110 protein-coding genes and 1 tRNA gene (1 of these 111 cut by a window edge) are annotated in these 111,462 nt (G+C 67.1%); 55 read left to right on the top strand and 56 right to left on the bottom strand.

Features of this window, described 5'->3' with window-relative positions; genetic code table 11:
• The 4 genes from AC3WRC_RS00835 to AC3WRC_RS00820 all read right to left on the bottom strand — a co-directional run.
• Positions 1 to 767 carry the 5' portion of a flavin reductase family protein gene (locus AC3WRC_RS00835; protein ID WP_492302480.1) on the bottom strand. The gene continues 205 nt to the left of window position 1, outside the view, so 767 of the gene's 972 nt are visible here — the first part of the coding sequence; its start codon is at positions 765 to 767; its stop codon lies beyond the left edge, outside the window.
• A gap of 81 nt (positions 768 to 848) precedes the next feature.
• Entirely contained in the window at positions 849 to 1,475 is a 627-nt protein-coding gene (locus AC3WRC_RS00830; protein ID WP_200918518.1) for a DUF1190 domain-containing protein, read from the bottom strand.
• A 4-nt stretch (positions 1,476 to 1,479) separates the two neighbouring features.
• Complete coding sequence (locus tag AC3WRC_RS00825; protein WP_153923780.1) at positions 1,480 to 1,893, bottom strand: DUF350 domain-containing protein; 414 nt, start codon at positions 1,891 to 1,893, stop codon at positions 1,480 to 1,482.
• Positions 1,894 to 1,918: 25 nt separating this feature from the next.
• Positions 1,919 to 2,566: a DUF2491 family protein gene (locus AC3WRC_RS00820; protein ID WP_492302478.1), complete on the bottom strand. Its 648-nt coding sequence runs from the start codon at positions 2,564 to 2,566 to the stop codon at positions 1,919 to 1,921.
• Positions 2,567 to 2,704: 138 nt separating this feature from the next.
• On the opposite strand from AC3WRC_RS00820, the gene AC3WRC_RS00815 reads away from it, so the two are divergent.
• The 13 genes from AC3WRC_RS00815 to AC3WRC_RS00755 all read left to right on the top strand — a co-directional run bounded on the left by AC3WRC_RS00815 (position 2,705) and on the right by AC3WRC_RS00755 (position 19,086).
• Positions 2,705 to 3,385 (top strand): YjfI family protein, encoded by a 681-nt coding sequence (locus AC3WRC_RS00815; RefSeq protein WP_492302477.1) that lies wholly within the window; start codon positions 2,705 to 2,707, stop codon positions 3,383 to 3,385.
• A 16-nt stretch (positions 3,386 to 3,401) separates the two neighbouring features.
• Complete coding sequence (locus AC3WRC_RS00810) at positions 3,402 to 4,142, top strand: PspA/IM30 family protein (protein WP_492302475.1); 741 nt, start codon at positions 3,402 to 3,404, stop codon at positions 4,140 to 4,142.
• Between the two features lie 3 nt (positions 4,143 to 4,145).
• Positions 4,146 to 5,324, top strand: a complete 1,179-nt coding sequence (locus AC3WRC_RS00805) for a glutathionylspermidine synthase family protein (RefSeq protein ID WP_492302473.1) — start codon at positions 4,146 to 4,148, stop codon at positions 5,322 to 5,324.
• 71 nt (positions 5,325 to 5,395) lie between these two features.
• Positions 5,396 to 6,274, top strand: a complete 879-nt coding sequence (locus AC3WRC_RS00800; protein WP_492302471.1) for a hypothetical protein — start codon at positions 5,396 to 5,398, stop codon at positions 6,272 to 6,274.
• Between the two features lie 281 nt (positions 6,275 to 6,555).
• Positions 6,556 to 8,184 (top strand): family 43 glycosylhydrolase, encoded by a 1,629-nt coding sequence (locus AC3WRC_RS00795; protein ID WP_492302470.1) that lies wholly within the window; start codon positions 6,556 to 6,558, stop codon positions 8,182 to 8,184.
• A 183-nt stretch (positions 8,185 to 8,367) separates the two neighbouring features.
• A complete protein-coding gene (locus AC3WRC_RS00790) occupies positions 8,368 to 11,790 on the top strand; it encodes a TonB-dependent receptor domain-containing protein (protein ID WP_492302468.1) in 3,423 nt (1,140 codons plus the stop codon).
• 102 nt (positions 11,791 to 11,892) lie between these two features.
• Complete coding sequence (pelA, locus tag AC3WRC_RS00785) at positions 11,893 to 12,972, top strand: pectate lyase (RefSeq protein ID WP_492302467.1); 1,080 nt, start codon at positions 11,893 to 11,895, stop codon at positions 12,970 to 12,972.
• A gap of 115 nt (positions 12,973 to 13,087) precedes the next feature.
• On the top strand, positions 13,088 to 13,720 hold the full coding sequence (locus AC3WRC_RS00780) for a DUF4129 domain-containing protein (protein ID WP_492302466.1): 633 nt from the start codon (positions 13,088 to 13,090) through the stop codon (positions 13,718 to 13,720).
• Positions 13,717 to 14,943 (top strand): DUF4350 domain-containing protein, encoded by a 1,227-nt coding sequence (locus AC3WRC_RS00775; protein ID WP_492302465.1) that lies wholly within the window; start codon positions 13,717 to 13,719, stop codon positions 14,941 to 14,943. Before AC3WRC_RS00780 ends, AC3WRC_RS00775 begins: the two co-directional genes overlap by 4 nt.
• Positions 14,930 to 15,886 (top strand): AAA family ATPase, encoded by a 957-nt coding sequence (locus AC3WRC_RS00770; RefSeq protein WP_492302463.1) that lies wholly within the window; start codon positions 14,930 to 14,932, stop codon positions 15,884 to 15,886. Before AC3WRC_RS00775 ends, AC3WRC_RS00770 begins: the two co-directional genes overlap by 14 nt.
• Positions 15,883 to 17,199: a DUF58 domain-containing protein gene (locus AC3WRC_RS00765; RefSeq protein ID WP_492302461.1), complete on the top strand. Its 1,317-nt coding sequence runs from the start codon at positions 15,883 to 15,885 to the stop codon at positions 17,197 to 17,199. The genes AC3WRC_RS00770 and AC3WRC_RS00765 overlap by 4 nt, the downstream gene beginning before the upstream one ends.
• Positions 17,196 to 18,218, top strand: coding sequence for a stage II sporulation protein M (locus AC3WRC_RS00760; protein WP_492302459.1), 1,023 nt, complete (start codon positions 17,196 to 17,198; stop codon positions 18,216 to 18,218). Before AC3WRC_RS00765 ends, AC3WRC_RS00760 begins: the two co-directional genes overlap by 4 nt.
• A complete protein-coding gene (locus AC3WRC_RS00755; RefSeq protein ID WP_091748655.1) occupies positions 18,208 to 19,086 on the top strand; it encodes an RDD family protein in 879 nt (292 codons plus the stop codon). Before AC3WRC_RS00760 ends, AC3WRC_RS00755 begins: the two co-directional genes overlap by 11 nt.
• A gap of 12 nt (positions 19,087 to 19,098) precedes the next feature.
• Here the strand turns inward: AC3WRC_RS00755 and AC3WRC_RS00750 are convergent, their stop codons facing one another.
• Positions 19,099 to 19,890 carry a DUF7847 domain-containing protein gene (locus AC3WRC_RS00750; protein ID WP_284876626.1) on the bottom strand — a complete coding sequence of 264 codons (792 nt, stop codon included), beginning with the start codon at positions 19,888 to 19,890 and terminating at the stop codon, positions 19,099 to 19,101.
• Between the two features lie 346 nt (positions 19,891 to 20,236).
• Between AC3WRC_RS00750 and AC3WRC_RS00745 the strand changes: the two genes are divergently transcribed.
• The 6 genes from AC3WRC_RS00745 to AC3WRC_RS00720 all read left to right on the top strand — a co-directional run bounded on the left by AC3WRC_RS00745 (position 20,237) and on the right by AC3WRC_RS00720 (position 27,659).
• A complete protein-coding gene (locus AC3WRC_RS00745; RefSeq protein WP_492302458.1) occupies positions 20,237 to 20,578 on the top strand; it encodes a hypothetical protein in 342 nt (113 codons plus the stop codon).
• A 105-nt stretch (positions 20,579 to 20,683) separates the two neighbouring features.
• On the top strand, positions 20,684 to 21,835 hold the full coding sequence (locus AC3WRC_RS00740) for an efflux RND transporter periplasmic adaptor subunit (protein ID WP_492302457.1): 1,152 nt from the start codon (positions 20,684 to 20,686) through the stop codon (positions 21,833 to 21,835).
• 2 nt (positions 21,836 to 21,837) lie between these two features.
• Entirely contained in the window at positions 21,838 to 25,002 is a 3,165-nt protein-coding gene (locus tag AC3WRC_RS00735; RefSeq protein WP_492302456.1) for an efflux RND transporter permease subunit, read from the top strand.
• A gap of 140 nt (positions 25,003 to 25,142) precedes the next feature.
• Positions 25,143 to 26,186 carry a tRNA dihydrouridine(20/20a) synthase DusA gene (dusA, locus tag AC3WRC_RS00730; RefSeq protein WP_492302455.1) on the top strand — a complete coding sequence of 348 codons (1,044 nt, stop codon included), beginning with the start codon at positions 25,143 to 25,145 and terminating at the stop codon, positions 26,184 to 26,186.
• Between the two features lie 61 nt (positions 26,187 to 26,247).
• A complete protein-coding gene (locus tag AC3WRC_RS00725; protein WP_492302453.1) occupies positions 26,248 to 26,916 on the top strand; it encodes a hypothetical protein in 669 nt (222 codons plus the stop codon).
• A 185-nt stretch (positions 26,917 to 27,101) separates the two neighbouring features.
• Positions 27,102 to 27,659, top strand: a complete 558-nt coding sequence (locus tag AC3WRC_RS00720) for a 3D domain-containing protein (RefSeq protein ID WP_055752860.1) — start codon at positions 27,102 to 27,104, stop codon at positions 27,657 to 27,659.
• Between the two features lie 74 nt (positions 27,660 to 27,733).
• Here the strand turns inward: AC3WRC_RS00720 and AC3WRC_RS00715 are convergent, their stop codons facing one another.
• The 3 genes from AC3WRC_RS00715 to AC3WRC_RS00705 form a co-directional block, all read right to left on the bottom strand.
• A complete protein-coding gene (locus AC3WRC_RS00715; protein WP_492302452.1) occupies positions 27,734 to 28,624 on the bottom strand; it encodes a hypothetical protein in 891 nt (296 codons plus the stop codon).
• Between the two features lie 82 nt (positions 28,625 to 28,706).
• Entirely contained in the window at positions 28,707 to 29,030 is a 324-nt protein-coding gene (locus AC3WRC_RS00710) for an Mpo1-like protein (protein ID WP_492302450.1), read from the bottom strand.
• A gap of 46 nt (positions 29,031 to 29,076) precedes the next feature.
• On the bottom strand, positions 29,077 to 30,975 hold the full coding sequence (locus tag AC3WRC_RS00705; protein WP_492302449.1) for a DEAD/DEAH box helicase: 1,899 nt from the start codon (positions 30,973 to 30,975) through the stop codon (positions 29,077 to 29,079).
• A gap of 206 nt (positions 30,976 to 31,181) precedes the next feature.
• Here AC3WRC_RS00705 and AC3WRC_RS00700 point away from each other — a divergent pair, with 206 nt between their 5' ends.
• Complete coding sequence (locus AC3WRC_RS00700) at positions 31,182 to 31,391, top strand: flagellar basal body rod C-terminal domain-containing protein (protein ID WP_492302447.1); 210 nt, start codon at positions 31,182 to 31,184, stop codon at positions 31,389 to 31,391.
• Positions 31,392 to 31,395: 4 nt separating this feature from the next.
• Here the strand turns inward: AC3WRC_RS00700 and AC3WRC_RS00695 are convergent, their stop codons facing one another.
• Positions 31,396 to 32,079 (bottom strand): winged helix-turn-helix transcriptional regulator, encoded by a 684-nt coding sequence (locus tag AC3WRC_RS00695; protein ID WP_492302446.1) that lies wholly within the window; start codon positions 32,077 to 32,079, stop codon positions 31,396 to 31,398.
• A 58-nt stretch (positions 32,080 to 32,137) separates the two neighbouring features.
• Here AC3WRC_RS00695 and AC3WRC_RS00690 point away from each other — a divergent pair, with 58 nt between their 5' ends.
• From AC3WRC_RS00690 to ku, 5 genes are all read left to right on the top strand, one after another.
• The gene (locus AC3WRC_RS00690) at positions 32,138 to 32,581 is read left to right on the top strand and encodes a VOC family protein (RefSeq protein WP_492302444.1); all 444 of its coding nucleotides are present in this window, start codon (positions 32,138 to 32,140) and stop codon (positions 32,579 to 32,581) included.
• Complete coding sequence (locus tag AC3WRC_RS00685) at positions 32,581 to 33,042, top strand: SRPBCC family protein (protein WP_492302443.1); 462 nt, start codon at positions 32,581 to 32,583, stop codon at positions 33,040 to 33,042. The genes AC3WRC_RS00690 and AC3WRC_RS00685 overlap by 1 nt, the downstream gene beginning before the upstream one ends.
• Entirely contained in the window at positions 33,039 to 33,521 is a 483-nt protein-coding gene (locus tag AC3WRC_RS00680; RefSeq protein WP_492302441.1) for a VOC family protein, read from the top strand. Before AC3WRC_RS00685 ends, AC3WRC_RS00680 begins: the two co-directional genes overlap by 4 nt.
• A 22-nt stretch (positions 33,522 to 33,543) precedes the next feature.
• Positions 33,544 to 33,897, top strand: a complete 354-nt coding sequence (locus AC3WRC_RS00675; RefSeq protein ID WP_492302440.1) for a DUF1428 domain-containing protein — start codon at positions 33,544 to 33,546, stop codon at positions 33,895 to 33,897.
• Between the two features lie 64 nt (positions 33,898 to 33,961).
• Positions 33,962 to 34,828, top strand: coding sequence for a non-homologous end joining protein Ku (gene ku, locus AC3WRC_RS00670; protein ID WP_492302438.1), 867 nt, complete (start codon positions 33,962 to 33,964; stop codon positions 34,826 to 34,828).
• Here ku and ligD read toward each other — a convergent pair.
• The 5 genes from ligD to dnaG all read right to left on the bottom strand — a co-directional run bounded on the left by ligD (position 34,825) and on the right by dnaG (position 42,331).
• Complete coding sequence (ligD, locus tag AC3WRC_RS00665) at positions 34,825 to 37,386, bottom strand: DNA ligase D (protein WP_492302437.1); 2,562 nt, start codon at positions 37,384 to 37,386, stop codon at positions 34,825 to 34,827. The genes ku and ligD overlap by 4 nt on opposite strands.
• 34 nt (positions 37,387 to 37,420) lie before the next feature.
• Positions 37,421 to 38,164: an extensin-like domain-containing protein gene (locus tag AC3WRC_RS00660; protein ID WP_492302986.1), complete on the bottom strand. Its 744-nt coding sequence runs from the start codon at positions 38,162 to 38,164 to the stop codon at positions 37,421 to 37,423.
• A gap of 56 nt (positions 38,165 to 38,220) precedes the next feature.
• Positions 38,221 to 38,400, bottom strand: a complete 180-nt coding sequence (locus AC3WRC_RS00655) for a DUF2256 domain-containing protein (protein WP_084375248.1) — start codon at positions 38,398 to 38,400, stop codon at positions 38,221 to 38,223.
• Positions 38,401 to 38,450: 50 nt separating this feature from the next.
• Positions 38,451 to 40,397, bottom strand: coding sequence for an RNA polymerase sigma factor RpoD (gene rpoD, locus AC3WRC_RS00650; RefSeq protein WP_492302435.1), 1,947 nt, complete (start codon positions 40,395 to 40,397; stop codon positions 38,451 to 38,453).
• Between the two features lie 74 nt (positions 40,398 to 40,471).
• A complete protein-coding gene (gene dnaG / locus AC3WRC_RS00645; RefSeq protein ID WP_055752846.1) occupies positions 40,472 to 42,331 on the bottom strand; it encodes a DNA primase in 1,860 nt (619 codons plus the stop codon).
• A gap of 110 nt (positions 42,332 to 42,441) precedes the next feature.
• Here dnaG and AC3WRC_RS00640 point away from each other — a divergent pair, with 110 nt between their 5' ends.
• Together AC3WRC_RS00640 and AC3WRC_RS00635 are read left to right on the top strand one after the other, a co-directional pair.
• Complete coding sequence (locus AC3WRC_RS00640; RefSeq protein WP_492302998.1) at positions 42,442 to 43,095, top strand: hypothetical protein; 654 nt, start codon at positions 42,442 to 42,444, stop codon at positions 43,093 to 43,095.
• Positions 42,990 to 43,367 carry a winged helix-turn-helix domain-containing protein gene (locus AC3WRC_RS00635; protein ID WP_369814625.1) on the top strand — a complete coding sequence of 126 codons (378 nt, stop codon included), beginning with the start codon at positions 42,990 to 42,992 and terminating at the stop codon, positions 43,365 to 43,367. Before AC3WRC_RS00640 ends, AC3WRC_RS00635 begins: the two co-directional genes overlap by 106 nt.
• A gap of 222 nt (positions 43,368 to 43,589) precedes the next feature.
• On the opposite strand, the gene AC3WRC_RS00630 is transcribed toward AC3WRC_RS00635, so the two are convergent.
• Positions 43,590 to 44,420: an LD-carboxypeptidase gene (locus AC3WRC_RS00630; protein WP_492302433.1), complete on the bottom strand. Its 831-nt coding sequence runs from the start codon at positions 44,418 to 44,420 to the stop codon at positions 43,590 to 43,592.
• 90 nt (positions 44,421 to 44,510) lie between these two features.
• Between AC3WRC_RS00630 and AC3WRC_RS00625 the strand changes: the two genes are divergently transcribed.
• Positions 44,511 to 45,908 (top strand): UDP-N-acetylmuramate--L-alanine ligase, encoded by a 1,398-nt coding sequence (locus tag AC3WRC_RS00625; protein WP_492302431.1) that lies wholly within the window; start codon positions 44,511 to 44,513, stop codon positions 45,906 to 45,908.
• Positions 45,909 to 45,930: 22 nt separating this feature from the next.
• Here AC3WRC_RS00625 and AC3WRC_RS00620 read toward each other — a convergent pair whose 3' ends face one another.
• The 12 genes from AC3WRC_RS00620 to AC3WRC_RS00565 form a co-directional block, all read right to left on the bottom strand.
• Positions 45,931 to 47,295, bottom strand: coding sequence for a sulfite reductase subunit alpha (locus tag AC3WRC_RS00620; protein WP_492302430.1), 1,365 nt, complete (start codon positions 47,293 to 47,295; stop codon positions 45,931 to 45,933).
• Positions 47,292 to 48,398 carry an FAD:protein FMN transferase gene (locus AC3WRC_RS00615; protein WP_492302429.1) on the bottom strand — a complete coding sequence of 369 codons (1,107 nt, stop codon included), beginning with the start codon at positions 48,396 to 48,398 and terminating at the stop codon, positions 47,292 to 47,294. Before AC3WRC_RS00615 ends, AC3WRC_RS00620 begins: the two co-directional genes overlap by 4 nt.
• Positions 48,399 to 48,408: 10 nt before the next feature.
• Positions 48,409 to 49,209 carry a DUF4198 domain-containing protein gene (locus AC3WRC_RS00610; RefSeq protein WP_492302427.1) on the bottom strand — a complete coding sequence of 267 codons (801 nt, stop codon included), beginning with the start codon at positions 49,207 to 49,209 and terminating at the stop codon, positions 48,409 to 48,411.
• A gap of 11 nt (positions 49,210 to 49,220) precedes the next feature.
• The gene (locus AC3WRC_RS00605) at positions 49,221 to 49,733 is read right to left on the bottom strand and encodes a DUF2271 domain-containing protein (protein ID WP_492302426.1); all 513 of its coding nucleotides are present in this window, start codon (positions 49,731 to 49,733) and stop codon (positions 49,221 to 49,223) included.
• Positions 49,734 to 49,744: 11 nt separating this feature from the next.
• Positions 49,745 to 50,422 carry a PepSY-associated TM helix domain-containing protein gene (locus tag AC3WRC_RS00600; protein ID WP_284877189.1) on the bottom strand — a complete coding sequence of 226 codons (678 nt, stop codon included), beginning with the start codon at positions 50,420 to 50,422 and terminating at the stop codon, positions 49,745 to 49,747.
• Between the two features lie 67 nt (positions 50,423 to 50,489).
• Positions 50,490 to 51,176: a Fe2+-dependent dioxygenase gene (locus AC3WRC_RS00595; RefSeq protein ID WP_492302424.1), complete on the bottom strand. Its 687-nt coding sequence runs from the start codon at positions 51,174 to 51,176 to the stop codon at positions 50,490 to 50,492.
• A gap of 75 nt (positions 51,177 to 51,251) precedes the next feature.
• A complete protein-coding gene (locus AC3WRC_RS00590) occupies positions 51,252 to 53,612 on the bottom strand; it encodes a TonB-dependent receptor (RefSeq protein WP_492302423.1) in 2,361 nt (786 codons plus the stop codon).
• 95 nt (positions 53,613 to 53,707) lie between these two features.
• Positions 53,708 to 54,493 (bottom strand): proteasome-type protease, encoded by a 786-nt coding sequence (locus tag AC3WRC_RS00585; RefSeq protein WP_091748756.1) that lies wholly within the window; start codon positions 54,491 to 54,493, stop codon positions 53,708 to 53,710.
• Between the two features lie 61 nt (positions 54,494 to 54,554).
• Positions 54,555 to 55,397, bottom strand: coding sequence for a transglutaminase family protein (locus AC3WRC_RS00580; protein ID WP_205682638.1), 843 nt, complete (start codon positions 55,395 to 55,397; stop codon positions 54,555 to 54,557).
• A gap of 2 nt (positions 55,398 to 55,399) precedes the next feature.
• Entirely contained in the window at positions 55,400 to 56,338 is a 939-nt protein-coding gene (locus AC3WRC_RS00575) for an alpha-E domain-containing protein (protein WP_039244207.1), read from the bottom strand.
• Entirely contained in the window at positions 56,338 to 57,759 is a 1,422-nt protein-coding gene (locus AC3WRC_RS00570; RefSeq protein WP_017504409.1) for a circularly permuted type 2 ATP-grasp protein, read from the bottom strand. Before AC3WRC_RS00570 ends, AC3WRC_RS00575 begins: the two co-directional genes overlap by 1 nt.
• 80 nt (positions 57,760 to 57,839) lie before the next feature.
• Positions 57,840 to 59,048: an NAD(P)/FAD-dependent oxidoreductase gene (locus AC3WRC_RS00565; RefSeq protein ID WP_492302421.1), complete on the bottom strand. Its 1,209-nt coding sequence runs from the start codon at positions 59,046 to 59,048 to the stop codon at positions 57,840 to 57,842.
• An 80-nt stretch (positions 59,049 to 59,128) separates the two neighbouring features.
• On the opposite strand from AC3WRC_RS00565, the gene AC3WRC_RS00560 reads away from it, so the two are divergent.
• The 13 genes from AC3WRC_RS00560 (at position 59,129) to AC3WRC_RS00500 (ending at position 71,318) form a co-directional block, all read left to right on the top strand.
• Positions 59,129 to 59,419 carry a YerC/YecD family TrpR-related protein gene (locus AC3WRC_RS00560; RefSeq protein WP_039244205.1) on the top strand — a complete coding sequence of 97 codons (291 nt, stop codon included), beginning with the start codon at positions 59,129 to 59,131 and terminating at the stop codon, positions 59,417 to 59,419.
• Positions 59,420 to 59,429: 10 nt separating this feature from the next.
• On the top strand, positions 59,430 to 60,311 hold the full coding sequence (hisG, locus tag AC3WRC_RS00555) for an ATP phosphoribosyltransferase (RefSeq protein ID WP_492302419.1): 882 nt from the start codon (positions 59,430 to 59,432) through the stop codon (positions 60,309 to 60,311).
• Positions 60,311 to 61,618, top strand: coding sequence for a histidinol dehydrogenase (gene hisD, locus AC3WRC_RS00550; protein ID WP_492302417.1), 1,308 nt, complete (start codon positions 60,311 to 60,313; stop codon positions 61,616 to 61,618). Before hisG ends, hisD begins: the two co-directional genes overlap by 1 nt.
• Positions 61,615 to 63,051 (top strand): imidazoleglycerol-phosphate dehydratase HisB, encoded by a 1,437-nt coding sequence (gene hisB, locus AC3WRC_RS00545; RefSeq protein ID WP_492302416.1) that lies wholly within the window; start codon positions 61,615 to 61,617, stop codon positions 63,049 to 63,051. Before hisD ends, hisB begins: the two co-directional genes overlap by 4 nt.
• Positions 63,048 to 63,650, top strand: a complete 603-nt coding sequence (gene hisH / locus AC3WRC_RS00540; protein ID WP_316409214.1) for an imidazole glycerol phosphate synthase subunit HisH — start codon at positions 63,048 to 63,050, stop codon at positions 63,648 to 63,650. The genes hisB and hisH overlap by 4 nt, the downstream gene beginning before the upstream one ends.
• Positions 63,644 to 64,381 (top strand): 1-(5-phosphoribosyl)-5-[(5-phosphoribosylamino)methylideneamino]imidazole-4-carboxamide isomerase, encoded by a 738-nt coding sequence (gene hisA / locus AC3WRC_RS00535; RefSeq protein ID WP_492302414.1) that lies wholly within the window; start codon positions 63,644 to 63,646, stop codon positions 64,379 to 64,381. Before hisH ends, hisA begins: the two co-directional genes overlap by 7 nt.
• A gap of 31 nt (positions 64,382 to 64,412) precedes the next feature.
• Positions 64,413 to 65,180 (top strand): imidazole glycerol phosphate synthase subunit HisF, encoded by a 768-nt coding sequence (gene hisF / locus AC3WRC_RS00530; protein ID WP_492302413.1) that lies wholly within the window; start codon positions 64,413 to 64,415, stop codon positions 65,178 to 65,180.
• Positions 65,177 to 65,800, top strand: coding sequence for a bifunctional phosphoribosyl-AMP cyclohydrolase/phosphoribosyl-ATP diphosphatase HisIE (gene hisIE / locus AC3WRC_RS00525; protein WP_316409211.1), 624 nt, complete (start codon positions 65,177 to 65,179; stop codon positions 65,798 to 65,800). Before hisF ends, hisIE begins: the two co-directional genes overlap by 4 nt.
• 48 nt (positions 65,801 to 65,848) lie before the next feature.
• Entirely contained in the window at positions 65,849 to 67,321 is a 1,473-nt protein-coding gene (gene zwf, locus AC3WRC_RS00520) for a glucose-6-phosphate dehydrogenase (protein ID WP_492302412.1), read from the top strand.
• On the top strand, positions 67,314 to 68,030 hold the full coding sequence (gene pgl, locus AC3WRC_RS00515) for a 6-phosphogluconolactonase (RefSeq protein WP_492302411.1): 717 nt from the start codon (positions 67,314 to 67,316) through the stop codon (positions 68,028 to 68,030). Before zwf ends, pgl begins: the two co-directional genes overlap by 8 nt.
• Before the next feature lies 1 nt (position 68,031).
• Positions 68,032 to 69,921, top strand: coding sequence for a phosphogluconate dehydratase (edd, locus tag AC3WRC_RS00510; protein ID WP_492302409.1), 1,890 nt, complete (start codon positions 68,032 to 68,034; stop codon positions 69,919 to 69,921).
• Positions 69,922 to 69,951: 30 nt separating this feature from the next.
• Positions 69,952 to 70,923 (top strand): glucokinase, encoded by a 972-nt coding sequence (glk, locus tag AC3WRC_RS00505; protein ID WP_055752823.1) that lies wholly within the window; start codon positions 69,952 to 69,954, stop codon positions 70,921 to 70,923.
• Positions 70,924 to 71,012: 89 nt separating this feature from the next.
• Entirely contained in the window at positions 71,013 to 71,318 is a 306-nt protein-coding gene (locus AC3WRC_RS00500) for a hypothetical protein (protein ID WP_055752822.1), read from the top strand.
• Between the two features lie 80 nt (positions 71,319 to 71,398).
• On the opposite strand, the gene AC3WRC_RS00495 is transcribed toward AC3WRC_RS00500, so the two are convergent.
• Together AC3WRC_RS00495 and hmgA are read right to left on the bottom strand one after the other, a co-directional pair.
• Positions 71,399 to 71,761: a hypothetical protein gene (locus tag AC3WRC_RS00495; protein WP_492302407.1), complete on the bottom strand. Its 363-nt coding sequence runs from the start codon at positions 71,759 to 71,761 to the stop codon at positions 71,399 to 71,401.
• Positions 71,758 to 73,053, bottom strand: a complete 1,296-nt coding sequence (hmgA, locus tag AC3WRC_RS00490; RefSeq protein WP_316409206.1) for a homogentisate 1,2-dioxygenase — start codon at positions 73,051 to 73,053, stop codon at positions 71,758 to 71,760. Before hmgA ends, AC3WRC_RS00495 begins: the two co-directional genes overlap by 4 nt.
• Before the next feature lie 114 nt (positions 73,054 to 73,167).
• Here hmgA and AC3WRC_RS00485 point away from each other — a divergent pair, with 114 nt between their 5' ends.
• Entirely contained in the window at positions 73,168 to 73,671 is a 504-nt protein-coding gene (locus AC3WRC_RS00485) for a hypothetical protein (protein WP_045811869.1), read from the top strand.
• On the opposite strand, the gene AC3WRC_RS00480 is transcribed toward AC3WRC_RS00485, so the two are convergent.
• On the bottom strand, positions 73,668 to 73,925 hold the full coding sequence (locus AC3WRC_RS00480) for an Lrp/AsnC ligand binding domain-containing protein (protein ID WP_039244189.1): 258 nt from the start codon (positions 73,923 to 73,925) through the stop codon (positions 73,668 to 73,670). The genes AC3WRC_RS00485 and AC3WRC_RS00480 overlap by 4 nt on opposite strands.
• A gap of 46 nt (positions 73,926 to 73,971) precedes the next feature.
• On the opposite strand from AC3WRC_RS00480, the gene AC3WRC_RS00475 reads away from it, so the two are divergent.
• Positions 73,972 to 74,778, top strand: coding sequence for an alpha/beta hydrolase (locus AC3WRC_RS00475; RefSeq protein WP_492302406.1), 807 nt, complete (start codon positions 73,972 to 73,974; stop codon positions 74,776 to 74,778).
• 101 nt (positions 74,779 to 74,879) lie between these two features.
• Here AC3WRC_RS00475 and AC3WRC_RS00470 read toward each other — a convergent pair whose 3' ends face one another.
• Positions 74,880 to 75,236 carry a hypothetical protein gene (locus AC3WRC_RS00470; RefSeq protein WP_492302405.1) on the bottom strand — a complete coding sequence of 119 codons (357 nt, stop codon included), beginning with the start codon at positions 75,234 to 75,236 and terminating at the stop codon, positions 74,880 to 74,882.
• Between the two features lie 148 nt (positions 75,237 to 75,384).
• On the opposite strand from AC3WRC_RS00470, the gene AC3WRC_RS00465 reads away from it, so the two are divergent.
• Entirely contained in the window at positions 75,385 to 76,065 is a 681-nt protein-coding gene (locus AC3WRC_RS00465) for a bifunctional 4-hydroxy-2-oxoglutarate aldolase/2-dehydro-3-deoxy-phosphogluconate aldolase (RefSeq protein ID WP_492302404.1), read from the top strand.
• 14 nt (positions 76,066 to 76,079) lie between these two features.
• Here AC3WRC_RS00465 and AC3WRC_RS00460 read toward each other — a convergent pair whose 3' ends face one another.
• The 13 genes from AC3WRC_RS00460 to AC3WRC_RS00400 form a co-directional block, all read right to left on the bottom strand.
• Positions 76,080 to 76,592 carry a periplasmic heavy metal sensor gene (locus AC3WRC_RS00460; protein ID WP_271042599.1) on the bottom strand — a complete coding sequence of 171 codons (513 nt, stop codon included), beginning with the start codon at positions 76,590 to 76,592 and terminating at the stop codon, positions 76,080 to 76,082.
• Positions 76,589 to 76,990 (bottom strand): hypothetical protein, encoded by a 402-nt coding sequence (locus tag AC3WRC_RS00455; RefSeq protein ID WP_492302402.1) that lies wholly within the window; start codon positions 76,988 to 76,990, stop codon positions 76,589 to 76,591. The genes AC3WRC_RS00460 and AC3WRC_RS00455 overlap by 4 nt, the downstream gene beginning before the upstream one ends.
• On the bottom strand, positions 76,987 to 77,559 hold the full coding sequence (locus tag AC3WRC_RS00450; RefSeq protein WP_055752815.1) for an RNA polymerase sigma factor: 573 nt from the start codon (positions 77,557 to 77,559) through the stop codon (positions 76,987 to 76,989). Before AC3WRC_RS00450 ends, AC3WRC_RS00455 begins: the two co-directional genes overlap by 4 nt.
• Before the next feature lie 65 nt (positions 77,560 to 77,624).
• Positions 77,625 to 78,257, bottom strand: coding sequence for an EF-hand domain-containing protein (locus AC3WRC_RS00445; protein ID WP_492302401.1), 633 nt, complete (start codon positions 78,255 to 78,257; stop codon positions 77,625 to 77,627).
• 47 nt (positions 78,258 to 78,304) lie between these two features.
• Positions 78,305 to 81,244 carry a bifunctional [glutamine synthetase] adenylyltransferase/[glutamine synthetase]-adenylyl-L-tyrosine phosphorylase gene (locus tag AC3WRC_RS00440; protein ID WP_492302399.1) on the bottom strand — a complete coding sequence of 980 codons (2,940 nt, stop codon included), beginning with the start codon at positions 81,242 to 81,244 and terminating at the stop codon, positions 78,305 to 78,307.
• Between the two features lie 4 nt (positions 81,245 to 81,248).
• Positions 81,249 to 82,676: a sensor histidine kinase gene (locus tag AC3WRC_RS00435; RefSeq protein WP_492302397.1), complete on the bottom strand. Its 1,428-nt coding sequence runs from the start codon at positions 82,674 to 82,676 to the stop codon at positions 81,249 to 81,251.
• Between the two features lie 128 nt (positions 82,677 to 82,804).
• Positions 82,805 to 83,476 carry a response regulator transcription factor gene (locus AC3WRC_RS00430; protein WP_017504381.1) on the bottom strand — a complete coding sequence of 224 codons (672 nt, stop codon included), beginning with the start codon at positions 83,474 to 83,476 and terminating at the stop codon, positions 82,805 to 82,807.
• 85 nt (positions 83,477 to 83,561) lie between these two features.
• On the bottom strand, positions 83,562 to 85,097 hold the full coding sequence (locus tag AC3WRC_RS00425) for a Do family serine endopeptidase (protein WP_055752811.1): 1,536 nt from the start codon (positions 85,095 to 85,097) through the stop codon (positions 83,562 to 83,564).
• A gap of 108 nt (positions 85,098 to 85,205) precedes the next feature.
• Positions 85,206 to 85,712 carry a cytochrome c-type biogenesis protein gene (locus AC3WRC_RS00420; RefSeq protein WP_492302394.1) on the bottom strand — a complete coding sequence of 169 codons (507 nt, stop codon included), beginning with the start codon at positions 85,710 to 85,712 and terminating at the stop codon, positions 85,206 to 85,208.
• Entirely contained in the window at positions 85,709 to 87,697 is a 1,989-nt protein-coding gene (locus AC3WRC_RS00415) for a heme lyase CcmF/NrfE family subunit (protein WP_492302392.1), read from the bottom strand. Before AC3WRC_RS00415 ends, AC3WRC_RS00420 begins: the two co-directional genes overlap by 4 nt.
• The gene (gene ccmE / locus AC3WRC_RS00410) at positions 87,694 to 88,200 is read right to left on the bottom strand and encodes a cytochrome c maturation protein CcmE (protein ID WP_492302391.1); all 507 of its coding nucleotides are present in this window, start codon (positions 88,198 to 88,200) and stop codon (positions 87,694 to 87,696) included. Before ccmE ends, AC3WRC_RS00415 begins: the two co-directional genes overlap by 4 nt.
• 70 nt (positions 88,201 to 88,270) lie before the next feature.
• Positions 88,271 to 89,089, bottom strand: a complete 819-nt coding sequence (ccmI, locus tag AC3WRC_RS00405; protein ID WP_492302390.1) for a c-type cytochrome biogenesis protein CcmI — start codon at positions 89,087 to 89,089, stop codon at positions 88,271 to 88,273.
• Positions 89,090 to 89,133: 44 nt separating this feature from the next.
• Positions 89,134 to 90,489, bottom strand: coding sequence for a hypothetical protein (locus tag AC3WRC_RS00400; protein ID WP_492302389.1), 1,356 nt, complete (start codon positions 90,487 to 90,489; stop codon positions 89,134 to 89,136).
• 164 nt (positions 90,490 to 90,653) lie between these two features.
• Between AC3WRC_RS00400 and AC3WRC_RS00395 the strand changes: the two genes are divergently transcribed.
• The 5 genes from AC3WRC_RS00395 to AC3WRC_RS00375 are packed head-to-tail and all read left to right on the top strand — an operon-like array spanning position 90,654 to position 95,288.
• The gene (locus tag AC3WRC_RS00395; protein WP_055752805.1) at positions 90,654 to 91,586 is read left to right on the top strand and encodes an ABC transporter ATP-binding protein; all 933 of its coding nucleotides are present in this window, start codon (positions 90,654 to 90,656) and stop codon (positions 91,584 to 91,586) included.
• Entirely contained in the window at positions 91,583 to 92,350 is a 768-nt protein-coding gene (locus tag AC3WRC_RS00390; protein WP_055752804.1) for an ABC transporter permease, read from the top strand. The genes AC3WRC_RS00395 and AC3WRC_RS00390 overlap by 4 nt, the downstream gene beginning before the upstream one ends.
• 42 nt (positions 92,351 to 92,392) lie before the next feature.
• Positions 92,393 to 93,451: a hypothetical protein gene (locus AC3WRC_RS00385; RefSeq protein WP_492302387.1), complete on the top strand. Its 1,059-nt coding sequence runs from the start codon at positions 92,393 to 92,395 to the stop codon at positions 93,449 to 93,451.
• Positions 93,452 to 93,510: 59 nt separating this feature from the next.
• The gene (tldD, locus tag AC3WRC_RS00380; RefSeq protein WP_492302386.1) at positions 93,511 to 94,941 is read left to right on the top strand and encodes a metalloprotease TldD; all 1,431 of its coding nucleotides are present in this window, start codon (positions 93,511 to 93,513) and stop codon (positions 94,939 to 94,941) included.
• 59 nt (positions 94,942 to 95,000) lie between these two features.
• Positions 95,001 to 95,288, top strand: a complete 288-nt coding sequence (locus tag AC3WRC_RS00375; RefSeq protein WP_045809440.1) for a hypothetical protein — start codon at positions 95,001 to 95,003, stop codon at positions 95,286 to 95,288.
• Positions 95,289 to 95,300: 12 nt separating this feature from the next.
• Here the strand turns inward: AC3WRC_RS00375 and AC3WRC_RS00370 are convergent, their stop codons facing one another.
• A complete protein-coding gene (locus tag AC3WRC_RS00370; RefSeq protein WP_492302385.1) occupies positions 95,301 to 96,245 on the bottom strand; it encodes a TraB/GumN family protein in 945 nt (314 codons plus the stop codon).
• Positions 96,246 to 96,390: 145 nt separating this feature from the next.
• On the opposite strand from AC3WRC_RS00370, the gene AC3WRC_RS00365 reads away from it, so the two are divergent.
• Complete coding sequence (locus AC3WRC_RS00365) at positions 96,391 to 98,475, top strand: TonB-dependent receptor plug domain-containing protein (protein ID WP_492302384.1); 2,085 nt, start codon at positions 96,391 to 96,393, stop codon at positions 98,473 to 98,475.
• A 67-nt stretch (positions 98,476 to 98,542) separates the two neighbouring features.
• Here the strand turns inward: AC3WRC_RS00365 and AC3WRC_RS00360 are convergent, their stop codons facing one another.
• On the bottom strand, positions 98,543 to 100,477 hold the full coding sequence (locus AC3WRC_RS00360; RefSeq protein WP_066624011.1) for a peptide MFS transporter: 1,935 nt from the start codon (positions 100,475 to 100,477) through the stop codon (positions 98,543 to 98,545).
• Between the two features lie 282 nt (positions 100,478 to 100,759).
• On the opposite strand from AC3WRC_RS00360, the gene AC3WRC_RS00355 reads away from it, so the two are divergent.
• Positions 100,760 to 101,911 carry an ATP-binding cassette domain-containing protein gene (locus AC3WRC_RS00355; RefSeq protein WP_492302383.1) on the top strand — a complete coding sequence of 384 codons (1,152 nt, stop codon included), beginning with the start codon at positions 100,760 to 100,762 and terminating at the stop codon, positions 101,909 to 101,911.
• Here the strand turns inward: AC3WRC_RS00355 and mscL are convergent, their stop codons facing one another.
• The 7 genes from mscL to aroA all read right to left on the bottom strand — a co-directional run bounded on the left by mscL (position 101,912) and on the right by aroA (position 107,455).
• Positions 101,912 to 102,334, bottom strand: a complete 423-nt coding sequence (gene mscL / locus AC3WRC_RS00350; protein WP_066624021.1) for a large-conductance mechanosensitive channel protein MscL — start codon at positions 102,332 to 102,334, stop codon at positions 101,912 to 101,914.
• Between the two features lie 23 nt (positions 102,335 to 102,357).
• Positions 102,358 to 102,648: an integration host factor subunit beta gene (locus AC3WRC_RS00345; protein WP_492302382.1), complete on the bottom strand. Its 291-nt coding sequence runs from the start codon at positions 102,646 to 102,648 to the stop codon at positions 102,358 to 102,360.
• A 282-nt stretch (positions 102,649 to 102,930) separates the two neighbouring features.
• Entirely contained in the window at positions 102,931 to 104,634 is a 1,704-nt protein-coding gene (rpsA, locus tag AC3WRC_RS00340; RefSeq protein WP_066552585.1) for a 30S ribosomal protein S1, read from the bottom strand.
• 199 nt (positions 104,635 to 104,833) lie between these two features.
• Positions 104,834 to 105,478 (bottom strand): (d)CMP kinase, encoded by a 645-nt coding sequence (cmk, locus tag AC3WRC_RS00335; protein ID WP_313008783.1) that lies wholly within the window; start codon positions 105,476 to 105,478, stop codon positions 104,834 to 104,836.
• 122 nt (positions 105,479 to 105,600) lie between these two features.
• The gene (locus AC3WRC_RS00330) at positions 105,601 to 105,876 is read right to left on the bottom strand and encodes a hypothetical protein (RefSeq protein WP_492302380.1); all 276 of its coding nucleotides are present in this window, start codon (positions 105,874 to 105,876) and stop codon (positions 105,601 to 105,603) included.
• A complete protein-coding gene (locus tag AC3WRC_RS00325; RefSeq protein WP_174086574.1) occupies positions 105,867 to 106,136 on the bottom strand; it encodes a hypothetical protein in 270 nt (89 codons plus the stop codon). Before AC3WRC_RS00325 ends, AC3WRC_RS00330 begins: the two co-directional genes overlap by 10 nt.
• The gene (gene aroA / locus AC3WRC_RS00320) at positions 106,133 to 107,455 is read right to left on the bottom strand and encodes a 3-phosphoshikimate 1-carboxyvinyltransferase (RefSeq protein ID WP_492302985.1); all 1,323 of its coding nucleotides are present in this window, start codon (positions 107,453 to 107,455) and stop codon (positions 106,133 to 106,135) included. The genes AC3WRC_RS00325 and aroA overlap by 4 nt, the downstream gene beginning before the upstream one ends.
• A 122-nt stretch (positions 107,456 to 107,577) precedes the next feature.
• Here aroA and AC3WRC_RS00315 point away from each other — a divergent pair, with 122 nt between their 5' ends.
• Together AC3WRC_RS00315 and AC3WRC_RS00310 are read left to right on the top strand one after the other, a co-directional pair.
• Complete coding sequence (locus AC3WRC_RS00315; protein ID WP_055752793.1) at positions 107,578 to 108,039, top strand: TIGR02300 family protein; 462 nt, start codon at positions 107,578 to 107,580, stop codon at positions 108,037 to 108,039.
• A 290-nt stretch (positions 108,040 to 108,329) separates the two neighbouring features.
• Positions 108,330 to 108,405, top strand: a tRNA-Ala gene (locus tag AC3WRC_RS00310).
• Positions 108,406 to 108,572: 167 nt separating this feature from the next.
• Here AC3WRC_RS00310 and AC3WRC_RS00305 read toward each other — a convergent pair.
• Together AC3WRC_RS00305 and rsgA are read right to left on the bottom strand one after the other, a co-directional pair.
• The gene (locus AC3WRC_RS00305; RefSeq protein WP_492302378.1) at positions 108,573 to 108,896 is read right to left on the bottom strand and encodes a hypothetical protein; all 324 of its coding nucleotides are present in this window, start codon (positions 108,894 to 108,896) and stop codon (positions 108,573 to 108,575) included.
• An 80-nt stretch (positions 108,897 to 108,976) separates the two neighbouring features.
• A complete protein-coding gene (gene rsgA / locus AC3WRC_RS00300) occupies positions 108,977 to 110,053 on the bottom strand; it encodes a ribosome small subunit-dependent GTPase A (protein ID WP_492302376.1) in 1,077 nt (358 codons plus the stop codon).
• A gap of 177 nt (positions 110,054 to 110,230) precedes the next feature.
• On the opposite strand from rsgA, the gene AC3WRC_RS00295 reads away from it, so the two are divergent.
• Complete coding sequence (locus AC3WRC_RS00295) at positions 110,231 to 110,482, top strand: DUF2171 domain-containing protein (protein WP_492302375.1); 252 nt, start codon at positions 110,231 to 110,233, stop codon at positions 110,480 to 110,482.
• 18 nt (positions 110,483 to 110,500) lie between these two features.
• Here AC3WRC_RS00295 and AC3WRC_RS00290 read toward each other — a convergent pair whose 3' ends face one another.
• A complete protein-coding gene (locus tag AC3WRC_RS00290; protein ID WP_492302373.1) occupies positions 110,501 to 111,172 on the bottom strand; it encodes a DUF1345 domain-containing protein in 672 nt (223 codons plus the stop codon).
• A gap of 129 nt (positions 111,173 to 111,301) precedes the next feature.
• Between AC3WRC_RS00290 and AC3WRC_RS00285 the strand changes: the two genes are divergently transcribed.
• Complete coding sequence (locus tag AC3WRC_RS00285) at positions 111,302 to 111,445, top strand: hypothetical protein (protein WP_156494701.1); 144 nt, start codon at positions 111,302 to 111,304, stop codon at positions 111,443 to 111,445.
• Positions 111,446 to 111,462 lie beyond the last annotated feature (17 nt).

Raw genomic sequence — 111,462 nt, 5'->3', positions numbered from 1 at the left:
AACCGGTCGGCGTGAGACCGGGCGAATACGCCGGAGGTCGGCTGCTGGCCGATATGCAGGACGTTGATGGCGAAATGTTCGGCCTGGCGGAAGCGGTCGACATTGGTGGACGAGCGGGCCAGGCAGAACAGGATCAGCGGCGGGTCCAGCGACACCGAGGAGAAGGAGTTGGCGGTCAGGCCGACGGGCTGTCCGGCCTCGTCCAGGGTCGTGACCACCGTGACCCCGGTGGCGAAACAGCCCAGGGCGTCGCGCAGGGTGCGGGGGTCGGAACCGGCCTGATAGTGCAGGGCGTCGCGCGGGGCGTGGCGTTCTAGGAAGCCCAGAAGGGCGGCGTTCTCGGCCTCGACCGCGTCCGGTGCCTCGGCGCGCGCGATCGTCTGGATCGGAACGCCGGCCAACTGTGTCTCAAGCTCGGGCGAGACAGCCCCCTGCCCTTCGGCGACGACCACCAGACAGCTTGCCAGGGCCGGGCCGGTGACGGCGAGCGCAGGGACGACGGCCGCCAACGTCGTGTCGGAACAGACGATGGCCGGTCGAGAGGGAAGTTCGGTCAGCAGTCGACGCAGGGCGGCGGAGCTGTCATCCGCCTCGTCGAAGTGGGCGGTCAGCATGACGTTGCGGCCGGCCTCGACCAGCGCGCGCACCGACCGGCGCCAGTCGCCGGACAGACGCTCGGGCGCGCCGATCAGCAGGACGATGGGATCCTCGGGGTCGCCCCAGCTTTCGACGTCCAGGCCTCCGTTCGGGGGCGGCGATGCGGTCATGAGGCGAGGCGGTCCGGTCTGTCGTGAAGCGTGAGAGCGATCCCTATTAGGGGAAGACCGGCGCCCGGCGCCAGAACTGTATCACCCGCCGTAGCCTCGGCCGCCGCCGCCGAAGCCGCCGCGCGAGACGACGGTGGTTCGGCTCTGCACCCGCGTCGGGGCCTGACGAGCGACGTCACCATGCTCGCGCGCGTTGGTCAGGGTCTTGCCGGTGCGATAGTCGCGGTAGGCGTAGCCGCCGCCATAGCCGTTCGACAGCCGCCCCTCGCGGTCGCGGTACAGCGGTCCGCCGCCGCGATAGCCGCCGCCGTTCAGCATCTGGCCGACGATGAAGCCGGTCAGCAGCGGGGTGAAGAAGGAGCCGCCGTTGTTGTTCGGCTGGCATTGCGACGGTCCCCACTGACCCTCGCACTCCTCGCGCGTGGCGTAGCGCGGCGCGGTCTTGGCGGCCTCTTGCTGAGCCTTGGTCAGGGCGGCGTCGCATTCGTTGTCGGGAATGTCGTTGGCGGCCTTGCACTCGTCCAACGACTGATAGGCCAGGGTCGGCTCGGGCTCGGGCGCCGGCACGCGCTGGGGCGAGCCGCAGGCGGCCAGCGAGAAGCTGGCCGTCGCCATCAGGCTGCTGACGTGCAGGACGCGCGAGCGCTTGAGCCTGCGCATGGTGTCGGTTTTGGCCAGGTTCTGGGGCAGGTCTTTGGGGTCGGTCATGGGTTCACGACGTCATGCAGGCGGCGTTGAGCAGGCCGACGCAGATGGAGATGGAGGCCAGATAGACAGCCGCGGCGATCTCGCCCGCCTCGATGCGGACGACCAGATTGCGGAAGGCCATGCGGCTGATGGCGACGAAGACGACGATCTGGATCACGCCGGCCAGAAGGGCCCAGGCCGCAAACTCCATCAGGCTGACGGTGTGCGACAGGGCAGAGGCCAGAGGCAAGACATAGCCGATGAGCGCGCCGCCCAGCGCGATTGCGGCGGCGGTGTTGCCTTGGCGGATCAGCGTATGCTCGTGATACGGCGTGACCCACTGGTAGACCAGCTTGAAGGCCAGGGTGAAGGCGCCCGCCATGGCGAAGGCGATCAGGAAGGCGATCGCCCCCTGCTGAAAAATGAACCAGTCGAACATCGGTCTTGCCCCTCGGATTGCGCGCTCAGGCGCGGAACTCGGCCATTTCCAGCGGAATGCCGATCATGATTTCGTGCGTCGTCTCGCCGCCCTCGGGCTGCTGCTCAAGGGCGATCATCAGCTCGCGCCCATCTGACAGCTCGCGTGCATACAACATGCAGGTCTGGAAGATCTTCGCATAGGGGGTGGTCGCGGCGCGGTCGTCCCAGACGCTTTCCCACAGGGTGACGGGCGGCTGGATGGCGTCGCTCTCTGCGAACCAGAAGCGGGGATAGTCGGGCAGTTCCTCGGCCGCGCCGCGAAAGACCGGCGCCGACAGTCGGTCGCGCCAGATGCGGCGGTCACGCTCGCCCGGCGGATAGGCCGAGGTCCAGGGCACGAACAGGCTGAAGTCGTAGGATTCCAGCCCGGCCTCGTCATCGCTCATGGCCTGAAGCATGACGTGATCGTCGGTGTAGAAGCGATGGACGAACTGGCCGCTGTCCAGGCTGACCAGCCCCTGCGCCGAGATGTCCAGCACGTCGCGATCCAGGGTGAAATGCGTCTCGTCGCCCAGCCTGCGCCAGGCCAGCGGATCCAACGACACGGTGCGGCCCACGGTGATGTTGCGCACCGTCGCCAGCCGATTGGCGGGCGCGGCCTTCTCCGACGATCCGAAAAGCTTCTTGAACATGGGCGACTATCTAGGCCCGATGCGGGCCGACGGCGAGCGAACAGAAGCGATGCGACCGAATGAGGCGGTTCATAGCGCGACATTCCGTCTGATCTTGCGTCACGTCAAGCGTTCATGTTACGCGTTTCATGTAACGATATGCCGACCGACACATCGCCCTCCTCCTCCGCCAATGATCGCATTCGTGCGTGGCGACAGGCGCGTCGTGAGGCGGGCCTGGTCAAGCTGGAGCTTTGGGTGCCGGCCGCCGCCCGCGACGACGTCAAGGCGGCTGTTCGCGCCATCGTCACCGATTCAACGCGCGGGCCGCAGCTTGCGGGGCGCCCGCGCCGCCCCACTTCCGATTCCATCACCCCTGGAGACGACCATCAAATGGACGCCGTGATCGAGACCCCCTGGACCGTGCCCGCCATCAAGTCGGCGTTGGACGAGTCCGCCCTGCTGCGCGAGGGCGAAATGACCCTGCGCGTCGTCGAGGGCGCCGAGCCGGTGCTGCTGGCGACCATGCACGAATACGGCGACCTGCCGGTTTATCTGAGCGTCGGCGGGGCCCAGATCGTCTGTTCGGTCCTGCTGTGGCCCGTATCCGAACAGAAGGATCGCCACGCCTTCAACGAGTTCCTGCTGAAGGCCCAGCGCGTGGTGCCCCTGTCCAACTTCGCCATCACCAATGTCGGTGGCGAAGACGTGTATGAGCTGATGGGCGAACTCTCTTGCAAGACGACGCTTCAGACCATCCTGATCGAACTGCGCACCCTGGCCGAGAATGCGATCGACGCCACCGAACTGCGTGAAACCTTCGGCGCCGACGCCGCCTGATCCCGGAAGACCGACCATGTCCATGCTCAGAAAACTGTCCGCCCTGTTCCGCGGCTCGGCCCACGATGCGGCCCAGGGCGTCGTCGACGCCAATGCGCTGAAGATCCTCGACCAGGAAATCCGCGACGCCGACAACGCCCAGGGCAAGGCCCGCGATGACCTGGCCGGCCTGGTGGCGCGCCGCCGCATGGCCGAAAACGAGATGGCCAGCTTCCGCGACCAGGTCGCCAAATACGAAAGCTCGGCCCGCACAGCCCTGGGTCAGGGCAAGACTGATCTGGCGCGCGAAGTCGCCGGCCGCATCGCCGAGCTGGAGGTCGAGATCACCAGCCGCGGCCCGCTGATCGAGGACATGAAGACGGCCGAGACGCGCCTGCGCACGGCCATCGCCTCGACAGACCAGAAGATCGAGACGCTTCGTCGCGAGATCGACATCGTCAAGGTCAACGATTCCGTCCAGAAGGCCCAGACGTCGGTCGCCCTGAACTCGGCCGGCGCCCAGTCCCGCATCGGCTCGGCGGCGGACAGCCTGCAACGCATCAAACAGCGCCAGGCGATCCAGGAAGAGAAGCTGAACGCCAGCCAGGCGCTGGAGGATCGTCGCACCGGCGCGGACTTGGACGCCAAGCTGCGCGAGGCCGGCATCCTGCCAGGACATTCCTCGGCCGACGACGTCCTGGCGCGCCTGAGCCAGCCGGAGGTGACGGTGGTCACGCCGCGCATCGGCCAATCCACGCCTGACAAAGACCCGGCCTGATCCATGGAGCGTCTGCGCTTCGATCCCCGCACCGACTGGGACGCCAAGGCCGAGGAACTCGGCTTCACCTGGCGCCACACCGACGGCAAACCCTATTGGGACGAGACGGCGGCCTATGCCTTTTCGCTGGCCGAGATCGAGGACGGGATCGAGGCGCCGACCGAGGAACTGCACGGCCTGTGCCTGGAGCTGGTCAACGAGGCGGTTCAGTCCGAGCGGCTGATGGAGCAGCTCGATATTCCCGAGACCATGCGGAACTATGTGGCCGACAGCTGGAAGCGGGGCGATCCGTCCCTCTACGGCCGGTTCGACTTCGCCTATGCCGGCTCGGGGGACGGGACGGGTCCGGCCAAGCTGTATGAATACAATGCCGACACCCCGACCAGCATCTATGAGACGGCCGTGTTCCAGTGGCTGTGGCTGGAGGACCAGATCAAGGCCGGCGCCCTGCCCGCCGATGCGGATCAGTTCAACAGCCTGCACGAGAAGCTGGTCGATCGGTTCCGCGCCATCTTCCCGAACGGCGGCTTCGTGCATTTCGCTTCGGACGCCGAGTTCGTCGAGGACCGCCAGACGGTGCGCTTCCTAGAAGACCTGGCCCAGCAGGCCGGGTTGGAGCCCCAGTTCGTCGCCATCGACCAGATCGGGCTGAACGCCGACGGCCGGTTCGTCGATCACGAGAACTGGATCATCCAGGCGATGTTCAAGCTCTATCCGTGGGAGCAGATGCTGCGCGACGACTACGCCGCGCCCCTGCCGACGGCGGACGTGACCGTGCTGGAGCCGGCGTGGAAGAGCATCCTGTCCAACAAGGCCATCCTGCCTCTGTTGTGGGAGCGGCATGCGGGCCACCCCAACCTGCTGGAAAGCTATTTCGAGGGTGATCCGGCCGAGGCGGCGCTGGGCTCGTCCTATGTGCGCAAGCCGTTGTTCTCGCGCGAGGGCGACAATGTCGAACTGATCGACCAGGGCGTCAGCGCCGCAGAGGTGGTGGACGGCGGCTATGGCGAGGGGCGCTATATCCGCCAGGCGCTGTGCGATCCGCCCCTGTTCGACGGCAATCATGTGATCGTCGGGTCGTGGCTGGTGGGAACCGAACCGGCGGGCATCAGCCTGCGCGAGGACACGGGCCGCATCACGAGGAACACCTCGCGCTTCGTGCCGCACTTCATCCGCGACTGAGGCGCAGGCAGGCAACCAAGCCGGACGACCATCGTTTTGTCGGCTGACATCAACCGACAAGAAACCTTCCCATGCGCAACGTCCGCCTCGCCCTGATCGCCACCACCGCCCTGACCCTCGCGGGCGGCGCTGCAGTCGCCCAGACGCAATACCCCTCGACGACACAGGATCGGCTGGGCGCGGTCGTGGGCGCCCTGTTCGGCGATCGTCTGGGCCTGTCGGCAATGGATCAGGCCTGGCTGCGCGGCGGCCGTCCGTTGCGTGACGGCCAGAGCCAGTTCTTGACCCGCGTGGACGCCAGCGTGCGCGCCGGCGGCGTCTCCGCCTCGGCCGCGACGCGCCTGCGCGCGGACTATGCGGCCCTGGTTGATCTGGAGAACCAATACGCCGTCGGCGGCATCTCGGCCCAGGAACGCGCGGATCTGAACGCCCGCTACACCGCCCTTACCCAAACGCTGGAAGCCGGCGCCTCGGGCTATGCCGACATGGACACCGTCGCCCAGGGCCGTGCGGAGTTCGACACCCGCGTCAACGCCGCCGTGACCGCGCGCCGCATCACGCGCACCGAGGCGACGCGCCTGAAATCCGACTATCAGGCCCTGATCCAACTGGAGAGCCGCTACAGCGCTGACGGCTCCATCAGCGCGAGCGAGCGCGCCGATCTGGACGCGCGTCTGGACGCCCTGGACCTGCGCGTCGGCGACGGCCCAGCCGGACAGACGCCGTCCGCCAACCTGCCCGCCCGCACCCGTCTGGCGAACCTGGAAACCGCCCTGGCCGCCGCCGAACGCTCGGGCGCCGTCAGCCGCACCGAGGCCGCCGACATCCGCGTCGAGGCCGGCGACCTCGCACGCCTGGACGCCGCCTATAGCCGCACCAGCCCCTCGTCCGACGACACGGCCTACTTGAGCCGCCGCATCGGCGAATTGGAACTGCGCGTACGTCGCTAGGCCGAACACAAGGACATCCCGCGCGACCCGGCGCGGGATGTCCCTAAGCGTCAAGCGTCCGACGAACCTCCAATTGCCATGAGCGTTGCCACGGCCTGTTCAAAGGCGTCGCTTCGAAACCCTCTAGTCAGAACGATCTTTCCATGTCTATCTATTGAAAATGTCTACCGGTGTCATAGCCGGAAGCCGTCATCAGAGCGGCAGACAGAGGAGACGGGTCAAGTCGGAGCACGGCGGATTTAACCGGCGTTTCCCGGCCTTGATTGGAGGGAGGACGCGCCATGAAAAACATCGACCGTCGCGCCGCCTTGACCGGCCTGTTGGGCGGTGTCGCCGCCTCTGCCCTGCCGGTGCGTTCAGCCTTCGCCCAAACGAACGAAGAGGCAGCGCCGCTCGGTCGCGAATGGGCGTCGATGAAATGGCGGCGGGGGATAGAGGGCCAGCGTAAGGCCGATCTCGGGAACGGGACCTTCCTCAATCCCATCATGTCGGGCGACCACCCCGATCCGTCGATCCTGAAGGACGGCGACGACTACTACATGACCTTCTCGTCGTTCGAGTCGGTGCCGGGCATCCATATCTGGCATTCGCGCGATCTGGTGAACTGGCAGCCGGTGGTCGCGGCCTTGACGACGAACATCGGCTCGGTCTGGGCGCCGGAACTGATCAGGCACGAGGGCAGATTTTACTGCTACATCCCGGCCCGCTTCCCGGAATACCGCTCCAACTACGTCATCTGGGCGGACAGGATCGAAGGACCTTGGAGCGAGCCCATCGACCTGAAGATCCCGGCCAACATCGACCCCGGTCACATCGTCGGCGAGGACGGCAAACGCTATCTGTTCCTGAACGGCGGCGACCGGGCGAAACTGACCGACGACGGTTTGGCGACCGACGGTCCGGTCGAACGGGGCGTCTACAAGGCCTGGCGTTATCCCGAAGACTGGATCGTCGAAGGCTTCGCCCAGGAAGGGCCCAAGCTGCTGAGGCGCGACGACTATTTCTACATGATCACCGCCATCGGTGGCACGGCCGGCCCGCCGACCGGTCATATGGTCATCGCCGCACGGTCCAAGTCGATCGACGGCCCGTGGGAAGACTGCCCCCACAACCCCATCGTCCGCACCGCCTCGGGCGCCGAGAAATGGTGGTCGCGCGGCCACGCCACCCTGGTCGAGGGGCCGACAGACGGCGACTGGTGGATGGTCTATCACGGCTATGAGAACGCCTATTGGAGCCTGGGCCGCCAGACCTTGCTGGACCCCATCGAATGGACCGACGACGGCTGGTTCCGCGCGAAAGGCGGCGACCTGTCCCAGCCCATCGCCAAGCCCCAGGGCGGCGAGGCCGTGCCGCACGGCATGGCCCTGTCGGACGATTTCTCGACCGACAAGTTCGGCATCCAGTGGAGCTTCTACGACCCGCAGCCGAACGAGAAGGATCGCCTGCGTCGCGAGAACGGCGTGCTGCACATGAAGGCCAAGGGCAAGGCGCCGGTCGACTGTTCGCCCCTGACCTTCGTCCAGGGCGAACAGGCCTATCAGATCGAGTGTGAGGTCGAGATCGATCCCGGCGCGGTGGCGGGCCTGATCCTGTTCTACGACCGGGCGCTGTATGCGGGCCTCGGTTTCGACGCGACCCGCTACGTCACCCACCAGTACGGGATCGAGCGGGGGCGTCCGGCCAATCCGCATGGACGACGCATGTTCATTCGTCTGACCAACGCCTACCAGAACGTCTATTTCGACACCTCGGGCGACGGCGTGACCTGGCAGCGGTTTGACCGGGGCATGGAGGTCTCGGGCTATAATCAAAATGTTCGCGGCGGCTTCATGATGTTGCGGCCCGGCATCTACGCGGCCGGCGACGGCGAGGCGCGGTTCAAGAACTTCACGTTCAAGGCGCTATGATGCGCCTCGAATATTTGGGTATGGCGAAACACGGTTTTTCGTTTTATGACACCGGTGACATTGATGCTTAGGGCGCGTCGATCTCATCACGAGATTTTGGAGTTCCTCGGCGTTCGAGGGACAGGGGACTGTCGGCATCCGACCCGCAAAGAGGTCTGGAGCACGACGAAACGGAGGAAGCGGATGAGAACTCAACCCACGGGATATCTGTGCGCGGCGGCCTCGCCGGTCGCGCTCGTCATGGGGGCCATGCTGTTCGCCGCCCCGGTTCAGGCGCAGGTCCAGCCGCAGGAGACTCCCAGCGAGGACGCCACCGAAGTCGGTGAGATCGTCGTCACCGGCATCCGTGCGTCGCTGGCCAGCGCCCTGACCGAAAAGCGCCGCTCCAACACCATCGTCGACGTCATCAACGCCGAGGACATCGCCGACTTCCCGGACGCCAACCTGGCGGAGTCGCTGCAGCGGATCCCGGGCGTGTCGATCGACCGCGAGAACGGCGAAGGCAACTCGATCTCGGTGCGCGGCCTGGGCGGCGACTTCACCCGCGTGCGTCTGAACGGGTTGGAGACCCTGTCCACCTCGGGCGCCAGCAATGCCGACGGCGCCCTGCGTCGCGACCGGGGCTTCCAGTTCAACACCTTCGCGTCCGAGCTGTTCAACTCACTGAAGGTTCAGAAGTCCGCCGACGCCCAGACGGACGAGGGTTCGCTGGGCGCCACGGTCGATCTGATCTCGGGACGTCCGTTCGACTTCAAGGAACGCCGCCTGGCCCTGACGCTTCAGGACGCCTATTACGAGAACGGCGGCACCCACAATCCGCGCCTCGCCTTGCTGGCGTCCGACCGCTGGACCAGCAAGGTCGGCGAATTCGGGCTCCTGGGCTCGGTCGCCTACAATGAGCGCACCCAGGCCATCGACAGCTATTCGCGTCAGGTCGGCTCGTTCGACTACACCTATCGCGGCGCGACGTTCAACAATGTGGGGACCAACGCGGCCGGCGATCACCAGGGCTTCGCCCTGCCCATCGGCACCAATCCCGCCACCGCCCTGCCCCGCGTCACCAATCCCGAGGCGCGCAATCTGCTGATCGGCTCGAACCCGGCCGCCTACAATCTGATCAACGGCGGCGCGACGCGCGGCTCGCTGGTGCGCATCCCGGCACTGGCGACGCTGAACCACCGCGACGTGGAGCAGGACCGGTTGGGGGTGACCCTGTCGGGTCAATGGCGTCCGACCGAGCGGACCACGATCAACTTCGACAATCTGTATTCGAAGATGACGCAGATCTCGACCAACTATCAGATCGGTCCGGTGGGCCTGAACCGCAACAACACCAACGGCAACCGCACCACCACGGCGTTCAGCTACCAGACCTATCCGACGACCAGCGCGACCAACAACTCCTACGCCAACCGCCGCGCCGCCTACGCCAACTGCGCGACCCAGGCCGCGACAGAGTTCCGCGACGCGATCGACTGCGGCCAGTCGCTGTATGGCTCCACCCCGATCTTCACCACGGCGCCCGGCGCAACCAATCAGAACCTGGCCGCCGGAACAGGCAGCTTCAATCCCAACAACCTGGACGTCTACGACTACTACAACCAGCCGGGATCGGTCGGTTACGTCGCGCACCCCCAGTATTTGGCCATGCGAGGCGCGTTCATCGGGCGGCCCTCGGTGCGGTTGATCGATGCGGGACTGAGCGAGACGGGCGCCAACGCCGACTATCTGGTGCTGGGCAATGTCGACTTCCGCTCGGCGGTCGATCAGGGCGGCTACACCACCGAATTCCGTCAGAACTCGATCAATATCGAGCACGAGTTCAGCGACACCTTCCGCATGTCGCTGCTGGTCGGTGATTCCAAATCGACCAATGAGAACACCGGCCTGCTGGTCGACTTCATCCGGCTGGATTCGGGGCAGGGCGTCGCGGGCAATGACTACTTCGTCTACGACGATCGCGAAGGCGGCGATATGCCGATCATGAAGTTCGGCTTCGACGTCGCCAATCCGAACAGCTGGGATTTCGTGAAGGGCTATTCGGCCATTCGCAACTATCGGACCATCACCGAGAACGGCTACCGGACCGCCAAGGCCGACTTCGTCTGGGACCTGAACGACGACTTCACGTTCAAGTTCGGCATCGGCAAGCGTAAATTCGACTTCTACTACACGCGCTACGAGCGGCTGATCAGCGACACGATGAATCCGTCGCTGCTGGAGGGCGTGCGCTCCGGACTGGCGGCCGCCACGACCGTCGGCCAGATGGGACAACTGGTCAGCTGGGGCGACGGGCTGAATGTGCCGGAAGGTACGCCGACCAGCTTCTTTGCGCCCAATCTGGAAGCCTTCAAGAACCGCTTCGGCTTCGACTGCGACTGCATCAACGCCTGGGGCGACTGGCGTCTGTCGGACCTGCGCAACGGCGGGGTCAACACCTTCTGGGTCGATGAGGACAGTCTGTCCTACTATGGCCAGATGGACTTCCGTGTGCCGCTGTTCATGGGCGAGCTGCGCGGCAACGCCGGTCTGCGCCGCGCCGAGACCAAGATCGATTCCCGCGGACGCTCGCCCAGCGGCCGTCCGGTCGAGAACGACAACCAGTACAACGACACCCTGCCGTCGATGAACCTGGTGTGGGAGCTGAACGACAAGCTGATGCTGCGTTTCGCGGCGGCCAAGGTGATGGCCCGCCCGCAGATGACGGCCCTGCAGCCGGGCGTGACGGCCTTCACCGTTCCGGTCGGCATCGGCGCCGACCCGGCCCAGTTCGACGGATCCAACGCGGCCATCACCCTGGGCAACACCAAGCTGAAGCCGTTCCGCGCGTCCAATCTGGACTTCAACGTCGAATGGTATTTCGCCCGCGACGCCATTCTGTCGGTCGCGGTGTTCCACAAGGAGATCGAAAGCTTCCCGCAGGTGGTGCTGCGCGAAGGCAAGCTGAGCGAAATCTTCGACGCCGAGCAGATCGCCAATCTGCGCGCCGCCTATGACGGCCTGACCGATGTCGCCTCCGACAGCCGCCGGGCCTATATCGACCAGGACCTGCCCTTCCAGGTGCGTCAGTACAACGATGCGCCGGGCGGTAAGCTGGACGGGTTTGAGATCGCCTATCAGCAGAACTTCACCTTCCTGCCCGCGCCGTTCGACGGCTTCGGCATCCAGGCCAACTACACCCAGATCGAATCCGAGCTGGAATACATCCTGGACCCGGCCCGCAATCTGACCGGCACGGCGCCCTTCCTGGGCGCCTCGCCCAAATCGTTCAACGCCACGATCTTCTATGAGGTCGAGAAGTGGAGCGCGCGTGTCTCGTCGGCCTATCGCGCCGCCTATCAGACCACCTATCCGCTGGCGTCGGGCGGTTGCGATCCGGGCGTGTGCGACTCGCCGCTGATCAACGACTTCATCGGCTCGGAAGAGACGCTGAACGTGGATGCGTCCTTCACCTACAAGCTGACGGACAATGTCACCTTCACCGCCGAGGCGCTGAACCTGACCAACCAGACCGACACCCGCTGGGCCTATCAGGCCGATCCGGTGGTCAACAACTATGGCTCGACCGGCCGCCAGTACTTCGTAGGCGCACGGTTCGTATTCTGATGACGACGATCGACAGCTGACTTCTCCCGGGACGCTGTCCCTTCAGGGGACGCCGCGAAACATCGGCGTCCCTTTCTTTTTGCCGAACCCGAAGGTCTCTTGATGAAAAAGATAGTCTTGATCCTCGGCGTCCTGACGATTGCAGCCGGCTTCACGTCGGCGCCGGCGTCAGCGCAGGAGCCGGTCGCCGCCTCGCCCGCCGTCGCCTGGAGCAGCGCCGCCCTGCGCCATCCGACCGACTGGTATGGATCGGCCGAAGCGCGTCGACTGGCCGCGATCGTCATCCAGCATCAATCGGCCGAAGGCGGCTGGCCCAAGAACACCGACCTGTTCGCCCCGCCCCGCCCCGATGCGGACCCGGCGCTGAACAACACGATCGACAATGGCGGCACGACCCAGCCGCTGGCCTTTCTGGCGCGAACGATCGCGGCCGGGGACGCCGAAAGCCGAACCGCCTTTGTCCGGGGCCTCGACTATCTGCTGGCGGCGCAACGGCCCAACGGCGGCTGGGCCCAGTTCTATCCGCTGCGCGGCGGCTATCACGACCAGATCACCTACAACGACGACGCCATGGTCCATGTGATGGAGCTGCTGCGCGATGTGGGCGACGGCGCGACGCCCTATGGCTTCGTCGATGAAGCGCGGCGCGAGCGGGCGCGTCAGGCCGTGGCGCGCGGGGTCGAGACCCTTCTACAGACGCAGGTGCGGCGCGACGGCGTCCTGACCGGCTGGTGCGCCCAGCACGACGCACAGACCCTGGCGCCCGCCTGGGCGCGTCGTTTCGAGCCCCCGTCCCTGTCGGGCCAGGAAAGCGTCGGCATCGTGCGTTTCCTGATGAGCCTGCCAGACCCCGGTCCCGACGTCGTCGCCGCCGTGAACGGCGCCGTCGCCTGGCTGGAGAGCGCCGCGCTTGCCGACACCACCGAGGTCTTCGTCACCGACGCCCAAGGCCGTCGCGACCGCATCCTCGCCCCAAAGCCCGGCGCGCGCATCTGGGCCCGGTTCTACGATCTGGAGGACGGCCGCCCCATCTACATCGGCCGCGATTCCGTCATCCGACGTGACCTGATGCAGATCGAGCACGAGCGCCGCAACGGTTACCGCTACGTCGGCGAATGGCCTGAAACCCTGCTGATCCGCGACTATCCGGCCTGGAAGGCGACGCTGCACGACCGCGCCTGATTTTCCGCCGGTCGCGTGAGAAAAATAGCATAGGGCGTATCACACGGGCGCCTGTGGTTGACTCGATCTGACGGGGCGGTATGGCTTGGCCGTCGGGTAGGGGTGCGTTTTCGAGATGCAGGATCGGGCTTCGCCCACAGATGAAGCCCTGGCCAAGGCGCATGGCCGCCTGCTGAAGGATGGATCTCTCCAATTCGACCGGGTCGGTTTCGAGCGCCCCGACATCAAGCCGCCCGGCTGGTTGCACTGGATCGGCGACGCGCTTCATTTCATAGCGCCCGCGCTGAAATGGGTCTTCTGGATTGGCCTGGCGCTGGTCGCCGGCTTGATCCTCTACGCCATCGTGCGCGAAATTCTTCGAATGCGCGCCCCGCCGGCGAAACCGAAGAAACCCGGGATCGTGGCGGAGGCGCAGTGGCGTCCGGAGGCGCAAGCCGCGCGCGATCTGCTGGCCGACGCCGACGCCCTGGCCGCGCGCGGCCTGTATGCCGACGCCGCCCATCTGCTTCTGTTGCGCAGCGTTCAGGACATCGAACAGCGCCAGCCCCGCGCGGTGCGCGTCTCGCTGACCACCCGCGAGATCGCCCGATTGAAGGCCCTGCCGGACGCCGCGCGACCCGCCTTCGACCTGATCGGCCGGATGGTGGAGCGAAGCCTGTTCGGCGGAGCATCTGTCGGCGCCCAGGATTTCGCCGACTGCCGCAAAGCCTATGAGGCCTTCGCCCTGCCCGAGGGCTGGCGCGCATGAGCCGATCCGAAGGTGCAGCAGGCGGCGGGTTCTCGCCGATCATCATGATCGTCGTGCTGCTGGTCGGGGTGGTGGCCCTGGCGGGGCTCGGCGTCCTTTCGGCCTATGCGCCGGAACTCAAGTCCGGCAACGACGGCGGCGGCCATGCCCTGTCGCGGTCGTCTACAGGTTTCAGCGGTCTGGCCGCTCTCTTGCGCGGCGTGGGCGTGCCGGTGGTGATGAACCGGGGGACGCTTTCGGAAACGTCGGACGAAAGCCTGTTGATCCTGACGCCGTCGATCCAGACCAAACCCGAACAGATCGACGACATCGAGCATTACGGCGCGACGTTGATCGTCCTGCCCAAATGGACCTCCATCCCGGATGCGAACCATGCCGGCTGGGTGAAGACTGTGGGCGTGCAACCGACCCAGAGCGTGGTGGCGTCTCTGCCGAAAGATTTGCGCAGCGGCCTGAAACTGACCGAGCGCAAAGGCGGCGCGACCGTCGCCTTGCGCCGTCCCGATGGCGCGTCGTTCGGACGGCCGGTCCGGATCGAGGCGCTGCGCACCCTGGAGGGCCCCGACTGGATCCCGGTCGTGGTCGACGACCAGGGCCGGGCTGTCCTGGCCATGCACCGCGAACTGCGCACCTATGTCCTGGCCGATCCCGACCTGATCGACACGGCTGCGCTGAAGACCCTCGACGGGGCGACAACCGCCGTCGCCCTGATCGACATCCTGCGCGCCGATGAGGCGCCGGTGATGTTCGACCTGACGCTGCACGGCTTCCAACGCACGCGCAACATGCTGCGGCTGATGCTGGAACCGCCGCTGGTCGGCATGACCCTGGTGCTGGTCGCGCTTGCCGCCTTCGCCGGTTTCCAGGCCGCCGTCCGCTTCGGCCCGGCGCGCGAGAGGAGCCGTGTCATCGCGCTTGGCAAGCGCGGACTGGCGGACAACACCGCCGGTCTCGTTCGCCTGGCGCGGCGCGAACACCGGATGGCCGCGCCCTACGCCCTTCTGGTGCGCGCCGCAGTCGCCCGCGCCATCGGGGCGCCGCGCAATCTGGACGAGGGGGCGCTGGACGTCTTCCTCGACCGTGTCGGCCGAACCACCGGCGCGACCGAAACCTACACCGCCCTGGCCGAACAGGCCCGGGCCGCCAAGTCGCCGGCCGACCTGATGCGGGTCGCCGGCGCCCTACATCGCTGGAACCAGGAGCTGACCCGTGCACGTCAATGAAGTGAAGGCGATCGCCGAGCGCATTCGCGCCGAGATCGCCAAGGCTGTGGTCGGCCAAGAAGACGCCGTGGATATGCTGCTGACGGCTTTGTTCGCCGGCGGCCATGTTCTGCTGGAAGGTCCGCCCGGCACGGCCAAAACCCTGCTGGCCCAGACGTTCGCGCGCACGGTTGGTCTCGACTACGGCCGCATTCAGTTCACGCCCGACCTGATGCCCGGCGACATCATCGGATCGAACCTGTTCAACTTCCAGACGTCCAGCTTCACCCTGACGCGCGGGCCGATCTTCTGCGAACTGCTGCTGGCGGACGAGATCAACCGCACGCCGCCCAAGACCCAGGCCGCCTTGCTGGAAGCCATGCAGGAGCGCCGGATCACCATCGACGGCGAAGCCCACGCCCTTAGCCGACGGTTCACCGTCGTCGCCACCCAGAACCCCATAGAGCAGCAGGGCACCTACCCCCTGCCCGAGGCCCAACTGGATCGTTTCCTGTTCAAACAGGTGCTCGACTATCCCAGCCTGGAGCAGGAGCGCGCCATCGTCGCCGCCCACGGTTCGCGCACCGGCCTGATGGACCCGGTCGCGCTGGGGGTCGAGGTTGTCGCCGACGCCGCGGTCATCGATGCGGCCGTCAATACGGTGGCGGACGTGCGCCTGACTGACGAGGTGATCGGCTACATCACCGGCCTGGTGCGCGCGACCCGCGCCTCGGCCGATGTCGAGACCGGCGCATCGCCACGCGCCGGGGCCATGCTGGCGGTCGCGGCGCGGGCGCGGGCGGCGCTGGACGGGCGCGACTACGTCATTCCCGACGACGTGAAAGCCCTGGCCATTCCGGCCCTGCGTCACCGCCTTGTCTTGTCGCCTGCGGCCGAGATCGAGGGACGGCGCGTCGAACAGGTGCTGGCCGGCCTAGTGGATCAGGTGGCGGCGCCCCGGTGATCTATCCCACCCGACGCGCGGTGACGGCGATGGCGGCGGGCGTTCCCGTCGCTCTGCTGGCTGGCGTCCTGACCCCTGCAGGCTGGCTCGCCGGGCCGGTCTGGATCGCAGGAGTCCTGCTGCTCTTGGCCTTGGACGCCTTGCGCGGCGGCTCGCGCTCCCGGCTGGAAATCGACCAGCCTCGGCCGGTGCGCGCGGCCGTGGGCCGGTCCGACCGGGCCGAACTGACCGTGCGTTTCGACGCCGGCGGCCCGGCCCCCACGACCGTCGAAGCGGCCCTTTCGGGCGACACACGGCTGGGGCTGGAAGAGGTCTCGTGCCGTGCCCCGGTCTCGGATCGCGCCGCTGTCCTGGCCTTTCCTTTCACGCCCAATCGCCGAGGCGCAGCCGTCTTGAAGGCTTTGTGGGTCCGCTGGCATGGACCGATGGGCCTGGCTTGGAAGCAGAAGACCTTCGCCTTGGACCTAGCGGCGCCGGTCCTGACCGACCTGCAATGGGTCCGCGATCAGGCCGTTCGCCTGTTCGCCCGCGACGCCCTGTTCGGCGCCAAGACCCAGCTGGAGATCGGCGAGGGCTCGGAGTTTCAGGCCCTGCGCGACTTTCAGGCCGGGATGGATCGCCGGTCCATCGACTGGAAACAGTCGGCCCGCCACGCGGCCCTGCTGGCCAAGGAGTTTCGCACCGAGCGAAACCACAATGTCATCATGGCGCTGGACTGCGGGCGGGCGGCCAGCGAACCGGTCGGCGGAATGCCGCGCATCGACCGCTTTATTCATGCGGCGCTGCTGCTGTCCTACGCCTGCCTGAGATCGGGCGACCGGACGGGCGTCTTCGCCTTCGATTCCCAGCCGCGCGTGGCCACCGGCGCCGTGGGTGGTCTGGACGCGTTTCGCACCCTTCAGGCCGTCGTCGGCCGCATCGACTATTCGACGCACGAGACCAACTATACCTTGGCCCTGGCGACCCTCTCGGGCCGGCTCCAGCGCCGCTCGCTGATCGTCGTCTTCACCGACTTCACCGACACCACGGCCGCCGAGCTTATGATCGAGTCGCTGGGGCGGCTGCTGCGCCGTCATCTGGTCCTGTTCGTCGTCCTGCGCGACGATGAGCTGGAAGGCCTGACCGCCGTCGAACCCCGGGCCCCCGAGGATGTCTCTCGCGCCGTCGTCGCCGGAACCCTGCTGCGTGAACGCGAGACGGTGATCGGACGGTTGCGGCGCATGGGGGCGCACATCGTCGACGCGCCCGCCGAGCGCGTCGGGACCGAGGTCGTCAACGCCTATCTGGACCTGAAGCGGAGGGATCTGCTGTGACCGACGTGCGCCCCTCAGGCCTGCTGAAGAGCCAGCGTTTTCGCCAGGCGCGCGAGGACGACTGGCGCCGCCTGGAGCGGCTGATGGACAAGGCCGAAAAGGGGTCCGCGTCCAAGCTGACCGACGAGGACATCCTGGCGGTTCCGGTACTATATCGTTCGACCCTGTCGGCCCTGTCGGTGGCGCGCGAGACCTCGCTGGATCAGGGGCTGATCGAGTATCTGGAGACCCTGTCGGCGCGGGCCTATTTCTTCGTCTATGGCTCGCGGGCGACGATTCAGGATCGGCTGGTCGCCTTCTTCCGCACCGACTGGCCCGCCGCCGTGCGCGGACTGTGGCGCGAGACCCTTGTGTCGGCGGCCCTGATGCTGCTGGGCGCCCTGGTCGGCGCCTGGCTGGTGATGCATGAGCCGGAATGGTTCTACGCCTTCGTGCCCGCCGACCTGAGCGGCGGGCGCGATCCCGCCGCCTCGACCGAGACCCTGCGCGCCACCCTGGACGGCGCGGACGGGGCGCAAGGCCTGTCGGCCTTCGCGGCCTATCTGTTTACCCACAACGCCCAGGTCGCCCTGCTGGCCTTTGCGCTCGGGTTCGCCCTGTGCCTGCCGACGGGCCTGCTGATCCTCTACAATGGCGCGACCCTGGGGGCCTTTTTCGCCCTGTTCGCCAGTCGGGGGCTGGGGTTCGAGCTGGGCGGCTGGCTGCTGATCCACGGCGTGACCGAACTGTTCGCCGTCATCCTGGCGGGTGCGGCAGGCCTGCGGATCGGCTGGGCCGTCGCCTTCCCCGGTCAAAGACGACGGCTGGACGCGGCCGTGGAGGCCGGGCGCACTGCGGGCATCGCCATGGGCGGCGTGGTGGTGATGCTGATGTTCGCGGGGCTGCTGGAAGGGTTCGGCCGCCAGCTGATCGTCGACACCGGCTTGCGTTACGCGGTCGCGGCGGCGACCGCCCTGATCTGGGGTCTGTATTTCTATGCGCCCCGCCCCGCCGTCGCGGAGTCCATTCATGTCCGCTAATCCCATCGCGCCCCGCACCGAGCGCGCCTTCGTCACGCCCGAGGGCGTGGACCTGCGGTTGAACATCGGCGATGCGGGTCAGAGGGCCGGCGCTTTTCTGCTCGACGCGGCCGTCATCATCGGCGTGCTGATCGTCTTCACCATCGCCTCAGCCTTCGCCTTCGGCGCCAGCGCGAGCGTCGCCGGCGTGACGGGGGCCGAAATGGTCGCTGTCATCTGGCTGATCGTCTTCTTCCTGCTGCGGAACTTCTATTTCACGGCCTTCGAGCTGTCGGCGGCGGCGGCCACGCCGGGCAAGCGGATCATGGGACTGCGCGTCGCCTCGCGCGACGGCGGACGGCTGAAGGCCGAGGCCGTCTTCGCCCGCAACGCCATGCGCGAACTGGAGGTTTTCCTGCCCCTGTCCATCCTGGTCGCCCGCAGCCAGGAGGGCGGCGTCGACGGCTGGATGTATCTGCTGGCCTTCGTCTGGGCGGCGATCTTCGTCTTCTTCCCCCTGTTCAACAAGGATCGGCTGCGCATCGGCGACCTGATCGGGGGCACCTGGGTCGTGCGCGCGCCGCGTCGCAAGCTGATCCGCGACATGGCCGAAGACGGGGCGACGCGGATGGCCGCCTACGCCTTCACCCCGGCGCAGCTCGACGCCTATGGCGCCAAGGAACTGCATGTTCTGGAGACCCTGCTTCGACAGGGCGACCGCAAGACCTTTCGAGACGTCGCCGACCGCATCGCCAAAAAGATCGGCTGGACGCGTGGCCCGTACGATACGGATCGGGACTTCCTCAGCGCCTATTATGCCGCCCTGCGTGGCCGTCTGGAGCAGAAGCTGCTTATGGGTGTCAGACGCCGCGACAAGCACGACGTCTGACGGATCGCGCGATCAATCGAAGATCGAGGCCAGTTCCTCAGAGCCGACGCCTTCCTTAGCTGAGCGCAACTCGTGATAAAGCGCCGCCACGCCGGCCGATGCGACGACCCCGGACAAGATGTTGACGACGGGCTCGGTGATCAGATTGACGGCCAGGTTGGGCGTGCCGCCGGTAAGAGTTCCCCCGGTCGCCAGACTGAGACCGCCGATGGCCGCGCCGATGATCCACGACAGGATCACATAGATCACCAGGAGGCCGAACACTTGCCAGCGATAACCCTTAGTCAGCTCTCGGCTGCGCTGCAGACTGGCGAAGACGCCGCGCTTTTCGACCACCACGGACGGAGCGCCGACCGACCACATGACCGACAAGATGATGCCCGGCACGATCAACAACAGAAAGCCCAGCATCATCCCGATGGAGGCGACGATCGCCAGGCCCAACAGCGGCAGGAAGTTCTGAACCCCGACGTTGAAGGCGTCGCCAAACGCGGTCGTTTTGCCGTTGAAGCCGTTCACGGCCGCCTTCACCACCATGCCCTGCAAAAGATACAGGCCGACGAAGTTCAACACCACGCCTACCATCATCATCAAGACGCCCGGTCCGAAATCTTCGTTCAACATCGCGCTTTGGCCAAAGGCCGACAGAATGCTGGGCGCGCCGACCAGAAGCGCCGCCGCGCCGAAGAAGACGGCGGCGTTCTGCTTGATCGCGCCGAAGGTCCGCTGGATCACACGACCAAGGTCGAACACCCCGCTGCCTGCGCCGCCAGTGATCGCGGGGGTCACCCTCGGTGGCCGCATGGCGATGATCTGCTGTGCGCGTCCGTCGGTCTCGGCGATGAAATCGACTCGCTGACTGCGCTCGAGAACTGAAGGCGGCTGAACGTCCTCCTTCGTGAACGAATAGCGCTCGCCGTCGTCGCCGAGGATCAAACCGAATCCGGTCGCCTCGTCGAACGTTTGAACCTCACCCCGCAAACCTGCCTCCCCTGCTGATGCGTCGCACGGTTTTAGAAGCTGCACCGCAGCCTCGCCAGTGCATTACAGAGGTGAGCCCGCGCGTCGAACCTCAAGCCATCGCTTGTCCGAGAAAGCCGACCATCTGTAGCGAGGACTTTTCCGGACAAGGGTGCTAGGAAGGCCCCGGATGATCAAAGCACTGCGGGAAATGGTGCGTCGACTTGGCTTCGTCAGTGCTCTGCTGCTGACGGTCGCCTTCGCCATGCCTGCGTTTGAAAGCCATGCCTGCGCGGTGGAAGCCTCAGGCGGCGTCCAGGTGGTCGAGCTGGTCGGCGGCGCTGATGGTCAATGTCCCGACTGCGGCCCGGCGTGCGCCAACGGCTGCTGTCATGCGCCGCATTCCGCCATGTCCAGCGACCTGGCGACGCCGCGTTTCATCGCGGTCTTCGGCCAGCCTCAGGCGTGGAGCGACAGCGTCGCGGGCCCGCTTGGGCGGCCTGACGGTCCCGAGCGCCCCCCAAGAGCCTGATCCTCGGCTGGACCTGGCGTCCGGCCCTTCCTGAGCCCTGCGCGTGGCGAAAACGTCGCGCGTCCTGAACTCTGGGCCCGGCCGTGCGCCAGGCGAGGATCGATCATGATTTCGAAGACATACTGGCTGATGACCGGCGCCGCCGTCGTCATCGCCCTTGGCGCGGGCTTCGGCGCCGCGCGCATTCTGGACCGCCCGCCGGCCGGGGCCGAACACGCCGAGGCGGGCCACGCCGAAGACGAACCCAGCAAAGCGGCCTTCCTCGCCCTGACGCCGCAGGAGGCCGCGCAAGCCGGGGTGTCCGTCGTCGCCGTGCAGCGGGGCGGCGGCGCCGAACTGAAGCTGCCGGGCCGCGTCGCCTTTGCGCCCGGCGCCGAGGCCGCCGTGGATGCGCCGTTGGGCGGCGCCGTGGTGCGCGTCCACGTCGGTCTGGGCGATCGCGTGGCGGCCGGTTCGCCGCTAATCACCGTGCGCAGTCCGGACGGCGCCGCCTCAAGGGCGGACGCCGACGCGGCGGGCGCGACGGTCCAGGCCGCGCGCGCCGCCGAACGGCGCGATCGCACCCTGTTCGAACAGGGCTGGGTGTCACAGGCGCGCTTGGACGTCACCGCCGCCGAGACCCGCCGTGCGGAGGCGCAACACCGCGCCGCCCGCGCTCGTGTCGGCGCATTCGGCGCGCCCGGAGCGGACGGCCTGACGGTGGTGCGCAGCCCCATCGCCGGCGTCGTCACGCGTCTGAGCGCGTCGCCGGGTCAGGTGCTGCACGAAGAGGCCTTGCAGGTCGCCGCCGTCGCCGATCCCGGCCGTGTCGAACTGGTGTTCGAGGCGCCGCCCGCCGCCGCTGCGATCCTGAAGGTCGGCGACCGGCTGGAAAGCACGGTCGCCGGATCGCGCGTCATGTCCGGCGTCGTCGTCGCCATCGCCCCGGCCAATGCGAACGGGGTCGTCGTGGTTCGCGCGCGGCCCGCTGGCGAGACGCCCCCGGCGGGATCGGTCGTCTCCGCCCGCGTTTCGGCCGGCGCGGGCTCAGGAACGCCTGTCGTGCCGATCGACGCGGTCCAGACCATAGAGGGCGCGCCGTCCGTCTTCGTTCAGGAGGACGGCGGGTTCCGTGCGCGCCCGGTCGTAACCGGACGAACCTCGGACGGTCGGATCGAGATCGTGTCCGGCTTGACCGGGACCGAGCGTATCGCCGGCGTCGGCGCCTTCCTGCTCAAGGCCGAACTGGCCAAGGGCGAAGCCGAGCACGGACATTGATCATGCTGAACCGGATCATCGACGCCTCCGTGCGTTTCCGCTGGCTGGTCGTGGGACTGGCCGTCGTCCTGGCCATCCTGGGCGGGCGCGAACTGCTGCATCTGCCCATCGACGCCGTGCCCGACATCACCAATCGCCAGGTGCAGATCACCACGGTCGCGCCGGCGCTAGGACCCGAAGAGGTCGAACGCCAGGTCACCTTCCCGCTGGAGACGGCGCTGGCGGGGCTGCCGGGCCTGACCGAGACCCGCTCCCTGTCGCGCCATGGCTTCTCGCAGATCACCGCCGTCTTCACTGATGCGACCGACATCTATTTCGCCCGCAATCTGGTCAATGAACGACTGCAGGCCGCGCGCGAAGATTTGCCAGGGGGGCTTTCTCCCTCGATGGGTCCGGTCGTGACCGGCCTGGGCGAAGTCTACATCTGGACGCTGAAACTGACCGGCCCTGCGGCGCGAACGGGCGCGGTCTATGTCACGCCCGAGGGCGAACGCCTCGTCACCGACCAGGAAAAGGCCACCTATCTGCGCACGGTTCAGGACTGGCTGGTCGCGCCCCAGCTGAAGACCGTGCCCGGCGTCGCCGGCGTCGATGTGCTGGGCGGCTATGTGAAGGAATATGCGGTCCACCCCGACCCCAGCCGACTGGCCGCCTATGGCGTCGGCCTGGTGCAACTGGTCGAGGCGTTGGAGCACGCCAACCGCATCGCCGGCGCCGGATACGTCAATCGTGCAGGCGAGGCCTATATCGTACGCGCCGACGCTCGGCTGAAGAGCCTGAACGACCTCGCCCAGACGCCGATCCTGAACCGGGGCGGCCAGGTGATCCGAGTGTCCGACGTGGCCACGGTCGAGATCGGCCGCGCGCCCCGTTTGGGATCGGCCAGCGCCGACGGCCGCGAGACGGTGGTCGGCACGGCCCTGATGCTTCAGGGGGAGAACTCGCGAGAGGTGGCGCACCGCGTCGGCGAACGGCTGAAGGCCATTGCGCCCAGCCTGCCGCCGGGCGTGGTCCTCAAGCCCGAACTGGACCGCACCGAACTGGTCGAGGCGACGATTCGCACGGTGGAGCACAATCTGTTGCTCGGCGCCCTGCTGGTCGTCGCCGTCTTGTTCTTCGCCCTCGGCAATGTGCGGGCGGCCGTCATCACCGCCCTGGTCATTCCGCTCAGCTTCCTGTTCGCCGCCTCGGCGATGAACCGGTTCGGCATCAGCGCCAATCTGCTGAGCCTGGGCGCGCTGGACTTCGGCCTGATCGTCGACGGCGCCGTGGTCGTGATCGAGAACACCCTGCGCCGTTTGGGCCTGAAGCGGACGGAGATGGGTCGGCCGCTGACGACCGCCGAAAGGCTGTGGGTCGCCGCCGCATCGGCCCGCGAAATGGCTCGGCCCGCGGCCTTCGGCCAGGCGATTATCCTGCTGGTCTATGCGCCCTTGCTGATGTTCGAAGGAGTGGAAGGCAAGATGTTCGGCCCGATGGCCGCCACCGTCATGCTGGCGCTCGCCGCCGCCTTCGTGCTCAGCTTCACCTTCGTGCCCGCCATGGCCGCCCTGTTGGTGCGCGAGCCCAAGGCGGATCATGAGGAGACGCGGCTGACCCGCGCGGCCAAGGCGCATTACCAGCCGCTTCTTGCACACGCCATCGCCCGACCACGGCGCGTCCTGGCCGGCGCGGGTGTCGCCTTGCTGGCCGGCGTCCTCGCCTTCCTGCCATTGGGGCGCGAGTTCGTGCCGCAACTGGATGAGGGCGATGTGCTGGTCCAGGCGCTGCGCGTGCCCTCGACCTCGCTGGAACAGAGCCAGGCGATGCAGTTCCAGGTCGAGCGCGCGCTCAAGGCCATGCCCCAGGTCGATCGGGTCTTCACCCGCACCGGCACAGCAGAAGTCGCATCTGACCCCATGCCGCCATCGATCTCGGACACCTTCGTTATCCTGAAAGATCGCAAAGACTGGCCCGATCCGCGACTGCCGAAAGTCGATCTGGTGGCGGATATGGAGACGCGGCTCTCCACCCTGCTGGGCAACAATTACGAGTTCACCCAGCCCATCGAGATGCGGTTCAACGAACTGATCGCGGGTGTGCGTTCGGACGTGGCGGTCATGGTCTATGGCGATGATTTCGCCGCCATGGAGCGCACGGCCCAGCAGGTCGCGGGCGTCCTGAACGGCATCGAGGGCGCGGCGGACGTACGGGTCGAGCAGGTCTCGGGCCAGCCGACCATCACCGCCAGCGTGGATCGCACCGTGGCGGCGGCGCAGGGGATCCATGCCTCCGACGCTGCGGACGCCCTGGCCATCGCCTTCGCCGGCCGTTCGGCCGGTCAGGTCAACGAGGGCGACCGGCGCTTCGATGTGGTCGTGCGGCTGGACGACGCCCTGCGCGCCGACCCGGCTGTGATGGAGCAGCTGCCGGTCATGCCCGAGAACGCCCAGTCCGGGGCGCCGACCGTACCCCTGTCCTCGGTCGCTCGCTTCGACGTCGGCGAAGGCCCGAACCAGATCAGCCGCGCCGACGGCAAGCGCCGCATGATCATTCAGGCCAATGTCCGCGGACGCGACCTGGGCGGCTTCGTCGCCGAGGCGCAAGCCAAGGTCGCCGAACAGGTTCAGCCGCCCCCATCCGGCTGGATCGACTGGGGCGGTCAGTTCGAGAACCTGCAACGCGCCTCGGCCCGTCTGGCGCTGATCGTGCCGATCGTCTTCCTGACCATCGGCCTGCTGCTCGTGCTGGCCTTGCGATCATGGAAGGACGCGGCCCTGGTGTTCGCGGGCGTGCCGCTGGCCCTGGTGGGCGGCGCCTTGGCGCTGGCGCTGCGCGGGATGCCGCTGTCGATCAGCGCGGCCGTCGGCTTCATCGCCGTCTCAGGCGTGGCGACGCTGAATGGCCTGGTGCTGATGCAGGCCATCCGCCAACGCCTGACCGAGGGCGACCCGCCGGCCAAGGCGGCGCTCCACGGCGCCGTCAGCCGCCTGCGCGCCGTCCTGACCACGGCCTTGGTCGCCGTCCTCGGCTTCGTGCCCATGGCCTTCGCCTCAGGCGCAGGCGCCGAGGTGCAAAAACCCCTGGCCACAGTCGTCATCGGCGGCCTGACCACCGCGACAATCCTCACCCTGATCGTCCTGCCGGTGCTCGCGGCATGGCGCAAAGCGGATGCGGTTCCCGACTGATCCGCCCCGATTGAGCAAGGCCTGCGTGACGCCGATAGCCACCAAAGCTCACGCAGGCTGCGCATTATCGCGTTTGAGGAAGGTCTCGCCTATATAGCGCCTCTCCCTGATCGAGCGCCCATGTCACCCGTCACTGTTTGATGCCTTCCACCAGATCGATAAATCAAGCGCGCACGCTCTCCATCGCCCCGATGATGGACTGGACCGATCGGCATTGCCGGGCGTTTCACAGGGCGTTGACGAGCCGGGCCTTGCTCTACACCGAGATGGTGACGGCGCCGGCGGTGTTGCATGGGGATCGCGAGCGGCTGCTGGGGTTCGATGCGTTGGAGCATCCGGTGGCCTTGCAGCTGGGCGGGTCGGACCCGGCGCAGTTGGCCGAGGCCGCCAAAGTCGGCGAGGCGTTCGGCTATGACGAGATCAATCTGAACGTCGGCTGCCCGTCGGACCGGGTGCAGTCGGGCCGGTTCGGGGCCTGTCTGATGCGCGAGCCGGAGCTGGTGGCGGACTGTATGGCGGCGATCAAGGGGGCCGTCAGCGTGCCCGCGACCGTCAAATGCCGCATCGGCGTGGACGATCAGGATCCGGCCGTCAGCCTGTTCGCCACGGTGGACGCCTGCGCCGCCGTCGGGATCGAGGTCTTCGTCGTCCATGCGCGCAAGGCCTGGCTGAAGGGCCTGTCGCCCAAGGAGAACCGCGACGTGCCGCCGCTGGACTATGATCTGGTGCGCCGGCTGAAGCGCGAGCGGCCGCATCTGAACATCTCGATCAATGGGGGCATCGCTTCGATGGACGCGGCCGAGGCGCATCTGGCCGAGGTCGACGGCGTCAAGCTGGACGGGGTCATGCTGGGCCGCGCAGCCTATCACGAGCCGGCCATCCTAGGGCAGGCGGATCGTCGCCTGTATGGCGAGCCGGTCGAGGATACCGACGCCTTCGCCGCGCTGGAGCGCTATCGGCCCTATATGGCCGCGCGTCTGGACGAAGGCGTCGCCTTGCCCGCGATGGCGCGGCATATGCTGGGCCTGATGCACGGCCGGCCGGGCGCGCGGGCGTTCCGTCGCATTCTGACGGTCGAGGCGATCAAGCCCGGCGCCGGCCTGGAGGTGCTGGACCGCGCAGTGGAGGCCGTGCGCGAGGCCGAGGCGAGGCGCGACACGGCGCCCGGCGACTGGGCGGCGTAACCCAATCTTCAGAGCCGGCTGGCAAGGTTAAGAGAACCCTGCCGCTTCGGACCTGCACGCCATGAAGACCCTGCTGATCGCCGCCGTCATCGCGACCGCCCTGCCCGCCACATCGGCCCTGGCGCAGGCTGACGGCCGGTTCGCCGTCGGCGCCCAGGTCGGCACGCCGGGCTCCGGCTTTCAGGCGCAATTCGCACTCAGCCCGGTCGTGGTGCTGCGCGGCGGCTATGACGTGCTGAAATGGGATCGAGACCAGACCTACAAGGGCATCGATTACGACGCCAAGATCGACTTCAAGTCGCCGGGCGCCTTTGTGGACCTGCATCCGTTCCGCAACGGCTTTCTGATCTCGGGCGGGGCCTATTTCGGCGATCGCAAGGTCGATCTGGATGCGACCCCCACCGGAAACGTCAATGTCGGCGGCGCGACCTTCACCCCGGCCCAGGTCGGGACATTGACCGGCCGCATCGACCTGGAGAGCACCGCGCCCTTCGTCGGCCTGGGCTATGACAACACCTTTACGCGCGGAGGAAGGCTGGGCTTCCGCCTTCTGGCCGGCGCGGCCTTTGGCGATGCGCCGCAAGTGGATCTGGACGCTCGCGGCGGGACGCTGTCGAACGACCCTACCTTCCGTTCGCGTTTGGATCAGGAAGAGCGTGAGATTCAGGCCGAGGCCGATGATTACAAGGTCCTGCCGGTGCTTCAGGCGGGCCTCAACTTCAAGTTCTGATGCCGGGGGCGTCGTCCCTGAGCGCGAAGGTTGGGGATAAATAGATTATACAAAACAGGGCGTTAACCTAGAAACAAATCGTAACAGACGGCACCAAGGCGGGTTTCGCCACTTTCTCGCCACAGGTTAACGCGACAAGGCCAGCGCCGGCGGCGTTGGGAGCCGGTGTCTCCTGAGCGAAACTCATGATCGGCGCCTCCGCTGCTATCGCCATGCTTTGGGCTGCCGTATCGTCTGTGACGAGCGGGCCTGTCCCCTACAATGACGTCGTAGCGGCGGATCAAGTCAGGACTGAAACCCCTGCCGCCATCGTCGGTTCCGATGAAGTCGAGACCGCCCTGAACGCCGAACAGGCCGAGCTGATGGCCTCCGATCCGGACTGGCGCGCGTCGGCGCGCCTCTATCACGCAGGCGGCGGCGGCGCGACGGGCAACGATTCGCTGGGTTGCCGTCCGATCGCCATGCGCACCGTCGCGGTCGATCCCCGTGTGATCCCGCGCCGCACCAAGCTGTTCATCCGCGAAACGGTCGGCATGCGTCTGGCCGATGGTTCGATCCACGACGGCTACTGGTACGCCTCGGACACCGGCGGCGCGATCAAGGGCCAGAAAATCGACCTCTATACCGGCAACGGTCGCGGCTCGATGAACCAGGCGCAGCGCCTGAACATGCGCACCCTGACCATCGTGGACGCCGGCGACTTCGACGGTTGCCCCCCGGCCTGGACCACCGCTTCCAACTGATCCGGCCGATCATGAAAAACGCCGGCTGACCGCGAAGGTCAGCCGGCGTTTTCGTGTCTGAAGCCTTGCGCCAATCAGTCCAGTTCGGACACTTCCAGCGTCGACTGCACCATCGAGCCATTATAGGTGCCGACCCATATGTCGTAGCGGCCGCTCTGCGGATTGGTGATCGTCACCTTCGGATCGACGCCGCCCGCGCCGTCGTCGTCGCAATAGAAGCGGCCGTTGGGCGTATTGATCAGCAGGGTTGTGTCCTCGTCTGCGCGAACGCGGAAGGTCAGATCGGCGTCGCCGGGCTCGAAGAAGATCTGGATGTCCGGGGCTGAACTGACCGAACCTTCGCAGCCCGCCTTGGCGGCCGAGGCGGGCGAGGAGCCGCCGGCCAGGATCGACTTGGTCCAGGGGTCGGGCGTGAAGCCGCCGCGCAGATTGGCCTTGCCGTAGTTGGGCTCAAGATCGATATTGGGCGCCGCGCCCGCCGTCGTGTCCGTGCCGCCCAGTTCGCTGATCTGCAGCGTCGACTGGACCATGTTGTCGTTATAGGTGCCCAGCCAGATGTCGTAGCGACCGCTCTCGGGATTGGAGATTGTCACCATCGGGTCCAGGTCGCCGCCGCTGTCGTCGTCGCAGTACCAGCGGCCGCCGGGGCTGTTGACCAGCAGCGTCGTGTCCTCGCTGGCGACCGCCTTGATGGTCAGGTCCAGATCGCCGGCTTCGAAGTTCAGTTGCAGATCGGGCGCGGCGCTGACCTTGCCCTCGCAGCCCGACTGCGCCGCCGAGGCGGCGATCGAACCGCCCGCCAGGATGGACTTGGTCCAGGGATCGGGCGTGAAGCCGGTCTCCAGCCGCACCGAGCCGTAGTTGGGGTCCAGGGTGAAGTCGGGCTTGGCCCCGCTCTTCTGCGCCAGGCTGACGCCAGGGGCGAGCAGCACGGACGCAGCGGCGATGACGGCGATGGATTTCATGATGCTCCCTCCAGCAGCGGCGCAACGCCGCAGGGGGAGACTATTCCGTTTCGCCGAACCGTGCAGCTTGAAATGCGGTCTTTCAGAAGCGGCGCTTGCCCGTCACTGTCTCGAAGAACAGGCGAAAGTCGCCCATCAGGCTCCACAGCGGATATTTGAACGTCGCGGGCCGGTTCTTTTCGAAGAAGAAATGCCCGACCCAGGCGAAGCCGTAGCCCAGCAGCGGCATGGCCAGCAGCCACCAGGCGTTCCGCGTCGCCACGAAGGCGACGAAGGCCGAGATCACCAGAAAGGTGCCGACGACGTGGATGCGCCGACACGCCCGGTTGGAATGCTCGTGGATGTAATAGGGATAGAAGGCCTCGAACGAGGCGTAACGGCCCTCGGGTGCGGACGGCGTGCTCATGGGCGGAGGGTGCGCCTCCGCCCACGATCAGGCAAGTGGTCGCAGATCAGCCCTTCGGCTTGCCCTGGAAGCCGTCCTTCTTGAAGCCCGGCTTGGCCTTGAAGGGCTTCTTGGCATAGGGCTTGTCGCCCGAGGCGTTCGAGCGCGGATTGGCGCCGCCATCGTTCTTCGGCGCCCAGGGCTTCTTCTTGAACGGCGGGCGGGCCTCGCCCTCGCCGCCGTCGGCGCGCTTGTAGGGGGTCTTCTTGAAGGGGCGGTCGCCATCCTCGCGCGGCTTGCCGGCGAAGCGGCTGGCCTTCATCGAGCCGGGCGTCGGGGCTTCCGACGGCGTGATCTTCACCTCGTCCTTGGAGGCGGCGACGGCTTCGCGGAAGGCCTTCTCGTGGGTCTTGGCGACCTCGAAGCGCGTCTCTTCGGGGAAGGTGCGGATGGCGCCGATCTGAGGCTTGGAAATGCCGCCGATGCGGCAGATCAGCGGGATCAGCCATTTGGGGTCGGCGTTCTTGTTGCGGCCTACGTCCAGACGGAACCAGACCACGTCATCGGCGCCTAGGCGGTCGCCCGGCCAGGGTTGGGCCGCCGTGCCGTCGTCGTTGCGCACGGTGCGCTCGCGCTTGGCCGGACCGCGATCCGAACCCGGATCGGACAGTTCTTCCGGCGCCGGTTGTTCCTTGCGCAGCAGGCGCACCAGGGCGGCGGCGATCTCGTCTGGCGTACGCTCGGCGATCATCCGCTTCGCGACGACCATGTCCTCGTCGGAGACGTCGGCCTCGAAGAACTCAGGCGACAGCAGACGCCCTTCGTCGGCCTTGCGGATTTCATCGAAGGTCGGGGCGCCGGTCCAGACGGCGTCGACGCCGGCCTCGTCCATCAGCCGCTCGGCCTTGCGACGGCGCGAGTGCGGGACCAGCATGACCGAGATGCCCTTCTTGCCCGCCCGGCCGGTCCGGCCCGAACGGTGCAGCAGGCCGGCGCGGTTCATCGGCAGTTCGGCGTGGATGACCAGACCCAGGTCCGGCAGGTCCAGACCGCGCGCGGCGACGTCGGTGGCGACGCAGACGCGGGCGCGGCCGTCACGCAGCGACTGCAGCGCGTCGGTGCGCTCGCGCTGACCCATCTCGCCCGACAGGCTGACGGTCGAGAAGCCGCGCTCCAGCAGCGACGACTGCAGGTGACGCACGCTGTCGCGCGTCGAGCAGAAGACCATGGCGCGCGGCGCCTCGAACCAGCGCAGGGTGTTGACGACCGCGTGCTCGATCTCGTTGGGCGCGATGCGGTAGGCGCGGTATTCGATGTCGGCGTGCTGGCGCGTCTTGTCGGTCGCGTCGATGCGGACCGCGTCCTTCTGATAGCGTTTGGCCAGGGTGGCGATGTCGCGCGCGATGGTCGCTGAGAAAAGCAGGGTGCGGCGTTCGGCCGGCGCCTGGTCCAGGATGTGCTCCAGGTCCTCGCGGAAGCCCATGTCCAGCATCTCGTCGGCCTCATCGAGGACGGCGACCTTCAGCTCGGACAGGTCCAGATTGCCCCGGTCGATGTGGTCCTTCAGGCGGCCGGGCGTGCCGACGACGATGTGGACGCCAAAGCTGAGCGCGCGAGCTTCACGCCGCGCATCCATGCCGCCGACGCAGGTGGCGATCTTGGCGCCGGAGTCGGCGTACAGCCATTGCAGCTCGGCCGCGACCTGCATGGCCAGTTCCCGTGTGGGTGCGATGGCCAGGCACAGCGGCGCGCCGCCGGGGCCGAAGATCGGCTTGTCGCCCAGCAGGGTCGGCGCAGCGGCCAGACCAAAGGCCACGGTCTTGCCCGAACCCGTCTGGGCCGAGACCAGCAGGTCGCGATCCGCATGCTCCGCCTCCAGGACGGCGGCCTGAACCGGAGTGGGTTCGGCATAGCCCTTGTTGATCAGGGCGCGGTCGAGCGCGGGATGGACGGCGGGAAAGGGCATAGGAAACCTGGGACAACGGACAAGGGCGGTCGCCGAAACGACCGCGCCCGGCCGAGGTCAGACCTCAGGCCGGGCGAATGATGGCGCTCTATACATCAATAAGGGCGCAAGCGGGGCGGAAAACGCCGTTCATCCTGTTCCTTCAGGCGACGTTGACCTGAAAGACGCAGTCTGGCGATCGAACCCACCGCGTCCGGAGCTTCGCCATGCAAGCGCTTTCCATAGCCGCCGCCGGAATGACGACCGCGCAGAACCGGTTCGACAACAGCGCGCGCCGCACCGCCGCCGCGCCGCTGGACAATCTCGCCGAGGAAACCGTGGAGCGGATCGACGCCAAGACCGCCTTCAGCGCCAACGCCGCCGTTCTGCGCACCGCCGACGACATGACCGGCACGCTGCTGGACATGCTGGCCTGAAGCCTCAGACCGGCGCCTTCTCCGGCAGGTTGAAGAAGCCCGCAAAGCGGTCGAACACGGCACGGTCGCCGGTCAGGGTCATCAGGCCGTCGGCCTCGAAGGCGCCGGGCGGGACCTTGCCGTAGACGCAGGCCGCGACCAGCGGCGGTTGGGTCGTCAGGACGACATCGGCGGCATCCGTGGCGCCGCGGCGGGTCGTGATCGTCCCCTTTTCGATCTGAACGACGAAAGGCTCGTCGCCGAAGACGAAGCCGACGGTCATCGCTGCGTCCCCGGCCAAGGCCGGATCGAACATCGTCTCGAAGGACTGCATGATCGACACCGCGCTGATCGGCAGTGTCGGGTCGTGGCGAGGCGAGCGCGCGGCCCAGCCACCCAGCACCATGAAGACCGGCTTGATCTCGTAGCCCCACGGCGTCAGCTCATAGACCTGGACCGAGGCGGGCGGCGGGAGCTTGCGGCGGGTCACGATGCCCGAAGCCTCCAGCCCCTCCAGTCGCTGAGTCAGCACGTTGGCGGAAATGCCGTGCAGATCCTTCCTCAGATCACCGAACCGGCGCGGACCCATCATCAGTTCGCGGATCACCAGCAGAGCCCAGCGTTCGCCGATCAGGTCCAGTCCGTGCGCAGCGCCGCACGCATCATGATATTTTCGGCCCGCCTTATAGGTTATCTTTTCTAACTTCATAGTTGACTATGGTAATCATCGGAGTCAGGTTTCGCAAATAACAAGGAGAGGAAACGTCGTGGCCCAGCTGATTTTCATCAACCTGCCGGTCGCCGACCTGCCCCGATCGATCGCCTTCTACGAAGCCGTCGGCGCGACCAAGAACCCGATGTTCAGCGACGACACGGCCGCCTGCATGGTGGTGTCGGACGTGATCCACGTCATGCTGCTGACCCACGACAGATGGCGCACCTTCACCGACCGGGCGATCCCCGACGCCCATGCCTCGGCCCAGGTTCTGCTGTGCCTGTCACGGAACAGTCGCGAGGCGGTCGACGCCGTCGTAGCCCAGGCAGGCGCCGCTGGCGGCAAGAGCGATCCCAATGCGGCCACGGACTACGGCTCCATGTACGGCCGCAGCTATGCCGATCCGGACGGCCATATCTGGGAAGTCATGTGGATGGACCCGGCCGCCGTCGGCACCGGTCCCGAAGCCTTCGCCGCCCACGCCATGGTGTCGTGATGGCTGACATTCGCGAACTGAGCATCAGTCGGCTGATCAAGGCCTCGCCGGAGACGGTGTGGAAGATCTACACCGAGCGCACCGGCGAGTGGTTCTGCCCCCGCCCCTGGACCACGCCGGTCGTGGATTGGGACCTGCGCGTCGGCGGGCGGGCCAATGTGGAAATGGCCTCGCCCGAGGGCGAGCGGCATCCCTATTCCGGCGTGTTTTTGGAGGTGGTGCAGGGCCGCAAACTGGTCTCGACCGGCGCCTTTACAGAGGGCTGGGTTCCGCAGGCCGGCGACATGAACTTCGTGCGGATCGACACCTTCGAGCCCGAGGCCGGCGGAACCCGCTACACCGCCACCGCCCGGCACTGGGACGAAAAAGCCGCCGAAACCCACAAGGCCATGGGCTTCGAACAGGGCTGGGGCGCCGTCGCCGATCAACTGGCGGCGTTGGCGCAGGGAGATGCGGCATGAGCGACAAGATCATTCCCTGCCTGTGGTTCGACGGCGAAGCCGAGGCTGCGACCGCCTTTTATGTCAGCCTCCTGCCCGACAGCCGCATCACCGCCGTCAACCGCTCGCCGGTCGATACGCCCTCCGGCGCTGAAGGCACGGTCCTGACGGTGCAGTTCGTGCTGGCGGGTCGCGAGTATCTGGCGCTGAACGGCGGACCGACCTTCCGCTTCACCGAAGCCGTCTCCTTGATGGTGATGACCGAGGATCAGACCGAGACGGACCGGCTGTGGGACGCCCTGCTCGCCGACGGCGGCAGCGAGAACGCCTGCGGCTGGTTGAAGGACCGCTGGGGTCTGTCGTGGCAGATCACGCCTCGTCGCCTGATGGAACTGACCACCGATCCGAACCCCGCGCGCGCCAAGGCCGCCATGCAGGCCATGATGGGCATGATCAAGATCGACATCGCGGCGCTGGACCGCGCCGTCGCCGATGTTTGAATCCAGAAAGAGGAGACGACCGATGACCTATGTGACCGGCTTCCTGACCCCCGTGAAATCGCAGGACAAGGCGCGCTACATTAAGTCCGCCGAAGCCTCTTGGCCCCTGTTCCAGAAATACGGCGCCCTGTCCCAGGTCGAGACCTGGGGCGAGGACGTGCCCGATGGCAAGCTGACCAGCTTTCCCATGGCGGTGAAGCTGGAGGACGGCGAGGTGGTCGTCTTTTCCTGGGTCACCTGGCCCGACCGCGCGACCGCCGACGCCTGTTTCGGCAAGATGCAGGACGATCCCGGCTTTGCGAACATGGACATGCCCTTTGACGGCAAGCGCATGATGTGGGGCGGTTTCGACGTCGTCTTCGACGGCAGGGCCTGACTAGGACGGCCATGTCCGAACTCAAATCCTCCCGACGCATTGTCATGGATCGAGGAGAAACGACATGGCCGCTCGCCCCACCTGGCAAGGACATCTGAAGCTGTCGCTTGTTACCTGTCCGGTGGCTCTCTACACCGCGACGACCAGCACAAACGATGTGCGGTTTCACCTGATCAATCCCGACACCAACAACCGCATCCGCATGGTGCCGACGGATCCCGACACCGGCCCGGTCGAACGCAGCGACCTGGTGCGCGGCTATGAGGTGTCCAAGGACGAATACGTCCTGTTCGACGACGCCGACTTCGACAAGGTGAAGCTGGAAAGCACCAAGACCATCTCCATCGACAAGTTCGTCGACGAGACCGAGATCGACCGGCTGTACTGGGACGACCCCTTCTTCGTGGTCCCCGAAAAGGGCGCTGGCGTAGAAGCCTTCGCCGTCATCCGCGACGCCATGCAAAAACAGGGCAAGGTCGCCTTGGGCCAGTTGGTCCTGCGCGGCAAGGAACGCCAGCTGGCGCTGGAGGTGCGCGGCAAGGGGCTGATCGCCTACACCCTGCGCGCCCATGACGAGGTGCGCGACGCCGACGACTATTTCGACGACATCCCGACCGTGAAGGCCGATCCCGACATGGTCGAGATCGCCGCCCGCATCATCGGCCAGAAGGAGGCAGACTTCGACCCCTCCGACTTCAAGGACGGCTACGACGACGCCCTGCGCGCCATGATCAAGGCCAAGTCCAAGGGCGGCAAGGGCGTGGTCGATGTCGCCGAACCCGACGACACCAATGTCATCGACCTGATGGCCGCATTGCGGAACAGCCTGAAAGGGTCGGCGACGGGGACGAAGAAGCCAGCCGCCAAGAAGGCTCCGGCAAAGAAGGCGGCACCCAAGAAGGCTGCGGCAAAGAAGAAGACCGCGGCCTAGACGCCCATCGCCTTCAGCGCCGATTTCAAACTGACCGCCGAGGCGCGGAATTCGGCCCACGGATCGGGCTTCTTCAGCAAGGACGCATAGGTCCAAAGGTTGAATGCGGCCGGATCCAGCCCGGCCTTCACCTGCCCCCAGGACAGCGGGAAGGCGATCCCCGCCCCCGGCCGGGCGCGCGGCGACCAAGGCGCGACCGCCGTCGCCATCCGCCCGTTGCGCAGATAGTCGATGAAGATTTTTCCGCCCCGCGCCTTCTTGGCCAGGGTCGTGGTGAACCGGTCCGGCGCCTCGGCGCGGATGGCCTCGGCCACCGCCTTGGCGAAGGCCTTGTTCTGATCCCAGGTCACACGCGAGCGGGCGTCGGTCTTGATCGGCGCGACGACGTGCAGCCCCTTGCCCCCGGTCGTCTTGACGAAGGCGGCCAGACCCAGCGCCTCGATCTTCGCTTTCACGACCTTGGACGCGGCGATGACGTCGGCGAAGTCCAGCCCCTCGTCCGGATCCAGGTCGAAGGTGATCTGGTCAGGGATTTCCGGCTGGCCGGGCGCACAGCCCCAGGGGTGCAGTTCCAGCCCGCCTGACTGGGCGATGGCGACCAGGCCGCCCGCATCGACGGCGGCCACATAGGGCGTGCGCGCCTTGACGTCGATCAGCTTCAGCCGCGGGTTCGACCCCGCCATGGCGTGGCGTTGGAAGAAGGTCTCGCCGCCGATTCCCTCGGGCGCCCGGATGATCGAGGTCGGCCGGTCCGCCACATGGGGCAGGATCCGCTCAGCCGCCGCCTCGTAGTAGCGCGCCAGATCGGCCTTGGTGATCGCCGGCCGGTCGCCGACGGCGGGCCACAACACCTTATCGGGGCTGGAGAGGGTCACGCCCGCCACGACCACCTTGCCGGGCTTTCCGGCTGGTCGCACCGTCGTCGTGGTCTTCTTCGCGTCGCCCATGTCCGTGGGCGGCTGCGGCGGCTCGGTGACCTCTGCGGCCGTCTTGTCTTCGCGCAACCCTTTGAACGCCGCCTGCCGCAGCGATCCGGATTCGGTATAGCCGCCGTGCTCGACCTCGGCGACCAGCACCGGCTTGACCCAATGGATGTCCTTGGCCGCCTTTGGCGCGCCCGCCCCGGCGAAGGGAGACTTCTGCGCCGCCACGCCCTTCAGCGCCGGAACAAGCGTCTTCGTCACCGCCTCGCCATAGCCGGTCCCCACCCGGCCCAGATAGCGAAGGCCGCCCTTTTCCCTGACCCCGACCAGCAGAGAGCGGAACCGCGTGCCGCCCTCGGACGACCAGCCGCCGATCACCACTTCGTCGCGCCCCCGGCATTTGGACTTCAGCCAGGTCGATGACCGCCCGGCGTGATAGGGCGCGTCCAGCTTCTTGGAGATCACGCCTTCCAGATCCATGCGACAGGCGCTCTCCAGCACCGCCTGGCCGGTCGAGGCGAAATGCTCGACGTAGCGCAGCCGCCCTGCGGCCGCCTTTCCGATCCTGTCCACATAGGCCTGCAGCCGCGCCTTGCGATGCGACAGCGGCAGTTTACGCAGATCCTCCGCCCCCTCGAACAACAGATCGAAGGCGAAATAGACCAGGTCTTCCGTCTTCTCGTCCGAGATGGCCGCCTGCAACGCTCCGAAGTCCGGCATGTGTTCGTCGTCCAGCGCGCACAACTCGCCGTCGATCACGGCGTCGGGCCAGGTCGCCGCGTCCGTCGCCAGATCCGAGAACTTGTCGCTCCAGTCCAGACCCTTGCGCGTCCGCAAGACCGCCCGACCGCCGCCCACGCCGATCTGGATGCGATAGCCGTCGAACTTGATCTCGTGCGCCCAGCCCGTCCCGCCCGGCGGATGGTCAGTCACCTTGCACAGCTGGATCGGCACGAAGGCCGGCGGCTTCCTGGCCTTCGCCGCCGCTTTCGAGGGCGTGGGCTTGGCCGGGCCCTTTCGTCCCGTCGGCTTGGACGCCGTCCATTCCTTGGTTCCGTCCGCGATTTCGGCCAGCGACCGGCCCGTCGTCACCGAGGCGTCGATTTCGGCCAGCGCATCGCCCTCCCCCGCCACGGCGAAGTCGTCCTTCTCCTTCAGCAGCAGCCAGTTGTTGCGTTTGGAGGGTTTGCCCCGATCGCTCTTCAGCCGGATCAGCGCCCATTTGCCCTTCAGCCGTTCGCCGTGAAGGATCATCTTGATCTGACCCTTGGCCCAGGCCGCTTCCAAGTCCGGCTCCTGCGGCTCCCAGGTCCCGACGTCCCACATCTGTACCGTTCCGGCGCCGTAGTTGCCGTCGGGAATTGTGCCCTCGAACGATCCGTAATCCAGCGGATGATCCTCGACCTCGACCGCCAGCCGCTTGACCGCCGTGTCGCGCGACGGCGCCTTGGTCACGGCCCAGGACTTCAGCACCCCGTCCGCCTCAATACGGAAATCATAGTGCAGCCGCGTCGCGGCATGGCGCTGGATCAGATAGCGGAAGCCGCCCTTCGCGCGCTTGCCCTTCGCGCCCTTCGGCTCGGGCGTTTCGCCGAACCGGCGCTTGGCCTGATAGGTCTTCAGTTCACCGCGCATAGGGGCGTAATCCACCCCGCGCCAAAGCGTTGCCTCAGCGACAGAAGCGCGTGTCGGTCGCCTCGAGGTGCAGGTGGTCGTAGTGGACGGCGTTGTAATCGGGGCTGAGCGTCGTGCCGAAGATGCGGCAGGCGTCGTCGCGGATACGCTTCAGGAAGCGCGCTTCGGGCGTGTCGCCGTTCCAGTCCTTCGTCACCGTGATCCGCCGCCCGTCCCTCAGCCGCACCCCGGCGAAGTCCAGCGCCGCTGCCTGGGAATGGGCGCTGATGCGGTTCGACCCCGCGCCGTTGTTCACGTTGCGACAGGCGTAGGCCCCCATGTGGTCGATCTGCACGACGTCAGAGCCCAGGATCTCGCGCGCCGCCGGCTCCAGCGACTGACGACGCCAGATGCTTAGCGCCAGCGCGGTCTGGCAGGTCATCTCCACATCGCCCGGCGCCATGCGCGCCACGGTCCCCAGGTCGGCGCCCAGCACCCCGCCTTGATGCAGGCCGCAGGTCGCGGTGTTCTGGCGATCCGGCACAGGACTGAACCGCACGCGCGCGGCGTTCAACTCGGCCAGACAACGGCCCAGATCGCTACCTTCGCGCACGACCAGGGCTTGGATCCCGCCGTCGATCATCCGATCCACCAGCCCCCCGACCAGCGGCGCCTCGGTGCGTGACGGATAGGGCGATGGCGGCCGCAATGGCTCGGGCGGCCGCCGCACGCAGCCGCTGAGGATCAGCAGGACGCCGAGGCCGATGAGAACGGGAGAGATACGCGACACGGAAGGCATGGTCACGACGCTTAGCTGATTCCCTACGCCGCCGTGGTCACGAGGCGGAGAGCCGTCTATCGGCGCTCTTCGGACGCGCCTTTGGCCCGGCACCGATCCGAACAGAACCGCACCTGATCCCAATCCCGCGCCCATTTCTTGCGCCAGGCGAACGGCAGGCCGCAGGCGGCGCAGCGCTTTTGCGGCAGGTCGGACTTGGCCGGCGCCGTGCCGAGATTGACGTGCTTTCGGGCCATGTCGCCTGCCAAGAAAAAAGGGCGGCCCGTCGGAGCCGCCCTTGATCGTATCAGCTGTCCAGGAAGGACCGCAGTTTGCGCGACCGCGACGGGTGCTTCAGCTTGCGCAGCGCCTTGGCCTCGATCTGACGGATGCGTTCGCGGGTCACCGAGAACTGCTGGCCGACTTCTTCCAGCGTGTGGTCGGTGTTCATGCCGATGCCGAATCGCATCCGCAGCACCCGCTCCTCGCGCGGCGTCAGCGACGCCAGAACGCGGGTGGTGGTCTCGCGCAGGTTCGACTGGATGGCGGCGTCGATCGGCAGGACGGCGTTCTTGTCCTCGATGAAGTCGCCCAGGTGGCTGTCTTCCTCGTCCCCGATCGGGGTTTCCAGCGAGATCGGCTCCTTGGCGATCTTCAGGACCTTGCGCACCTTCTCCAGCGGCATGGCCAGCTTCTCGGCCAGTTCTTCCGGGGTGGGCTCGCGGCCGATCTCGTGCAGCATCTGACGGCTGGTGCGGACGATCTTGTTGATCGTCTCGATCATGTGCACCGGGATGCGGATGGTGCGCGCCTGGTCGGCGATCGAGCGGGTGATCGCCTGACGAATCCACCAGGTGGCGTAGGTCGAGAACTTGTAGCCGCGGCGGTACTCGAACTTGTCGACCGCCTTCATAAGGCCGATGTTGCCCTCCTGGATCAGGTCCAGGAACTGCAGGCCGCGGTTGGTGTATTTCTTGGCGATCGAGATCACGAGGCGCAGGTTGGCCTCGACCATTTCCTTCTTGGCTTGCCGCGCTTCGCGCTCGCCCTTCTGCACCGTCTGGACGATGCGGCGATAGTCGTCGATCGGCAGGCCGGCTTCCAGCGCCACGGCGGCGACGTCGGAGCGGATGGTCGCGATCTGGCTGGCTTCGTTCTCGCTGAACTTGGTCCAGCGCACGCCCTGATCCTTGATCCGGTCGGTCCAGGTAGGGTCGAGTTCCGAGCCGAAATAGGCCTTGAGGAACTCGGGACGCGAAATGCCGTAGCTGTCGGCCAGGCGCAGCAGACGGCCCTCCAGACCGATCAGGCGCTTGTTGATCGCATAGAGCTGCTCGACCAGCGCCTCGATGCGGTTGTTGTTCAGCTTCATCGTCTTCAGACGGTCCGAGATGGACGTCGTCAGCGCCTGATAGGCCTTTTCATCCTTGGCGCTCAGCACCTCGCCCTTCAGGCGGGTCTGAACCAGCTTGTCCTGCAGGGCGCGGAAGGCGCCGAAGTCGGCGGCGATGGCGTTCAGGACGTCCATCACCCCGTCGCGCAGCTCGGCTTCCAGAGCCGAGATCGACATGCCGCCGCCATCGTCGAAGTCGTCGTCGTCGTCGTCGTCGGACTCAGGCTTGTCCTCGGCGGCCGGCTTTTCCTCGGTCTCTTCTTCCTCTTCGCCTTCAGGCTGGGCGGCGCCCGGCAGGGACGAAGGGTTCAGAACGCCATAGGTGGCGTCCAGGTCGATGACCTCACGCAGCAGGATGCGGTTGTTTTCCAGCTCGTCGCGCCACACCATGATGGCCTCGAAGGTCAGGGCGCTTTCGCACAGACCCGAGATCATGGCGTCGCGGCCGGCCTCGATCCGCTTGGCGATGGCGATTTCGCCCTCGCGGCTCAGCAGTTCGACCGAACCCATCTCGCGCAGGTACATGCGCACGGGGTCGTCGGTGCGGTCATAGGCGGATTTGGCAGGCGTTTCGGCCACGGCGGTGCCGGCGGCAGCGGCGACGTCGGTGGACTGCTGCTCCTGCGCGTCCTCCTCGGCCTCCACGACGTTGACGCCCATTTCGGACAGCATCGCCAAGGTGTCTTCAATAGCGTCGGGCGTGACTTCTTCGGATGGCAGGACCTTGTTCAGCTCCTCCATCGTCACATAGCCGCGCGCCTTGGCTTGCTTGATGAACTTCTTGACGCCGGCGTCCGTCAGATCGAGCAGGGGCCCATCGGTCGAAACCTCGGTGTCCTGCGTCTCGGTCTGTGCGTTCATAGTCAGTCTGTCTCCAGCCGAGAGGGTGATCAGTCCGCCCCGGCGAAAAATACAATGCTTGGCGTGCCGTAAGGTTACGTGCCCGCGCTGTCTTCCCAAATCGTCCCGGCTTTGATCGCACGGCGAAGCGCATCCCGCTCGGCCTTCAGCCGGCGGAACGCCTCATCCTGCCCAGGCACATCACGTGCATGGGCCAAGGCGTCCTCCAACGCGGCGACCCGCGTCGAAGCGTCGAACGCCTGCGACCATCGGACCCTTGCCTCGGCGAGGGGCGCATTTGCGGCCAGGAATGGCGCGCCGGACTTTGCCGCCGCCTTCTCGACCTCGCGCACTAAGGCATCATGACCCGATTGCGCCAGATGGCGTCGCAGGGCGGCGGAGTCAAGGCTATGTCCCGATAGACGCAGGCGAACCAGCTCCTGCGCCAATCCATCCAACCCCTTGTCGCCGAATCCGTGGGCGGCGATTTCCTCCAGATGGTCGTCCATTCGTTCGGGGTCGTCGATGGCGCCGTGGGCCAGGGCGGCCGGCACGGGCTCGATGGCGCGAAACAGCGACTGCATCGCCTGGGCGCCCTCGGCCGTCTGACCCAGTTTGGGCGGCGGGCCGAAACCGCGTTTGCCCTGCCCCGGCGTCCAGGGCGCGCGTTGGGGGCTGCGGGGGAACAAGGCGTCGAAACGGTCGAACAGGTCGCGGCGGTATTGCTCCGCCAGATCCTTGTCCTGGATGGCCGAGGCGGTGTTCCTCAGCCGCGCCTTGAAGCCGGCCTTGCGCTCCGGCGTGTCCAGCGGCTCCAGATCCTGTTCGCGGCGGAACAGCACCTCGGCGAACCCATGAGTTTCGGCCAGGGCCTGGCGCAGCGCGGGCGCGCCCTTGTCGCGCAGGATGTCGTCGGGATCCTGCCCGGCCCCCAGCAGGGCAAATCGGAAGGAGCGCCCCGGCTTCAGCAGCGGCAGCGAACGTTCGATGGCGCGATAGGCGGCGCGCAGTCCGGCCGCATCACCATCGAAGCACAGGATCGGCTCGTGCGACACGCGCCACAGCCGTTCCATCTGCTCCTCGGTCAGAGCCGTGCCCATCGGCGCCACGGCCGGCAGGCCCGCGCGCTGGCAGGCGATGACGTCCATATAGCCCTCGACCACGATGATGGCCTGGTCATTCTTGGATTCCGCGCCCAGTATCCGCCGCGCCTCAGGCAGGCCATACAGGGTCGCGCCCTTGTGAAACAGCGGGCTTTCCGGGCCATTCAGATATTTGGCGCGGTCGTCGGGGTTCATGGCCCGGCCGCCGAAGCTGACGATCCGGCCGCGCGCATCCAGGATCGGGAACATCAGCCGGTCGCGGAACCGGTCATAGGGCTGGCCGCCGCTTTCGGGCGAGATCAGCAGCCCGGCCTCGACCAGTTCGGCGGGTTTGGCGCCGCGCTGAACCAGCGCCTGCTTCAGCCCCTCGCGGTCGTTAGGCGCATAGCCCAGACCGAACCGCTCCCACTGATCCTCGGGCAGGCCGCGCTTGTCCAGATATTCGCGCGCCGCCTTGCCCGGCGTGCGGCGCAGGTTTGCGGCGAACCATTTCTGGGCCAGGTCCATCCAGTCCGACAGACCCGCCCGCTTCTGCTCGCGCTCGGCCTCCTTGGGGTCTTCGGCGGGAAGCTGCATCCCCGCCTCGCCGGCGAGGCGCTGCACCGCCTCGACGAAACTCAGCCGCTCGGTTTCCTGCAGGAAGGAGATGATGTCGCCATGCTTGCCGGACGAGAAGTCGTGGAAGAAGCCCTTGTCGTCATTGACGAAGAAGGACGGCGACTTCTCCTTCGAGAATGGCGACAGGCCGACATATTCGCGGCCCTGACGTTTCAGCTTCACCGTCCGCCCGATCACGTCGGACGGCCGAAGGCGGGCCTTCAGTTCATCGATGAATCTCTCGTCGAAACGCACCCGCGATCCTTAAGCCCTGCGGCCCCCACAAGCGAATCGAATGAGCGCAAAACCCTCATTGACTTGATAAGTTTATATTTTAAAGCAGTCATATCGCAGGAGAGCCAAGAATGACAGATTCTTCTTCATCAAGGGACGAAGCCGACCTGGCCTACCTCAAACGATTGGCGGTAGCGGGACGCGGGCAGCCCGCCCCTTTCCTGCTCTTGATCGCCGTGTTCGGGGGCGCCTATGGCTTTGCACTGTTGGCCGTCCTGATGGCCTTCGTGATCGAAGGATTCCCGCAACCCGGAACACCCGTGACAGGACCGATCTCTAATCTCGTGGGATCGTGGGGAATTATAGGATCGCACCTGATCTTTTTCGCCACCGTCGCGTGGACGATCTGGAGAACCTTGGGTCCAAACCGAGTCCGCCTTAGCCGATCCGCTACAGCGACATGGTCCGGCAGCTTCATCGCGCTGGTCGCCACCTTTGTCGTTTTCCACCTGGTTACGCGAAACGAAGCCGCGCCGGATGCGACGAAGATTGCCCAGGTCATCTGGCCGGTCGTGTTGATCCTATGGGGCGCAGCATGGTGGACCACCGCCATCGCCAGCGACCGGAGGTGGCTCATCGCCGTTGCGATCGGAAGTTTTGGCGCAGCCGCTGCCTTGGCGTGGGTCGGCACAGCGTCTTTGGCCGCCTTGGTTGTCATGTGCGCCAGTCTGATACTTCTGGCCTTCGCTCCTGCGATGATCCTGATGCGCGAGACGCGCAGGTGACGGCCGAGCCCAGCGTCGATCCCGCCTTTTCCCATCGATTAAGAACAGGGGTGATGGCCTATCTCTCGACCGCCGAAGCCGCCGACTTCACCGAGCTCGCCCTCGCCTTGGCCGCCCCGAACAACAGCCTGTCCAGTCACCTGACCCGACTGGAAACCGCCGGCTATATTGAACTGCGACGGGGTTTTCTGGGCCGCAAGCCTCGCACCCGCGTAGTCCTGACCGTCACTGGACGGGCGGCATGGGAAAGATATCTGGGCGCGTTGGGCTAAAGGACGATCAGGCGGCTCGTCCGGGCATCCCCCGATATCCGAACGAACCGCCGCATCGCAGAAGGCGCAAACCGCAGCGTCCCCCAACGCCTTGGCTAACGAAGTCCTAACGCCTCGCGGACCGGCATCTGAGGTCAGGACCAGCGTTCTGTCGAGAGGCGGGCCGTCTTGCTCTAGCGAATAGAGGCGAGACTGTGTCCTTTTCGTCGCGCGTCGTTCGCCTTAAGGGCGACCGAAGGGGACGACCTTATTGGCGGCGTCATGCCCGATATCGGCGCTTCCCAGAAAGGGTATGCCCGAACGCAGGCACCAGTATCGAACGATTTCCTCCGGAGTCTGACCAAAATCGGGATCGTTTGGCGTAACGTCCGAGACTCGTCCCAGACGAATCCCGGCCACGCGACGGATGCTGGCCTGGCTGGTCAAGTGAAACATCATCCGGTCGATCCGGTAGGCGGCCTCGGAAACCTCCTCCAGCATCAGGACGTGCCCGGACAGATCCGGCTCCAGCGGCGTGCCGGTCAGTTCGTTCAGGATGGTCAGGTTGAAGGCGACGGCAGGGCGCGGATCGGTCGCCAGCGACGGCTCGATCCAGTCGGTCCGCCCGGTGGTCAGCCAGGACAGGGCGCCCTTCGCCGTCTCGTCGTCGCGCACCGAGTCCGAGGCCATCGGTCCGTGCGCCAGATGCTGGAATCCGGCCTTGTACATTCCGGCCAGCAGGCTGCCGGCGTCGGAATAGCCCATATAGCGCTTCTTGCGGGCGACGGCGTCCAGGCGCGGGATCACCGCATCGGCGATGCGACAGGAGCCGTATCCGCCGCGCGCGAACCAGATGGCGTCGATGCGGGGGTCGTTGGCGAACTCCACGAAGGCGTCGGCGCGCGCCCGGTCGTCGCCGGCGAAATGGCCGTGTTTCAGAAAACAGGCGGGGTGGAAGACGACCGCCACATCGCGGTCGGGGTGGTTCTGCGCCATCCAGGCCTCGACCGCCTCGGCGCGCTCTTTAGCGAAGCGCGAACTGGCGCAGACGACGCCGATCTTGAAGCTGCCCATTTTATCGCTCTTTGGGGTCACGTCCGTCTTCTTCGTCGTTTTTGCGATCCCCTACTGGCGGACCGGCCCGATCCCCTGTTCTAAGGGGGCATGAACCAAGACGCCTCCTATTTCTTCTGCGGCATCGGCGGGTCGGGCATGCTGCCCCTGGCCATGATCGTCCAGGCGCGCGGCGCCGTGATCGAAGGGTCGGACCGGGCGCTGGACCAGGGCCGTACGCCCGAGAAGTTCGACTGGCTGCGCGCCCACGGCGTGACCCTGTATCCCCAGGACGGATCGGGCGTGACCCGCGCGGATCAGACCGTCATCGCCACCGGCGCCATCGAGGAGACGGTGCCCGACATCGGCGCGGCCAGGCGCGCCGGCGCAACCATCAAGACCCGGCCCGAGCTGCTCAGTGAACTCTTCAACGACGCCCCGACCTCGGTCGGGGTCGCGGGCACAAGCGGCAAGTCCACCATCACCGGCATGATCGCCTGGATTCTGCATCAGACGGGCCGCGAGCCGACCGTCATGAACGGGGCGGTGATGAGGAACTTCGCCGACGCCGACCATCCGTTCGCCAGCGCCCTGATCGGCGGGCCCGACGTGTTCGTGTCGGAGGTGGATGAAAGCGACGGCTCGATCGCCCGCTACGATCCGACGGTGGCGGTGGTGTCCAACATCTCGCTGGACCACAAGTCGATGGAGGAGTTGCGCGACCTGTTCGGCGGCTTCACCGCGCGGGCGGCGACGGCCGTGTTGAACCTGGACAATCCCGAGACGGCGGCGCTGGCCCAGACGCTGCCGGCTGGCAAGGCGATCACCTTCGGCCTGGGCGAAGAGAAGGCCGACCTGTCCGCCCATGATCTTCAGCCCCTGCCGACAGGCATGCGGTTCCGGCTGATCGAGGGCTGGAGCGAACACGACGTGATCCTGAACGTGCCCGGCGCGCACAATGTCGCCAACGCCCTGGCCGCGCTGGGCGCGACCCGGGCGCTGGGCGTGCCGACGGCCGAGGCGGTCAAGGCGCTGGAGACCTTCGCCGGCATCCGGCGCCGGATGGAGGTGGTCGGAACGGCGGGCGACATCACCGTCATCGACGACTTCGCCCACAACCCGGACAAGATCGCGGCCACGCTGAAGACTTTGCACGCCTTCGACGGCCGGCTGCTGATCCTGTTTCAGCCGCATGGGTTCGGGCCGCTGAAGCTGATGAAGTCCGAGTTCATCGACGGTTTCGCCGGCCTGATGCGCGAGGACGACGTGCTGCTGATGCCCGAACCGGTCTATTACGGCGGCACCACTGACCGCAGCGTGGGATCGGAAGACATCGCCTCCGGCGTCCGCGCCGCCGGCCGTCAGGCCGAGGCGCTGGCGACGCGCGCCGACTGCGGCGACCGGATCGTCGAGATCGCCAAGCCGGGCGATCGGATCATCGTCATGGGCGCGCGCGACGACACCCTGTCGACCTTCGCGGCGGAACTGCTGGGGCGACTAGGCCGCTAGCCCCCATCGGCAAAGACGGGGTTCAGTATACGTCGCGGCGGTAGCGGCCGTCTTCCAGCATGGTCAGCACCACGTCCGCGCCCAGCGCGCTTTCCAGCGCGGCATGCACGCCTTGCGACATGCCGTCCAGACTGCCGCAGACATAGATCGCCGCGCCGCGCGCGATCCAATCTCGAAGCTCGTCGGCCGCCGCCGCGACCAGATCCTGCACATATCGGCCGTCGCCCGCATCGCGCGAGAAGCTCCGATCCAGCCGCCGCAGCACGCCCGGCGCCAGCCAGGCCTGCAACTCCGCATCGAAGAAGGCGTCGTGCGCCTGGGTCCGTTCTCCGAACAGCAGCCAGGCCCCGCCCGTGTCGGTGCGCGCCTTCAGGTGCGCGCGCAGTCCGGCGATGCCCGTGCCGTTGCCGATCAGGATCATCGGCGTCTCGTCCGCCGGGCCGTGGAAGCTGCGGTTCGTGCGCAGCCGCATCCCGATCTCGCCGCCGAGCGACAGGTCTTGCGTCAGCCAGCCCGAGGCCAGGCCCGGCGCGCCGTCAGGATGGCGCATCAGTCGGATCAGGAACTCGACCCGGCCGTCCGACGGCAGGGAAGCGATGGAATATTCACGTGAACCCGGCGTGACGCCATCACGCTCAGGCAGGCCGACCTCGGCGATGTCGCCGGCCGACCAGTCGGACGTCGCGCCCACGGCCTCGAACGCCAGATGATAGGCCTCGCCGCCGGGACTGCCCGGATTGACCAGGGTGCGTTCGACCAGCCGCCAGGGGGCGTAGGCGGGCGGAGTCCAGTCGGGAGCCGTGACGCTGCCCGTGATCTGGTTCAACTGGTGCTGCCAGTGGCGAAGGGCGCCGGCCTCGCCGTTGTCGACCTCGACCATGTCGAACAGCGGTTCGGCGCCGGCGCGTCGCAGCCAGCCGTCGACCGCATGGCCGAAGCCGCAGAACTGGTCATAGCTGCGGTCGCCCAGCGCCAGCAGACCGAAGCGCAGTTCCGACAGGTCCGTCGCCTCGCCCATGACCTTGCGCACGAACCGGGCCGCGCTGTCAGGCGGATCGCCCTCGCCGGTCGTCGAGACGATCAGCAATGCGCGGTCCGCCGACTTCAGCGTCTGCACATCCAGATCGCCGAAGGACAGCACCCGCGCGCCCACGCCGCCATCGCCCAGAGACCGCGCCGTCATCCACGCAAGCTCCTCGGCGAAGCCCGTCTGGCTGGCGAAGGCGATCAGCACCGGCCGTCCCTCGCCTGCGCCCGCCAGAGCATCAGACCGCGCGCGGGCCGCCGCCTTGGCTTTGCGTTCGCGCCAGACAATGATGGCGATCAGGGCCAGCCAAAGCGCCAAGGCCCCAACCGCCCACAGCCAGCGCTGCGGATCGGCTGTCACCCGGGGCGATCTCCGTCGTCGTCAAGCAGGGCGGCGAAGGCCGGCGACATCCGCTCGACCGGCCCGCGCTCGGTGCGCTCGACGAAATGGGCCATCAGACCCACGGCCTCGGCGTAGTCCGGTCCATCGAACGGCCCCATGACCGTCAACGCCGTGGCGTAGGCGTCGGCCATCATGGCCGAGGGGTGCAGGACGGTGACCGAACTCAGGTTATTGCTGACCGGCCGACCGGTCGATCCGTCGATGGTGTGGGGATACAGGCGCCCGTCATGGCGGAACGCGCGGCGGTAGTCGCCGCTGGTCGCCACGGCGAGATCGAACAGGGCCGCGACGGTGTGGGGCGCTGGCGAACCCTCGACCCGCTCAATCTCGACCCACCACGGCTGAGCGTCCGGCTTGACGCCGCGCCCTTTCAGCTCGCCGCCGATCTCGATCAGGTGCGAGGTCGCGCCCATGGCCATCAGGCGGTCGGACACGCGGTCCACCGCATGACCCTTGGCGATACCGGAGAAGTCCAGCCTCATCCCGCCCATCTGCATCACCGCCCGCGCGCCGCCGTTCAGCCGCAGCTTTTGCCAGCCCGACACGGCCGCAGCCGCGGCGATCTCGTCTTCGGCCGGGACGGGCAGCAGGGCCGAGCGCGGTCCGGGCGGGCCGAAGCCCCACAGATCGACCAAGGCGCCCAGGGTCGGATCGACCGCGCCGTTCGTCTCGTCGCCCAGGGTCATCGCCGCATCCAGCAGATCCCAGAACGGCTGGGACACCGCCCAGACGCCAGCCGGCGCGGTGTTGAAGCGACTGATCTCGCTGGACGGCTCCCACGGGCTGAACAGACCGACGACGACCGCAAGCTCCTCGTCGATTGCCGCCTGGATCTCGGCCTCGCCCACGCCTGGCGGGGCGATAACGCGCGCGCTCCAGGTCGTGCCCATGGTCTGGCCGCCCAGCGAACGGATCAGGTCGCTGGGCGGACGGGGCGGCGCGCCTTCGATTGCGGGCACGAGGACGCGGTTGTCGGCGCGGTCGCCCAGAGGGGCGGCGTCGCCGATATTGACCGTGGGCGGGGCGGCGCGCGAACCGCGCGAGGGGGGAATGTCGGACATAGCCCTTCGCTTAGGGCAGGACTTCCATCGCCGCCACATAGCTGGCGTTGGAACCCAGCGTTTCACCCTGGCCTTCGGTGCGGACCGAGGCGTTCAGCCAATACATGCCGGCTTCCGGCCAGGTGATGGTGAAGGCGCCCTCGGCGTTCGTCTTGAGCGTCAATTCTTCCGGATTGTCGCGATAGCGCAGACCGCCGCGCGCCACGGTGACGTCGATGTCAGCCGCCGGCTGCCCGTTGTTCAGCAGTTTGAAGGTGGCGGGTTCGCCGACCACCAGATCGTTCGGGTGGGTGACGGGCACCAACTCAAGCCCCTCGCCGGTCGTCTTGAAGACGGTGTCGGTCGGGTTGTTCAGGGTGACGAAGGTCTCGATCCGGCTGGCGGTGCGGGTCGCCTGAACATTGGTCGCGCCCTCGGGCAGGCCCCCCGGATATTCCGAGGCCGCGCCGCGCCAGCGCTTCTGTTCGCCGTTCAGGGAGTAGCTGGCCATGACGCCGCCCATGACGTTGGCGATCTTGTAGGTGCCGTTCTGGGTCAGATGGGCGTCGAAGGTCGAGCGATAGCGGCCCTGCATGGCGTTCTCGGGCTGGACCGCCGAGCCGTCCGGCGCGGTGATGGTCAGGCCGGTCAGGCGCATGGCGGCGTGGTCGGGGTTGAACACCTGGTTCGACATGCCGGCGTCGAATCCGACCCAGGCGTCCGTGCCCGACAGGGTCGTGGCCGTGGGCGCCAGCCAGGCGCGGTGGGCCTGGGCGGCCATGGGGGCGGCCAGCGCTGCGGCGAGCGTCAGCAGGGCGATCGTCTTCTTCATGGTCATGATCCTTAGCGAGAGACGGCGACGCGCACGGCGCCCAGTTCGGTGGAGCCGGTTCCGGCGCCGGTGTTGGCCGCGCCCCAGCGGAAGGGTACGCGCACGACTTCGCGTCCGCCCAGTTCGCGGGCTGCCTCGACGACGATGTTGTACTGGCCGGGCTGAAGGTTGCGCAGGCGTGCGGCGGGCACGGTGACGGTCTGGCGGCCCGGCGCGCGCGTGGCGCCGGATACGCCGTCGGCCGGCAGGCTCATGGCCCGGCCGCCCTTGCGCCACCAGGTGCGCAAATCCTTCAGCCAGTCCTTGCCGTCGCCCTCGTTATTCCGGGTCTGCTGATACCAGACGGCCAGGGTGCGTTCGGCCGACTGGTCCGGCTTTTCGATCCACACCGCGACATAGGGGCGATGATACGAGGCGGTGTTCAGACGCGGAATCTCGACCGACACCGTCAGGTCGGCGGCCATGGCGGGCGCAGTGGCGGCCGCGAGGCCGACGGTGGTGATGACGACGGGAAGAAGGCGCATCGAAAAACTCGTCAGTGAATGAAGATCAGGGCGATGACGACAGGGATCAGTAGGCCCAGCGCCGCCAGCGGCCAGGTCGAGGGCCGACCCTTGGCGTGCAGGAACATCAGGCCCAGGCCCGTGACGGCGAAGATGACGCAGGCCGCCGCGAAGACGTCGATGAACCAGAACCAGACCACCCCGGCGTTGCGGCCCTTGTGCAGGTCGTTGAGGTAGGCGATCCAGCCGCGCGTCGTCTTCTCGTGCAGGGTCTCGCCGGTCGAACGGTCGATGGTGACCCAGCCGTCGCCGCCAGGCATGGCCAGGGCGACATAGACTTCTTCCGCCGTCGTCTCGGTCGGCTTGCCGGCGATCTCGACCTTGAGCGCCTCGGACGCCCACCGCGCGACAGCGTCGGGGACAGGATCGGTCGTCTCCTGCGGGAAGCTCGCCAGCCGCTGCAACAGGGGCGTCGGCAAGGTCGCGGTCTGTTCTACCGTCACCGGATCGCCGGGGATCGAGGCCGCATGGTTCAGGGTGATGCCGGTGACCGCGAACAGGATCATGCCGACCAGGCTGACCGCCGCCGAAATCCAGTGCCAGCTATGCAGCTGTTTCAGCCAGAACGACCGTGCGCTGTTTAGCGCCGCCTTGGGTTTGGGGCCCTTGGCTGCGGTTTCGGCCTGACGCTGTGTCGCGAGTTCGGTCACGGGCTCGCTGTGCCATTGTTGCGAACGGGTTGCAATAGCATTTAGCGACGTCGCGGAGCCTTGTCCGTCAGACTTCGGTCCAGCGCCGCAGAAGATTGTGATAGACGCCGGTCAGTTCGATCACCGCCTGATCCTTCGGTCCCCTCTCGGTCGCCACGCGCTGGGTGGCGATGTCCAGACGGAACAGGGTTTCACGATCGGCGTCGTCGCGGACCAAGCTCTGCATCCACATGAAGGACGACACCCGCGCCCCGCGCGTCACCGGCGTGACGCGGTGCAGGCTCTTGGACGGATAGAGGACCAGATCGCCAGCCGGCAGCTTTATCGCCTGCGACCCGTACATCTCCTCGATGATCAGTTCGCCACCATCGTAGTCCTCGGGCTCGGACAGAAAAAGGGTCGCCGACAGGTCGCTGCGAATGCGAATCGCCCCGCCGGTGCGGGACTGGCGGATGGCGTTGTCGACGTGCAGGCCGAACTCACCCCCGCCTTCGTAGCGGTTGAACAAGGGCGGAAAGATCGTGTGCGGCAGGGCCGCCGCCACAAACATCGGATTGGCGTTCAGCGCCTGGACGACAAGGGCGGAGACCTCCTTCGCCACGTCCGACTCCTCGGGCAGTTGGAGGTTCTTCTTCGCCGTCGCCGATTGATGGCCCGAGGTGGCGTTGCCGTCCGCCCACGGCCCGGCGTCCAGCTGCGCACGCAGAGCCGCGACTTCGGCCTTGGAGAAGACTTCCGGAATCTGCAGCAACACGGGCGTTCTCGCTGAAAGACGAAACGGCCCCGCGGGGGATCGCGGGACCGTCAGACTAGGCCGGGGAAACGGCCTTTAGAAGCGCAGGTTCAAGGCCAGGATGGCCTGGCGACCTGCGGCCACGTCGGCGTGGTGAACGCCGTTGGTGCGCATGATGTATTCCTCGTCCGTCGCATTCTTGACGTTCAGCTGAAGCGTCGCGCGATCCGTCAGATCATAGGCGGCGAAGGCGTCCACGCGGGTCCATTCGGGCGCATAGATGCGGTTGTTCCCGCCGCCAGCGCCGCCCTGATTCCCGCCCAGAGATTTGGACGTGTAGTAGAGGCCGCCGCCGACCGTCAGCCGGGGCAGGACGCGATAGGTGGTGAACAGGCTGGCGCTATGCTTGGGCGTGTTGGCCAGCGGCAGACCTTGCAGCGGATTGACGGTTGCGACCGGCGGCGTGCCCGACACGACCACGGCCGCCTTGGTCAGTTCGGAGTCCATGTAGGCGTAGCCGCCGAACACGGTCCACTTCGGCGTGATGCTGCCCGACACGCCCAGTTCGATTCCCTTGACCTCGACCTCGCCTTCCTGACGGAAGATGTTGGGCTCGACCAGGATCAGGGCGTTCTTGCGGGTCAGGTGGAAGGCTGCCGCCGACAGGGCGAGACGGTCGTTCAGGACATTGGCCTTGGCGCCGACCTCGAAGCTTTCGGTGTCTTCCGGATCCAGAACGGTGTTGGCGACGCCATCGACCGTGCCCGTACCGCCCGAGGCGTTCTGGTCGCCCGCCGAAATGGTCGGCGGCGTCGAAGAGGTCGACCAGGACGCATAGACGCTGCTGTTCTGCGTCGGCTTGAACACCAGACCGACCTGATAGTTGGTGAACTCCCAGGTCTGTTCCGGAACGGCCGTATAGCCCGTCGTGGTCCAGACGCCGGCCGACTGGGTCGCGGTCGCATTCACGCTCTTGACCGAATACTGGTCCCAGCGAACGCCCAGGTTCAGGATCAGTCGCTCGCTCAGGGTGATGCTGTCGTTGGCGTAGACGCCGATGGCTTCGGTCGTGTTCGAGCTGGTCGGGCCGCGATTGATCACGCCGGTCCAGGCGTCTTCGGGATTGGGATTATAGACCGGTGTGCAGTCTCCCGCACCCAGCGCCCCGGCCGCGGTCGGATACGACCCGGTGACGGTCGCCAGACCGGTCGGACAGGCCGAGCCCGAGGTGGTGTAGGTCGAATAGGAGGCGTTCTTGTTGTGCTCGCGCGACAGCTCCACGCCGACGTCATAGTTGTGCTTGATCGAACCGGTGGCGAACTGCCCGAAGACATCCGTCACATTGGCCAGTGTGGTGACCGGGTTCCAGCGGGTCTTGGTGCCCCGCTTCATCCAGTAGGTCCCGTCCGCCGCGCGTCCGACATAGCCGCCGTCGCCGGGGTTGGTGACGATGTAGTCATTCAGCGTCTGCGAATAGCGGCTGACATTGCGGATCGTGGCGAAATCGCTGAATCGATGCTCGGCCTTGAAGGTGAACGCATCGACCTCATTGGTCAGGTAGTCGCGCGCCTTCAGCCCATAGAAGCTGTCATAGGGCACATCCAGAACGCCGCTGTCGGTCGTGCGTGACTGAATCTTGGTGAACAACGGAATGCCGTAGTCGGGCATCTGGTCGCTCGTCAGGTGGTAGTAGCTGAAGACCATCGACGACGGCGTGCCCAGACCGGCGCCCAGGCTGATGGCCGCACCCCATTTATCGTAGTCCACGGCGTGGCGGCCAGGCACGTCGCCCTGGGCGCCCATCAGGTTGATGCGCAGAGCGGCGGTCTCGCCCAGCGGCAGATTCGCGTCGACCGTGCCGCGCAGATAGCCGTCGGTGCCCGCGCCCGCGCTGACATTGGTGAAGGCGTTCAGCTTGGGCGATTTGGAGGCCAGATTGATGCTGCCGCCGCCCGAGCCGCGCCCCGAATAGACGGCGTCCGGCCCCTTGATGACCTCAACCTGCTCCAGGTTGAAGACCTCGCGTTGCTGGCCGCCCGTGTCGCGAATGCCGTCCACGAAGATGTTGTTGCCCGACGACTGACCCCGGATGAAGGGACGATCGGCCAGCGGCTGACCGCCCTCGCCTGCCCCGAAAGTAATGCCGGGTGAGTTGGACAGCAGGTCCTGCAAGGACGAGGCCGAGGTCTGTTCGATGATGGCCTGGGGGATGACCGTCACGGCGCGCGGGGTATCCACCAGGGGCGCGACGAACTCGGGGCTAATGGGTGCCGGCTTCTTGAACTGACCGTTGACGTCGATCGTGCCCAGATTGGCGGGCTGGGACTGGTCGGCCGTGACGACCACGCCGTCCTCGGCGGTCACGTCAGCGGCGATGGCGGGGGCAGCGACCAGCATGCCGGCGGCGCTGGAGGCGAACAGAAGCGAGCGGAGCGCGGCGGCGCGGGATTCGGACATAGTCTTGCGACCTTTTGGTCTGATTTTGCGATGCGCTCGCAATAACCAGCTCCACAGGAAGGCACAAGACAATTGCGAACAAATCGCAATCTTAATTAGCCGACAGCGCTGATGCTCCTCTGAGGCGCCGACGTGTCGATATCGAGCCAGGTCGGATCAGGCATGGCGCGGTGGGCGGCAGCCAGGGCTTCGGACCAACGCCGGCCCAGGTCGCGGAAATAGGGATCATCCGCCTCGATGCGACGCGCCGTGCCCGTCAGCCGGTCGCGCGGCATGACGATCAGGTCCAGCGGCGGGCCGACGGCGATGTTCGAGCGGATGGTCGAATCGAACGAAATCAGCCCCAGCTTCACCGCCTCGGAAAGGGAGGTGGAGCTGTGCAGGGCGCGGTCCAGAATAGGCTTGCCGTACTTCAGCTCGCCGATCTGCAGATAGGGCGTATCGGGCCCGCACTCGATGAAGTTGCCCTGCCCGTAGATCAGATACAGCCCCATCTTGCCGCCGGCGATCTGACCGCCCAGCAGCATGGAGGCGGTGACATTCAGCCCGTCGGCGGTCGGCGTCGGCGGCGTATTGATGCTGGCGCGCACGCTGGCCATCGCATGGCCCAGCAACTGAGCGGCGCGGAACAGGGTCGGGGCGGTCTGGAGCGTTTCAAGCTCGGTGGAGTCCGGCAGTTTGACCCCGGCTGCGACCATGGCCAGCGCCGTCTGGGTGACCGACAGATTGCCTGCCGTCGCGACCGCCAGGATCCGCTCGCCCGGCGACTTGTAGATGTGCAGTTTGCGATAGGACGAGATGTTGTCCACGCCCGCATTGGTGCGCGTGTCGGCGATCATCGCCAACCCGTCGTCCACCAGCATGCCTACGCAATAGGTCACTTCGCTCTATTCGCTCCCCGCGTTGCGAATCCCCAGACGCTAACAGATTCGCGCGTCATGCCTATCGGGGCCATCCACTGGATTGCAGTTGTTGCTGGCTCTGTTGCACCGGCCGCACATTCAGGGCGACGGTCAGTTGCTCCTGGCCGCCGCCATAGCTCGTGCCCCGGATCGGGGTGGCGCCGCGCGCGTCCAGGCCGACCGCGACCCGAACATAGTGTTCGGTGGGACAGATGCCGTTGGCCGGATCGAACCCGACCCAGCCCAGATTCTCGACCCAGGCCTCGGCCCAGGCATGGGCGGCGTCCTGGTCGTGGCGTCCGTCCTGGCGGCTGAGGTGGCCCGAAACATAGCGGGCCGGCACGCCCAGCAGGCGTGCGGCCGAGATGAAGATCTGCGAATGGTCCTGACAGACGCCGCGCTTCTGGGCGAACGCTTCGGCGGCGGTGTGGGAGGCGGAGGTCGAGCCGACCTCGAACGCCACCGTATCCTTCAGCGCGCCCATCAACTGATGCATCCGGCCCAGCGTCGCGCCCTCAGGGATGGATCGGGCGAAATCGACGATGCCGGCGTCGGCCTTGGTCATCGGGGTGTCGCGCAGATAGACGATGGGTGACAGGCGCTCGGCCTGTCCCTTCACGACGCCGCCCGTCTCGACGGTCGAGACCTCGCCGGTGACGCGGATGGTCAGCGCGTCGGTCGGCCGCTCGGTGTAGAGGCTGTGAACGATGTTGCCGAACGCGTCCTCGCTGCGCCGCAGCCGGGCGTCCACATCGGTTTCGATCCGCCAGTCGCGGACCTGCTGGCTTTCGCACGACTTGGGCGTCAGGCGCAGCATCTGGACGATGAAGCGCGCTGGCCGGGCGTAGGCGTAGCGGGTGGAATGATCGATCCGGATCCGCATGGTCAGACCAGATACTGTTCGTGGACGGCCGCAGCCAAGGCATTGTTCTCGTTCAGGAAGCCCTGAATGTATTCGTGCAGGCCGGACTGGAAGATGTCCTCGATCTTGGCCTCGTTGAACTGGCTGAGGCGATTGGAGGCCAGCCGTTGCGCGGGGCCGCGCCGACCGTAGTCGGTCGCCAGCTTCTCCAGATAGCTGACGATCATGCCCTGACACGAGGCCAGCGAACGCGGCATCTGGCGGTTCAGCACCAACAGGTCCGCAACCAGCCACGGCCGCACGCTTTCGCGGTAGACCCAGCGATAGGCGGTCAGGGCCGAAACCTCGCGCAGCAGGGTCGTCCACTGGAAATAGTCCAACTGCCCCCCGACCCGTTCGCCGGGTGGCAGAAGCAGGTGATATTTCACGTCCAGCAGACGCGCCGTGTTGTCGGCCCGCTCGATCGCCATGCCCAGTCGCAGGAACCAGTAGGCGTCGTTCCTGAGCATGGTCCGCGACGAGGCGCCTTCGACCGCCAAGGACGTCGATTTCACGAAGTCGAGGAAGTTGGTGAAGTCGTCGCGCTTGGTCGGTTCGCCCAGCTCGTTCAGACCGTTCCAGGCGCCGTTGATCGCCTCCCACAGTTCGATGGTCAGGGCGGTGCGCACCGAGCGCGCATTGGTCCGCGCCTTGGTGATGCAGGCCTTGATCGAGGTCGGATTGTCGAAGCCGAAGGCCAGATATTCCCGCACGGACTTTTCCGACACGGTCCGACCGGTCGCGTCAAAGCCGGCCTTGACCCCCGACGAGGCGATTGCCCCGGCCCAGGCGGTGACGGCGGCCTGATCTTTCGCCGGCAGGGCGGCGAGACGGATCGCCGCCTCCAGAATGCGGGCGAGAAAGTCCGCCCGCTCCATGTAGCGGCCGGTCCAGTAGAGGCTGTCTGCGGTGCGTGAAAGCATCAGTTGTCCAGCACCCAGGTGTCCTTAGTTCCGCCGCCCTGGCTGGAGTTCACCACCAGCGACCCTTCCTTCAGCGCCACCCGCGTCAGGCCGCCGGGCGCGACGCGCACCCCGGCCGGGCTGGACAGCACGAAGGGCCGGAGATCGACGTGGCGGGGCGACAGGGCGCCGCCGTTCAGCGTCGGGGCCGTCGACAGGCTCAGCGTCGGCTGGGCGATGAAGTCGTCGGGATCGGCGATCAGCTTGGCGCGGAAATCCTCGATCTCGGCCTTTGTCGAGGTCGGCCCGACCAGCATGCCGTAGCCGCCCGATCCGCCGACTTCCTTGACCACCAGTTCCGGAAGCTTATCCAGCACTTCCTTCAGGGCGTCCGGCTCGCGACAGCGCCAGGTCGGCACGTTCTGCAGGATCGCATCCTCACCCGTGAAGAAGCGGATGATCTCGGGCATGTAGGTATAGACGGCCTTGTCGTCGGCCACGCCCGTCCCGACCGCATTGGCCAAGGTGACTCGTCCCGCGAAATAGGCCGACATCAGCCCCGGCACCCCAATGGTAGAGTTGGGCATGAAGGTCAGGGGGTCGAGGAAGTCGTCGTCGATACGGCGATAGATGACATCGACGCGCTTGGGCCCCTCGGTCGTGCGCATGAAGACGGTGTCGTCATTGACGAACAGGTCCGTGCCCTGAACCAGCTCGACACCCAGCTTGTCGGCCAGGAAGCTGTGCTCATAGTAGGCCGAGTTGAAGGGGCCGGGCGTCAGCACGACGATGGTCGGATCCGCCCCCGCCCCTGCCGGCGCTGAGGCCTGCAGCGAGCGCAGCAGCATGTCGGTGTAGATCTCGACGGGACGCACGGCGTGTTCCGCGAATAGGTCGGGGAACAGCCGCATCATCATCTCGCGGTTCTCCAGCATATAGGAGACGCCCGACGGCGTGCGGCAGTTGTCTTCGAGAACATAGAAGCCGTCCTCACCGGTGCGCACCAGATCGACGCCCGAGATATGGCACCAGACGTCGCCCGGCGGACGACGCCCCTGCATCTCCGGCCGATAGTGCGGATTGGTCAGGATCAGATCGGCCGGGACGATGCCCGCCTTGATGCAGTCCTGCGGCCCATAGATGTCTTTCAGGAAGGCGTTGATGGCGGTGACCCGCTGCTTCAGCCCCTTTTCCAGACCGCCCCACTCGTCCGCACCGATGATGCGCGGCACAACATCGAAGGGGATCAGCCGCTCGTTGGATTCCTCGTCGCCATAGACGGCGAAGGTCACGCCCATGCGACGGAAGAACAGCTCCGCCTGGCGCGAGCGCGCTTGCAGCAGATCGGCCGGCGCGTTTTCCAGCCACGCCGCCAGCGTCTTGTAGCTGTCGCGGATCGCACCCGATCCGCCGCCATTCATTTCGTCGAAAGCTCTCGTCATCCGCCCCCGCCGCGTTGAAGTCGCAGCTTGAACGGTCACGAACGTAAAGCGCAACAGTTTTGTTGCACTGCGGCGACGCCTTATCCGACGGCCACCGCCTTCATCGACACCGCCGGATCGGCCAGCTTGTCCACGTCCACAGGCGTCGCCTTGGCGATCAACTGCTTGCCGGCCATGAACTCGGGCGGAGCGTTGACGGCCTCGACGCAGACGATGCGGTCGCCGTTCAGATGGAAGACGGCAAAGCCCGACGCCGTCGGGTCGCCACGCACCACCTGTCGGTCGGCGTCGAACGGCAGGCCGGCGATCTGAAGCTTGACGTCATACTGATCCGACCAGAACCACGGCACTTCCGGCGTCGGTCCGGCCCGTCCGACGATGGCTGCGGCCGCCTGTTTGGCCTGCTCCAGGGCGTTGGGCACGCTTTCCAGCCGGTGATGCACGCCGCCGTGGACCGGAATGGGTCGTCGCGTCATGTCGCCGATGGCGAAGATCGCCGGGTCGCTGGTGCGCGCCTCAGCGTCCACCACCACGCCGTCGTCGCAGGTCAGGCCGGCCGATCGCGCCAAGGCGTCGCAAGCCAATGCGCCGACCCCCACCAACACCGCATCCGCCGACACCACCGATCCGTCGGCCAAGGTCACGCCGTCGCGGGCCACGGCGACCACCTCCGCGTTCGTCAGGATTTCGACGCCGTGCGCCCGGTGCTGCGCCGCAAAGAAAGCCGACAGGGTCTCGGACGCCACCCGCGCCAGCACGCGTGGCGCGCGCTCGATCACCACCGCCTCGGCGCCCAGGGCCCGCGCCGACGCCGCCGCCTCCAGTCCCACATAGCCGCCGCCGACGACCGCCAGACGCTTGCCGGGCCCGAGGACCGCCTTCAGTCGCTCGGCGTCCTTCATCGTGCGCAGTTCCAGCAGATCGGGATGATCCCCGCCCGGAACCGGCAGCTTGCGCGCCGTCGATCCGGTCGCCAGCACAAGAATGTCGTAGGTCTCGGACGACCCGTCGTGGAAGGCTACCGTCCTCGCTGCGGGGTCCACCGCCACGGCGACCGTCGAGGGCCGGAAGTCGATGTCCTGCTCGGCATAGAAGCTCAGAGGCCGCAGCAGCAGCGCCTCCAGATCCGCCTCTCCCTTCAGCCAGGCCTTGGACAAGGGCGGCCGCTGATACGGCGGCGCACCCTCCTCGCCCGCCAGCACGATGGGGCCTTCATGCCCATACTGCCGCAGGAACGCCGCGACGGAGCCGCCCGCGTGCCCGGCGCCGATGATGAGAACCTTGGTCATGACGACGCAGATAGTGCGCCACGCACGATCTGTCTCCTCCCCCCTTGACCGTTCCACCGTTACAGCATAGTGGAACGCGCATGACGACCTCTCCCGCCCGTGACGACCTGCACGACGCCCTGCTGTCGATGCAGACGCGCGCCGAGATCGACGCCTTTCTGGCCGATCTTTGCACGCCTGCGGAACTGCGCGCCTTCTCCGAGCGCTGGCAGGTCGCGCGCCTGCTCGACGCCGGCGGCAAATCCTATCGCGAGATCGCCGCCGAGGCCCATGCCAGCCCCACCACCGTCGTCCGCGTCGCCCGCTATCTGAAAGACATGCCGCATCAGGGCTATCGCCTCGCTCTGGACCGCCTGAAGAACAAGAACTGAGTATCCGAACATGAGCACCGTGCAGGGCCGGCTTCGCATCGCCGTCCAGAAATCCGGCCGTCTGGCCGACCGCAGCCTCGACCTGATCCGCGACGCGGGCCTGAAATGGGTCAAGGGTCACAACGACCTGCTGTACCGGGTCGAGAACTATCCGATCGACCTGCTGCGCGTCCGCGACGACGACATCCCCACCTTCGTGGCGGACGGCGTGTGCGATCTGGGCATCGTCGGCGAGAATGTGCTGGAGGAGGGCCGCAACGGCGGGCAGAACGCCTCGATCGTCATGCCGCTGGGCTTCGGTCGCTGCACGCTCAAGATCGCCACGCCTCCGACGCTGGCCTACGACGGTCCGGCCTCGCTGGACGGTCTGCGCATCGCCACCTCCTATCCCAAAATTCTGCGCCGCTTCCTCGACGAACGCGGGGTCAAGGCCGACATCGTCGTGATGCGCGGGGCCGTCGAGGTCGCGCCCCGGCTGAAACTGGCCGCCGCCATCTGCGACCTGGTCTCGACCGGCGCGACGCTGGAGGCCAACGGCCTGGGAGCTAAGGATACGGTTCTGGAAAGCCAGGCCGTGCTGATCCAGTCGCCCGTGGCGCCCGAGCCCGCCTTGCAGCAGCTGTTGGACAGCGTCATCGAGCGGATGGCGGGCGTGGTGTCCTCGCAAGGCGCCAAATACGTCATGCTGAACGCCCCGCGCTCGGCCCTGGACGAGATCACCGCCATCCTGCCCGGCGCCGGCTCGCCCACTGTCATGCCCCTTATGGGTCGCGACGATGCGGTCGCCGTCCACGCCGTCTGTCAGGAGGCCGTCTTCTGGGAGACGCTTGAGAAGCTGAAGGCCGCCGGCGCCTCGGCCATTCTAGTTCTCCCGATCGAGAAGATGATGTGATGAAACGCATCGACTGGTCTTCCCTCGACGCCGCCGGCAAGACGGCCGCCCTCGCCCGCCCGGCCCAACGCACCGCCGGCGACGTGACCGAGGTCGTGCGCACCATCCTGGACGACGTGCGCCAGCGCGGCGGCGCGGCCGTGACCGACTGGTGCCTGAAGCTGGACAAAGCCCCGCCCCGTCGCATCGCCATCACGCCCGAGACCATCGCCGAAGCACGCAACGCCCTGCCGCCCGGCGACGTGCGCGCCCTGCGCATGGCGGCCGACAATGTGCGCGTCTTCCACCAGGCGACCCGGCCCGAGGACACTCCGTTCATCGAGACGACGCCCGGCGTGCGGTCCAAACTGGCCTGGCGTCCCATCGCCTCGGCCGGCCTCTATATTCCCGGCGGCAGCGCGCCGCTGTTTTCTTCGCTGCTGATGCTAGCCATTCCGGCCAGCGTCGCGGGCGTGGGCCAGCGCGTCGCCGTCACGCCGCCGAACAAGGAGGGCGGCATCCACCCCGCTATGATCCTGGCCGCCGCAGAGGCGGAACTGGACGCCATCTGGCTGATGGGCGGCGCCCAGGCCATCGCCGCCCTGACCTTCGGCGTCGAACTGGAAGACGGGGTCATTCCGGCCTGTGACAAGCTGTTCGGACCCGGCAACGCCTATGTGGCCGAGGCCAAGAAGCAGGCCTCCGCCCTGCCAGGCGGTCCCGCCGTCGACATGCCGGCCGGCCCGTCGGAGTTGATGGTCATCGTCGATCGCGACGCCGCGCCCGAGATCGCCGCCGCCGACCTGCTCAGCCAGGCCGAGCACGATGCGGATGCGCAGGTTCTGCTGGTCTCCACCAGCCGCGCCACCATCGACTACATCCTGAGCGAGGTGGAGGTTCAGGTCGCAACCCTGCCCCGCGAAGCCATCGCCCGCGCCTCTCTGAACGAGGCCCGCGCCATTCTGGTCCGCGACCTCGACGCCGCCGCAGAAGTCGCCAACCTCTATGGCCCCGAACACCTGGCGATCCAGATCGACGATCCCGAGCCGCTGGTCGATTCGATCAAGGCCGCCGGGGCCGTCTTCGTCGGCCGCTTCGCGGCCGAGACGCTGGGCGACTACGCCGCCGGTCCCAGCCACGTCCTGCCGACCGACGGCGGCGCCCGCACCCTGGGCGGCGTCACCACCGCCAGCTTCATGACCACGATGTCGGTCCAGCTGGTGACCGAGGCGGGCGCCCGTCAGCTTGCGCCCATCGCCGCCCGCCTGGCCCGGATGGAAGGCCTCGAAGCCCACGCCCGCGCGGCGGATTTGAGGGCCGAAGGATGACCCTGTCCGCTCCTTATCCCCCGCTGGTCTCCGGCGGCGAAGGTCTGGATCGCTACCCTGGCCACGCCTCAGCCCTCGCCGCTCGCATGGCAGCGGTTTATGGCGTGCCCGGCGAACAGGTGCTGCCGGTGCGCGGCCTGACCCACGGGTTGGAACTGGCCTATCGTCTCGCCGCCCGCGACGGCGGATCGGTCGGGGCCCCGAAGGCCGAACCCTATGACAGTCTCGACGCCATCTATCCGACCAAGGGCGAAACGGCCCCAGAGAAAAATATCGTCGTCATCCGCGCCCTGGGCTCGCCCGAAGCCGTCGGCGAGATGGCCGCCCGCGTCGCCCCCGCCCTGCTGGTGGTGGACGAGGGACTGATCGAATTCTCCGACAGCGCCTCGGCCGTGACGGTCGTCAGCGATCAGCCGAACCTGGTCGTGCTGCGCAGCCTGTCCCTGGCCTATGGCTTGGCCGGCGCCCGCGTCGGCGCGGCGATCGCCCAAGCCCAGACCCTGGCGCGTCTGGCGTCGGTGCTGGAACCCTATGCCCTGCCCGAACCGCTGGTGCGGTTGGCGATGCAGGCGCTCGATCCGTCGAGGATGATCGAGACCGCCGAGCGAATCGCCTCGGTCCGGCGCGAGCGTGAACGGGTCGCGCGCGAACTGGGTCGCCACATGCCGGTCGAACAGGGCGTTGGTCCCATCATCATGGCGCGCCCCGAAGAGCCTGCCGCCGCGCTGGCCGGTCTGAAGGCTTACGGCGTCGAGGCCGATCTGTCCGGCGAGCGTCTGCGCCTGCCGATCTCGATCAAGTCCGAGGTCAACGACCGGCTGCTCGCCGCCTTCGGCCTGACGCCCGCCAAGCGCCGCCCGGCGCGCGTTGGTCAGGCCGTGCGCGACACCAAGGAAACCCGCATCGTCTGCGCCGTCGATCTGGATGCGCCCGGCCCGGTGAAGATCGAGACCGGCGTCGGCTTCTTCGATCACATGCTGGAGCAGATCGCGGCCCACGGCGGCTTCTCTTTGCGTCTGCAATGCGAAGGCGACCTGCACACCGATCCGCACCACACGATCGAGGACAGCGCCATCGCCCTGGGGCAAGCGTTGAAACAGGCGTTGGGCGAGCGCAAGGGCATCGCCCGCTACGGCTTCGTCCTGCCGATGGACGAGGCCAATGCGACGGTCTCCATCGACCTGTCCGGCCGCCCCTATCCACTGTTCGAGGGGGCGTTCGAGACGCCCTTCATCGGCGACTACCGCACCGACCTGACCGCCCACGTCTTCCGGTCGCTGGCCGAGGCCATGGGCGCGGCCGTCCACATCAAGGTCACGGGCCAGGACGACCATCACAAGACCGAAGCCGTCTACAAGGCTTTCGGCCGCGCCCTGCGCCAGGCCATCCGCGTCGAGGGCGACGCCGTGCCGTCCACCAAAGGTGTGCTGTGACCGAGGTCGCCGTCATCGCCTACGGCGCCGGCAATGTCGCCTCGGTCCAGTTCGCGCTGGAGCGGCTGGGCGCGGCCGTTCGCCTGACCGACGATCCCGCCGTCATCGCCGAGGCCGAACGGGTCATCCTGCCTGGCGTAGGCGCGGCCGGATACGCCATGAAGCGCCTGTCGGACCTGGGTCTGATCGCGCCGATCCGCGCCTTCCCGCGCCCCCTGCTGGGTGTCTGCCTGGGTCAGCAACTGCTGTTCGGATCGAGCGACGAGGGCGACGGCGTCGATCTGCTGGGTCTCATTCCCGGCGCGGTGACCCGGCTGAAGCCTGCGGGCGATCTGCCGGTGCCGCACATGGGCTGGAGCCGGTTGACGCGCGACCGCGACGACGCCTTGCTGGAGGGCGTCGCCGACGGCGCCTATGCCTATTTCGTCCACGGCTTCGTCTGTCCCGACGGACCGGCGACCTTGGCGCGCGCCGACTACGGCGGCGTCGTTCCGGCTGTGGTTCGATCCGCCAACCGCTGGGGCTGCCAGTTCCACCCCGAACGCTCGGCTGAGGCCGGGGCGACCATCCTCAAGAACTTCCTGGGCCTGTCATGCTGATCTATCCCGCCATCGACCTGAAGGACGGCGTTTGTGTGCGCCTGATGCACGGCGACTTCGCCCAGGTGACGCATTACGACCAGCAGCCGGCCGCCCGCCTGACGACCTTCGCGGCCGAGGGCGCGGAGTGGATTCACATCGTCGATCTGGACGGAGCCGAGGCGGGCGAGGCGCGCCAGCACGCCCTGATCGGTGAACTGACCCAAGCCATAGCCGTCAAGGTTCAGTCGGGCGGCGGCGTGCGCAGCGCCGACGATGTGAAAAAGCTGCTGGACGCCGGCGTGTCGCGCGTCGTGGTCGGATCGCTGGCCGTGACCCAGCCTGAGGCGGTGGCGACCTGGCTGGAAACCTTCGGCGTCGAGCGCATCACCCTGGCCCTGGACGTCAAGATCGAGGACGGCGTGCCGGTGCCTGCACTGAAGGGCTGGACCCAGTCCTCGGGCATAACGCTCTGGGAGGCGCTGGATCGGTATCCCAAGGGGACGGCCAAACACCTGCTGGTGACCGATGTCGGTCGTGACGGCGCCCTGACCGGGCCGAACCTGGACCTGCTGGCCGAGATCCGCAGCCGTCGGCCGGATCTGGTGTTGCAGGCCTCGGGCGGCGTTTCCTCGCTGGACGATATCGCCGCGATCAAGGCGCTGGGCTGTCACGGCGCCATCGTCGGACGCGCGCTCTACGAGAACTGCTTCAGCCTGCCCGAGGCGATCGCGGCGGCCAAACGCTCGTGACCGCCCATCCTGCATCAAGCGGGGCGGTCGAATGACCGCCCGGCGGATCATTCCCTGCCTGGACGTGAAGGACGGCCGGGTGGTCAAGGGCGTGAAGTTCGTCGGTCACACCGACATGGGCGATGCGGCCGAGCTGGCCGCCCGCTATCGCGATGCGGGCGCCGACGAACTGGTCTTCTACGACATCACCGCCAGTCCCGAGGGGCGGACGCTGGACTACGGCTGGATCAAGGACATCGCCCGACTGCTGGACATTCCGTTCTGCGTCGCCGGCGGCATTCGCAGCGTGGATCAAGCGGCGCGCTGCCTGGACCACGGAGCGGACAAGGTCTCGATCAACTCCCCGGCCTTGGAACGGCCCGAACTGATCGCCGACATGGCTGCGCGGCTGGGCAGCCAATGCGTCGTCGTCGGCGTCGACAGCCGGTTTGAGGACGGCGACTGGGTGGTCCACAAATATACCGGCGACCCCGATGCACGCCGTCATGCCGGCAAACGCACGCTGGACTGGCTGGACGAGGCGCAGAGCCTGGGCGCCGGCGAGATCGTGCTGAACTGCATCGATCAGGACGGGGTTCGGCGCGGCTATGACATCGAGCAGCTGTCCGCCGCGCGGACACGCCTGACCATTCCCCTGATCGCCTCGGGCGGCGCTGGCGCGCCCGAGCATTTCAAGGCTGTGTTCGAGCAGGCCGACGTCTCCGGCGCCTTGGCCGCCAGCGTCTTCCACACCGGCGCCATCGCCATTCCGGACCTGAAACAATACCTGGCCGACGAAGGCCTGGAGATGAGACTGTGATCGACCCGAACACCATCGACTTCGCCAAGGGCGCCGGATTGGTCCCCGTCGTGGTGCAGGACGCCGCCACGCTGCAGGTCCTGACCCTGGCCTATATGGATCGCGCTACGCTGGACGAGACGATCGCATCCGGCGAGGCCACCTTCTTCTCGCGCTCGCGCGGGGGGCGTTGGAGGAAGGGCGAGACCTCGGGCGACCGGCTTTACGTCGTCTCCATCACGGCCGACTGCGACGCCGACGCCATCGTGTTGGGCGTCAGGCCGGTCGGAAACGCCTGCCACCTGAACCGGACGAGCTGTTTCGGAGAGGCCGACGCGCCGGGCCTGGGTCGGATCGCCCGGCTGGAGCGAACCATCGCCGAACGGGCCGCCGCCGATCCGTCCGAAAGCTGGACCGCCCGACTGATCGCACAGGGGCCCAAACGCATCGCCCAGAAGGTCGGCGAGGAGGGCGTGGAGACCGCTCTGGCCGGCGTCGCCGGCCCGGACGAGGAACTCGCCAGCGAGGCTGCGGATTTGATCTATCATCTGCTCGTTCTTCTCCATGCCCGTAACATGGTGTTTCAGGACGTGCTGGACGTGTTGGCCTCGCGAGCGGAAGCGGCCAAAGACAGCGGCTAGACCGTAAAGGCGTGCGTCCCGACAAATGGGATCATCGAGGGACAAGACATGGCGGCTCTCATTCTGTTTGGCGGCGGCGGCGATCTGGCGATGCGCATGCTTCTGCCGTCGCTCTATTTCCTCGAACACGACGGCCTGCTGCCTGAAGGGCTGAAGATCATCGGCGCCGCGCGTTCCGAAGAGAGCGCCGACGACTATATCGCCAAGGTGCACGAGGCGGTGAAGGCGCGCGCCGAGGCGGACAAGGTCTGGAACGAAGCCAGTTGGTCGCGGATGAAGGCCCGCCTGGACTATCTGGCGGTCGACGCCACCTCACCCGATAGCCTCAAGCCGCTGAAGGACAAGGTCGGCGACGGCGAGGTCACCTCCTTCCTGGCCGTTTCCCCCTCGCTCTATGCCCGCATTGTCACGGCGATGAAGGCGGCGGGTCTGGCCGAAAAGAACTGCCGCATCGTGCTGGAAAAGCCGGTCGGGCGCGATCTGAAGTCCTTCCTCGAAATCGACGACGCCGTGGCCCACGCCTTCAGCGAGAACCAGGTCTTCCGCATCGACCACTATTTGGGGAAGGAGACAGTCCAGAACCTGATCGCTCTGCGGTTCGGCAACACGATCTTCGAGCCGCTGTGGAACAACCTGTCTATCGACCACGTGCAGATCACGATCGGCGAGACGGTGGGGGTCGGCGATCGCTGGCCCTACTATGACGAATACGGCGCGCTGCGCGACATGCTGCAGAACCACATGCTGCAGCTGCTGTGCCTGGTGGCGATGGAGCCGCCGAGCGACCTGGACCCCGACTCGGTGCGCAACGAGAAGGTCAAGGTGCTGCGCTCGCTGCGGCCCGTCACGGTGGACGAGGTCGAGCGCGTGACCGTGCGGGGTCAGTATGTGGCGGGCGTCTCGGAGGGCAAGCCGGCCAAGGGCTATGACGAGGAGCGCGGTCAGCCGTCGGACACCGAAACCTTCGTCGCCGTTCGCGCCGACATCGACAACTGGCGCTGGGCCGGCGTGCCCTTCTTCATGCGGACCGGAAAGCGCCTGCCCGAGAAGCGCACCGAGATCGTCATCCAGTTCAAGCCGGTGCCCCACTCGATCTTCGATCGCGACGACCGTGGCGAGGTTCAGGCCAACCGGATGATCATCGAGCTTCAGCCCGAGGAAGACATCTCTCTGACGGTGATGAACAAGCGGCCAGGCCTGGATCAGCGCATGCAGTTGCAGCCGATCAAGATGAGCCTGTCGTGGGGTGTGCCGAATTCGGGGGACGGCAAGTCCGCCGCCCCGCCGCGTCGCCGCATCGCCTATGAGCGTCTGCTGCTGGATGCGATGGCGGGCGACTCGACCCTGTTCGTGCGACGCGACGAGGCCGAGCAGGCCTGGAAATGGGTGGACGAGGTGTCCGAGGCCTGGGCCGAATCCGGTCTGAAGCCCGACGACTACGTCGCCGGAACCTGGGGCCCCGACAGCGCCGACATGCTGATGGCCCGCACCGGCCGCGACTGGAACACCACCGATGTCTGAGACCCCCGCCATCGAAGCCTTCAACTCCGTCGAGACCTGGGCCGAAGCCATCGCCGCGCGTCTGGCCGAAACTCTTGGCGCGGCCGTCCGCGACCATGGCCGGGCCCTGTTCGCCGGTCCCGGCGGTTCGACGCCTGCGCCCGTCTACCGCCGCCTGGCGGCGACCGATCTGGACTGGTCGAAAATCGCCGTGACTCTGGTGGACGAGCGTTATGTGCCTGAGACTTCGCCGGAATCGAACGCTCGTCTGATCCGCGACGTGCTTCTTCAGGACAAGGCGGCGACGGCCCGCTTCATCCCGCTCTATACGCCCGAAGTCACCGTGGACCGTGCGGCCATCGTGGCGGCAAAGGCCCTGGGCGATGCCGGCGGGCGGTTCGATGCGGTGCTGCTGGGCATGGGCGAGGACGGCCATATCTGCTCCATGTTCCCCGAAAGCCCGACGCTGAAGACCTTGCTGACGCCGACGCTGAAGCCCACGGTGCTGGGCGTGCCGCATGGGCGCGACGGCATGGCGCCGACGATCGAACGGCTGTCGATCAATCTGCCCTATCTGATGTCGGCGGGCCGGGTGATCCTGGGCCTGAAGGGCGCCGCCAAGCGTCGCGTCTTCGAAGAACAGGCTCAGGGCGATCCAAAGATTCAGCCCATCGCCGCCCTGATCGCCGCCGGCGTTCCCCTTGAAGTTTTGTGGACGGAGGAAGGCTGAAATGGCGCTTCATCCTACGGTCGCCGCGGTCACCGCCCGCATCGTCGAAAAAAGCCGCGAGACCCGCGCCGACTACATCCGTCGCATGGACGCGGCGCGCGACAGCGGCGCCGGCCGCGCCAAGCTGAGCTGCGCCAACTGGGCCCACGCCTTTGCGGGCCAGACCATCGCCGACAAGCTGACGGCGATGGACGGGTCCAAGCCCAACCTGGGCATCGTCACCGCCTATAACGACATGCTGTCGGCCCACCAGCCGTTCGAACGCTTTCCCGACGTGGTGCGCAAGGCCGTGCGCGAGGTCGGCGCCACGGCCCAGGTCGCGGGCGGCACGCCCGCCATGTGCGATGGCGTCACCCAGGGTCGTCCCGGCATGGAGCTGTCGCTGTTCAGCCGCGACCTGATCGCCATGTCGGCGGGCATCGCCCTGACCCACGACGCCTTCGACGCCGGTCTGATGCTGGGCGTGTGCGACAAGATCGTTCCGGGCCTGTTCATGGGCGCCCTGGCCTTCGGCCACCTGCCCGTCGTCTTCGCACCCGCAGGCCCGATGCCATCGGGCATTCCGAACGCGGAAAAGGCCCGGGTCCGGGCCGAATATGCGCAGAACAAGGTCGATCGTCAGACCCTGCTGGAAAGTGAGATCGGCAGCTATCACTCGCCCGGCACCTGCACCTTCTACGGCACCGCCAACTCCAATCAGATGATGATGGAGCTGGGCGGACTGCACATGCCCTCCACCGCCTTCGTCCATCCCGACACCGGCTTGCGCGACGCCCTGACGACGGCGGCGGCGAAACGGGCGGTCGAACTGGCCCGCAGCGGCGAGTGCCGCATGGCCGACGTCATCGACGAGAAGTCCATCGTCAACATGATCGTGGCCCTGCTGGCCACCGGCGGCTCGACCAATCACGCCATCCACCTGGTCGCCATGGCGCGGTCGGCGGGGGTTCTGATCGACTGGACCGACATGGACGAGCTGTCGTCGGTCACGCCGCTGTTGGCGCGGGTCTATCCCAACGGCTCGGCGGATGTGAACGCCTTCCAGGCCGCCGGCGGCGTCGCCTTCATCGCGCGTGAGCTGGCGATGGCGGGCAATATCCACACCGACGTCACGACCATCATGGGTCAGGGCATCCAGGCCTATTTCCAGGAACCGTCGATGGTGGACGGCGAGCTGGTCTGGCGCGATGGGGTCCAGGAAAGTCTTGATCTCGATATCCTGCGCCCGGCGTCCAATCCCTTTGACAAGGAGGGGGGGTTGCGTCTGGTTCAGGGTGACCTGGGTCGTGCGGTCATCAAGATCTCCGCCGTCAAACCCGAGAACCGCATCGTCGAGGCGCCCGCCGCCGTGTTCGAAACCCAGGAAGATGCGCTCCAGGCCTTCCGGGACGGCAAGCTGTTCCGCGACGTCGTCGTGGTCCTGCGCTTCCAGGGACCCAAGGCGAACGGCATGCCGGAACTGCACAGCCTGTCGCCGGCCCTGTCGGTCATTCAGGACAAGGGGTTCAAGGTCGCCTTCGTCACCGACGGCCGCATGTCGGGCGCCAGCGGCAAGACGCCCGCCGCCATCCACGTCAGCCCGGAGGCCCTGGCCGGCGGTCCGCTGGCCCATGTTCAGGACGGCGACATCATCCGCCTGGACGCCGAAGCTGGCGTTCTGACCACCGTCGGCGTTCCCGACCTGACCGCCCGTCCGCTGGCCGCCCGGTCCGCCGCCAACGCCGAGGGTTCGTCCTGGGGCTATGGCCGTGAACTGTTCGGCGCCTTCCGCCATGTGGTCACGACGGCCGAACAGGGGGCGACGGTCTGTTTCGCCCTGCCGACCGGTTCGCGCGGCAACGACGACACCCCGCCCAATCCCAACTTCGTCGATCGGACTGTGGACGCCTGATCCACCGAACCGAGCGCAGGAAACGCCCCAATGAATGACAAGACCCTTCTCGTCGGCGATGTCGGCGGCACGAACGCCCGCTTCGCCGTAGCCCGAATGGTGGACGGCAAGCCCGTGCTAGACCACCACGAGAGCTTCCCGGCCGAGACCTATCCGACCTTCCTCGAAGGCGTCGCCGCCTTCATCGACGGCTGCGAGGTCAAGCCGACGGGCGGCGTGATCGCCGTCGCCGGCCCGGTCACGGACGGCGCCATCGACCTGACCAACTCGCCCTGGCAGGTGTCGGAGGCGGAGCTTCAGACCCTGGGCCTGAAGCCCGTCAAGCTGATCAACGACTTCGAGGCCCTGGCCTGGGGCGCGCCCATCGTGCCGGAAGATCAGTTGGAAAGCCTGGGCGGCCCGGTCGACGGCGATCCGCACTGCACCGTCGCGGTGCTCGGCCCTGGCACCGGCTTCGGGGTCTCGGCCCTGGTGCGGGATGCGGCCGGCAAGGAAATGGCCATGCCGTCCGAGGGCGGGCACGCCTGCTTCCCCCCCGGCGATCCGGTCGAGGACGAAATCCTGCGCATCCTGCGTCGCCGCTATGACCGGGTGTCGATCGAGCGCCTGATCTGTGGGCCGGGCCTGCTGAACATGCACCGGGCCCTGGCCGAGATCGACGGACGCGAGACCCACATCGACGATCCGGCTCAGATCACTGCAACGGCCCTGGCCGATCCGAACAGCCCGTGCGGCGCGACCCTGGCCCGCTTCTGCGCCATCTTGGGCGCGGTCGCCGGCGACATCGCCCTGACCACCGGCGCGCGCGGCGGCGTCTATATCGCCGGCGGCATCGTTCCGCGCATCCTGCCCTTCATCAAGGCCAGTCCCTTCCGTCAGCGGTTCGAGCGAAAGGGCCGGTTCAAGGAGTATATGCAGGACATTCCGACCAAGGTGATCATGCATAAACACGCCGCCCTGCTGGGCGCTGCGCGGGTCGCCTTCGCCCAGTCGGAGGCCTGACGCGACGACGATCACGAAAATCTCACGGCGGCGTGAACCGAACCGTCACCGTAGCGTTTGAGAGTTTCCACCTAGGAGAGGAACCTCAAATGAAAAAGTTCGCCATCGCCGCCGCTTCGGTCTTCATGCTGGCCGGCGTCGCCGCCTGCGGTGAAAGCGCCGCCGACAAGGCCGCTGAAAAGCAAGCCGACGCCATCGAAGCGACGGGCGAAGCCCGCGCCGACCAACTGGAATCGCAAGCCGCGACCGCTCCGACCGCCGCTCAGGCCGACGCCCTGAACGCCCAGGCCGATCAGGTCGAGAAGAACGCCGACCGCAAGGCCGACATGGTCGAGCAGCAAGCCGGCAACGCTGATGGCGGCGCCACGACGGCCAACACGCCTTCGACCCACTAAGGTCTGGCCACCGACTAAATCCGTTTACGGATGGAGCAGCCCCCGTCGTTCGCGACGGGGGCTTTTTCGTGCCTGCGACCTCAGTCGATGCACAGGGTCGGGCCGGCCTTGCCGTCCTCGACCGTCGTATTGCAGCCGAAACGGTCGCTGGTCGCTTGGCAGACGCCGGTCGCCGCCGTCCCCGGCGCCACGCCGCTGTTGCCCTCGATGCGGCAGTCGCCCTGGCACTGATCGCCGTCGGTGCAGCGCTTCCCGGCGTCGGCATAGCTGATGACGCACTGCCAGGATTGCATCCGCCCGACCTGTTTCATCGTGCCGCCGCGCGTGGCGCAGGACGCGGCGTCGGCGCTTTTCATCGGCGCATCCGACGCCGCTCCCGTGGTCTGGGGCGAGCAGGCGGCGGCCAGAAGCGCGACGGCGACGATGAGGGAAATGCGGATCATGAGATCTGTCCTTTGGTGAAGCCTGACCAGACGTCGTCGTAGTCGAGCTGCATCTGCGGTGATTCCGATGCCCATTTCGTGACGCGGATCGGCATGCGCGTCTCGAACATGAAGGCCAGGGTGTTTTCGATCTTGTGCGGCTTCAGTTCGGCCTTGATCGCGCCGTCATAGCTGGCTTGATCGGGGCCGTGGCCGCTCATGCGGTTGTGCAGCGATGCGCCGCCTGGCGCGAATCCGCCCGCCTTGGCGTCATAGGCGCCGGTCACCAAACCCATGAATTCGCTCATCACGTTGCGATGGAACCACGGCGGGCGGAAGGTGTCCTCGGCCACCATCCAGCGCGGCGGGAAGATGACAAAGTCGATATTGGCCGTGCCCGGCGTCTCGGACGGACTGGTCAGGACGGTGAAGATCGACGGATCGGGGTGGTCGTAGCTGACGGTGTTGATGGTGTTGAACCGCGCCGTGTCATAGCGGCAGGGCGCCAGGTTGCCGTGCCAGGCGACGACGTCCAGCGGGCTGTGATCGAAGGTTGTGGCCCAGAGACGGCCGCCGTATTTCTGGACGCATTCGGTCGGGCAATCCACGTCCTCATAGGCCGCAACCGGCGTCTCGAAGTCGCGCGGATTGGCCAGGCCGTTCGAGCCGATAGGTCCGAGATCCGGCAGGCGGAACGGACTGCCGTAGTTCTCGCAGACATAGCCGCGCACCGGCCCGTCCACCTCGACACGGAACCGCACGCCACGCGGGATCAGGACGATGTGACCCGGCTGGGCCTCGATCACGCCCATCTCGGTGACGAAGCGATGGTCGCCTTCCTGTGGCACGATCAGCAGTTCGCCGTCGGCGTCATAGAAGACCCGGTCGGTCATCGATCGGTTGGCGACATACAGGTGAATGCCCGCCCCGGCCCCGCCGTCCGGTTCGCCGTTACCGCCATAGGTCGTCAGCCCCTCGACCCAGTCGGTCGCAGCCTGCGGCATCGGCAGCGGGTCCCATCGCATCCGGTTGGGATTGGGCGGCGTCTCGTCGAACGGACCGGAGCGGACCCGCCCCTGATCGAAGGGGGTGTACGGCCCATGCTGGGCCGACGGACGCAGACGATAGAGCCAGCTGCGCCGGTTCTCGGCGCGCGGCGCGGTGAAGGCGGTGCCGGACAGCTGTTCGGCATACAGGCCCATCGGCGTCTTCTGCGGCGAGTTTCGGCCCACCGGCAGGGCGCCGGGCGCGGCCTCGGTCGCGAAATGATTGCCGAAACCGGTCATGTAGGCGGGCGCGTTGGATCGCGTCATGTCGTGTCTCCCTATGCCCCTCGTTTAGCCGTCCCCGGCGCCAGCGTCACCCTTTGCCCGTCAGGCAACAGCTTGGCGGTTGGCGCGTTTCTGTGGCCTCGCGGAGGGATTCCCATGACCTATCTGACCCGGGCGGTGTTCGCCTTCGCCAGCCTGCTGCTGTTGCTGGCGGCCATGGCCCTGATCGGGTTCGGGGTGAAGGATGCGCTGCACGGCATCGGCTCGCCCGACAAGTCCGGCGCCGACGCGGTTCTGGACGTGCTGGGCTATGTCATCGTCGCCATCGCCGTATTCGACGTGGCCAAATACATCTTCGAGGACGAGGTGCGGCGCGGCAACGAAAAGCGCAGCGCCGCCGAGGCCCGGCGCAGCCTGACCAAGTTCCTGTCGACCATCGTCATCGCCCTGTTCCTCGAAGCGCTGGTCGTGGTGTTCAAGACGGCGCGCGAGGACGTGGCGCAGCTGCTCTATCCCACCGCCCTTCTGATCGCCTCGGTGCTGGTGCTGGTGGGCCTGGGCGTCTTCCAGCGCCTGTCGGCCACGGTCGAGGAAAAGGTCGGCGACGACGACGAGGCCGAGGATCGCAAGGACAAGGTCAGGCGAAAGGCCGCGCCCTAGCCTTTGCTCGGCAGGAAGGGCGAGAAGGTGATGACCGTGAAGGTGTCGCGCACGTGCGGCCGCGTCTGGACCTGTTTCGTCACGAAGGTGCCGATGTCGGCGTCGCGGGGCAGGTTGAACTTGGCCAGCAGGTCGTGCTGACCCGAGGTGGAATAGACCTCCGAGACGTTCTCGACATTGTCCACGATATCGGCCGCCACGTCGTTGGCGTAGCCCAGCTCGCATTTGATGAAGACGAAGATGGCGGTCATCATGGCAAATCAGTCCTCTGGTTCGAGGGCGCTTCTAGCGGACGAAGACGTGACGGGTAAGCCGCAAGACACAGACGCCGTGCTGGAGGCGCAATACAACAACCGCGCCCTGGTGCCCGACCATCCCGCCGTGATGGCGCGCTGGAAGGCGGAATCGGAGGCCGCCCGCGCCGCCCATCCGCCCCAGGTCCTGAAATACGGCCCGGGCGAGCGCGAGCGGATCGACTGGTTCGACGCCGGGGATGGCGCGCCGGTCGTGGTCTTCCTGCACGGCGGATACTGGCAGGCGCTGGATGCGGGCTGGTTCAGCTTCGTCGCGCCACCCCTGCTGGCCCACGGCGTCAGCGTCGCCATCCCGACCTATGACCTGGCGCCCAGCGTGCGGCTGGGCCGGATCGTCGATCAGGCGCGAGCGGCGGTCGATCTGATCCACGACCGCACCGGCGCCGCGCCCGTCGTCAGCGGCCATTCGGCGGGCGGGCATATGGCGGCCTGCCTGCTGGCGGACGGGCGAGCCTCGGCGGCGGTCGCCCTCTCGGGCGTGTTCGATCTGGAGCCCCTGATCCCCACATCGCTCAACGTCGCCCTGGACCTGAATACGACCGAGGCCCAGGCCCTGTCGCCAATCCGATGGCCGGCGCCCGCTGGCGCGGTTCTGGACTGCATCGTGGGCGGTGCGGAAAGCGAGGCCTTCGTGGATCAAAGCCGCGACATGGCCGCGCGCTGGGGCGACGCCGGCGCCGGGACGCGGTTCGAGGCCCTGCCCGGCCTGAACCATTTCACGGTTCTGGATCCGCTGTTCGATGCGCAGAGCACCCTGGTCAGGCGGCTGGCCGACCTGGCCCATCGACGCTGAGCCTCAATCAGACCCGGCGGCGAAAAATAGAGTCTAATTCGTCTAATTCGTATGAAATCCCCCGCTCCCCTCCCTGACAGATGGGCCTGAGCGGCGAGGCTTCAAGAGGGTCGGTCGGCGCGCCAGATGAAGACGAAGTTGCGGTGTTCAGCCCAGGTCTGACCCTCGACATGATCGCCCGATAGGCAGGCCGCCGTGTGATAGGGGCCTGCGCCGTCGGTGGTGCGGAACGAGACGCACAGCCGGCCATGCTGGCGCTTCCATCGGCCCGCCTCGATGCGGCTGTTATAGAAGTCGCCCGTCACGACGCCGTCAGGCTGGAGCGTCAGGTTCATGGGCTGGTGATAGGGCTGGGCCGGATCGGTCGCCAGATCGACAGACCAGGCGCCGTCCATGTCGGCGGCGGGCGGCGGATCCTGAACGGTCAGAAGGGCGACGACGGCGAGGGCGACGAACATCCTGCTTCTCCCACAGGCGATTGAGCGAACGACGGTCCGCCTTTCGCCACATGCCGTCAAGAGAACGTCCGCGCTAACGCGGTTTGACTTGACCTTGCGTTCGCGACAGCGGAGGTCAACCGCGAACCTATCGCAGAGGAACCCGTCCATGGCCCATGATCGCGTCAGCGTGCTTCAGGCGCTTCAGACCCAGGGCGTGTGCCCGGTCTTCTACCATCCCGACGCCGAGGTCAGCCTGAACGTCATTCGCGCCTGCGCGCGCGGCGGGGCGCCGGTGGTCGAGTTCACCAATCGCGGCGACTTCGCCTGTGACCTGTTCGGTGAGATCAATCGCGAACTGATCAAGACGGATCCGAACGTGGTCTTGGGCATCGGCTCGGTCGTCGATGCGGGGACAGCCTCGCTTTATCTGAACCGGGGCGCGCGGTTCGTGGTCAGCCCCTGCCTGATCCCCGACGTGGCCAAGGTCTGCAATCGGCGCATGGTCGCCTATTTCCCCGGCTGCGGGTCGGTGACCGACATCGGCGAGGCGCACGAGCTGGGCTGCGACATCGTCAAACTGTTCCCCGGCTCGTCGGTCGGCGGCCCGGACTTCGTCAAGGCGGTCAAGGGCCCGATGCCCTGGGTCAAGATCATGCCGACGGGCGGCGTCGATCCGGACGAGGCGTCGATCGCCAAATGGTTCGGCGCGGGCATCGTCGCGGCGGGTATGGGCTCCAAACTGGTGACCGATGACGCCGTGAAGTCGAGCGACTGGGCCGCCATCGAGGCGTCGGTGCGCTCGGCGGTGAACGCCGTCGCCGCCTTCCGCGCGTCCAGAAAAGGCTAAGCGCTGAAGCGCCGTCAGCGGGGCGCGCGGTCGTCCGGCTGACGGTGATCCGGCCCGTGCGCGACGGCGCGACGGGCGGCGCCCTTACGCTGAAGGATCGGGGCCAAGGCCTTGCGCTCCTCGGGCGTCAGCGTCGCCAGCACGGCGACCGCGCCGTTTTCCAGACGCGTGCGGCCCCGCATCTCGGCGGCTCTGGACTGTTCCAGCAGGCTTTCGACCCGGGCCGCGTCCAGGGTCGGCTGACCGGCGATGTCGATGGCCTCGCGCCGGGCGGCGCGGGCCGCCTCGAAATCAGGACGCGCCGCCAGGGCCGATTCTCGCAGCGAGGTGCGCACGCGCTGGCGTACGGCCGGATCCAGATCGGCCAGCACCTCGGCCAGCGGTCCCTCGCGCCCCGGACGGCGTTGGTCCTCGATCCGGCGTTCGATCCGGTCGCGATTGACGACATAGGTGACACCGCCCGCCACGGCGAAAAGGTTCAGGGCCACCGAGACGGCCAAGGCGATCTTCAGGCTCTTGGACGTCATCCCAACAGTTCCGTGTCATCCACGCCCGTCAGCGAGGATTGATAAAGCACCGCATCGGCGCGCGCGTCGGCGGTCAGATGGGTGGTCAGGCCGACGCCGGCGACCACGCCCGCACAGGCCGCGGCGCCCCAACCGGCGCCGAGGTACCAGATCGCCTTGCCCAGACGGCTTTTCGCCCGGGGCGCAGCCGCAAGGATGCGCGCGGTCAGGGCGGCGGACGGGACAGGTCTGGGCGCGGCGTCGAGCAGAGCGTCCAGCGCGGCCGCCTGATCAAGCACCGCCTTCAGCGACGGATCGGCGGCGATCAGGCTTTCGGCGAAGGCGCGCTCGGACGCGGGCCACCGACGCAGGTCGGAGCCGTAGGCGTCCGCCAGTTCGTGCAACCGTTCCGCCTTCATCGTCCGTCTCCTCTAATCGACCCCGGACCGATGTCCGAAAGGGCCAGACGCAATGCGCGACGACCGCGCGACAACAAACTCTCCAGCGCCTCGACGCTGATCTCCATCAAGGCCGCCGCATCGATATTCGACAGCTCCTGATAATGGCACAGGACGATGGCCTCGCGCTGTCGGTCCGGCAGACGTTTCAGGGCCGCCGTGACCCGCACGCCCGTCTCGGCCGCCAGCAGACCTCGATCCGGCGCCGGGCCTTCGTCGGGACGATCCGGCGGCGTGTCGGTCGGGATTTCGCGCCGACGCCTCAGCCGGTCGTAACAAAGGTTCAGCGCGACCCGGTGCAGCCAGGTGTCGAACCTGGCCTTGCCGGGCGTCCACTTTGGCGCCTGGCGCCAGGCCTTGAGCATCGTTTCCTGGGCCACGTCCTCGGCCTCGACCGCATCGCCCAACATGCGCTGCGCCAGCGACAGGATGCGCGGCAGCTTGCGCGAGACGAGCGTCTGCGCCGCCGCCGGGTCGCCCTGCCCAACGCGTCGCACCAGATCCTCGTCGGGGTCGACGATCGCGACCAAACCTGCCTCTTCCGCTGCTGACGAAAGGGACCGGTGCGTTCACGACGGCCGACCCCGACACCGTCTTACTCCGAAGCCGGCATGGGGGAAGCGGGTTGTTGCGCCGGACGCTGAGCCTGGCGGGCCGCGCGGCGTTCCTGCCGTTGCTCACGCTGCGCGGACATGGCCGCCCGGCGCTCTTCGGCGGAGATCACGCCGTCGCGGTCAGTGTCCATCTTGTCGAACCGCTCGCCCAGCTTGACCGAGGCTTCGGCGATCACCACCGGCCCGCGTTCGCGGCCTTGTCCACGCATCGCATGATGCGCGCCGCCGCGACGACCCTCACGATGACCGGCGCGTTCGGCGCGCGGACCGCGATCCGGGCGTGCGGCATGGCCGGCGTCGAACTCGGCGCGGCTGATGGAACCGTCGCCGTTCGCGTCCAGCTTGGCGAACCGATCGCCCGCGCGTTCGGCGCGACGGGCCTGCATGGCGGCGGCGCGTTCCTCGACGCTGACCGTGCCGTCGCGGTTCGTATCGAGCGCGGTCAGGCGAGCGATGCGCGCATCGACGAAGTCGGCGCGGGTCATCTGGCGGTTCGGTTCGCCACGCGCCTGATGCGGAGCGGTTGCACCAGCGGGCGGAACCTGTGCGGTCGCGGCGCCGGCGGCGGCGGCCAGAGCGATGACGCCCAGGCCGGTCAGAAAGGTGTTTCTCATCTCGATCATCTCCACGGGCGCGTTTGGCGCCCTTTGACATTGCCCTGTCAGGAGATTGAACGCGGCGTTGCGGATTCTCCGTCGCGACCCTCTTTTTCCAGTCTGGCTGGAACCGCCCGCTCGAAGGCCTTTCGCGCCCGCGCGCGCAGGTCGGTCAGCTCGGTCTTCAGCGTGGCGAAGTCCGGCGCGCCGGCGGCCTCGGCCAGACGCAGCTGGAAGACCGAAGGCTCGCCCTCCGGATCGACCCGCCCCTCAAAGGCGGCGGCCAGGAGATGGGCCAGCCGCTGCTGCACGCGCCAGGCCTCGGCCAGGACCGGGTCGTCGTGCAGGGCCTCAAGCGTCGATAGGGTCAACGGCTCGCCGATGGCGGCGGCCTGAAGCTGGCGGAACTGGGCCGCGAACTCGGCGTCCACCTGACCGCCCGGCGACAGCTTCAAATCCCAGAAGCCGTGCGGACGGCGCTCGCGATCCATCAGGGCGCGCATCTTTCGGATGTCGGCGGCGACATCGACGCCGGGACGCGGGCGACGCAGGGCGGCCTCGATGGCGGCCGAAACCTGGGCGCCGAACTTCGGATCGCTGGCCCAGACCACGCGGGCGCGGGTCAGGACCATAAACTCCCAGGTCTCCGCCTCCTTGGCGTAATAGGCGTCAAACGCCTTCAGCCGCACCGACACCGGCCCCTTGGAGCCGGTGGGGCGCAGGCGCATGTCCACCTCATAGAGGCCGCCTTCCGCCGTATGCGCCGACAGGGCCGCAATCAGCCGCTGGGTGAAGCGGGCGTAGAAGACGTCGGCGGTCCAGCCCTTGATCTCTGAGGTCGCTTCGGGCAGCGCCTCGTACAGGGTCATCAGATCGAGATCCGATCCGGCCGTCATCTCGCGCGATCCGGCCTTGCCCAAGGCGACCACCGCCACCGCGCCGGGAAAGGCGCCGCCCAGCCGTTCGGTCTCGGCCAGCGCCGCCGGCGACAAGGTGCGCATGGCGGCGTCGGCCAGGGCGGCGTAGGCGCGGCCCGCCGCCTCGGCCCCCGCCCGGCCGGTCAGGGCGTGGATGCCGATACGAAACATCTGCTCGCGGTGCAGGCGGCGCACGGCATTCATGGCCCCTTCGAAATCTTCGGTCTCGCCCGCCTCGCGCAGCATCTGTTCGGTCAAGCCGGTCTCTTCGGACAGATCGACCAGGAAGCGGGCGTCCAGCACCCCGTCCAGCGCCGCCGGCTGCCGGCCCAGGGTGCGCGCCAGACGCGGCGCGAATGCCATGACGCCCAGCACCATTTCGAACAGTTTGGGCTGGTTCAGGAACAGGGCCTGGACCTGCACGCCCGCCGCCAGCCCGGAGAAGAAGACGGCGAAACGCCGGAACGCCTCGTCCGGCGCACCCGATCGGGCCAGGGCCTCCAAGAGGCGCGGCGCCAGGCGGGTGAACAGTTCGCGCCCCCGCGCCGTGCGCGTCGCGGGGATGCGGCCGTGGTGCCAGCTGCGGATCGTATCAGCGACCGACGGCGCCTCGGAAAAGCCCATGCGACGCAGGGTTTCCAAAGTCTCGGGATCGTTCTCGACCCCGGTGAAGACCAGGCTGCCGTAGCTGGAGTCCAGATCTTCGCCGCCCTCGAACAGTTCACCATAGCGGGCGTTGACCCGCGCCAGCAGGGCCTCGACCCGGGCGTCGAAGGCGGCCAGGTCGTTCGAACCGGCCAGGGCGGCGACGGCGGCGCGGCGTTCGGCGTCCTCGGGCAGGCGATGGGTCTGCTCGTCGTCGAGCATCTGCACGCGGTGCTCCAGCCCGCGCAGCTCGACATAGGCGGCGGACAGTTCCTCGCAGACCGCCTGGGGCACATGGCGCGCGTCGGCCAGAGCCTTCAACGCCTCCAGCGTGCGCTGTTTGCGTAAAACCGGATCGCGGCCGCCCAGGATCAGCTGCTGGGTCTGGGCGTAGAACTCGATCTCGCGGATGCCGCCGCGACCCAGCTTCAGATTGGCTCCTGCGGCCTGCAGCCCCTCGCCCGTCTTGTGGACGTGGATCTGTTTCTTGATCGACTGGATGTCCAGCACGGCGGCGTAGTCCAGGCTGCGGCGCCAGATGAAGGGGATCATGGCCTTCAGGAACCGGCCCGCCGCGCGCATGTCGCCCAGCACCGGCCGCGCCTTGATGAAGGCCGCCCGCTCCCAGTTCTGGCCGACGCTCTCATAATAGGCCAGGGCCATCGGCCCGGCGACGACCGGCGGGGTCGAGGACGGATCGGGCCGCAGCCGCAGATCGACACGGAAGACGTAGCCGTCGCCCGTCCGCTCGGTCAGCAGGGTGGCGATCCCCTTGCCGACGCGATTGGCGAAGTCCTGCATCTCCTCACCCTCGCGCAGGGCCAGCCCCATCAGGCGCGGCTCGAAGAAGAGGGAGATGTCGATGTCGGACGAATAGTTCAGTTCGTTGGCGCCATGTTTTCCCATGGCCAGGCCGAAAAGGCCGGGAATGGGACCGCGCGGATCGCCGGGCGGCGAGATCAGCCGACCGCGCGCCCTTTGTTCGGCGGCGACGGCGCGCAGGGCCGCCCGGCAAGAGGCGTCGGCGAACCGGGACAGGGCGTCGGTGACCTGGTCCAGATCCCAAACCCCGCCCAGATCGGCCAGGGCGGTCAGCAGGTGCAGGTCGGCCTTCAGCACGCGTAGCGGGGCGCGCAACTCGTCCGGGTCAGCGTCCAGCGCATCGGTGTCGCGTAGGATCCGCTCCAGCGCTTCCACCGGATCGGCTTCCAGCAGGCTTCGCAGATGGGCGGGGCGACGGCGCATCAGACCGGCGAGATAGGGCGAGGCGCCGGCGACGGGGGCCAGGGCGGGCCAGGCGGCGTCCAGAATCTCGCGCCAGCCGTCGGCGTCGGCGGCTTGGATCAAGGTTTCGTGCAGGCGGTCGGCGGCGGCGATGTTTGTGACCGGACCGGCGGGCGTGAGGCTGGAGGCCAGCGGGATCGAGGTTTCTGGATGTGCCATCACATCATCCGCTCATCCCGGTCGAGGCCGGCGGCAGCACCAGCGCCACCCGCAACCCCGGTCCGAAGTCGCCATAGGCGCCTGGGCCCTCGTCCAGCACAACCCTTCCGCCGTGGGCCTCCGCCACCGCCGTCACCAACGAAAGCCCCAGGCCCGATCCGGGTTCGGTGCGGCTGTTGTCCAGGCGCACGAACCGCTGGACCACCCGCTCGCGGTCCTCTTCCGGCACGCCCGGTCCGGTGTCGGTGACGGAATATTCGATCTCGCCCGACGAGCGCCGGCGCGCGCGCAGCTTCACCGCCCCGCCGGCGGGGGTGTATTTGATGGCGTTGTCGATCAGGTTGGCCAGGGCCTGGGCGAGGAAGGGCTGGTTGCCTTCGATCATCAGCCCCTTTTCGACCTCGGACGAGAAGTCGATGTCCTTGTCCTCGGCTGCGGGTTCATAAAGCTCGGCCATGTCGGCGGCGAGGTCGGCGGCGTCCATGACCTTGGGGTCCGGCGCCCCGCCCGCCTGCAGCCGCGCGATGGCCAGGACGGTGTTGAACGTCTTCAGCAGATGGTCCGCCTCGTCCAGAGCGATGCCCAGGGCGTCCACCCCGTCGATCTTGCCGGCTTCGGCGTCGATCAGAGCGACCTCCAGCTTGGCCCGCATCCGCGTCAAGGGCGAGCGCAGGTCGTGGGCGATGGCGTCGCCGGCGTGGCGGATCGAGGCCATGGACGCCTCCAGCCGATCCAGCATGGTGTTCAGCCCCTGGCCCAGCTCATCCAGTTCGTCGCCGGTGTGGCGCACGGGCGCACGGACCTTGAGGTCGCCGTCCTGCACCGACTGCACCACGCGGTTCAGCCCGGCCATGGCGTTTTCGACTCTCCGGCTGATGTAGAGACCGCCCGCCAGGCCCAGCAGCATGACCAGGGCCATGGCGCCCCACAGGGCCTGGGTCAGGCGCGCCAGATAGGCCTCGATGTCGCCGATGTCCTGACCGACGAACAAATGTTCGCCGCCGGCCAAGGTGGTGATCACCCCGATGGAGCGACGCCGCTGGACCTTGCCCTGGGCGTCCGTGTCGGTCAGGCGGAAGGTCTCCCAGTCGCTGGCGCCGGCCGGCAGGCTGAGGTCGATGTCGATCGGGGATTCGGTGATGTTGCCGGTGATCGTCTTTCCGGCCTTGTCGGTCAGCAGATACAGATACGGCCCGCCCCGGATCGAGCGTTCCACCAGGGCCTGGTTCAGGGCGTCGATGCCGCGCGTCCGGTGGATCGCCGTCAGGGCGCCCAGCTCGATCTCCACATCCGCCCTGGCCCGGCCTTGTGCCTCCGACGCCGAGGCGAAATAGACATAGGCCAGGATCGCCCCCGCCGCCGCCACGAACAGCGCCAGGAACAGCAGCGTCAGCCGGAAAGGCGTGCGGCGAAGGAGGGAGGGAAGGCGCATGGGGTTTAGGGGTGATTTGTGATTGGTGAGTCGTGACTGGCTAGAGAGGGTGCAGACGAAAAGGGGCATGAGAGCCCAAGCCTCGCGCCAGACACTCGCTCGGCACCATTCACCACTCACGATTCACATTAGGCCTCCAACCGATATCCCGCCCCGCGCACGGTCTGCAGCATGGCGCGGTCGAAGCCCTTGTCGATCTTGGAGCGCAGGCGGCTGATGTGGACGTCGATGACATTGGTCTGGGGGTCGAAATGGTATTCCCAGACCTTTTCCAGCAGCATGGTGCGCGTCACCGACTGGCCGGCGTGGCGCATCAGGAACTCGAGCAGCTGGAACTCGCGCGGCTGAAGATCGATCTCGGTCGTTCCGCGATGCACGGTACGGCCGATCAGGTTCATCTCCAGGTCGCCGACCTTGAGCACGGTCTGCACCCCGCCAGTCTCGCGACGACGCGCCAAGGCCTCGACCCGCGCGATCAGTTCGGCGAAGGCGTAGGGTTTGACCAGATAGTCGTCGGCGCCGGCCTTCAGGCCGGTGACGCGGTCCTCGACCTCGCCCAGGGCCGACAGGAACAGGACCGGCGTCTGATCGCCGCCCTTGCGCACCGTCTCGACCATGCCGACGCCGTCCAGGCGCGGCATCATCCGGTCAACCACATAGACGTCGTAGCCGCCCTTTTGCGACTCCAGCAGCCCGAAGGCGCCATCCACGGCGTGGGTCACCTCATGTCCCGCTTCGGACAGGCCCCGCACCATGGCGGTCGCCGCCTCGGCGTCATCCTCGACCACCAAAATCCGCATCGAAACCCCTCCCGGAATCAAAATCGCCGCCGATGGTAGCGCATCGGCGGCGATAGGGTGAGTTAAGGCTTGGTCAGAATGCCGATCAGTTGCGCGGCAACTCCAGCACGACCGAAATCGCGCCGCCTCTTTGGCTACGAACCATGAGCAACACACCCGGGCGACCCGCCGCACGGGCTGCCGCAATGGCGCGCTCCAAATCGGCAGGCGACGTGACCACCTGATTGTTGGCGCGCTGAATGATCGACCCGACGGGAATGCCCAACTGAGCGGCCTTCGAACCAGGCACAGTTTCGGTCACGACTACGCCCTGCACATCATCCGCGAGACCGAAACGTTGACGCGCCGCTGCATTCAATGGCGACACCTTCATCCCTTCGACCGTCGCTCCTGACGAAGATCCTGGGACAGGAGCTTCGTCATTTCCGCCGGACGATGCAGCTAATTCTTCTTCAGAAGGTCGCTTCGCCGCGCGGATATTGATCTCCTGGCGACGCCCGTCACGGATGACGGTGAAGCGTACGCTCTGTCCTGCTTCGGTAGCGGCGACCATGCGACGCAACTCGGTCGAACCATCAATGTCGCGACCGTTGACCTGCACCACAACATCACCGACCTGGACACCCGCCTTCTGTGCAGGACCATCAGGCGTAACCTCTCCGACGTAGGCGCCTTTGGTGTTGGCTGGAAGCGCCAGCGCCTCGACGGCCCCTTTTGGAATGTCCTGAATCGCCACGCCGACGTAGCCGCGCTCTATTGACTGGCCCTGCATCAGGCGCGTGGTGACGTTTTTCGCTGTCTCCGCCGGAATGGCGAAGCCGATGCCGACCGAGCCGCCCGTGGGCGAATAGATGGCCGAGTTCACGCCGATGACGCGGCCGTGGATGTCGAAGGTCGGACCGCCCGAGTTGCCCCGGTTGATGGCGGCGTCGATCTGGATGTAGTCGTTGTAGCCCGACGGATCGATGTCGCGGGCCTTGGCCGAGACGATGCCCGCCGTGGCGGTGCCGCCCAGGCCGAAGGGGTTGCCGATGGCGATGACCCAGTCGCCCACCCGCGGCTCGGCCGTTTCTTCGAAGCTGACGTATTTGAAGTCGTTGCCCTCGACCTTGATCACCGCCAGGTCGGTGCCGGGATCGCGGCCGATCAGGCGGGCCGGCAGCTCGCGACCGTCCGACATCTTGACCTTGATCTCGGTCGCGTCGGCGACGACGTGGTTGTTGGTGACGATGAAGCCGTCCTGCGAGATGAAGAAGCCCGAACCGGCGCCTTGGGTCGTCTGCGGTTCGTCATTGCCCTGACCGCCACGACCTTGCGGCGGCACGAACTGGAACGGCAGGCCGGGGATCTGGAAGGCGCCGCCCTGGGGCTGGTCCACCTTGACCGTCACGTCGATCTGAACGACGGCGGGCGAGACCTGGTCGAAGATGGTCGCGAAGCTGCTCGGCGCGCCCGGCGGAGGCGTGAAGGCGTCGCCGTTGGCCGGGACCGGGGTGATCCGGTTCACCGCCTGCGGTTCCGCGTGCGCGCCGGGCCAGTTGATGACGCCGCCGGCGGTCGCCGCCGCCGCCAGGGTCAGGCCGGCCGCGGCCCCGAGAATGAACTCCTTGCGCTTCAGCATCGTGGTCCTTGCGATCCTCTTGTCCAGCGCCAGACGGGCGCCGGTTTCGCGATTGATATAGGCCGAACCGGCTTTGCGCCAATCCCGACCGCCGATCGTTGATCTCGACTAGCGCCCGTCGTGAGGCGAGGTTGCGTCAGGATCGCGGCGAAGCTTCTCATTTCGTAGAACTTCGTCCAGCCGGCGTTCTTCTTCTGGCGTGAGGGGGACGGCCTCAACCGGACGACGGCGTGCGTGCAGGGCCAGAACGGCGGCGGCCAGCAGCAACAGGGCGAACGGGCCGAACCACAGCAGCCAGGTCCCCGCCCGCACCGGCGGGGTGAACAGCACATAGTCTCCGAAGCGTCGCACCAGATCGTCGCGCACGGCCTGATCCGAGGCGCCGGCCGCAATCTCCTCGCGGATCAGGCGGCGCATGTCGCCGGCGACGCCCGCCGGGCTGTCGGCGATGGCCTCGTGCTGGCAGACGACGCAGCGCACGTCCTTGAACAGGGCCTGGGCGCGGGCCTCCTGGGTCGCATCGGCCAAGGGGCGGTCGGGTGCGGCGGGCGGTTCAGCCGCCGTCAGCATCAGCGCCAGCACCGGCGCGGCCATTAGGACTAGCAAGCGTTTCATGGGGCCTTGCGCCGGCGCGCGCCGATCCCGAGCCGGAGACGGCGATCCAGCAGCGACAGCACCCCGCCCAGCGCCATGATCATCGGCCCCAGGAAGATCAGTCGCGCCCAGGGGTTCCAGTACAGACGCACGACCCAGGCCGGCTGTTCGGGACTGCCCGCCCGTTCGCCGATCACGACATAGACGTCGTCCAGGCCCCGAAAATCCAGCCCGACCTCGGTGGTGGTCTGGCCGCCGGCGGGGAAGAAGCGGCGCTCGGCCGTCACGGTGCTGGCGCGGCCCTGATCGTTCGTGGCGCGCACGGTCAGTCGGCCCTGTTCGGCCAGATAGTTCGGTCCCTCGACGACACGGAGGTCGTCCAGGGTGACGGTCCAGGGGCCGGCCGACACACTCTGGCCCAGCGAGACGGCGCGGGCGGCCTCGGCCTTGAAGCCCGTCTCGACCACCGCCCCCAGGATGAAGACGCCCAGCCCCAAATGCGCCAGGGTCATGCCCCAGGCGCCCAGCGGCAGCCCCTTCAGTCGGCGCACCGTCTCGGCCATCGAGGCGCGGAACAGGCGAACGCGCTCGGCGACTTCCGACAGCGATCCCAGGATCAGCCACAGACCCAGGCCGATCCCAGCGGCGGCGAAGGCCTTCTTGTGCTCCCACAGGGCGTAGGACGCCAGGGTGCCGACGATCGCCAGACCCGCCGCGACGGCCAGGCGCTGCATCGCGCCGGGCAGGTCGCCGCGCTTCCAGGCCAACAGCGGACCGGCCGGCAGGATCAGGAAGGCGACCATCATCAGCGGGGTGAAGGTGGCGGCGAAATAGGGCGGGCCGACCGAGATGGTCGCGCCGGACGCCGCTTCCAAAATCAGCGGATAGAGGGTGCCCAGCAAGACGGTCGCGGCCGCCGCCGTCAGGAACAGATTGTTCAGCACCAGCGCCCCCTCACGGCTGACCGGCGCGAACAGGCCCCCGCCCTTCAACTGCGGCGCGCGCCAGGCGAACAGGGCGAAGGCGGCGCCGGCCGTGATCCCGAGAATGGCCAGCAGCATCAGCCCGCGCTGTGGATCGACAGCGAAGGCGTGGACAGATGTCAGCACGCCCGAGCGCACCAAAAAGGCGCCCAGCATGGAGAAGGTGAAGGCCAGCAAAGCGAGGAACACCGTCCAGCCCGCCAGCGCGCCGCGCCGCTCGGTCACGACCGCGCTGTGCAACAGGGCCGCGCCCGCCAGCCAGGGCATGAAGGAGGCGTTCTCGACCGGGTCCCAGAACCACCAGCCGCCCCAGCCCAGCTCATAATAGGCCCAGAAGGAGCCCAGGGTGATGCCGACGGTCAGGAAGGCCCAGCTGGCCAGCGCCCAGGGTCGGACCCAGCGCCCCCAGGCGGGCCAGAAGGCGGTCTGCGCCCGTCCCTCGATCAGCGCTGCGACCGCCAAGGAGAAGCAGACCGAGAACCCGACGTAGCCGGCGTAGAGCAGCGGCGGATGCACGGCCAGGGCCGGGTCCTGCAACAGCGGGTTCAGCGACGCGCCCTGGAACGGCGCGGGGTCCAGGCGGGTGAAGGGGCTGGAGGTGAAGACGGCGAAGGCCAGGAACAGCGAGCCCAGCGCGCCCTGCACCGCCACGGCCGAGGCCTTCAGCCCGAACGGCAGGCCGCGCGCCCGCGCCAGCGCCCCGCCGAAGACGGTCAGCACCAGACACCACAACAGAAGCGACCCCTCGTGGCTGCCCCAGGCGCCGGCGACCTTGTAGAGCATCGGCTTGTCGGTGTGGCTGTTGGCCGCAACGTTGGAGACCGAAAAGTCCGACACGACGAAGGCGTAGATCAGGGCTGCGAAACTGAGCGCGACCGCCGCCGCCGCCGCCAAAGCCGCGCCTTGGGCGGCCCCGGCCAGGACCGGGCTGCGCCGCGCGCGTCCGGCCGCCGAAAGCCCGGTTTGCAGGATCGACAGCGCCAGCGCCAGCGCCAGGGCGAAGGCCCCAAGCTCGGCGATCATAAGCGGGTCGGCGCGCTATCGGCCTGCGGCCTGCTTGAGCGCGTTTCGGAGCCGTCCGGCCGCCACTCGCCTTTTTCCTTCAGACGGTCGGCGACCTCGCGCGGCATATAGTTCTCGTCGTGCTTGGCCAGGACCTGGCTGGCGTGGAAGGTGCGATCGGCGCCGAAGGCCCCTTGCGCCACGATCCCCTGCCCTTCGCGGAACAGGTCGGGCAGGTCCCCGTGATAGACGACGCGGGTCGTGGCGGCGTTGTCGGTGACGACGAAGGCGACCACGCCGTCGCCGGTCTTTTGCACGCTGCCGGCCTCGACCAGACCGCCCAGGCGGATGTTGCGCCCCTCCGGCGCCTTGTCGGCGGTAGCTTCGGACGGCGAATAGAAGAAGGTCACGCTGTCCTGCATCGCCCACAGCGACAGGCCGACCGCCAGCGCCAGGATCGGTGCCACGGCGGCGATGACCCACAGGCGGCGACGCGCCTTCGGCGATTTGGGCAGCCAGCTCATGCGACGGACATTCCGGATTCCAGGGACGGACCGGCGGCATATACCGCCGTCGTCGCGCAGGACCAACGCGTCATTGCGCGCCGTCCTTCGGCAGTCGGCGTTCCAGATCCAGATGGCGCGGATCGGCCGGGTCGAGCGCGGCGATCAGGGGCGTCCACAGGGTGCGGGCCTCAACGGCGTCGCCGCGCCGCAACGCGGCCTCGCCCAGGAAGAAGCGCGCGCCAAGCTGGTCGGGGTCCAGTTTCAAAGCCTCGCGGAAGGCGGCCTCGGCATCGCCGCCGATCTGGTTATCGTTGGCGACGACCAGGCTTTCGCCCAGCCGCGCCCAGGCCTGGGCGTCACGGGGGTCCAGGGCGATCAGACGGCGAAAGGCGGAGGCGGCGCCCAGCGGATCGCCGGCGGCGAACCGGGCCGCGCCCAGCATGGCCAACGCCTGCCGATCCTTTGGCCGTTCCTGAACGACCCGCGCGGTCACCGCCGCCAGTTGCGCTGGCTCCAGCCGATCCAGATTGGCGGCCCAATCGTCGACGCGCCGCTGATAGGCCTGATCCGGCAGGCCCGGCGAGCCGGTCAAGACATAGAGGCCGAGAGCGGCCGCGACGGTCACGCCGATCCCGCCCAGCACCCAGAACCGATCGCGGGCGCCGGCCACCGGGGTCGTGGTCGCCGAAACGGCGAGAAGCCGCCGCCCCGCCTCGGCGCGCGCGCCCACATAGGCCGCCTCGTCCAGCAGGCCGCGCGCCTTCAGCCGATCCAGTTCCTCGATCTCGCGCGAGCCGGCCTGGGTTTCGGCTCCAGCCGCCGGATCGGCGCCGCGTCGCGCGCCGGTCAGCACCAGCAGGGCGGCCAGGGCCGCCGCCAGTCCCGTCATTATCCAGAACACGATCATCTTCGCCGTCTAACCCATCCGCGAACTTCGGGCGAGGCGTCGTTTCAGCCCAGCCGCGCCATTTCCGCTGAGGCTGCGCGTCGCCTGACCGCGCGCGCCGCCTCCAGCGCCTCGATCACGGTCAGGAACCGCGCCGCGACCCCGATCAGACGCAGCACGTGGTCCGGATTTTCGGCCTCGCCGTCCGACAGACTGTTCAGCGCCTCGTCGGACCAGGTGGAGAGGTAGTCGGTCAGGTCTGCCTTCAATCCCGAGCGATCGGCTTCGCAGCCGAAGGTGACGGCCGCGCCGCGCAGGGCCGCCACCGCCGCCAGCAGGGCAGCCGCCGCCTCGATCGGTTCGCCCTCGGCCGGCGCCTCCAGCCAGGGCGACATACGCGTCATGCGTCCGGTGATGACCTGACGCTTCATCGGCAGGGCGGCGTGGACGGCGCTGGAAGCGGACTTCATCAGACCCGAAAGCTGGCCCGACACCTGGACCCGCGCCATCCGCGCCGCCTTGCCCCAGCTGGAATCGGGCCGCACCTGCAGGCTGAGGTCCATCTCGGCCAGCACGCCCGCGCACCAGTTGACGTCGTCCACCACGCCCAGCATCGCGGTCTCGCCCAGCGACGATCGGACCACGCCGGCGATCTTCTGCACCCGCGCCTGCACGGAGGTCAGCAACCGCTCGACGAAGACGCCCATCTCGGAATGGCTGAGGGTGATTTCACGGTCGGCGAGCCGGCTGGTCCGCGTCACGACCCGCAGCATTCGCTCGGCGTCCGCCACATGGGCGAACAGGATGTCGATCATGCGCCGCCCGCCGTCCGGCGACATCGCCAAACAGTCCTGGATCAGCAGCCTCAGCCCCGCGAGTTGATTGTCGTCGGGACGTTCCAGCCAGACCGGCAGGCGCGGCAGGGCGCTGCGGGCCAGAGGCGTCAGGTCGAAACAGCCGGCCAGTTCGACCGGAGTGGATGGGGGCTGGCCGTCGGCGGGACGCTGAAACTCGGGCCAGACGTCGCGCGGCCGGTCGCGCAGCACGGCGGCCGCCTTTGCGCACAGCCGATCGGCGGCCAGGGTCCATTCGCCGTCCACGGCCACAGCCCTGTCCAGCAGCGGCACGAAGTCCTCCTCGCCCTGCACCGCCTGGCGCCACACCCGTTTCAAGACCTGAGCCGGAAAGACCAGGGCGGGCACGCCGTCGGCGCGCGGCTGGAACAGTGGCAGCAGGGGCGCAAACGCCGTGCCGCGACGGGCGCGATCGCGCGCCTCTGTGGCGACGATGTTCGCCAGTTCGGCCGCCTTGTCGCCCTTCAGCGCCGCCACGGCTGCGCCCAGCATCCCCAGCGATGCGTCGGGACAGGCCTCGACGATCGCCGTCAGAGCGGCGTGGTGGGCGGCGGACAGGGACGGCACGAAAGCTCCTGCCAAAACTCAACTCAGGCCGGCACCGTGCGACAATCGGGTTAACAACGACTTGGCGTCTATTGAGACGGCGCCGCCACTTGAGTCAGGCGTCAGGCACGCCATATTGCCGCCACACCCGGCCGCGCCGCCGCGCGCGCCGGAAAGGAAAGCCCATGCCCGTAATCGAGATCGACGGCCTGACCAAGACCTACAAGTCGGGGCATCAGGCGCTGAAGCGCATCGACCTGACGATCAACAAGGGCGAGATTTTCGCCCTGCTGGGACCGAACGGCGCGGGCAAGACCACGCTGATCTCCATCGTCTGCGGCATCGTCACGCCCACGACCGGGACCGTGGTCGCCGACGGCCATGACATCCAATCCGATTTCCGCGCCGCCCGCACCAAGATCGGTCTGGTGCCGCAGGAGCTGACCACCGACGCCTTCGAGACCGTGCTGGCCACCGTCACCTTCAGTCGGGGCCTGTTCGGCAAGGCGCCGAACCCCGCCTTCATCGAGGGCGTGCTGAAGGACCTTTCGCTGTGGGACAAGCGTGACGCCAAGATCATGACCCTGTCGGGCGGGATGAAGCGGCGGGTGATGATCGCCAAGGCCCTGAGCCACGAACCTGACATCCTTTTCCTGGACGAGCCGACCGCCGGGGTCGATGTCGAGCTGCGCCGCGACATGTGGGCCATGGTCAGAAAGCTGCGCGAGCGCGGCGTCACCATCATCCTGACGACCCACTACATCGAGGAGGCCGAGGAAATGGCCGACCGGGTGGGCGTGATCCTGAAGGGCGAACTGATCCTGGTCGAGGAAAAGTCGGCTCTGATGAAGAAGCTGGGCAAGAAGACCCTGACGCTGAACCTGATCGAGCCGTTGGCGGCCCTGCCCGCCGACCTGTCCGACTGGGACCTGACGCTAAAGAACGAGGGCGGCGAACTGGAGTACAGTTTCGACGCCAACGCCGATGACACAGGCGTGCCGTCGCTGATCCGCCGGCTTGAGGCGCTGAACATCGGCTTCAAGGACTTGAACACCCGCCAGAGCTCGCTGGAAGACATCTTCGTCAGCCTGGTCCACCAGAACGGAGCAGCGGCATGACCTTCAACGGATACGGCGTCTGGGCCATCTATCGCTTCGAGATGGCGCGGGCGCTGCGCACCCTATGGCAGAGCGTGGTCACCCCGGTGATCACCACGGCCCTGTATTTCGTCGTCTTCGGCGGCGCGATCGGCAGCCGGATGCAGCAAGTGGACGGCGTGCCGTACGGCGCCTTCATCGTGCCAGGCCTGATCATGCTCAGCCTGTTCACACAGTCGATCTTCAACGCCTCATTCGGCATCTACTTCCCCAAGTTCACGGGAACGATCTACGAAATCCTGTCGGCGCCGGTGTCGTCGCTGGAGATCGTGCTGGCCTATGTCGGCGCGGCGGCGACCAAGTCGGCGGTGCTGGGGCTGATCATTCTGGCGACGGCGGCCTTCTTCGTGCCGCTGCAGATCCTGCATCCGGTCTGGATGATGGCCTTCTTAATCCTGATTTCGGTGACCTTCAGCCTGTTCGGCTTCATTATCGGGGTCTGGGCCAATGGGTTCGAGCAGCTTCAAATGATCCCGATGCTGGTCGTGACGCCACTGACCTTCCTGGGCGGCGCCTTCTATTCCATCGACATGCTGCCGGACGGTTGGCGCACAGTGACCCTGTTCAACCCTGTGGTCTATCTGATCTCGGGCTTCCGCTGGGCCTTCTATGGTCAGGGGGATGTGGCGATCGGCGTCAGCGTCGCCGCCACCCTGGCCTTCTTTGCCGTCTGCCTGGGCATCGTCATGTGGATGTTCAAGACCGGCTACCGGCTCAAGAACTGATCCGTCACGAAACGGGCCAGATCGCCAGCGATTGAGAAGACCATGTCCGACGACCAGAAGACCCCGCCCCAGCCCTTCGCCCGCAAGCCGGTGACCTGGGGCCGTATGCCCGCGACGACCTTCCACGTCGGGCCGGTGCCGGTCGCGCCCAATCCGCTGGACCGCATTCCCAATCCGCCGCCCCGCAAGCCCACGCCGCAACAGCAGCAGGCCTCGATCCACACCCAGAGCCTGGCCTCCGGAATCGCGCCGGCCAAGGGTCAGACGACGCCCGCCAATCCCGCGCCGCGTCCCGCGCCCCGTCCGCAGGGGGCAAGCATCCTGGGCGGTTCGCTGATCCCAACGGCGCGCCCGGCCCAAGCCCAGCCTCAACCCAAGGCTCCAACGCCGCCGCAGCCCAGGCCGCAGCCGGCGCCGGCCGCTCAACCCGATCTGACCGTGCGGCCCCTTCCCGCGCCCGAGACGACGCCCGCCCCTGCGCCGAAGCCGGTCGCGGCCGAACCCGTCGCCGCCGCGGCAGCGGTCGCGGCCAGACCCGCTGTTTCGCCTGCGGCTGCGCCGATCACGCCCAGCTTCGCCCGTGCGCCCGCCAAGAGCTCGCGCCTGCCGCTCTATGTCGGAGTCGGGGTCGTCGCCCTGCTGGTCGCCGGAGGCGGCCTGTGGCTTGCGATGCGTCCCGCCTCGACCCCGCCGGCGTCCACGCCCGCCATGGCCGCCGATGCGCCTCTGATCGCCCCGCCAGCCGATACGATTCCTGCCGACGCCGCACCCGTCGTCGCGACCGAACAGCCGGCGCCCGCCGCGACGACCACACCGGCGCCGCCCGCCACGGCGGCTTCCGCGCCGGCAACGACGACGCCGCGCGCGACGACGGCCGCGCCCCGCACGCAGACCCAGCCCCAGGCGCCGGCCGCAACGACGCAACCGACGACGCGTGCGCCGACGACGGCCACCCCGGCGCCGTCCACGCCGGCTCCGACCGTCACGACCGAGCCGCTGGTGATCGTGCCGACGGCCCCGACGCCCGCCCCGACCGCTGCACGTCCGTCGAGCAGCGATCCCGACGGTCCGGTAGTGACGCGGCCCCAGCCGCTGGACTGATCGGCGGTTTCGCGCGCCGGGCAGGTGACGAAACGGCCTTCAGCCCCTACCTACAGGCCATGACCGTTCACGCCTCCCCGCCGCCCATCCTCGACGCCGCCGGCGTCGATGCCGATGAAGCCCTGTCGATCCTGAAGACGGCCCTGGCCGGCGCCGACGACGGCGAACTGTTCCTGGAGCGGTCCGAGAGCGAGAGCCTGGTGTTCGACGACGGCCGGCTGAAGTCCGCCGCCTATGACGCGACCGAGGGCTTCGGCCTGCGGGTCGTGGCGGGCGAGACCGCCGGGTACGCCCACGCCAACGAGATCTCGGCCGCCGCCCTGCGTCGCGCCGCCGACAGCGCCGCCCTGGCCAAACAAGGGCATGAGGCCCGGGTCGCCGAAGGGCCCCGCGCCACCAATCAGAAACTGTATGGCGAGGTCGATCCCCTCGCCTCGCCCGCCTTCTCCGACAAGATCGCCTTGCTGGCCGAGATCGACGCCTGGGCGCGCGCCCGCGATCCGCGCGTGGTTCAGGTATCCGCCTCCCTGATCGGCGAACGTCGCGCCATCGAAATCCTGCGCGCCGACGAACGGGCGGTGCGCGATGTTCGCCCCCTTGTTCGGCTGAACGTCTCCGTTACCGTCGAACAGAACGGCAAGCGCGAGAGCGCCTCGTCCGGCGCCGGCGGCCGGGCCGGATTCGAGGCCTGGGTCGCGCCCGAACGCTGGCAGGCCCAGGTGGACGAGGCCCTGCGTCAGGCCCTGGTCAATCTGGACGCCGTCGATTGTCCGGCGGGCGAGATGGACGTGGTCCTGGGCGCCGGCTGGCCCGGCGTCCTGCTGCACGAGGCCATCGGCCACGGCTTCGAGGGCGACTTCCACAGGAAGGGCTCGTCGGTCTTCAACGGCATGATGGGCCAGCGGGTCGCCGCCCCCGGCGTCACCGTGGTCGATGACGGCTCGATCGCCGGACGGCGCGGATCGCTGTCGGTCGATGACGAGGGCACGCCCACCTCGCGCACCGTGCTGATCGAGGACGGGATCATGGTCGGGTTGATGCACGACCGGCTGTCGGCGCGGCAGCTGGGCGTCGCCGCAACGGGCAACGGCCGGCGCCAGTCCTTCGCCCATATGCCGATGCCGCGCATGACCAACACCTTCATGGAAGGGGGCAAGGATTCCAAGGCCGACATGATCGCCAATACGAAGCGCGGCCTCTACGCCGCCAACTTCTCGGGCGGCCAGGTGGACATCACCAACGGCAAGTTCGTGTTCCAGTGCAATGAGGCCTATCTGATCGAGGACGGGGTGATCACCGCACCCGTTCGGGGCGCCACCCTGATCGGCGACGGGGCCACAGCCCTAACCAAGATCCAGATGGTCGGCGACGACTTCGCCTTCGATCCGGGCGTCGGCGTCTGCGGCAAGGCCGGACAGGGCGTCCCCGTCGGCATCGGCCAGCCCAGCCTCAAGATCGGCGGCCTGACGGTCGGCGGCACCGCCGTCTGAGCGAGCGGAACCGTATCGTCACAAAGTGTGTTTCCCCGCCACACTGGAGAGGAAACACCATGCCCACTGAACGCGAAGTCCAACATCCCGATGGCCGGGTTGAACGCATCACTGAAACCAGCGCGGCGCCCACCACGGTCGTCGAGCGTCGCGGCAGCGGAATGGGCGCCATCGTCGCCCTGATCGTCGGCTTGCTGGCCGTGCTGGTGATCGGCTACTTCCTGATGAACATGAACCGCAGCGACGCGGTGAAGGACAACGCCATCGCCGGTGCGGCCGAGAGCGTTGGCAACGCCGCCGACAACATCGGCGAAGCCGCCCGCGACGCCGTTCCGGAACGCAAGTAAGCTCTAGCGCGCCTATTGAGCGGGGGCGGAGGGGCGCCATTCGGGACCGATCGGTTCCAGCCCCTCCGCCTCCAACCGATCCAATACGCCGTTCGGCTCGGCCAATAGCCGCAAGGGCGCGATAGCGACGGTGACCCCGGCCTCGGCCAGCGCCTTGTCCACCGCCCTATTCCATATCCGACGCAGATCGTCCGCTTGGGCCATCACCGACCAGTAGGAACAGGCCGTCGCCGCCTTTTCCAGGGGCGAGTCTAATACCGCCGGAATCCGGCGCAGACGCCAGTTCTCCGCACGTTGCGCGCCCGCCTCGACCCCGCCCTCCGCCGCCGTCGCCGCAGCGTCGATGCAGTCGAGGTAGCGTTCCGGCGGCGTCGTCAGAACCTTTTCGATCAGCTCGTCACCCCTGAAGATGCCGACGGGTTCAGCGGGTGTGCGATTGGCGCGCGTCGCCTGACGAACCAGGCCGGACACCGGACGCCCTCCGCTACTGTAACCGCCCAGTTCCATCAGATCGCCCGACAGGATCAGCATGCTGTCGCGGGTCGGGCCTTCGCCTGTCAGGTTTTCGACCCGGGCCTCAAGGTCCGGTGACAGATAGTCGGCGCTGGTGCGCCCGTTCGGCAAACGAGTCAGCGTCCTAAATCGCCAGATCAGTCGGCCCACATCGGCCAGCGAGGCCCGCCCCTCGACGGGAAACAGGACGCGGTCGGCACGATCAACCGCCGAGATGAGAGCGTCGGTGCGCCACTCCATCTTTCTGGGCAAACCGTCGATCGATCCGACCAGGATCAGGACGCTGTCGCCGCGCCGCACCTCCCACATCGGCGCCTCGATCCGGCGGGCGGTGACGACGATATCCTCGACGGCGTCCGATTGCGCATCCTGCGCGACGGCAGGCGCGGTCGTCAGCGCCGTCGCGGCAAGTAAAAGCAATAAAGAAGATGAGCGTCTGATCATTACATTGCTGTAAACTTCATTACTGTCGCTGGTGTAATGAAATCGCTGTAATGATGTCGTCGATTTAATCCACCTTGCGGCCTTGTAACTGGAGATGAACGCGGCGGATCGGCACACCTCTCGCCAACACCCGAGGGGAAGACCAATGACAAAGACCCTGCTGCTGGCCAGCACCGCCCTGCTTTTCACCGCCGGCGCCGCATTCGCCGGCGACGCTTCCACCACAGATCGGCCACAAGTCGCCGAGGCCCCGGTGCCGACCGGCCCGACCAACCAGGCGCCCCTGGCCGACGCCAGCCAGCGCGGCGTACTGGTCTTCACGCCGGACTTCTTCGCCGCCCAGCGCCCGAATACGGCGCTCGACATGGTCAACCGCGTCCCCGGCTTCTCCATCGACAACGGATCGGGCGCGCGTGGCTTTGAAGGGGCGGTCGGCAATGTGCTGATCAACAACAACCGCCCCGCCTCAAAGAACGATTCGGGTTCGAACGTCCTGGGCCGGACCCTGGCCAATCAGGTCGAGCGCATCGAACTGATCCGGGGCGGTGCGCCGGGCATCGACATGCAGGGCTATTCCGTCGTCGTGAACGTCATCCTGAAGACGACCGACAGCCGCCAGTCGATCCTGACCTGGAACGCCATGCTGTTCGAAGGCGGCCATGACATCTATGGCGGCTCCTATCAGTTCACGCAGAACAAGGGCGACCGCAGCTGGGGCGTGACCCTGTCGGACGGCATGGGATCCAGCGATTCCAACGGCGTCGGCCGTTCGGTCCGTCGCAACGCCGCTGGCGATGTCATCCGCGACGAGCGGTACGAGAACGACGGCTGGGGCGGCGGCCAAGGTATTCGCGGCAACTACACCGGCCCGTTGTTCGGCGGAAAGCTGGAAGGCACCGCCCGCTATGGTCTGAACGACTATCAGAACTGGACCGAGCTTTCGTCGCCAACCTCCTTGCGCCGCAGCGACTACGCCGAAGACGGCGATTCCGGTGAGTTGGGCCTGACCTGGACCCGCACCCTGAACCCGCGCTGGACACTAGAGACTCGTCTGATCCACGAGTTCTCCAGCTTTGACAGCGTCTCGGGCAGCAATGAGACCCTGAACGGGACGGCGGCGCCAGAGCAGCAGTTCAAATCCAACGGCGACTCGTCGGAATCCATCCTGCGCGCCCTGGTGCGTCACGAACGCTCGCCCGCCCTGACAATCGAGGCCGGCGCCGAGATCGCCTACAATATGCTGGACGTGAACCAGGCCTTCACCATCGGCGGCGTCGGCGTGCCCCTACCCAGCGCCTCGGTCAAGGTCGAGGAGACGCGCGGCGAGGCCTTCAGCAAGGCGACCTGGCGGATCAATCCGAAGCTGACGCTGGAGGGCGGCGTGCGCCTCGAGGCCTCCACCATCAGCCAATCGGGCGATGCGGATCAGGAAAAGAGCTTCTTCTTCGCCAAGCCGCGGCTGCTGGCGACCTGGACGCCGATGGCCGACAACCAGCTGCGTTTCCGCTTCGAGCGCGAACTGGGTCAGCTGGACTTCGGCGACTTCGCCGCCTCGGCTGAGCTGAGCGATGGCACGGTGTTCGGCGGCAACGTCGATCTGGAGCCGGAACAGCGCTGGATTTCCGAGCTGTCCTATGAGCGCCGATTCTGGGGCGAGGGCGTGGTCTCGATCGGCTATCGCCACGACCGCATCATCGACGTGATCGACCGCCTGCCCCTGCCCGGCGGCCTGTCGGCGACGGGCAACATCGGCGACGGAACGCTGGATCAGCTGTCGCTGAACGTGGTCGTGCCGCTGGACAAGGTCGGAATTTCGGGCGCCCGCTTCACCTTCAGGAACGACTGGAACAAGACCAGCGTCACCGACCCGACCACGGGCGAGGACCGCCGCATCTCGGGAGTGCGTCCCAGCCAGGCCAATGTTGGCTTCCAGCAGGACATCACCTCGTGGAAGACCCAGTGGGGGATCAACTGGCTGCCGCGTCTGGGACAGGCGACCTACGATCCCGACCAGACCTTCGCCTGGCGCGGCACGGACTATCTGGAGGCCTTCGTCGAATACAAGCCCAGCCCGACCCTGTCGCTGCGCGCCCAGCTGAACCTGTGGGACGACTTCACCCAGCAGCGCACGGTCTACGCCACACGCAATCCGCGCACCGTGGCCTTCGTCGAGGAGCGCTCCATCGACCCGCGCACCTTCGTCTCGTTGCGGGTCCGCAAGACCTTCTGAGGCGCTTCACACAGCAAAAAGCCCCGGCGGATCGCTCCGCCGGGGCTTTTCCATGATCAGGCGTCGATCAGTGGCTAGGCGTCGAGGCCGCAGGACGGGCGACGTTGCCGTCTTCCTGACCGCGATCGTTCAGCGCGGGGCCAGGGTGGTTGTCCCCGTCATTGGCGCCATGCGACCAGCCCTTGATGAAGTGGCTGATGACGATAAAGGCCACGCCGATGCCCATCCCCCACAGGCCCAGCAGCTTGAACACTTCAAGCGAGGTCTGCAGCGCAAGGCCCGGGTTCAGCACCTGGCCGCCCACAGTCTCCGTACCCGCCAAACCGGCGATCCAACCGCCGACATATTGGGCGATGGAGCTGGCAAGGAACCAGACGGCCATCATGAAGCTGACCACCTTGGCGACGGACAGTTTGGTGATTTCCGACAGGCCCACCGGCGACAGGAAGAGCTCGCCGGTCGTGTGGAACAGGTAGAGCAGACCCAGCAGGAGCAGCGGCATCTGGAAGGCCGAGTTGGCCATGCCGGCGCCCCACACCACGATCATGAAGCCCAATCCGACCTGAAGCAGGCCCAGGCCGAACTTCAGCGTAGGGTTGGGGTCCAGGTTGCGCTTGCCCAGGAAGGACCAGAGCGCGGCCATGATCGGTGCGAAGATCAGGATGAAGCCCGCATTGAACGACTGGGTCTGGGCCGCCGTGATGGTAGCGTCGATCCAGGGACCCGACGTGCTGAGACCGGCGGCGGCGATCTGGGCCGGGGTGCCGACGGTGACACCCAGAAGCTGGAACGCCTGCGGGGTGATGCTGAGATCGACGTTACGGTCGGCGAACAGGTTCAGCGATGTGCCGGCCTGTTCGAACAGGGTGAAGAAGACGACCGACCCGAAGATCAGCACCAGGGCCAGCATCATCCGCTCGCGCTGCGCCTTGTTCTCGCAAACCTTGACGATGACGTAGAGGATGAACAGCAGCGACGCGACGGTGGCGGCGCCCAGGACCCAACCCACCAGGGCGTTGCGCTGAACCATGAACCAGACGACGCCGACGCCCAGGATGCTGAGCAGATAGATCGACCATTCGCGGTTGATCGGACCCAACATGGGTTTGCTCAGATTGGCTTCGGCCGGAGGCTCGCCCTTGCCTTGCAGCAGGGGTTTGCCCAGCACGAAGACCACCCAGCCCAGCGCCATGCCGACGCCGGCCAGACCAAAGCCTGCCCACCAGCCGACGGTCTGCCCCAAAAGGCCGCACAGCACGGCCGCCCAGAAGGCGCCGAGGTTGATGCCGTAGTAGTAGAGGGTGAAGCCGGAATCCCGCCGCGGGTCACCTTGCGGATAGAGCTGTCCGACGATGGTCGAGATGTTGGGCTTCAGGAAGCCGACGCCCATGATGATGAAGGACACCGCCAGATAGAAGACGTTCACGCCCGCCATGTCGCGGGTCGCGTCGATCTTGTATTCGCCGGTCGGCAGCACGGCCGGCAATGGCGAGGCGGCCGGCAGGTTCTCGATCGCCAGGCCGTTCTCGGCCGCCTCGAAGGCGTATTTCTGGCCGTTGACGACGATCGACACTTCACGCGCCGCGCCGCGGCCTTCGGCGTCGATCTGATAGGTCTGACCGGCGTAGGTCAGGGTTTCGGTCGCGGGACGGCCCTCGAAAGCCATCATGCCGTGACCGGCGACCAGGAGCAGGGCGCCGAAGGCGACGGCCTTGCGCGTGCCGATGAAGCGGTCGGCCATGATGCCGCCCAGCAGGGGCAGCAGATAGACCAGCGAGGTGTAGGAGCCGTAGGTCGACCCCGCCATGGCGTCGTCGAACAGGAAGTGTTGCGTCAGGAAGAAGATCAGGATGCCGCGCATGCCGTAGTAGGAGAAACGCTCCCACATCTCGGCGAAGAACAGGATGATCAGTCCGCGCGGGTGGTTTTTGAGGATCTGCATCAGCACCGGCACGCCCGTGGCGAAGGTGATGATCAGTCCAAGGGCGACGACGATGTTCATGCGCGCGTCCCCCTAATCGTCTTCACGCGACGTGTAAGTCGCGCCTTCCCCAAATCCGTCCTCAACGGCTCACTCCCAACTGCCGCGCCGCTTATCGGGCGCGCGAAAGGCGCATACCCAGCACAGCGGGCGAATCCGAACAAGTGTTAAGGCTATCGCGGGGACGGCTGGCCAAGCGGCGAAGATTGAGGAACACAACCTTAGGTAATGATCAGTGGCGCCCTTCCTGCTACTCTGCTCCGGCAGGAACGCACACGGTTTCATAATGGGAAGGAGCGCCAGATGTCCGTCAGACCGATCGACGCTCCAGACCATGCGGCGCTGAACCGGCTGCATCGTCAGGTCGGCTGGCCCGAGCGGTCGCCGGCCGGATGGCGTTGGCTCGAAGCCAATCCGGCGCGTTTGGCGCTGGGCGCGCCCGCCGGTTGGGTCGTGGCCGAAGAGGGTGACAACGCCGTCGCCATGCTAGGCAACTTCATCCAGCGGTTTCGTCACGGCGCTAAGGACCACTTCGGCGCCACCGGCTTTTCGATCATCGTGCCGCCCAGCCGGAAGGGCGCCAGCCGGCCTCTGATCCGCACCTTCTTGAACCAGCAAGGGCTGTTCGCCCGCTACACCTTCAACGCCAATGCGCGCTCGGCGCCCCTATACGGCCTGTTCGACATGAAGCCCTGGCCGGCGCAGACCCATGGTCTGAAGCTGACGTGGATCACTGACCGTCTGGCCTGCGCGCAGGGCCGAGGTCTGCGCCTGCTGCTGGGCCGCACCTCCGCTGAGACCGCCGCGCGTCTGGGCGAGCGGCTGATGAACGGACGCGTGTTTCGCCAAACGCCGCTTGTGCTGCCGACTGGAATGACGGTCCTGCGCGACCTATCGGACACTTCGCCCTATGCGGACTTCTGGCACCGGCTGTCGCAAGAAGAGCGTCTGCTGGCGGATCGCAGTCCGGAAATCCTGCGCTGGCGGTTGGCGGACCCCGACCTGACTCTGCCGCCGGTCATGCTGGCCTGCGTCAGGGACAGCCAAATCGTCGGGATGGCCATGGCGCAGATGACCAAGACCAGCCTGATCGAGCCGCCCTATCTGGACATCGTCGATCTGATCGCCCTGAAGGCGGCGCCCGAGGCGATTGCGCTTTTGACCCAAGCGTTGATCGACAACGCCCGCGCGCTGGGGGCCGCCAAGGTGCGGCTGCAGATGGTGACGCCGCGCCTGCTGGCGCAGTTGGGCGATATGGCGAAGACGGCGCGGCGCGAGGGCGGCTGGGGGCATTGCCACGCCATCATCGACGATCCCGCGCTGGCGGCCGCCTGGGCGCCGACGCCGTTCGACGGCGATTACGGCATCTGTTCGCGCACGCCGCCGATGCCCAAGGCGTCGACCGCCGCCACGATCACGCGCCCGACCTTGGGCGGTCGCGTGTCCAAGGCCTGATCAGGCGTTAGGGCGGGCCTTCAGCTCGTCGCGGATCTCGGCCAGCAGGGCTTCAGTCGCCGTCGGCGCGGCGGGCGCCGGATCGGGCTTGGCGGCTTCCTGACGACGCAGAGCGTTGATGCCCTTGACCACAAGGAAGACGACCCAGGCGACGATCAGAAACTGGATCACGGTGTTCAGGAAGGCGCCGTATTGGATCGCCACCTTCTCGACGGCCTCGGTCGCCGGGTTCTCAGCCCTCAGAACCCATTCCAGTTCCGAGAAATCGATGCCGCCGGTGATCAGGCCGATGGGCGGCATCACCACCTGATCGACCAGGCTTTTGACGATGCCGTTGAAGGCGGCGCCGATGATCACGCCGACCGCCAGGTCCACGACATTGCCCTTGACCGCGAACTCGCGAAACTCCGACAGCAGGCTCATGAGATTTCCTTGAGAATGTTAGATCAGGCGTCGCCCGAGGCGTTCAGCCGCTCGCGCAGCTCCTTGCCGCTCTTGAAGAAGGGGACAGCCTTGGCAGGCACCTCGACGGTTTCGCCAGTACGCGGATTGCGACCCGCGCGCGCCGGGCGCGACCGCACCGACAGGGCGCCGAAACCACGCAACTCGACCCGGCCACCTTCGGACAGGGCCGAGGTCATGGTGCTGAGGATCACATTGACCAGCCGTTCCACCTCGGCGTGAGTCAGGTGGGTGTTTTCCGCTGCAAGCTTCTCGATCAGTTCGGACTTGATCATCTGCGCCCCCGCGAGCTCGGAATGACGGGCTGTTTCGCCCGCCGTCGATCCAGAGCCCACACCCTAACCTTCGACAGGCTCTGTAAAAAGCCCTTATCCGACAATGATGCGCGCCATTCGCAGGAAAAATGTCCGGAAGTGCACACAGCAGTGTGCCAGACAGAGAAAAGGGCGACGGGATTGCTCCCGCCGCCCTCATTCTTTTCGCTATCGCAGAGCGCGCGGCGCTCTGCTGATTGAGCGAGGCGACCGAAGGACGCGATGCGCCCTTCGGCTTGAGCCTTACTCCTTGGTGCCGGCGTTCTTCAGCGCGGCGCCCAGGATGTCGCCCAGCGAAGCGCCCGAATCGGACGATCCGAACTGTTCGATGGCTTCCTGCTCGTCCTTCATTTCCAGCGCCTTGATCGACACGGAGACGCGGCGCGAGGCCTTGTCCACGGCGGTGATCATGGCGTCGACGCGGTCGCCGACGGCGAAGCGTTCCGGACGTTGCTCGTTGCGGTCGCGCGACAGGTCCGACTTGCGAACGAAGGCCGTGACCGGCGCGTCGTCTTCACCGAACTTGACCTCGATGCCGCCCGACTCGATCGCCGTCACGGTGACGGTGATCTGCTGGCCGCGACGATAGGTGTCGCCCTCGCCGATCGGATCGCCGCCCAGCTGCTTGATGCCCAGCGAGACGCGTTCCTTCTCGACGTCGACGTCCAGGACCTTGGCCTTGACCATCTCGCCCTTGCGGTAGCGCTGGATGGCTTCTTCACCCGACACCGACCAGTCGAGGTCGGACAGGTGCACCATGCCGTCGATGTCGTTGTCCAGACCGATGAACAGGCCGAACTCGGTGGCGTTCTTGACTTCGCCCTCGACGGTCGAACCGATCGGGTTGTTGGCGACGAAGGCGTCCCACGGATTGTCCTGAGCCTGCTTCAGGCCCAGCGAGATGCGGCGCTTGGAGGCGTCGACATCCAGAACCACGACATCGACTTCCTGCGAGGTCGAGACGATCTTGCCGGGGTGGACGTTCTTCTTGGTCCAGGACATTTCCGAGACGTGCACCAGGCCCTCGACACCGGCTTCCAGCTCCACGAAGGCGCCGTAGTCGGTGATGTTGGTGATGCGGCCCGTGTATTTGGCGCCGACCGGATACTTGGCTTCCACGCCGTCCCAGGGGTCCGACTGCAGTTGCTTCATGCCCAGCGAGATACGCTGGGTGTCCGGGTTGATCTTGACGATCTGGACCTTGACGGTGTCGCCGACGGCCAGAACCTGGCTCGGGTGCGAAACGCGCTTCCACGACATGTCGGTGACGTGCAGCAGGCCGTCGATGCCGCCCAGGTCGACGAACGCGCCGTAGTCGGTGATGTTCTTGACGACGCCTTCGCGGACTTCACCCTCGGCCAGCTGACCGACCAGTTCCGTGCGCTGTTCGGCGCGGGCTTCTTCCAGGATGGCGCGACGCGACACGACGATGTTGCCGCGCGGACGGTCCATCTTCAGGATGGCGAAGGGCTGTTCCTTGCCCATCAGCGGGCCGACGTCGCGGACCGGACGGATGTCGACTTGCGAACCGGGCAGGAAGGCCGAGGCGCCGCCCAGGTCGACGGTGAAGCCGCCCTTGACGCGACCGACGATGGCGCCGTTGACCGGCTGGCCTTCGGCGAACACGACTTCCAGACGGGTCCAGGCTTCTTCGCGACGAGCCTTGTCGCGGCTGATGACGGCTTCGCCCAGGGCGTTCTCGACGCGCTCCAGGTAAACCTCGACGTTGTCGCCGACCTTGGGCAGGGCGCCGTCGTCGCCTTGGCCGAATTCGCGCATGGCGATGCGGCCTTCGGTCTTCAGACCAACGTCGATGATGACGATGTCTTTTTCGATGCCGACGACGCGGCCGTGGACGACCTGGCCTTCGCCGAAGTCGCGACCCGACAGTTGTTCGTCGAGCAGCGCCGAGAAGTCGTCGCGCGTGGGGTTGAGAGTATCAGACATGAAGCTCTGGTGTTTCCAGTGGGGCTGTGGCGCGTGACCGAAGCACGATCCCGCGCGAGGTGGACCCCTGACGCAGCGAAAGGCGGCGCGCGGGGCGATGGGAAAAGATGGAATCAGGTCGTCGGGATGCGAGACCGTTCAGAACGATCAAAACGCCCGCGGAGGCCGAGGGTGGGAGCGTTGGATTTGCGAGGGCAGGTCAGAGACCGTGTTTCGCGCGCGCCGCCTCGACGATACGGCGGGCCGCATCGAAGGCGGCCTCTATACCCAGATCGGTCGTATCCAGCAAGACCGCGTCGTCGGCCTGGACCATCGGGGCCGCCCCGCGCCCGGCGTCACGCTCGTCGCGGCGCTGGATGTCGGCCAGCATGGCGTCAAAGGCGATGTCCGAACCGCGCGCCGTCAGCTGCTTCCAGCGGCGCGTGGCTCGCACCTCGGGCGTCGCGGTGACGAACAATTTGGCCTGAGCGTTCGGCGCAATCACCGTGCCGATGTCGCGTCCGTCGAGAACCGCGCCGCCCGCCTGGGCCGCGAACGCCTGCTGCAGTTCCAGCAGAGCCGCCCGCACGCCGGCGAAGCTGGCGACACGGCTGGCGGCCTCGCCCGCCTCGCCCGTCGTCAGGCGCGGATCCTCCGACAGGCCCGCCGCATCCAGCCCCCGCGCCGCCTGCGTCGCAGCGGCCTCGTCATCCAGCGATCCGCCGTCCGCCAGCACCTTTGCGCCCACGGCCCGGTACAGCAGCCCCGTATCCAGATGCGGCAGACCATAGGTCTGGGCCAGGCGCGCCGCGATGGTCCCCTTGCCAGAGGCAGCCGGTCCGTCGACGGCGATGATCAGGGTCAAGCAGGTCTCCGCAGCGCGTGGCGCATTTCAATCTCGATCCCAAACGCACGGGAGGCCGAACCTGATAGCGAGGATCGCTCGACCAATCCAGCCGAAGCCCTCAGTCCCGGCGTCCGACCAAATCACGAATTGCAAGGCTGGCCAGCAGGACCGCCAGGCCCGCCCCGGCCCGCCCCGGCCGCAACCGACGCCACATAGAAGCAGACCACACTCCAAAACAGCAGGGGTCGGTCCGCCAACAGAACGTCCGGCCCCTTTCGGTTGTTCAGCACCCCGGCATCCAGGCTTTGGACGATTTCTCGGGCTCCGATCACGCAGAACCAGCCGATCAGGATCGCGATCGCCAGCGTCAGGATCGGCTTGATCCAGCCCGACGGCCCCGGCCGGTTCACGACCATGCCTTCCAACGCGCCAGAACTACGACCGCGAAGGCCGCCAAACCCAGCCAAACCAAACAGGCGACGCCGCTCAGCGCCACGGTCGAATAGAAGAAGGCGTCGCCCTCGGCCCTGAGATGCACAGCGCCATGCTTGCCCGAGACCCGGCCTGTCGTCACCCCTTGCCAGACGATCCAAGCCGTCCAGCCGGCTCCGCCCAGACAGGTCAGAAGACCGAGGACCGCGATGCCTCGACCGAGGACGTCGCGCGCAGACTTCACGCGATCCGCCCGCCCAGCCCGTTCATCATCTCGACGAAGCCGGGGAAGCTGGTGGCGATCATCCCAGGCTCGTCGACCGAGACCGGCTGTTCGGCGGCCAGGCCCAGGACCAGATGGCTCATGGCGATGCGGTGGTCGTGGGCGGTGTGGACCAGGCCGCCGCCACGCACCGCCCCGCCCTGGCCGGCGCCGGTGACGATGAAGCCTTCCGGCTCCTCCTCGACCTGAACGCCGCAGGCGCGCAGGCCCTCGACCATCAGCGAAATCCGGTCACTTTCCTTGACCCGCATTTCACCCACGCCGCGCATGACGGTGACGCCGTCCGCAAAGGCCGCCGTCGCCGCCAGGATCGGATATTCGTCGATCATCGAGGCGGCGCGATCCTCGGGCACGACCACGCCCTTCAGGGACGAGTGACGGGCGGTGATGTCGCCGACCTCTTCGCCCCCGGCCTCACGCCGGTTGGTGATGGTCAGGTCGGCGCCCATCTCGATCCAGGTGTCGAACAGGCCGGTGCGAAGCGGGTTCAGCATCACGCCCTCGACCGTGACCTCAGACCCCGGCACGATCAGACCGGCCGCCAGGGGAAACGCCGCCGAGGACGGATCGCCCGGCACGGCGACGAAGGTCCCGGTCAGGGCCTGTCCGCCCTTCAGCGTCACCTTCCAGCCCTCGCCCCTCTCCTCGACGCCCACCTCGGCGCCGAAGGCCCGCAGCATCCGCTCGGTGTGGTCGCGGCTCTTTTCCGGCTCGACCACGGAGGTGACGCCCTCGGCGTTCAGCCCCGCCAGCAGGATGGCCGACTTCACCTGGGCCGAGGCCACCGTCTGCACATAGTCGATGGCCTTAAGCGCGCCGCCGGTCAGGGCCACAGGAAGCCGATCCTCGGCCGCCTGCCAGTCGAACGCCGCACCCATGTCCGCCAGGGGTCCCGTGACCCGCTTCATCGGCCGCTTTCTCAGCGAGCCGTCGCCATCGAAGGTCGCCGTTAGCGGATAGCCGGCCGCCGCCCCCATCAGCAGGCGCACCCCGGTTCCGGCGTTGCCGCAGTCGATCACCGAAGCCGGCGTCTTAAAGCCGCCCGCCCCCTCGATCCGCCATCTGCCGTCGCCGGTCCGCTCGACCTTGGCGCCGAAGGCTTCGACCGCGCGGGCGGTGGCCAGGACGTCGTCGCCTTCCAGGAGACCCTCGACCTCGGTCACGCCCGACGCCATGCCGCCCAGGATCATCGACCGGTGCGACATCGACTTGTCGCCCGGTGCGCGGACCTTTCCGGTCAGGGCGGATGCGCGGCGCGAAGTCAGTTGGGACGGCATGATCACCCGCTTCAGGCTGTATTGTGCGAAGGGCCGCGCGGGCGGCGCGAAAGACAGCTTTTGACAGCGGGTCAAAGGGGTGGCAAGGGACCGCCCCGAATTCAACCCGTTGAAAGCATCCAAACGTGGCCAATCCCGAACTGGGCGCCAAACAGGTCTGCCCCAACTGCCAGGCGAAGTTTTACGACCTGAACCGTCGCCCTGCACACTGCCCTAAATGCGGAACCGACTTCGATCCCGAAGAGGCGATGAAGCTGCGCAGCCGCCGCGCCCGTCCCGGCTATCCGTCCGACGATGAGGACACGGAAGATCAGGTCAAGGACAAGAAGGTCGACGGCGACGAGGACGAGGAAGACGACGTCAAGACGCCGGAAATCGACGAGGAAGGCCACGAGCCGATCCTGACGCCGGACGACGAGGACGAAGACTCCCCGGCTGACGCCTCGGAAGAAGCCGGCATGGGCTCGACCGACGGCGACGACGATCTGCTGGCCGACGACGATGACGACTCCGTGCCGTTCATCGAAGACGAAGACGACGACTCGATCGACGACGAGATCGCCAAACCGTCGCGCGACGACGACTAAATTCTTGAGCCCATCGCGCATCGCGCGACTTGAAGCCCGACTTGCTGTGGGCTTCTCGCGATCTGGCTCAGATTCTTGTTGCACCCGCCGCATTTCCCGTTAGGGAGACGCGGCGGGACAACAGGGCTTTCACACCTTTCGGTTTGAAAAACCTGCGTATTTTCACCCTTGGGAACGCGGTGAAAATAAATCTCGAAACGGGCTTGATCGCAGAAAAAGCCTGACCTAGTTTCCGCCGCCTCGCCGGGGGCCATCGCAAGATGAACCGGGCGATCCAGACCGATAGGTCCGGGGCTTTAGCTCAGTTGGTAGAGCGCTTGCATGGCATGCAAGAGGTCAGCGGTTCGACTCCGCTAAGCTCCACCATCGTCACCTCCGAGCACCGCAAGGTGTTCGGAGGGACGGCCATCCTCCCCCCCACATTTTCGATCCGCAGAAGTCGCCATTCGGCGCGCGACTAGGCGCGCGTTTCTCGTTCGATGACAGATGCGGCAGGTGGCTCGATCCGAACCTCCCGCCGCGATAGCCGCCGATCAGTTCTCGACTTCGGTCGATCCCTGGCGGAACTCTTCGGCCGGCACGAAGGCCGAGCCTTCTTCATCCAGCACCCAGACGCCGATCAGGGCGGGGTGATCCGGGATGACGTCTTCGTCCAGCAGGTCGCCCTCATAGACGCCGACGTTGCTGTAATCGAAATCCAGCAGCAGCTGATCGGCCATGTCGATCATCTCGTCGGCCATGCGCCGTGCATAGCCCACCGCCTCGCTGGCGTCGGAAAAGTCGTCGGTCAGCGTGTTGACCTCTGCGGCCTCGCTGCCCTGAACGGCGCTGGTGGTGACGATGGTGAATGCGGACATGGTGATCTTTCTTAAGTCTAAGGACTTCACCTAGCCCGTTTGGCCCCGCAACACGTCGAAATTCGGTTGCGCCATCGACGCTATCGATCGGCCCCGCCCCGATCGTTGCGCTTCGTCGCGCGATAGACCTTCTGCAGGCCGCCCAGCCGCCGACGTTCCGCAGCCTTGGCGATCCGTTCCGCCTTGTCCCCCGCCGCCGCCAGTTCCGACTTCAGCTTCTGGAAATGCGCCCAGCGCGGTCCCTCCAGCGTGCCGTCCGCCAGGGCCGCCTGGACAGCGCATCCCGGCTCGCTCACATGGCCGCAGTTGGTGAAGCGGCACTCCTGCATCAGGTGTTCGATATCGTCGAAGACCGCTTCCACACCCTCTTCGGCGTCGATCAGGCCCACTTCGCGGATGCCGGGCGTGTCGATGATGAGACCGCCGCCGGGCAGCGGGAGCAGCTGGCGGTGGCTGGTGGTATGCCGTCCCTGGTCGTCGGATGCGCGGATCGCCTGGGTCGCCATCCGATCCTCGTTCAGGAAGGCGTTGACCAGGGTGGACTTGCCGACACCCGACGAGCCGATCAGGACACAGGTCTCGCCCGGCTTCACCTGAAGACGCAGCGCCTCTAGGCCGACGCCTTCGCGCGCCGAGACGGTCAGGACCAGGGTCAGCGCCTCCAGCGCCGCCACCTGAGCGGCCTCGGCCTGGGGGTCGGCGCTGAGATCCGACTTCGTCAGAACAAGAACAGGCCGCGCTCCGCTGTCCATCGCGGCAGCCAGGAAACGCTGTATCCGGCGCGGATTCAGATCCGCATTCATCGAGGTGACGACAAAGGCCACGTCGATATTGGCCGCCAGGATCTGGGTTCGACGCACGCTGTCGGCCGCCCGTCTCACGAAGGCCGTGCGGCGAGGCAGGACGGCGTGGATGGTGGCGGCGCCGTCCTGAGGGTTCGGCGACAGCGCCACCCAGTCGCCCACCGCAGGGGGCCCAGTCTCCTGGGCTTCGTGCCGCAGTCGGCCGGACGCCTTGGCCTGAAGCTCGCCCGCATCCGTGACGACCAGATAGCCGTTGCGATGCTGGAGGATGACGCGGCCCGGCCTGTGACCGGCATGGGCATGCGGCGCAAACGCCGTCGCCCAGACTTCGGACCATCCATACTGTTCGATCAAGTCAACGGCATCCCTGTCGCTCGCGCTCCTCAGCCGGCTTGTGCTGAACACTGTCCCAAAGCCTTGCCAGTCGGCGGGGCCGCGAACAAGCATGCTCGCCGTCCCAGCGCCTCGGGAACGAAATGTCGGTTGGCGGCGCTCCGCTATCGACACGATGTTCAGCGAGGAAAAACAGCGATGAGCGAGATCAAGGAAGGCATGGAAGTCATCGGAGCCGACGGCGTGCACGTCGGCGTCGTGGACCGGGTCGAGAGCGACCGGATCAAGCTGACGCGCCGCGAGAACAACGGCGCCCACGCCGATCACCACCACTATATCGAGAACGGCTTCGTCGCCGGCGTCGAGGGCGACAAGGTGCGCCTGTCGGCCAACGCCGATGTCGCCGTCACCCTTGAGGAAGAAGAGTCCGGCCGCCCGGTCGATCTCTGACCGAACGGCTGCCCGTACCTAAAGCAGCGTGGCGGCCAGATTGACCGTCAGCGCCAGGATAACGGCGTTGAAGAACCAGGCGATCAGGCTGTGAAACGTCGCCAAGCCGCGCAGTTTTCGGCTGGAGATCTGTACATCGGCCGTCTGGTTCGCCACGCCGATGATCAGGGCGAAGTGCAGAAAGTCCCAGTAGTCCGCGTCATCCTCACCCGGAAAGATTAGCCCGCCCTGATCGCCCTTGCCGTCGTCACGCGGAGCGTAGAAGCCGTGGGCGTAATGCAGGGCGAAGATGATGTGCACATACAGCCACGACAGGCCTACGGTGCATACTGAGAACACCGCCTGCCCGACCGTCGGCTTGCCGTCGCTGGCCACCATGGCGAGGACGAGGACCACGACGCTGGCCACGGCCGCCGCCATGCTGAGCGGCAGGACCAGAACGCCCGCCTGATCCAGTTCCGCCGCGCGACGCCGCATCGCCTCCTGAGAACGCGCGCGGAAGATCCGCACAAAGGTGGCGACGAGAAAGGTCGCCACGCCCGCGTCCCAGCCGGCCGCCAGTCGCATCGGCCAGCCGACGCTGGCCGGCGCCAGCGCCGCCACGGCCGCCATGACCAGCAGCCCGAGCCATAGCGACAAATGCAGACGGAACAGGCGCGCGACAGATCCCATGCCTGCGAGATTGCGCATTCCTGACCGCACGTCCAGCGACCACGCGGCCGGCGAAGCGGCTACGACGAAATGGATTTCGTCTCATTGAGGGACACGTCTGTCGGCGACGTCATAGAAGTGTCGCTTATCGTTTCGGGGGAAACGCGAATGCTGGTGTCGATCGTGATCGGCGAGGTTCTTTATCTGGCGCATCGCTGTCGGCGGGCGCTGATCGCCTCGCCCGTGGTGCTGGTCGGTCTGTGGGCCGTGATGACCGTCATGCCGCACGGGTCGGTGCACTTGCCGAACTGACGACACGCCGTCGGCGG

Source organism: Brevundimonas sp. EU05-FHT14B07, from assembly GCF_058790795.1.
The sequence above is the reverse complement of the archived record's forward strand: the minus strand, read 5'-3'. Positions and strand labels throughout refer to the sequence as shown.

Bases quoted from the DNA above. Each gene is read 5' to 3' on its own strand.
- AC3WRC_RS00830 (WP_200918518.1), bottom strand. From the start codon at position 1,475: ATGACCGACCCCAAAGACCTGCCCCAGAACCTGGCCAAAACCGACACC.
- AC3WRC_RS00825 (WP_153923780.1), bottom strand. From the start codon at position 1,893: ATGTTCGACTGGTTCATTTTTCAGCAGGGGGCGATCGCCTTCCTGATC.
- AC3WRC_RS00820 (WP_492302478.1), bottom strand. From the start codon at position 2,566: ATGTTCAAGAAGCTTTTCGGATCGTCGGAGAAGGCCGCGCCCGCCAAT.
- AC3WRC_RS00815 (WP_492302477.1), top strand. From the start codon at position 2,705: ATGCCGACCGACACATCGCCCTCCTCCTCCGCCAATGATCGCATTCGT.
- AC3WRC_RS00810 (WP_492302475.1), top strand. From the start codon at position 3,402: ATGTCCATGCTCAGAAAACTGTCCGCCCTGTTCCGCGGCTCGGCCCAC.
- AC3WRC_RS00805 (WP_492302473.1), top strand. From the start codon at position 4,146: ATGGAGCGTCTGCGCTTCGATCCCCGCACCGACTGGGACGCCAAGGCC.
- AC3WRC_RS00800 (WP_492302471.1), top strand. From the start codon at position 5,396: ATGCGCAACGTCCGCCTCGCCCTGATCGCCACCACCGCCCTGACCCTC.
- AC3WRC_RS00795 (WP_492302470.1), top strand. From the start codon at position 6,556: ATGAAAAACATCGACCGTCGCGCCGCCTTGACCGGCCTGTTGGGCGGT.
- AC3WRC_RS00790 (WP_492302468.1), top strand. From the start codon at position 8,368: ATGAGAACTCAACCCACGGGATATCTGTGCGCGGCGGCCTCGCCGGTC.
- pelA (WP_492302467.1), top strand. From the start codon at position 11,893: ATGAAAAAGATAGTCTTGATCCTCGGCGTCCTGACGATTGCAGCCGGC.
- AC3WRC_RS00780 (WP_492302466.1), top strand. From the start codon at position 13,088: ATGCAGGATCGGGCTTCGCCCACAGATGAAGCCCTGGCCAAGGCGCAT.
- AC3WRC_RS00775 (WP_492302465.1), top strand. From the start codon at position 13,717: ATGAGCCGATCCGAAGGTGCAGCAGGCGGCGGGTTCTCGCCGATCATC.
- AC3WRC_RS00755 (WP_091748655.1), top strand. From the start codon at position 18,208: ATGTCCGCTAATCCCATCGCGCCCCGCACCGAGCGCGCCTTCGTCACG.
- AC3WRC_RS00750 (WP_284876626.1), bottom strand. From the start codon at position 19,890: ATGCGGCCACCGAGGGTGACCCCCGCGATCACTGGCGGCGCAGGCAGC.
- AC3WRC_RS00745 (WP_492302458.1), top strand. From the start codon at position 20,237: ATGATCAAAGCACTGCGGGAAATGGTGCGTCGACTTGGCTTCGTCAGT.
- AC3WRC_RS00740 (WP_492302457.1), top strand. From the start codon at position 20,684: ATGATTTCGAAGACATACTGGCTGATGACCGGCGCCGCCGTCGTCATC.
- AC3WRC_RS00735 (WP_492302456.1), top strand. From the start codon at position 21,838: ATGCTGAACCGGATCATCGACGCCTCCGTGCGTTTCCGCTGGCTGGTC.
- dusA (WP_492302455.1), top strand. From the start codon at position 25,143: ATGCCTTCCACCAGATCGATAAATCAAGCGCGCACGCTCTCCATCGCC.
- AC3WRC_RS00725 (WP_492302453.1), top strand. From the start codon at position 26,248: ATGAAGACCCTGCTGATCGCCGCCGTCATCGCGACCGCCCTGCCCGCC.
- AC3WRC_RS00720 (WP_055752860.1), top strand. From the start codon at position 27,102: ATGATCGGCGCCTCCGCTGCTATCGCCATGCTTTGGGCTGCCGTATCG.
- AC3WRC_RS00715 (WP_492302452.1), bottom strand. From the start codon at position 28,624: ATGAAATCCATCGCCGTCATCGCCGCTGCGTCCGTGCTGCTCGCCCCT.
- AC3WRC_RS00710 (WP_492302450.1), bottom strand. From the start codon at position 29,030: ATGAGCACGCCGTCCGCACCCGAGGGCCGTTACGCCTCGTTCGAGGCC.
- AC3WRC_RS00705 (WP_492302449.1), bottom strand. From the start codon at position 30,975: ATGCCCTTTCCCGCCGTCCATCCCGCGCTCGACCGCGCCCTGATCAAC.
- AC3WRC_RS00700 (WP_492302447.1), top strand. From the start codon at position 31,182: ATGCAAGCGCTTTCCATAGCCGCCGCCGGAATGACGACCGCGCAGAAC.
- AC3WRC_RS00695 (WP_492302446.1), bottom strand. From the start codon at position 32,079: ATGAAGTTAGAAAAGATAACCTATAAGGCGGGCCGAAAATATCATGAT.
- AC3WRC_RS00685 (WP_492302443.1), top strand. From the start codon at position 32,581: ATGGCTGACATTCGCGAACTGAGCATCAGTCGGCTGATCAAGGCCTCG.
- AC3WRC_RS00680 (WP_492302441.1), top strand. From the start codon at position 33,039: ATGAGCGACAAGATCATTCCCTGCCTGTGGTTCGACGGCGAAGCCGAG.
- AC3WRC_RS00675 (WP_492302440.1), top strand. From the start codon at position 33,544: ATGACCTATGTGACCGGCTTCCTGACCCCCGTGAAATCGCAGGACAAG.
- ku (WP_492302438.1), top strand. From the start codon at position 33,962: ATGGCCGCTCGCCCCACCTGGCAAGGACATCTGAAGCTGTCGCTTGTT.
- ligD (WP_492302437.1), bottom strand. From the start codon at position 37,386: ATGCGCGGTGAACTGAAGACCTATCAGGCCAAGCGCCGGTTCGGCGAA.
- AC3WRC_RS00660 (WP_492302986.1), bottom strand. From the start codon at position 38,164: ATGCCTTCCGTGTCGCGTATCTCTCCCGTTCTCATCGGCCTCGGCGTC.
- AC3WRC_RS00655 (WP_084375248.1), bottom strand. From the start codon at position 38,400: ATGGCCCGAAAGCACGTCAATCTCGGCACGGCGCCGGCCAAGTCCGAC.
- rpoD (WP_492302435.1), bottom strand. From the start codon at position 40,397: ATGAACGCACAGACCGAGACGCAGGACACCGAGGTTTCGACCGATGGG.
- AC3WRC_RS00640 (WP_492302998.1), top strand. From the start codon at position 42,442: ATGACAGATTCTTCTTCATCAAGGGACGAAGCCGACCTGGCCTACCTC.
- AC3WRC_RS00630 (WP_492302433.1), bottom strand. From the start codon at position 44,420: ATGGGCAGCTTCAAGATCGGCGTCGTCTGCGCCAGTTCGCGCTTCGCT.
- AC3WRC_RS00625 (WP_492302431.1), top strand. From the start codon at position 44,511: ATGAACCAAGACGCCTCCTATTTCTTCTGCGGCATCGGCGGGTCGGGC.
- AC3WRC_RS00615 (WP_492302429.1), bottom strand. From the start codon at position 48,398: ATGTCCGACATTCCCCCCTCGCGCGGTTCGCGCGCCGCCCCGCCCACG.
- AC3WRC_RS00610 (WP_492302427.1), bottom strand. From the start codon at position 49,209: ATGAAGAAGACGATCGCCCTGCTGACGCTCGCCGCAGCGCTGGCCGCC.
- AC3WRC_RS00605 (WP_492302426.1), bottom strand. From the start codon at position 49,733: ATGCGCCTTCTTCCCGTCGTCATCACCACCGTCGGCCTCGCGGCCGCC.
- AC3WRC_RS00590 (WP_492302423.1), bottom strand. From the start codon at position 53,612: ATGTCCGAATCCCGCGCCGCCGCGCTCCGCTCGCTTCTGTTCGCCTCC.
- AC3WRC_RS00580 (WP_205682638.1), bottom strand. From the start codon at position 55,397: ATGCGGATCCGGATCGATCATTCCACCCGCTACGCCTACGCCCGGCCA.
- AC3WRC_RS00575 (WP_039244207.1), bottom strand. From the start codon at position 56,338: ATGCTTTCACGCACCGCAGACAGCCTCTACTGGACCGGCCGCTACATG.
- AC3WRC_RS00570 (WP_017504409.1), bottom strand. From the start codon at position 57,759: ATGACGAGAGCTTTCGACGAAATGAATGGCGGCGGATCGGGTGCGATC.
- AC3WRC_RS00565 (WP_492302421.1), bottom strand. From the start codon at position 59,048: ATGACCAAGGTTCTCATCATCGGCGCCGGGCACGCGGGCGGCTCCGTC.
- AC3WRC_RS00560 (WP_039244205.1), top strand. From the start codon at position 59,129: ATGACGACCTCTCCCGCCCGTGACGACCTGCACGACGCCCTGCTGTCG.
- hisG (WP_492302419.1), top strand. From the start codon at position 59,430: ATGAGCACCGTGCAGGGCCGGCTTCGCATCGCCGTCCAGAAATCCGGC.
- hisD (WP_492302417.1), top strand. From the start codon at position 60,311: ATGAAACGCATCGACTGGTCTTCCCTCGACGCCGCCGGCAAGACGGCC.
- hisB (WP_492302416.1), top strand. From the start codon at position 61,615: ATGACCCTGTCCGCTCCTTATCCCCCGCTGGTCTCCGGCGGCGAAGGT.
- hisA (WP_492302414.1), top strand. From the start codon at position 63,644: ATGCTGATCTATCCCGCCATCGACCTGAAGGACGGCGTTTGTGTGCGC.
- hisF (WP_492302413.1), top strand. From the start codon at position 64,413: ATGACCGCCCGGCGGATCATTCCCTGCCTGGACGTGAAGGACGGCCGG.
- zwf (WP_492302412.1), top strand. From the start codon at position 65,849: ATGGCGGCTCTCATTCTGTTTGGCGGCGGCGGCGATCTGGCGATGCGC.
- pgl (WP_492302411.1), top strand. From the start codon at position 67,314: ATGTCTGAGACCCCCGCCATCGAAGCCTTCAACTCCGTCGAGACCTGG.
- edd (WP_492302409.1), top strand. From the start codon at position 68,032: ATGGCGCTTCATCCTACGGTCGCCGCGGTCACCGCCCGCATCGTCGAA.
- glk (WP_055752823.1), top strand. From the start codon at position 69,952: ATGAATGACAAGACCCTTCTCGTCGGCGATGTCGGCGGCACGAACGCC.
- AC3WRC_RS00500 (WP_055752822.1), top strand. From the start codon at position 71,013: ATGAAAAAGTTCGCCATCGCCGCCGCTTCGGTCTTCATGCTGGCCGGC.
- AC3WRC_RS00495 (WP_492302407.1), bottom strand. From the start codon at position 71,761: ATGATCCGCATTTCCCTCATCGTCGCCGTCGCGCTTCTGGCCGCCGCC.
- hmgA (WP_316409206.1), bottom strand. From the start codon at position 73,053: ATGACGCGATCCAACGCGCCCGCCTACATGACCGGTTTCGGCAATCAT.
- AC3WRC_RS00485 (WP_045811869.1), top strand. From the start codon at position 73,168: ATGACCTATCTGACCCGGGCGGTGTTCGCCTTCGCCAGCCTGCTGCTG.
- AC3WRC_RS00480 (WP_039244189.1), bottom strand. From the start codon at position 73,925: ATGATGACCGCCATCTTCGTCTTCATCAAATGCGAGCTGGGCTACGCC.
- AC3WRC_RS00470 (WP_492302405.1), bottom strand. From the start codon at position 75,236: ATGTTCGTCGCCCTCGCCGTCGTCGCCCTTCTGACCGTTCAGGATCCG.
- AC3WRC_RS00465 (WP_492302404.1), top strand. From the start codon at position 75,385: ATGGCCCATGATCGCGTCAGCGTGCTTCAGGCGCTTCAGACCCAGGGC.
- AC3WRC_RS00460 (WP_271042599.1), bottom strand. From the start codon at position 76,592: ATGACGTCCAAGAGCCTGAAGATCGCCTTGGCCGTCTCGGTGGCCCTG.
- AC3WRC_RS00455 (WP_492302402.1), bottom strand. From the start codon at position 76,990: ATGAAGGCGGAACGGTTGCACGAACTGGCGGACGCCTACGGCTCCGAC.
- AC3WRC_RS00445 (WP_492302401.1), bottom strand. From the start codon at position 78,257: ATGAGAAACACCTTTCTGACCGGCCTGGGCGTCATCGCTCTGGCCGCC.
- AC3WRC_RS00440 (WP_492302399.1), bottom strand. From the start codon at position 81,244: ATGGCACATCCAGAAACCTCGATCCCGCTGGCCTCCAGCCTCACGCCC.
- AC3WRC_RS00435 (WP_492302397.1), bottom strand. From the start codon at position 82,676: ATGCGCCTTCCCTCCCTCCTTCGCCGCACGCCTTTCCGGCTGACGCTG.
- AC3WRC_RS00430 (WP_017504381.1), bottom strand. From the start codon at position 83,476: ATGCGGATTTTGGTGGTCGAGGATGACGCCGAGGCGGCGACCGCCATG.
- AC3WRC_RS00425 (WP_055752811.1), bottom strand. From the start codon at position 85,097: ATGCTGAAGCGCAAGGAGTTCATTCTCGGGGCCGCGGCCGGCCTGACC.
- AC3WRC_RS00420 (WP_492302394.1), bottom strand. From the start codon at position 85,712: ATGAAACGCTTGCTAGTCCTAATGGCCGCGCCGGTGCTGGCGCTGATG.
- AC3WRC_RS00415 (WP_492302392.1), bottom strand. From the start codon at position 87,697: ATGATCGCCGAGCTTGGGGCCTTCGCCCTGGCGCTGGCGCTGGCGCTG.
- ccmE (WP_492302391.1), bottom strand. From the start codon at position 88,200: ATGAGCTGGCTGCCCAAATCGCCGAAGGCGCGTCGCCGCCTGTGGGTC.
- ccmI (WP_492302390.1), bottom strand. From the start codon at position 89,089: ATGATCGTGTTCTGGATAATGACGGGACTGGCGGCGGCCCTGGCCGCC.
- AC3WRC_RS00395 (WP_055752805.1), top strand. From the start codon at position 90,654: ATGCCCGTAATCGAGATCGACGGCCTGACCAAGACCTACAAGTCGGGG.
- AC3WRC_RS00390 (WP_055752804.1), top strand. From the start codon at position 91,583: ATGACCTTCAACGGATACGGCGTCTGGGCCATCTATCGCTTCGAGATG.
- AC3WRC_RS00385 (WP_492302387.1), top strand. From the start codon at position 92,393: ATGTCCGACGACCAGAAGACCCCGCCCCAGCCCTTCGCCCGCAAGCCG.
- tldD (WP_492302386.1), top strand. From the start codon at position 93,511: ATGACCGTTCACGCCTCCCCGCCGCCCATCCTCGACGCCGCCGGCGTC.
- AC3WRC_RS00375 (WP_045809440.1), top strand. From the start codon at position 95,001: ATGCCCACTGAACGCGAAGTCCAACATCCCGATGGCCGGGTTGAACGC.
- AC3WRC_RS00370 (WP_492302385.1), bottom strand. From the start codon at position 96,245: ATGATCAGACGCTCATCTTCTTTATTGCTTTTACTTGCCGCGACGGCG.
- AC3WRC_RS00365 (WP_492302384.1), top strand. From the start codon at position 96,391: ATGACAAAGACCCTGCTGCTGGCCAGCACCGCCCTGCTTTTCACCGCC.
- AC3WRC_RS00360 (WP_066624011.1), bottom strand. From the start codon at position 100,477: ATGAACATCGTCGTCGCCCTTGGACTGATCATCACCTTCGCCACGGGC.
- AC3WRC_RS00355 (WP_492302383.1), top strand. From the start codon at position 100,760: ATGTCCGTCAGACCGATCGACGCTCCAGACCATGCGGCGCTGAACCGG.
- mscL (WP_066624021.1), bottom strand. From the start codon at position 102,334: ATGAGCCTGCTGTCGGAGTTTCGCGAGTTCGCGGTCAAGGGCAATGTC.
- AC3WRC_RS00345 (WP_492302382.1), bottom strand. From the start codon at position 102,648: ATGATCAAGTCCGAACTGATCGAGAAGCTTGCAGCGGAAAACACCCAC.
- rpsA (WP_066552585.1), bottom strand. From the start codon at position 104,634: ATGTCTGATACTCTCAACCCCACGCGCGACGACTTCTCGGCGCTGCTC.
- AC3WRC_RS00330 (WP_492302380.1), bottom strand. From the start codon at position 105,876: ATGGTCGTGAACCGGCCGGGGCCGTCGGGCTGGATCAAGCCGATCCTG.
- AC3WRC_RS00305 (WP_492302378.1), bottom strand. From the start codon at position 108,896: ATGTCCGCATTCACCATCGTCACCACCAGCGCCGTTCAGGGCAGCGAG.
- AC3WRC_RS00295 (WP_492302375.1), top strand. From the start codon at position 110,231: ATGAGCGAGATCAAGGAAGGCATGGAAGTCATCGGAGCCGACGGCGTG.
- AC3WRC_RS00290 (WP_492302373.1), bottom strand. From the start codon at position 111,172: ATGCGCAATCTCGCAGGCATGGGATCTGTCGCGCGCCTGTTCCGTCTG.
- AC3WRC_RS00285 (WP_156494701.1), top strand. From the start codon at position 111,302: ATGCTGGTGTCGATCGTGATCGGCGAGGTTCTTTATCTGGCGCATCGC.